Annotated in this window: 106 protein-coding genes and 1 pseudogene (1 of these 107 running past the window's edge); 38 read left to right on the top strand and 69 right to left on the bottom strand. The window is 62.5% G+C overall.

All coding sequences use genetic code 11. The features are described from left to right. Positions 1-60: 60 nt before the first annotated feature. The 4 genes from AC3WJP_RS02270 to AC3WJP_RS02285 all read right to left on the bottom strand — a co-directional run bounded on the left by AC3WJP_RS02270 (position 61) and on the right by AC3WJP_RS02285 (position 2844). Positions 61-243, bottom strand: a complete 183-nt coding sequence (locus AC3WJP_RS02270) for a hypothetical protein (protein WP_493719610.1) — start codon at positions 241-243, stop codon at positions 61-63. A gap of 644 nt (positions 244-887) precedes the next feature. Further along, a complete protein-coding gene (locus AC3WJP_RS02275; protein WP_493719991.1) occupies positions 888-1334 on the bottom strand; it encodes an alpha/beta hydrolase fold domain-containing protein in 447 nt (148 codons plus the stop codon). 27 nt (positions 1335-1361) lie between these two features. Continuing rightward, positions 1362-1778, bottom strand: coding sequence for a nuclear transport factor 2 family protein (locus AC3WJP_RS02280; RefSeq protein ID WP_493719611.1), 417 nt, complete (start codon positions 1776-1778; stop codon positions 1362-1364). Between the two features lie 148 nt (positions 1779-1926). Further along, positions 1927-2844 carry a LysR family transcriptional regulator gene (locus AC3WJP_RS02285; RefSeq protein WP_493719612.1) on the bottom strand — a complete coding sequence of 306 codons (918 nt, stop codon included), beginning with the start codon at positions 2842-2844 and terminating at the stop codon, positions 1927-1929. A 108-nt stretch (positions 2845-2952) separates the two neighbouring features. Between AC3WJP_RS02285 and AC3WJP_RS02290 the strand changes: the two genes are divergently transcribed. Then, positions 2953-3705: an SDR family NAD(P)-dependent oxidoreductase gene (locus AC3WJP_RS02290; protein ID WP_493719613.1), complete on the top strand. Its 753-nt coding sequence runs from the start codon at positions 2953-2955 to the stop codon at positions 3703-3705. 56 nt (positions 3706-3761) lie between these two features. Beyond that, positions 3762-4322 carry a VOC family protein gene (locus tag AC3WJP_RS02295; protein WP_493719614.1) on the top strand — a complete coding sequence of 187 codons (561 nt, stop codon included), beginning with the start codon at positions 3762-3764 and terminating at the stop codon, positions 4320-4322. 455 nt (positions 4323-4777) lie between these two features. Here AC3WJP_RS02295 and AC3WJP_RS02300 read toward each other — a convergent pair whose 3' ends face one another. Genes AC3WJP_RS02300 through AC3WJP_RS02325 form a run of 6 tightly spaced genes read right to left on the bottom strand, consistent with a single transcriptional unit; the run spans position 4778 to position 11911 of the window. Continuing rightward, a complete protein-coding gene (locus AC3WJP_RS02300; protein WP_493719615.1) occupies positions 4778-5650 on the bottom strand; it encodes an alpha/beta fold hydrolase in 873 nt (290 codons plus the stop codon). Next, entirely contained in the window at positions 5643-6863 is a 1221-nt protein-coding gene (locus AC3WJP_RS02305; protein ID WP_493719616.1) for an LLM class flavin-dependent oxidoreductase, read from the bottom strand. The genes AC3WJP_RS02300 and AC3WJP_RS02305 overlap by 8 nt, the downstream gene beginning before the upstream one ends. After that, entirely contained in the window at positions 6860-8494 is a 1635-nt protein-coding gene (locus tag AC3WJP_RS02310) for a dipeptide ABC transporter ATP-binding protein (protein WP_493719617.1), read from the bottom strand. Before AC3WJP_RS02310 ends, AC3WJP_RS02305 begins: the two co-directional genes overlap by 4 nt. Continuing rightward, positions 8491-9333, bottom strand: coding sequence for an ABC transporter permease (locus AC3WJP_RS02315; RefSeq protein ID WP_493719618.1), 843 nt, complete (start codon positions 9331-9333; stop codon positions 8491-8493). The genes AC3WJP_RS02310 and AC3WJP_RS02315 overlap by 4 nt, the downstream gene beginning before the upstream one ends. Beyond that, positions 9333-10322, bottom strand: coding sequence for an ABC transporter permease (locus tag AC3WJP_RS02320; protein WP_493719619.1), 990 nt, complete (start codon positions 10320-10322; stop codon positions 9333-9335). The genes AC3WJP_RS02315 and AC3WJP_RS02320 overlap by 1 nt, the downstream gene beginning before the upstream one ends. Continuing rightward, on the bottom strand, positions 10319-11911 hold the full coding sequence (locus AC3WJP_RS02325; protein WP_493719620.1) for an ABC transporter substrate-binding protein: 1593 nt from the start codon (positions 11909-11911) through the stop codon (positions 10319-10321). The genes AC3WJP_RS02320 and AC3WJP_RS02325 overlap by 4 nt, the downstream gene beginning before the upstream one ends. Before the next feature lie 223 nt (positions 11912-12134). On the opposite strand from AC3WJP_RS02325, the gene AC3WJP_RS02330 reads away from it, so the two are divergent. The 8 genes from AC3WJP_RS02330 (at position 12135) to AC3WJP_RS02365 (ending at position 22777) form a co-directional block, all read left to right on the top strand. Beyond that, the gene (locus AC3WJP_RS02330; protein WP_493719621.1) at positions 12135-13532 is read left to right on the top strand and encodes a tetratricopeptide repeat protein; all 1398 of its coding nucleotides are present in this window, start codon (positions 12135-12137) and stop codon (positions 13530-13532) included. Positions 13533-13861: 329 nt separating this feature from the next. Continuing rightward, positions 13862-16294 carry a TonB-dependent receptor plug domain-containing protein gene (locus tag AC3WJP_RS02335; RefSeq protein ID WP_493719622.1) on the top strand — a complete coding sequence of 811 codons (2433 nt, stop codon included), beginning with the start codon at positions 13862-13864 and terminating at the stop codon, positions 16292-16294. Between the two features lie 49 nt (positions 16295-16343). Continuing rightward, entirely contained in the window at positions 16344-17681 is a 1338-nt protein-coding gene (locus tag AC3WJP_RS02340) for an LLM class flavin-dependent oxidoreductase (protein WP_493719623.1), read from the top strand. Continuing rightward, the gene (locus tag AC3WJP_RS02345; RefSeq protein WP_493719624.1) at positions 17678-18622 is read left to right on the top strand and encodes a 5'/3'-nucleotidase SurE; all 945 of its coding nucleotides are present in this window, start codon (positions 17678-17680) and stop codon (positions 18620-18622) included. The genes AC3WJP_RS02340 and AC3WJP_RS02345 overlap by 4 nt, the downstream gene beginning before the upstream one ends. Continuing rightward, positions 18619-19587 carry an LLM class flavin-dependent oxidoreductase gene (locus tag AC3WJP_RS02350; RefSeq protein WP_493719625.1) on the top strand — a complete coding sequence of 323 codons (969 nt, stop codon included), beginning with the start codon at positions 18619-18621 and terminating at the stop codon, positions 19585-19587. The genes AC3WJP_RS02345 and AC3WJP_RS02350 overlap by 4 nt, the downstream gene beginning before the upstream one ends. A 5-nt stretch (positions 19588-19592) precedes the next feature. Beyond that, positions 19593-20621 carry an LLM class flavin-dependent oxidoreductase gene (locus tag AC3WJP_RS02355; RefSeq protein WP_493719626.1) on the top strand — a complete coding sequence of 343 codons (1029 nt, stop codon included), beginning with the start codon at positions 19593-19595 and terminating at the stop codon, positions 20619-20621. A gap of 51 nt (positions 20622-20672) precedes the next feature. After that, on the top strand, positions 20673-21671 hold the full coding sequence (locus AC3WJP_RS02360; protein WP_493719627.1) for an LLM class flavin-dependent oxidoreductase: 999 nt from the start codon (positions 20673-20675) through the stop codon (positions 21669-21671). Next, the gene (locus AC3WJP_RS02365; RefSeq protein WP_493719628.1) at positions 21668-22777 is read left to right on the top strand and encodes an LLM class flavin-dependent oxidoreductase; all 1110 of its coding nucleotides are present in this window, start codon (positions 21668-21670) and stop codon (positions 22775-22777) included. Before AC3WJP_RS02360 ends, AC3WJP_RS02365 begins: the two co-directional genes overlap by 4 nt. Here the strand turns inward: AC3WJP_RS02365 and AC3WJP_RS02370 are convergent. Further along, positions 22774-23844 carry a sigma-54 interaction domain-containing protein gene (locus AC3WJP_RS02370; protein WP_493719629.1) on the bottom strand — a complete coding sequence of 357 codons (1071 nt, stop codon included), beginning with the start codon at positions 23842-23844 and terminating at the stop codon, positions 22774-22776. The genes AC3WJP_RS02365 and AC3WJP_RS02370 overlap by 4 nt on opposite strands. A gap of 308 nt (positions 23845-24152) precedes the next feature. Between AC3WJP_RS02370 and AC3WJP_RS02375 the strand changes: the two genes are divergently transcribed. The 3 genes from AC3WJP_RS02375 to AC3WJP_RS02385 are packed head-to-tail and all read left to right on the top strand — an operon-like array spanning position 24153 to position 26702. Continuing rightward, positions 24153-25154, top strand: coding sequence for an aliphatic sulfonate ABC transporter substrate-binding protein (locus AC3WJP_RS02375; protein WP_493719630.1), 1002 nt, complete (start codon positions 24153-24155; stop codon positions 25152-25154). Between the two features lie 4 nt (positions 25155-25158). Next, positions 25159-25992 carry an ABC transporter permease gene (locus AC3WJP_RS02380; RefSeq protein ID WP_493719631.1) on the top strand — a complete coding sequence of 278 codons (834 nt, stop codon included), beginning with the start codon at positions 25159-25161 and terminating at the stop codon, positions 25990-25992. Next, positions 25989-26702 carry an ABC transporter ATP-binding protein gene (locus AC3WJP_RS02385; RefSeq protein WP_493719632.1) on the top strand — a complete coding sequence of 238 codons (714 nt, stop codon included), beginning with the start codon at positions 25989-25991 and terminating at the stop codon, positions 26700-26702. Before AC3WJP_RS02380 ends, AC3WJP_RS02385 begins: the two co-directional genes overlap by 4 nt. Positions 26703-26867: 165 nt before the next feature. Here the strand turns inward: AC3WJP_RS02385 and AC3WJP_RS02390 are convergent, their stop codons facing one another. The 5 genes and pseudogenes from AC3WJP_RS02390 to AC3WJP_RS02410 all read right to left on the bottom strand — a co-directional run. Further along, positions 26868-27269, bottom strand: a complete 402-nt coding sequence (locus AC3WJP_RS02390; protein WP_493719633.1) for an ExbD/TolR family protein — start codon at positions 27267-27269, stop codon at positions 26868-26870. 1 nt (position 27270) lies between these two features. Then, a complete protein-coding gene (locus AC3WJP_RS02395) occupies positions 27271-27987 on the bottom strand; it encodes a MotA/TolQ/ExbB proton channel family protein (protein ID WP_493719634.1) in 717 nt (238 codons plus the stop codon). 80 nt (positions 27988-28067) lie between these two features. After that, positions 28068-28892, bottom strand: coding sequence for an energy transducer TonB (locus AC3WJP_RS02400; protein WP_493719635.1), 825 nt, complete (start codon positions 28890-28892; stop codon positions 28068-28070). 260 nt (positions 28893-29152) lie between these two features. Beyond that, a complete protein-coding gene (locus AC3WJP_RS02405; protein WP_493719992.1) occupies positions 29153-29866 on the bottom strand; it encodes a transporter substrate-binding domain-containing protein in 714 nt (237 codons plus the stop codon). A gap of 15 nt (positions 29867-29881) precedes the next feature. Continuing rightward, positions 29882-30211: pseudogene (locus AC3WJP_RS02410) on the bottom strand (ABC transporter permease subunit); the annotation flags it as partial. Positions 30212-30456: 245 nt separating this feature from the next. Between AC3WJP_RS02410 and AC3WJP_RS02415 the strand changes: the two are divergent. The 6 genes from AC3WJP_RS02415 to AC3WJP_RS02440 are packed head-to-tail and all read left to right on the top strand — an operon-like array spanning position 30457 to position 36320. Continuing rightward, entirely contained in the window at positions 30457-31680 is a 1224-nt protein-coding gene (locus AC3WJP_RS02415) for an ABC transporter substrate-binding protein (protein ID WP_493719636.1), read from the top strand. Then, complete coding sequence (locus AC3WJP_RS02420) at positions 31677-32459, top strand: ABC transporter ATP-binding protein (RefSeq protein ID WP_493719637.1); 783 nt, start codon at positions 31677-31679, stop codon at positions 32457-32459. Before AC3WJP_RS02415 ends, AC3WJP_RS02420 begins: the two co-directional genes overlap by 4 nt. Further along, positions 32456-33181 carry an ABC transporter ATP-binding protein gene (locus AC3WJP_RS02425; RefSeq protein WP_493719638.1) on the top strand — a complete coding sequence of 242 codons (726 nt, stop codon included), beginning with the start codon at positions 32456-32458 and terminating at the stop codon, positions 33179-33181. The genes AC3WJP_RS02420 and AC3WJP_RS02425 overlap by 4 nt, the downstream gene beginning before the upstream one ends. Continuing rightward, positions 33181-34041 (top strand): branched-chain amino acid ABC transporter permease, encoded by an 861-nt coding sequence (locus AC3WJP_RS02430; protein ID WP_493719639.1) that lies wholly within the window; start codon positions 33181-33183, stop codon positions 34039-34041. The genes AC3WJP_RS02425 and AC3WJP_RS02430 overlap by 1 nt, the downstream gene beginning before the upstream one ends. Then, complete coding sequence (locus AC3WJP_RS02435) at positions 34038-34916, top strand: branched-chain amino acid ABC transporter permease (protein WP_493719640.1); 879 nt, start codon at positions 34038-34040, stop codon at positions 34914-34916. Before AC3WJP_RS02430 ends, AC3WJP_RS02435 begins: the two co-directional genes overlap by 4 nt. Before the next feature lie 21 nt (positions 34917-34937). Next, the gene (locus AC3WJP_RS02440) at positions 34938-36320 is read left to right on the top strand and encodes an LLM class flavin-dependent oxidoreductase (protein WP_493719641.1); all 1383 of its coding nucleotides are present in this window, start codon (positions 34938-34940) and stop codon (positions 36318-36320) included. Here the strand turns inward: AC3WJP_RS02440 and AC3WJP_RS02445 are convergent. The 7 genes from AC3WJP_RS02445 to AC3WJP_RS02475 all read right to left on the bottom strand — a co-directional run bounded on the left by AC3WJP_RS02445 (position 36314) and on the right by AC3WJP_RS02475 (position 42495). Continuing rightward, positions 36314-37282 (bottom strand): ABC transporter substrate-binding protein, encoded by a 969-nt coding sequence (locus tag AC3WJP_RS02445; RefSeq protein WP_493719642.1) that lies wholly within the window; start codon positions 37280-37282, stop codon positions 36314-36316. The genes AC3WJP_RS02440 and AC3WJP_RS02445 overlap by 7 nt on opposite strands. An 8-nt stretch (positions 37283-37290) precedes the next feature. Next, positions 37291-38127 carry an ABC transporter permease gene (locus AC3WJP_RS02450; RefSeq protein WP_493719643.1) on the bottom strand — a complete coding sequence of 279 codons (837 nt, stop codon included), beginning with the start codon at positions 38125-38127 and terminating at the stop codon, positions 37291-37293. A 2-nt stretch (positions 38128-38129) separates the two neighbouring features. Continuing rightward, positions 38130-38906: an ABC transporter ATP-binding protein gene (locus AC3WJP_RS02455; protein WP_493719644.1), complete on the bottom strand. Its 777-nt coding sequence runs from the start codon at positions 38904-38906 to the stop codon at positions 38130-38132. Beyond that, the gene (locus tag AC3WJP_RS02460) at positions 38903-39454 is read right to left on the bottom strand and encodes a carboxymuconolactone decarboxylase family protein (RefSeq protein WP_493719645.1); all 552 of its coding nucleotides are present in this window, start codon (positions 39452-39454) and stop codon (positions 38903-38905) included. Before AC3WJP_RS02460 ends, AC3WJP_RS02455 begins: the two co-directional genes overlap by 4 nt. 136 nt (positions 39455-39590) lie before the next feature. Next, the gene (locus AC3WJP_RS02465) at positions 39591-40550 is read right to left on the bottom strand and encodes an ABC transporter substrate-binding protein (protein ID WP_493719646.1); all 960 of its coding nucleotides are present in this window, start codon (positions 40548-40550) and stop codon (positions 39591-39593) included. After that, entirely contained in the window at positions 40547-40879 is a 333-nt protein-coding gene (locus AC3WJP_RS02470) for a 4Fe-4S binding protein (RefSeq protein ID WP_493719647.1), read from the bottom strand. The genes AC3WJP_RS02465 and AC3WJP_RS02470 overlap by 4 nt, the downstream gene beginning before the upstream one ends. Continuing rightward, entirely contained in the window at positions 40876-42495 is a 1620-nt protein-coding gene (locus tag AC3WJP_RS02475) for an FAD-dependent oxidoreductase (protein WP_493719648.1), read from the bottom strand. Before AC3WJP_RS02475 ends, AC3WJP_RS02470 begins: the two co-directional genes overlap by 4 nt. Before the next feature lie 304 nt (positions 42496-42799). Between AC3WJP_RS02475 and AC3WJP_RS02480 the strand changes: the two genes are divergently transcribed. The 6 genes from AC3WJP_RS02480 to AC3WJP_RS02505 all read left to right on the top strand — a co-directional run bounded on the left by AC3WJP_RS02480 (position 42800) and on the right by AC3WJP_RS02505 (position 50792). Beyond that, positions 42800-43720 (top strand): ABC transporter substrate-binding protein, encoded by a 921-nt coding sequence (locus AC3WJP_RS02480; RefSeq protein WP_493719649.1) that lies wholly within the window; start codon positions 42800-42802, stop codon positions 43718-43720. After that, positions 43717-45828 carry a phosphotransferase gene (locus tag AC3WJP_RS02485; RefSeq protein WP_493719650.1) on the top strand — a complete coding sequence of 704 codons (2112 nt, stop codon included), beginning with the start codon at positions 43717-43719 and terminating at the stop codon, positions 45826-45828. The genes AC3WJP_RS02480 and AC3WJP_RS02485 overlap by 4 nt, the downstream gene beginning before the upstream one ends. Before the next feature lie 144 nt (positions 45829-45972). Continuing rightward, the gene (locus tag AC3WJP_RS02490) at positions 45973-48084 is read left to right on the top strand and encodes a TonB-dependent siderophore receptor (protein ID WP_493719993.1); all 2112 of its coding nucleotides are present in this window, start codon (positions 45973-45975) and stop codon (positions 48082-48084) included. Positions 48085-48097: 13 nt separating this feature from the next. Continuing rightward, positions 48098-48682, top strand: coding sequence for a nicotinamide riboside transporter PnuC (gene pnuC, locus AC3WJP_RS02495; protein WP_493719651.1), 585 nt, complete (start codon positions 48098-48100; stop codon positions 48680-48682). Further along, positions 48679-50076: an LLM class flavin-dependent oxidoreductase gene (locus AC3WJP_RS02500; RefSeq protein WP_493719652.1), complete on the top strand. Its 1398-nt coding sequence runs from the start codon at positions 48679-48681 to the stop codon at positions 50074-50076. The genes pnuC and AC3WJP_RS02500 overlap by 4 nt, the downstream gene beginning before the upstream one ends. Next, positions 50073-50792 (top strand): GntR family transcriptional regulator, encoded by a 720-nt coding sequence (locus AC3WJP_RS02505; RefSeq protein WP_493719653.1) that lies wholly within the window; start codon positions 50073-50075, stop codon positions 50790-50792. Before AC3WJP_RS02500 ends, AC3WJP_RS02505 begins: the two co-directional genes overlap by 4 nt. Before the next feature lie 165 nt (positions 50793-50957). On the opposite strand, the gene AC3WJP_RS02510 is transcribed toward AC3WJP_RS02505, so the two are convergent. From AC3WJP_RS02510 to AC3WJP_RS02535, 6 genes are read right to left on the bottom strand one after another with little or no spacing between them, the layout of a single operon-like run. Beyond that, positions 50958-51632 carry an RraA family protein gene (locus tag AC3WJP_RS02510; RefSeq protein WP_493719654.1) on the bottom strand — a complete coding sequence of 225 codons (675 nt, stop codon included), beginning with the start codon at positions 51630-51632 and terminating at the stop codon, positions 50958-50960. Between the two features lie 11 nt (positions 51633-51643). Further along, on the bottom strand, positions 51644-52291 hold the full coding sequence (locus AC3WJP_RS02515; RefSeq protein WP_493719994.1) for a methionine ABC transporter permease: 648 nt from the start codon (positions 52289-52291) through the stop codon (positions 51644-51646). Beyond that, a complete protein-coding gene (locus AC3WJP_RS02520; RefSeq protein WP_493719655.1) occupies positions 52281-53405 on the bottom strand; it encodes a methionine ABC transporter ATP-binding protein in 1125 nt (374 codons plus the stop codon). Before AC3WJP_RS02520 ends, AC3WJP_RS02515 begins: the two co-directional genes overlap by 11 nt. Positions 53406-53413: 8 nt before the next feature. Further along, positions 53414-54235, bottom strand: a complete 822-nt coding sequence (locus AC3WJP_RS02525) for a MetQ/NlpA family ABC transporter substrate-binding protein (protein ID WP_493719656.1) — start codon at positions 54233-54235, stop codon at positions 53414-53416. A gap of 20 nt (positions 54236-54255) precedes the next feature. Beyond that, positions 54256-55434, bottom strand: a complete 1179-nt coding sequence (locus tag AC3WJP_RS02530; RefSeq protein WP_493719657.1) for an acyl-CoA dehydrogenase family protein — start codon at positions 55432-55434, stop codon at positions 54256-54258. Next, entirely contained in the window at positions 55431-56867 is a 1437-nt protein-coding gene (locus AC3WJP_RS02535) for an FAD/NAD(P)-binding protein (protein WP_493719658.1), read from the bottom strand. The genes AC3WJP_RS02530 and AC3WJP_RS02535 overlap by 4 nt, the downstream gene beginning before the upstream one ends. A 183-nt stretch (positions 56868-57050) precedes the next feature. On the opposite strand from AC3WJP_RS02535, the gene AC3WJP_RS02540 reads away from it, so the two are divergent. After that, positions 57051-57659, top strand: coding sequence for a TetR/AcrR family transcriptional regulator (locus AC3WJP_RS02540; protein ID WP_493719659.1), 609 nt, complete (start codon positions 57051-57053; stop codon positions 57657-57659). A gap of 43 nt (positions 57660-57702) precedes the next feature. On the opposite strand, the gene AC3WJP_RS02545 is transcribed toward AC3WJP_RS02540, so the two are convergent. The 10 genes from AC3WJP_RS02545 to AC3WJP_RS02590 form a co-directional block, all read right to left on the bottom strand. Next, on the bottom strand, positions 57703-58482 hold the full coding sequence (locus AC3WJP_RS02545) for an amino acid ABC transporter ATP-binding protein (protein WP_493719660.1): 780 nt from the start codon (positions 58480-58482) through the stop codon (positions 57703-57705). Next, positions 58479-59468: an amino acid ABC transporter permease gene (locus tag AC3WJP_RS02550; protein WP_493719661.1), complete on the bottom strand. Its 990-nt coding sequence runs from the start codon at positions 59466-59468 to the stop codon at positions 58479-58481. Before AC3WJP_RS02550 ends, AC3WJP_RS02545 begins: the two co-directional genes overlap by 4 nt. A 2-nt stretch (positions 59469-59470) precedes the next feature. Beyond that, on the bottom strand, positions 59471-60466 hold the full coding sequence (locus AC3WJP_RS02555; protein WP_493719662.1) for an ABC transporter substrate-binding protein: 996 nt from the start codon (positions 60464-60466) through the stop codon (positions 59471-59473). Beyond that, a complete protein-coding gene (locus AC3WJP_RS02560) occupies positions 60459-61832 on the bottom strand; it encodes an LLM class flavin-dependent oxidoreductase (RefSeq protein ID WP_493719663.1) in 1374 nt (457 codons plus the stop codon). Before AC3WJP_RS02560 ends, AC3WJP_RS02555 begins: the two co-directional genes overlap by 8 nt. Positions 61833-61892: 60 nt before the next feature. Continuing rightward, on the bottom strand, positions 61893-63179 hold the full coding sequence (locus AC3WJP_RS02565) for an MmgE/PrpD family protein (protein WP_493719664.1): 1287 nt from the start codon (positions 63177-63179) through the stop codon (positions 61893-61895). A gap of 314 nt (positions 63180-63493) precedes the next feature. After that, on the bottom strand, positions 63494-64243 hold the full coding sequence (locus AC3WJP_RS02570) for an ABC transporter permease (RefSeq protein WP_493719665.1): 750 nt from the start codon (positions 64241-64243) through the stop codon (positions 63494-63496). Continuing rightward, a complete protein-coding gene (locus AC3WJP_RS02575) occupies positions 64240-65439 on the bottom strand; it encodes an ABC transporter substrate-binding protein (protein ID WP_493719666.1) in 1200 nt (399 codons plus the stop codon). The genes AC3WJP_RS02570 and AC3WJP_RS02575 overlap by 4 nt, the downstream gene beginning before the upstream one ends. Then, positions 65426-66235 (bottom strand): ABC transporter ATP-binding protein, encoded by an 810-nt coding sequence (locus AC3WJP_RS02580; RefSeq protein ID WP_493719667.1) that lies wholly within the window; start codon positions 66233-66235, stop codon positions 65426-65428. The genes AC3WJP_RS02575 and AC3WJP_RS02580 overlap by 14 nt, the downstream gene beginning before the upstream one ends. Then, positions 66232-67275, bottom strand: a complete 1044-nt coding sequence (locus tag AC3WJP_RS02585; protein WP_493719995.1) for an acyl-CoA dehydrogenase family protein — start codon at positions 67273-67275, stop codon at positions 66232-66234. The genes AC3WJP_RS02580 and AC3WJP_RS02585 overlap by 4 nt, the downstream gene beginning before the upstream one ends. 29 nt (positions 67276-67304) lie before the next feature. After that, positions 67305-67865, bottom strand: a complete 561-nt coding sequence (locus AC3WJP_RS02590) for a carboxymuconolactone decarboxylase family protein (protein WP_493719668.1) — start codon at positions 67863-67865, stop codon at positions 67305-67307. 102 nt (positions 67866-67967) lie between these two features. On the opposite strand from AC3WJP_RS02590, the gene AC3WJP_RS02595 reads away from it, so the two are divergent. Next, complete coding sequence (locus AC3WJP_RS02595) at positions 67968-68888, top strand: cupin domain-containing protein (protein WP_493719669.1); 921 nt, start codon at positions 67968-67970, stop codon at positions 68886-68888. On the opposite strand, the gene AC3WJP_RS02600 is transcribed toward AC3WJP_RS02595, so the two are convergent. The 7 genes from AC3WJP_RS02600 to AC3WJP_RS02630 form a co-directional block, all read right to left on the bottom strand. Further along, on the bottom strand, positions 68880-70118 hold the full coding sequence (locus AC3WJP_RS02600; protein WP_493719670.1) for a Zn-dependent hydrolase: 1239 nt from the start codon (positions 70116-70118) through the stop codon (positions 68880-68882). The two genes, AC3WJP_RS02595 and AC3WJP_RS02600, sit on opposite strands and share 9 nt — an antisense overlap. Beyond that, positions 70115-70606 carry an L-2-amino-thiazoline-4-carboxylic acid hydrolase gene (locus AC3WJP_RS02605; RefSeq protein WP_493719671.1) on the bottom strand — a complete coding sequence of 164 codons (492 nt, stop codon included), beginning with the start codon at positions 70604-70606 and terminating at the stop codon, positions 70115-70117. The genes AC3WJP_RS02600 and AC3WJP_RS02605 overlap by 4 nt, the downstream gene beginning before the upstream one ends. A 48-nt stretch (positions 70607-70654) precedes the next feature. Continuing rightward, positions 70655-71809 carry a branched-chain amino acid ABC transporter substrate-binding protein gene (locus tag AC3WJP_RS02610; RefSeq protein WP_493719672.1) on the bottom strand — a complete coding sequence of 385 codons (1155 nt, stop codon included), beginning with the start codon at positions 71807-71809 and terminating at the stop codon, positions 70655-70657. A gap of 97 nt (positions 71810-71906) precedes the next feature. Continuing rightward, positions 71907-72623, bottom strand: coding sequence for an ABC transporter ATP-binding protein (locus tag AC3WJP_RS02615; RefSeq protein ID WP_493719673.1), 717 nt, complete (start codon positions 72621-72623; stop codon positions 71907-71909). Beyond that, a complete protein-coding gene (locus AC3WJP_RS02620) occupies positions 72616-73389 on the bottom strand; it encodes an ABC transporter ATP-binding protein (RefSeq protein WP_493719674.1) in 774 nt (257 codons plus the stop codon). The genes AC3WJP_RS02615 and AC3WJP_RS02620 overlap by 8 nt, the downstream gene beginning before the upstream one ends. After that, complete coding sequence (locus AC3WJP_RS02625; protein WP_493719675.1) at positions 73386-74477, bottom strand: ABC transporter permease subunit; 1092 nt, start codon at positions 74475-74477, stop codon at positions 73386-73388. The genes AC3WJP_RS02620 and AC3WJP_RS02625 overlap by 4 nt, the downstream gene beginning before the upstream one ends. Continuing rightward, positions 74474-75415, bottom strand: coding sequence for a branched-chain amino acid ABC transporter permease (locus AC3WJP_RS02630; RefSeq protein ID WP_493719676.1), 942 nt, complete (start codon positions 75413-75415; stop codon positions 74474-74476). Before AC3WJP_RS02630 ends, AC3WJP_RS02625 begins: the two co-directional genes overlap by 4 nt. A gap of 173 nt (positions 75416-75588) precedes the next feature. Here AC3WJP_RS02630 and AC3WJP_RS02635 point away from each other — a divergent pair, with 173 nt between their 5' ends. Next, a complete protein-coding gene (locus AC3WJP_RS02635; protein WP_493719677.1) occupies positions 75589-76491 on the top strand; it encodes a LysR substrate-binding domain-containing protein in 903 nt (300 codons plus the stop codon). Between the two features lie 122 nt (positions 76492-76613). On the opposite strand, the gene AC3WJP_RS02640 is transcribed toward AC3WJP_RS02635, so the two are convergent. Both AC3WJP_RS02640 and AC3WJP_RS02645 read right to left on the bottom strand, forming a co-directional pair. Then, positions 76614-77462, bottom strand: coding sequence for a CmcJ/NvfI family oxidoreductase (locus AC3WJP_RS02640; protein ID WP_493719678.1), 849 nt, complete (start codon positions 77460-77462; stop codon positions 76614-76616). A 1112-nt stretch (positions 77463-78574) separates the two neighbouring features. After that, complete coding sequence (locus AC3WJP_RS02645) at positions 78575-79189, bottom strand: CGNR zinc finger domain-containing protein (protein WP_493719679.1); 615 nt, start codon at positions 79187-79189, stop codon at positions 78575-78577. Between the two features lie 433 nt (positions 79190-79622). Between AC3WJP_RS02645 and AC3WJP_RS02650 the strand changes: the two genes are divergently transcribed. The 9 genes from AC3WJP_RS02650 (at position 79623) to AC3WJP_RS02690 (ending at position 90822) form a co-directional block, all read left to right on the top strand. After that, on the top strand, positions 79623-80264 hold the full coding sequence (locus tag AC3WJP_RS02650; RefSeq protein ID WP_493719680.1) for a biotin transporter BioY: 642 nt from the start codon (positions 79623-79625) through the stop codon (positions 80262-80264). A 16-nt stretch (positions 80265-80280) separates the two neighbouring features. Then, positions 80281-81000 carry an energy-coupling factor ABC transporter ATP-binding protein gene (locus AC3WJP_RS02655; RefSeq protein WP_493719681.1) on the top strand — a complete coding sequence of 240 codons (720 nt, stop codon included), beginning with the start codon at positions 80281-80283 and terminating at the stop codon, positions 80998-81000. Continuing rightward, a complete protein-coding gene (locus tag AC3WJP_RS02660; protein WP_493719682.1) occupies positions 80997-81662 on the top strand; it encodes an energy-coupling factor transporter transmembrane component T family protein in 666 nt (221 codons plus the stop codon). The genes AC3WJP_RS02655 and AC3WJP_RS02660 overlap by 4 nt, the downstream gene beginning before the upstream one ends. After that, a complete protein-coding gene (locus AC3WJP_RS02665) occupies positions 81659-82873 on the top strand; it encodes an acyl-CoA dehydrogenase family protein (protein ID WP_493719683.1) in 1215 nt (404 codons plus the stop codon). The genes AC3WJP_RS02660 and AC3WJP_RS02665 overlap by 4 nt, the downstream gene beginning before the upstream one ends. Positions 82874-82926: 53 nt before the next feature. Further along, positions 82927-83769 (top strand): SDR family NAD(P)-dependent oxidoreductase, encoded by an 843-nt coding sequence (locus AC3WJP_RS02670; protein ID WP_493719684.1) that lies wholly within the window; start codon positions 82927-82929, stop codon positions 83767-83769. Then, complete coding sequence (locus tag AC3WJP_RS02675) at positions 83769-85118, top strand: NtaA/DmoA family FMN-dependent monooxygenase (RefSeq protein WP_493719685.1); 1350 nt, start codon at positions 83769-83771, stop codon at positions 85116-85118. Before AC3WJP_RS02670 ends, AC3WJP_RS02675 begins: the two co-directional genes overlap by 1 nt. After that, entirely contained in the window at positions 85115-86491 is a 1377-nt protein-coding gene (locus AC3WJP_RS02680; RefSeq protein WP_493719686.1) for an LLM class flavin-dependent oxidoreductase, read from the top strand. The genes AC3WJP_RS02675 and AC3WJP_RS02680 overlap by 4 nt, the downstream gene beginning before the upstream one ends. A gap of 78 nt (positions 86492-86569) precedes the next feature. Continuing rightward, complete coding sequence (locus AC3WJP_RS02685) at positions 86570-88753, top strand: TonB-dependent receptor family protein (RefSeq protein ID WP_493719687.1); 2184 nt, start codon at positions 86570-86572, stop codon at positions 88751-88753. Between the two features lie 125 nt (positions 88754-88878). Continuing rightward, complete coding sequence (locus tag AC3WJP_RS02690) at positions 88879-90822, top strand: S9 family peptidase (RefSeq protein ID WP_493719688.1); 1944 nt, start codon at positions 88879-88881, stop codon at positions 90820-90822. Between the two features lie 728 nt (positions 90823-91550). On the opposite strand, the gene AC3WJP_RS02695 is transcribed toward AC3WJP_RS02690, so the two are convergent. From AC3WJP_RS02695 to AC3WJP_RS02730, 8 genes are all read right to left on the bottom strand, one after another. Beyond that, positions 91551-92312: a 1,6-dihydroxycyclohexa-2,4-diene-1-carboxylate dehydrogenase gene (locus AC3WJP_RS02695; RefSeq protein WP_493719689.1), complete on the bottom strand. Its 762-nt coding sequence runs from the start codon at positions 92310-92312 to the stop codon at positions 91551-91553. 10 nt (positions 92313-92322) lie between these two features. Beyond that, positions 92323-93345, bottom strand: a complete 1023-nt coding sequence (gene benC / locus AC3WJP_RS02700) for a benzoate 1,2-dioxygenase electron transfer component BenC (RefSeq protein ID WP_493719690.1) — start codon at positions 93343-93345, stop codon at positions 92323-92325. Between the two features lie 10 nt (positions 93346-93355). Continuing rightward, on the bottom strand, positions 93356-93844 hold the full coding sequence (gene benB / locus AC3WJP_RS02705; protein WP_493719691.1) for a benzoate 1,2-dioxygenase small subunit: 489 nt from the start codon (positions 93842-93844) through the stop codon (positions 93356-93358). Continuing rightward, complete coding sequence (locus AC3WJP_RS02710) at positions 93841-95217, bottom strand: Rieske 2Fe-2S domain-containing protein (protein ID WP_493719692.1); 1377 nt, start codon at positions 95215-95217, stop codon at positions 93841-93843. The genes benB and AC3WJP_RS02710 overlap by 4 nt, the downstream gene beginning before the upstream one ends. Positions 95218-95302: 85 nt before the next feature. Beyond that, positions 95303-96271 (bottom strand): AraC family transcriptional regulator, encoded by a 969-nt coding sequence (locus AC3WJP_RS02715; protein WP_493719693.1) that lies wholly within the window; start codon positions 96269-96271, stop codon positions 95303-95305. Positions 96272-96367: 96 nt separating this feature from the next. Further along, positions 96368-97276: a catechol 1,2-dioxygenase gene (gene catA, locus AC3WJP_RS02720; protein WP_493719694.1), complete on the bottom strand. Its 909-nt coding sequence runs from the start codon at positions 97274-97276 to the stop codon at positions 96368-96370. Between the two features lie 44 nt (positions 97277-97320). Further along, the gene (gene catC / locus AC3WJP_RS02725; protein ID WP_493719695.1) at positions 97321-97611 is read right to left on the bottom strand and encodes a muconolactone Delta-isomerase; all 291 of its coding nucleotides are present in this window, start codon (positions 97609-97611) and stop codon (positions 97321-97323) included. 34 nt (positions 97612-97645) lie between these two features. Continuing rightward, on the bottom strand, positions 97646-98764 hold the full coding sequence (locus tag AC3WJP_RS02730) for a muconate cycloisomerase family protein (protein ID WP_493719696.1): 1119 nt from the start codon (positions 98762-98764) through the stop codon (positions 97646-97648). A gap of 100 nt (positions 98765-98864) precedes the next feature. Here AC3WJP_RS02730 and AC3WJP_RS02735 point away from each other — a divergent pair, with 100 nt between their 5' ends. Then, positions 98865-99734 carry a LysR family transcriptional regulator gene (locus AC3WJP_RS02735; RefSeq protein WP_493719697.1) on the top strand — a complete coding sequence of 290 codons (870 nt, stop codon included), beginning with the start codon at positions 98865-98867 and terminating at the stop codon, positions 99732-99734. A 160-nt stretch (positions 99735-99894) separates the two neighbouring features. On the opposite strand, the gene AC3WJP_RS02740 is transcribed toward AC3WJP_RS02735, so the two are convergent. From AC3WJP_RS02740 to AC3WJP_RS02800, 13 genes are all read right to left on the bottom strand, one after another. Continuing rightward, positions 99895-100878, bottom strand: coding sequence for a GlxA family transcriptional regulator (locus tag AC3WJP_RS02740; RefSeq protein ID WP_493719996.1), 984 nt, complete (start codon positions 100876-100878; stop codon positions 99895-99897). A gap of 44 nt (positions 100879-100922) precedes the next feature. Beyond that, a complete protein-coding gene (locus AC3WJP_RS02745; RefSeq protein ID WP_493719698.1) occupies positions 100923-101921 on the bottom strand; it encodes a 4-hydroxyproline epimerase in 999 nt (332 codons plus the stop codon). Between the two features lie 13 nt (positions 101922-101934). Beyond that, positions 101935-102771: an ABC transporter permease gene (locus AC3WJP_RS02750; protein ID WP_493719699.1), complete on the bottom strand. Its 837-nt coding sequence runs from the start codon at positions 102769-102771 to the stop codon at positions 101935-101937. Next, positions 102768-103616, bottom strand: coding sequence for an ABC transporter permease (locus tag AC3WJP_RS02755; protein ID WP_493719700.1), 849 nt, complete (start codon positions 103614-103616; stop codon positions 102768-102770). The genes AC3WJP_RS02750 and AC3WJP_RS02755 overlap by 4 nt, the downstream gene beginning before the upstream one ends. After that, the gene (locus AC3WJP_RS02760) at positions 103613-104728 is read right to left on the bottom strand and encodes a quaternary amine ABC transporter ATP-binding protein (protein ID WP_493719701.1); all 1116 of its coding nucleotides are present in this window, start codon (positions 104726-104728) and stop codon (positions 103613-103615) included. The genes AC3WJP_RS02755 and AC3WJP_RS02760 overlap by 4 nt, the downstream gene beginning before the upstream one ends. A gap of 74 nt (positions 104729-104802) precedes the next feature. After that, positions 104803-105651, bottom strand: a complete 849-nt coding sequence (locus tag AC3WJP_RS02765; protein WP_493719702.1) for a glycine betaine ABC transporter substrate-binding protein — start codon at positions 105649-105651, stop codon at positions 104803-104805. A gap of 70 nt (positions 105652-105721) precedes the next feature. After that, entirely contained in the window at positions 105722-107068 is a 1347-nt protein-coding gene (locus AC3WJP_RS02770) for an NAD(P)/FAD-dependent oxidoreductase (protein WP_493719703.1), read from the bottom strand. Continuing rightward, entirely contained in the window at positions 107065-108582 is a 1518-nt protein-coding gene (locus AC3WJP_RS02775) for an aldehyde dehydrogenase (RefSeq protein ID WP_493719704.1), read from the bottom strand. Before AC3WJP_RS02775 ends, AC3WJP_RS02770 begins: the two co-directional genes overlap by 4 nt. Continuing rightward, positions 108575-109486 (bottom strand): dihydrodipicolinate synthase family protein, encoded by a 912-nt coding sequence (locus tag AC3WJP_RS02780; protein ID WP_493719705.1) that lies wholly within the window; start codon positions 109484-109486, stop codon positions 108575-108577. The genes AC3WJP_RS02775 and AC3WJP_RS02780 overlap by 8 nt, the downstream gene beginning before the upstream one ends. Next, complete coding sequence (locus AC3WJP_RS02785; RefSeq protein ID WP_493719706.1) at positions 109483-110196, bottom strand: GntR family transcriptional regulator; 714 nt, start codon at positions 110194-110196, stop codon at positions 109483-109485. The genes AC3WJP_RS02780 and AC3WJP_RS02785 overlap by 4 nt, the downstream gene beginning before the upstream one ends. Before the next feature lie 498 nt (positions 110197-110694). Next, positions 110695-111702 (bottom strand): cytochrome d ubiquinol oxidase subunit II, encoded by a 1008-nt coding sequence (gene cydB, locus AC3WJP_RS02790; protein WP_493719707.1) that lies wholly within the window; start codon positions 111700-111702, stop codon positions 110695-110697. Continuing rightward, positions 111702-113105, bottom strand: coding sequence for a cytochrome ubiquinol oxidase subunit I (locus tag AC3WJP_RS02795; protein ID WP_493719708.1), 1404 nt, complete (start codon positions 113103-113105; stop codon positions 111702-111704). Before AC3WJP_RS02795 ends, cydB begins: the two co-directional genes overlap by 1 nt. Positions 113106-113132: 27 nt before the next feature. Further along, positions 113133-113222 carry the 3' end of a DUF934 domain-containing protein gene (locus AC3WJP_RS02800; protein ID WP_493719709.1) on the bottom strand. It continues 408 nt past the right edge of the window, so 90 of the gene's 498 nt are visible here — the last part of the coding sequence; its start codon lies off the right edge, out of view; it ends in the stop codon at positions 113133-113135.

Genomic DNA, 113222 nt, shown 5'->3' on the forward strand with positions numbered 1-113222 from the left:
AATTCAACGAAGGGCTACCGCCTGCGGTCGCAGAGGAAAAACTCAATTCAGTGTCCGGGATCAGTTGACCACTACAGGTGGCGGTGCGAAGCCGCTGACAGCGACATGGGTCGCATGATGCTCTATCGAAGCAGCCCAGGCTTTTGCCTCAACCTTTGTTGAGAAGGTCGCCCCTTTATAGATCCCCGCCCTGCGTACCTGAACACGCCATTTTCCGCTCGGTAGCTTGCTGAACGTCGCCATTACAAATCCTTATCGGTTAAGCGCACGGTGCGCGAGCAGGGATTTTGCGGTTGGGGATAGAGCCAGTGCAGAGGGGAAATGTAGAAATAAGCTCAATAACCCCCCCCACAATGCCTAGATTCTGAGCTAGCGCCCCTGGTTGATCGGTGAAATGCACACTCGGTGTGCTGAGCGGAGCACCTGTATAATACCCGTCTAATGCCCCTCGTGTGCACCTCGTGTGCACTTGATGGCTGCACACGCGAAATTACTGGGTACACGAAATTGCAGAAAAACGATATAAATCAACAGCATGTGATGAGACGATTTAGTGTCGCGCCGATGATGGATGGGACCACCTTTTCCATAACTATTTGATTGAATTCTAGAAATCCAAATACCGAGCTTGCCTCTTACCAAATTTGTACCACTTTCATCCCCATATGCCCCTATGCGGCCTCACCTGTATCAACAGTCATCCCTGCCGTCCTTGAAGATACACGAGCCCCTTCGGCTATTGCTTTGCTGAGCAGTGAAAAGCTGAGTACGGCTCGGATACCGCGGAGTCTTGGCTATCCTGATCCGATGTATACGAAAGGGCCTATGGGCCCTTTTTGATTTCTGATGGTCACCAAGCCACTGCCAGCCAGGCGCAACCCGGCTGATTAGTTTAAATGTGCCTTCAGTTCACCTGCTGCCTGTCGCATTGCCGCCTTCACCTCAGGGATGGAGCTCAATGGATTGAGCAGGCCATAGTCATGAACCATGCCGTTGTACCGCCCTGAGGTGACGTCCACACCAGCGGCGTCCAACTTACGGGCGTAGGCCTCACCTTCGTCGCGAAGGACGTCTAGGCCTGCAGTCTGTATCAGCGCTGGCGGCGGTCCCTTCAACTGATCAGTAGTGGCACGTAATGGCGAGGCGTGAATTTCAGCTCGTTGGGCGGCATCAGTGGTGTAGTTGTTCCAGAACCACTTCATCATGTTCCTGGTCAGGAAATGTCCTTCGGCATATTGCTGGTATGAGCCCGTGTCGAAGCTCACATCAGTGACGGGCCACAACAGCAGTTGAAAGCGCAGCTTCGGAGTGCCTTTTCGGCTCACTGAATAAATGGTCGCTGAATGGAATGAGAGATGTGCTTATTGCCCGGTCGAAGTAGGGTCGGCAGGGGCAAACGCTTTGGCAGCGGCGATGGTGTCCATGGACTCACGAAGGAGTTGGATCTCGCCGTTCTGAGCTACAAGGCGACCGGCATACATCTGGCGATAGATTCGCCCAGTGGCCGGCACCAGGGCCTCAACGCTGTATTCCGCAAACGCTTGGTCTGGGGTATCGATCAGGAAGCGCACATTGCGAAACTTGAAATCCGGCACTTTGTTCAACAGTGAGCCAATGAAGGATTCGATGGCTTCCTTACCTTGGACGCGGCTAGTGATGCCCAGCGATTCGAGGTAAGGAAGCTCCAACACGCCGTCGTCTGCAAAGAGCGAGGCGGCGTTGGCAGGAGACTGGATGGATTCCAGGTACAACTGGAGAAGCTCGACGGCGTTTTTCATGACTGGTTGCTCCCGAAGCGGATGTTTGAGTGGGCACATTGCGCTGTGCCTGCCAAACAAAATTACGGGATCCGCCCGCCATCGAAAATAGCAATTATTGCTATCTATCGTTTCATTTTTGTAATAATCGTAAGCCTGATCGGGCCGGTTAACGAGACCACCGCCATGAGGGCTCCGATAAATGCTTGAAGAAAAAATCGGAAAGCGCCTTGATCTTTACCGGACGGGTACGCGCCGACGGCGTCACGAAATAAAGTCCCCCGCGCATCATGCTCCACTCTGGCAACAATACGATGAGTCGCCCATCAGCCAGATACTCACTCGCAATGAATTCGGGCAACTCGGCAATGGCCAGCCCCTCCAGCAAAGCTGGCAACAACGCGTCTGAGTTTGTCACTCGCAATTGACCGTTGGGCACAACATCCTCTTCGGTACCATCCGCATGAGTAAATCGCCAGACCTGACTGCGGGCGCGATACGCATAGCTCAAACACGGTCGTGCGGCCAATTCACGTGGATGGCTCGGATATCCGTGCGCTTCTAGATAAGCCGGCGAAGCCACGAGGTATTGGGTGACTGCACAGAGTCGGCGGGCTACCAGCGAAGAATCGGGCAGTACGGCTATGCGCAATGCCGCATCAAAGCCTTCGGCGATCAAGTCGACAGATGCATCGGAGAGATGCAGGTCTATCGACAGCTCCGGGTACTGGCGCATCAGTTGCGGCATCAATGGCGCAACCCAGCGCAAACCGAACGACATAGGTACGGCGAGCCTCACCTGGCCACGAGGCTGCACCGACAACTCCTGGGCTTCGCTCTCGACTTCTTCAGCCTGGCGGTAAATGTCGCCAGCCTTGGCGGCCATGCTCGCACCAAACTCTGTGAGCGCCAGTTGCCTGGATGTGCGGTTGAACAGGCGCCCACCTAGACGCTCCTCAAGCCGCGCGACGGCGCGAGACACTGTGGGGACAGAAACCCCCATTACTCGCGATGCTGCAGCGAACGAACCTTCTTCAGCCACTTTGGCAAACATGGCCAAGCCTTCGAAATCCGGAAGTTTGCTCATTTCATTTCTGCAATGATGGGTTTCAGGCAATTCTATTTTGTAAAACCGCCGCCGTCGATATGCTTCTCCCACACCACAGCAACTTACCCACGTAACAGGAGAAACATCATGGCTCGCAAACTTGAAGGCAAAATCGCACTGGTCACCGGCGGCACTACTGGCATCGGCCTGGCCACTGCCAAACGCTTCGCTGAAGAAGGCGCTCACGTCTACATCACTGGTCGCCGCCAAGCCGAACTGGACGCAGCAGTAGCCGCCGTTGGCAACGCCACCGGCGTACAGGTCGACTCGACCAAGTTGGATCAACTAGACGTGCTGTACAGCCAGATCGGCGCTGCCCATGGCCGCATCGATGTGCTCTTCGCCAACGCCGGCGGTGGTTCGATGCTGCCCCTGGGCGAGATCACCGAACAGCACTTCGATGACACTTTCGACCGCAACGTCAAAGGCGTGCTCTTCACCGTTCAGAAAGCGCTGCCGCTACTGGCCAAGAAAGCTTCGGTGATCCTGACCGGCTCCACTGCTGGCAGCTCGGGCACTGCTACGTTCAGCGTCTATGCCGCTTCGAAAGCCGCTGTACGCTCCTTCGCTCGCAACTGGATTCTGGACTTGAAAGACCGCCAGGTTCGAGTCAACACCATCAGCCCGGGCGCGACTCGCACCCCAGGCCTGGTCGACCTCGCTGGCCCAGATGCGGCCCAGCAACAAGGTCTGCTCGACTATCTGGCTTCGCTCATTCCAATGGGCCGTGTCGGGGAAGCGGAAGAAATCGCCAGCGCAGCGCTGTTCCTGGCATCGGATGACGCCAGCTTCGTCAACGGTATCGAACTGTTCGTCGACGGCGGCCAAGCCCAGATTTGATGGCTAAAGCGGGCGGCAGTGTGAGCCGTCCGCATACCCACTGAGGAGTACATCCAATGCATATCTTCAAACTGACGCTGCTGGCATTTTCGGTAGCTTTCGGCATCACCGCGCAGGCCGCGACCACGTCTGCCAAGAGCGAGTCCACCATGAGCATGAATTCTGCAGTCCTTCAGGTCTCTGCCATCGATCACGTGGGCATGAATGTGCCGGATATTGATGCCGCCACCAGATTCTTCTCCGAGCTGGTGGGCGCACAAGTGATATCGGACATCAGCCCAGGCAACATTCCGGATCAGTGGAAGACGCAATTTCGCTGGCACAGCTCCAGCAACCTTCAACGCTTTGTGATGCTGCAACTTAACGGCGGCGCCAAGCTTGAGCTTTTCCAGTACCGAGGCGCAGAAATCAATCATGCCCAGCCGCATGGCGACGACGCCGGCGCGAGCCATATTGCGCTGAGGACAGATGACATTGATCACAGTCTGGCCCTGCTCAAAGGCAAGAATGTGATGATTCTCAACGATCCTATTACCAACCCGGACGGGGTTCGCTGGTTTTACTTCCAAGCCCCTTGGGGTTCGCAGATCGAACTCGTCTCACTGCCATCTCGCTAGCAAACAGCTAATCCTGGACAAAGACCATGGTTGGACGGCGGTGGGAGAGGAAGAGAAAACGCGTCAGGCTGCACCTATTGCCCACCGATCTGACTCATGATGAAAACGATATAACCGAGGTGATGGGAATGCATCATGAGGCGCCTGCTTCAATTCAATGACCGTGTTGCACTCGGTTTGTGCAACCGCCATTTTTGTCTGCACACAGTAGAGGGCTGAAACCCGTGCCAAGCAACGCTGCCCGTGCATCCGCGCACCAATCCCAAGCACTGCGAGGCGCCCGCAGTGTCGGCAGAGAATTATGCTTTTTCAGTATTTCTGGTTCTAAGCGAAGCGCTTTATAACGAACGCCTTTGCCAGCTAGCGTCGACGGCGGTGCTGTATGCGGGGTTCATTGGGCTGGCGGTGTTTGGGTTGTGCGCCTGGCAGCGGTAACTGCAAGGCCGTGTGCAGCCTCACCCATGGGCAACGCTTGAGGTACCTGCTTGCAGCAATGCCAGTAGCCGCTCATTGACCTGCGCTGGCTTCTCCAGCATCAGCTGGTGCCCGCAAGCCAGCACCTCGAAGCGCGAGCCGGGTAGCTGGCGATGCAGCGCACGGCCAGCTTCGACGGGCGTCAGGCCGTCGGTCTCGCCGGCAAGAATTTCTATTGGCAGGCGCAGGCTTTCCAAGTCCTCCCGCGTAGGCCAGCGCGCGCCCCCCACCAGTGCCTTGAACACGTCGAGGCGGTTATGCCGCGTCAACGCCTCTTCATAGGCCACCAGGCGCGGATCGGTGTCGGCGTGCCAGGCGCGTTCGCGAAATCCCCTGGCCAAGCGCGGGCGCAGCAGCTCCAGGACCCATACCGGCAGTTTGAGTAGACCGCTCTTGCCGAGTGGGCGCTGCAGTTGCGTGCCGAGCAGCAGCAGGCCCTGCAGCGGCCGAGTGGGGGCCTGGGTTTGCCAGCGGGCAGCGGCGCTAAGGGTCAGCCCGCTGCCAAAGGAATGCCCGACCAACAGGTTGCGGGCGCTGGCATAGCGCTCAAGAATATCCAGGTAATCGCGCACCAACGCTTCCCACGCGTAGGCATGGGCAGTGCCGGGCTTGTCGCTCAGCCCGTGGCCCAGCAGGTCCCAGGCCACTAGGCTGTAGCCCTGCGCCTGCAAGGCGCGCCATTGCAGGCGCCACTGGTCCTGATTGCCGCCACCGCCATGGCAGAAGAACACCACGGTGGCGGCATTGGCGCCGCTGCCAGGCAGATGGTTGATGTTCAGCCAGCGGCCGCTGGAGATTTCCACTTGCCGCCCGTGCAGGCGCGGCAAGCCGTCCAAAGAGAGTGCTTCAGCCATGCGGCGTTGCCTTGTATGAGGGAGTGGAAACGACGGGCAAACCCAGATGCTCGCGCAAGGTGCCGCCCTGGTAATGCATGCGAAGCAAGCCGCGCGCCTGCAGAAGGGGTACTACCTGCTCGACGAAGTCATCCAGCCCGCCGGGCAAGGTGGCCGGCATGAGGTTGAAGCCGTCGGCAGCGCCGTGGCTGAACCAATGCTGCAACTGGTCGGCGACCTGCACCGCGTCGCCCACCACCACCCAGTGGCCGCGCGCCGCCGCCATGCGCAAGTACAGCTGGCGAATGCTCAAGCCTTGCTCACGCGCCACCTTGATCAGCAGCTCACGGCGGCTGACACCGGATTCGGTGGCGGGCAGCTCGGGCAGCGGACCGTCGATATCGAACGCCGAAAGGTCGGTACCACCGGCGATATCGGCCAGCAGCGACAGGCCGACCTCGGGCAGTACCAAATCCTGCAGCGCGTCGAATTTTGCCCAGGCCTGGGCCTCGGTCGCGGCAACAATGGGCATCACGCCCGGCAGCACTTTTACCTGTCGTGGATCGCGACCGGCGGCGGCCACCCGTGCCTTGAGGTCGGCGTAGAACGCCTGGGCGCCAGCCAATTCCGGCTGCGCGGTGAAGACCACATCGGCCCGGGCGGCGGCAAAGGCACAGCCAGCCGCCGAGGCACCGGCCAGCACCTGTACCGGGGCTACGCCTTGCAATGCCCAACGCTGACGCACGTCTGCGAGGAAAGCTTCAGCGCGCTGATAGCGGTCGGCATGCTCGTAATGGCTTTCGCGGCCGAAATTGGGCGCCTCTTGGGCGTTGCTCGAGGTCACCAGGTTCCACCCCGCGCGGCCATGGCTGAGGCGTTCCAACGAAGCGAAGGCCTCGGCCACGGTGTGCCGGCTGTTGTAGGAGGTGGTCATGGTAGCGATCAGGCCGATGTGCCGGGTGACGGCCGCCAGACCAGCGAGCAGGGTCAGCGGCTCGAAATGCTCGGTGCGTGCCATGTGGCTCAGCGCGCCCAGCTCGCCGGGCAGCATTGCCAGGGTGTCCGAGAGGAACAGTGCATCCAGACAGCCGCGCTCGGCGGTCTGTGCCAACTGGCGGTAGTGGTCAAAATTCAAGCCGCCGTCCGCCTGGCTGGCCGGCGAGCGCCAGGCCGCGATGTGGTGCCCGGTGGCCATGACGAAGGCATTGAGGCACATATGGGGAGAGCGGCTCATCGGGCCTCCTGGCGTTTGATGGGTGCGGCCGCCGGCGCGAGTAGCGCAGGCCCAGGCAGCGACGCCAGCAGCGTTCGCGTGTAGGCGTGACGTGGGGCCTGCAATACCTGCGCGGTGGTGCCCTGCTCCACGACCTGGCCGTGCTGCATCACCAGCAGGTGGTCGCACATCCGTGCCGCCGCGCGCAGGTCGTGGGTGATGAACACGATGCTCAGGCCCAGACGCCGTTGCAATCCCTCCAGCAGGTCGAGAATTTGCACCTGAATCAGCGCATCAAGCGCGCAAACGCATTCATCGGCGATCAGCACTTGCGGTTGCAGGGCCAATGCCCGGGCAATCCCGATGCGCTGCCGCTGTCCACCGGAAAAGGCTTGGGGGTAGCGTTCCAGGGCCTCTATCGGCAAACCCACCCACTCCAGCACTTGCTCGGCTCGGGCCCGGGCCTGCGCGAGGCTGGTGCCGTGCGCCAAAGGGCCGGCCATGAGAATTTCGGCGACCGTGTGGCGCGGATTGAGCGAGGCCACCGGGTCTTGAAAAATCATCTGCACCCGTTTGCGCAGCGGTCGCAAATGCCGCTGCGCTAGCCCTGCCACCTCTTCGGCATGCCACTGCAATTGGCCGCTGTCGGGGCGTAACAACCGCACCAGGGCGCGCCCGAGGGTCGTCTTGCCGGAACCTGACTCACCCACCACCCCCAGGCTCTGCCCGCGTGCCAATGCCAGGCTGACATCCGACAATGCTGCGGTGTGCAGCAGGCGCCAACCATGGCGTTGGCTGAAGGTCTTGTGCAGGTGCTGCGCGGCAAGCACCACGGGCGCATCCTCGGCCAGCGGCCGCGGCGTCGCGGTACCCTGCGCGGCCGCCAACAGTGCCCGGGTATAGGCTTGGGCAGGTGCACGCAACACACGGCTGGCCTGGCCCTGCTCGACGACCTGGCCTTTTTCGAGGACGAGCACGCGGTCGGCGATTTCCTGCACCAGACCCAGGTCGTGGGTGATGAACACCACGGCCATGCCTTGTTCGCAGCGAATGCGTTGCAACAGCTCGAGAATCTGCGCCTGGGTGGTCACGTCCAGCGCCGAGGTCGGCTCGTCGGCGATCAGCAACTTGGGCGAAAACGCCAGGGCCATGGCGATCGCCACCCGCTGACGCTGGCCTCCGGACAGTTGAAAAGGGAAACGCCGGTACAAGCGTTGCGGAGTCGGCAGGCCGACGTGGCCAAGCAGCTCGAGCACCCGCTGACGGCGTAGCGCCGCGCTGCGTACCCCGTGGGCGCGCAAGGTCTCGTCGATCTGCACGCCGATGCGCAGCAGCGGGTTCAGGGCGCTCATGGGCTCCTGGAACACCATGCTGATATCGACGCCGCGCAAGTCACGCATGGCCTTGGCATCCAAGGTGGCCAAATCGATACCCGCGAAGCGTATCGCACCACGCTCCAACGCCAGGCCCGGTGGCAACATCCGCATCAAGGCACTGGCCAGCATCGACTTGCCCGAGCCTGATTCGCCGACGACGCAGAGCATCTCCCCCGCCTCCACGCTCAAAGACAGATCGTACAGCGCATGGCTGCGGTCGCTGCCCACCGGCAACCGGATACGCAGGCCATCCACCTGCAACAAGGGCGTCGTCATGCTGCCACCTGCACGCGCCCGGGAATCTGCAGTGCCACCCGCAGGCCTTCGCCGACGCGATTGATCGCCAGCACCAGCAACAGAATCGCCACGCCAGGGAACAGGCTCATCCACCAGGCCTCGTGCAGCAGGTTGCGCGAGGCATTGATCATATAGCCCCAACTCATGGCTTCAGGGTCGCCCAAGCCGAGAAACGCCAGCGCCGCCTCGGTCAGGATGGCGCTGGCCAGCACGAAGGTCAGGCTCACCAGCAGCGGCGCCATGGCATTGGGCAGAATCTCGCGGGTAATGATCGCCCACGGGCTCAGGCCCAGCACCTGGGCTGCCTGCACGAATTCACGTTGGCGCAGGCTGAGGAACTCGCTGCGCACCAGGCGCGCAATACCGGGCCAGGCTACCACCGCGATGGCAATGATCACCGAGGTGGTCGAGGGCGCCAGCACGGCAACCAGCAAAACGGCCAGCACCAGTGCCGGCATGATCTGGAAGAACTCCGACACGCGCATCAGCAGCGCGTCCACCCAACCGCCGAAATAGCCGGCCACGGCGCCTACCAACAGGCCTAGGGCGAGGGTCGCCAGGCTGGCAGCGAGGCCGACGCCCAGTGACACCCGCGCGCCGTACAGCAGCTCGCGGGCCAGGTCACGGCCGAGCATGTCACTGCCCAGCCAATGCCCGAGGTCACTGAACGGCAACAGCAGCGGCCGTGCGTTCATTTCCCATGGCGAGTCGCTCAGCCAGGGCGCCAACAGCGCCAATGCGCCCAGGGCCACCACAAATAGAGCGCCGGCGAGTGCTGCCCGCTGCCGGCAGAATCGCTTGAACACGCTGGATGCCATTAGTGCAATCCTCCTGGTTGAATACGTGGATCGAGCACCCGCGACAGCAGGTCCACCAGTACATTCATCACCACCACTACGCTGGCGATCACCAGAAACACCCCCAACAGCAGCGCGTAATCACGCTGCGACAGGGCGTCGTAGAGCAAGCGACCGATGCCTGGCCAGGCATACACCACCTCGATCAACAGGGTGCTGCTGGCCAGCTGGCCGAACTGCAGCCCGACCATGGTCACCACCGGCAACATGGCATTGCGCAGCTGGTGGGCAAGGAGAATGCGCCAATAGCGCAGGCCCTTGGCCTCGGCAGTGCGCACGTGGTCCTGGGCCATGACTTCGAGCATCGCGGCGCGGGTCAGGTGCACGTAGATCGCCAGGTACACAAAGCTCAGCGACAGGCACGGCAGCGTCAGGTGCGCCAGGGTGTCGCGCCAGAGCGCCCAGCCGTGCAGGTCGGCGCCCACGTTCTGCATGCCATAGGCGGGCAGCCAGTCGAGCTGCACCGAAAACACCAGTACCAGCACCATGGCCAACCAGAAGGACGGTGCCGCATACAGCAGCAACGCTGTTTGCGCGATGAGGTTGTCCAGCCAGCGCTGGCGCTGCCGGCTGCGGGCGGCAACCACACCGAGGATCACGCCCAGCGCAGTCGAGACGACCACTGCCGAGCCCATCAGCAACACCGTCGCCAGCAGCCGGTCGCGGATCAGTGACCACACGCTCACATGGTTCTGATACGAGTACCCCAAATCCAGGTGCAGGATGCCGTTGACGTAGGTCAGCAATTGCGCGGCCAGCGGCCGGTCCAGGCCCATGCTCTGGCGCAGCGTGGCGATGTAGGCCGGGTCATCGATGCCGGCGTCACCCGCCAGCAACTGGGCGGGGTCGCCCGGCGCCAGGCGTACCAGCAGGAAGCACAACACCACAACGCCTAGCACCATCGCCAACGCGCGCAGCAAGCGCGACAGCACGTACAGCAGCGTGGTCATGGCTGCGGACCGTCGAGGTACACGCTTTCATAGTCTTCGTTGAGGCTGGTGCCCGTGCGCAGCAGGTTCCTGACCTGATCACGATACAGGGTGGTGTAGCTCATCTCGAAAATCGGCGCGATCGGAAGGTCGTCGTTCAGGCGTTTTTCCAGACGGTGGTAAAGCTCCAGGCGCCCCGGGCCTTGCGGAGTATTGGCGACCTGTTGCCACAAGGCGTCGGCCTCGGGGCTGTTGTAGCCGCCGACGTTGACGAACGGCGTGGACTTGAGGATGTAATCGGAACGGTACAGGTAGGCGTTGTTGAGGTAGGGGTCGCCAACCTGGAAGATGAAATTGTAGGTGAGGTCGAAATCCCAATCGCTGACCTTCTGGTACCAGGTGGCGGCGTCTGAGGTCTGCACCTGCACCTTGATGCCCAACGGCAGCAGCGCCTGTTTGGTGTACTCGGCCAGGCGCTCCCAGGCGCCGCCCTTCTCGCCGTTGAGCAGGCGCAGGCGGATCTTGCTGACATCCACGCCGGATTCGGCGATCAGCGCCTTGGCCTTGGCCGGGTCATAGGGATACTGGGGCAATTGCGGGTCATGGTAGGCGCCCAGGAACGGGCCGCTGGCGGGCTTGCCGGCGCCGAAGAAAATGTTGTCGACGATGAACTGGCGGTTCAGTGCGTAGAGGATCGCCTGGCGCACCTTGGGGTTATCCAGCGGTGGCTTGCGAGTGTTGATCTGCAGCAGCGCCAGGCCCGAATACAGCTCGTAACCTTTCTGCGTGCTCTGCACCCCCGGCAAGGCGCCCAGACGCTTGATATCGGCGTAGTCGGCGTCACCGGCACGCAGCACCTGCACATCGTTGCGCTCGAAGGCCGCCGCGCGGGAGCTGGCGTCGGGAATCACATGGAACACCACGGCGTCGAGGTAAGGCAGACCGGGCTTCCAGTAGTGCGGGTTCTTGCCGAGCTTGATATAGCTGCCACGCTTCCATTCCTCAAACACGAACGGGCCCGTGCCGACCGGCTTCAGGTTGTAGGGGTTGTTCCTGAAATCGGTGCCTTCATAGAGATGCTTGGACACGACCGGGCGCAGGCCGCTGCCCAGCAGCGAGAGCAAGGGCGCGAAGGGTTTCTTCAGATGGAACACCACGGTATCGGCGCTCGGCGCATCGATACTGGCCACGTATTGGTCGAAGATGTCGGCTATACGCTTGTCCAGCTGCGGGTAGAACGTGTTGTAGGTGAATAGCACATCGTCGGCGCCGAACGCATGGCCGTCGTGCCAGGTGACACCGGGCTGCAGGGTGAAGCGGTAGGTCAGGCCGTCGGGGCTGATGTCCCATTGCTTGGCCAGGACGGGAATAGGCTTGAGGTCGGTGCCGAAGGTCAGCAGGCCCTGGAGGATCTTGCCGCTGACGTATTGGGTGGCGACATGGCTGACCACTGCGTGCGAGAGCGACGGCGGCTCGGGCTGCGCCACCAGGTTGAGGGTGCCGCCGGCGTGTGGGTCGGCCTGTACGCCGCCACTCAGGAGCACGGCAGCAGCCCCCACTAGGGCGAGACGCTTGAAGCGGTATAGCAATGAACGCACGGGATTGGGCATGCACCCTCCTGAAAGGCAAATGGCCTGATGCAGGCCATTTTGCAAGCCCTGTGCCACGCGTCACCGCCCCGGCTTTGCAGGGTATCCCCCGCCGCGACTGATGGAATTCACACAGCGCGCCGGCGCAATTGTGGAAAAAGCAGCAGTGCCCGATGGCGCAGAGCGCAGCTTGGCCGGGCTGCAGCGGCTGGCACGCCACTTGCGTTGGCCCTTGGCAATTACCTTGAAGAGACTGATCGCCATGCCCGTGGACTTTCTCGGCAGCCCGCTCGACACCGAGCAGCCCGACAGCATCGCCGCCATCAACGATTTTTTCGGCGGCATGCTCGCCTACCAGCCCCGCGCCGGGAACATTCTGGCGGCCGCCGAACGCGGCACTGATTCGGCCTTGCTATACGCCCTCGCCGGCCTGCTGATGATGTTCGACGAGTCCCCCCGGGCGGCTTCGCTCGCCCTCCCTTACCTGGCCAAAGCGCGGTCCGCGGGCGCTGCGCAACTGCGGGCCGAACTTTACACGCAGGTGCTGCAGGCCTGGATCGCCGACGACCTGGAGAGCGTGCTGGCGCTCACCGAGCAATTGCTGCACCAGTACCCCCACGACCTGTTCGCCGCCAAGCTCAACCAGTACATCCAGTTCAACCGCGGCGACTGGCCGGCGCTGCTGCGCATTGGCCTCAAGGCCCGCGAACACAACCCTCACAATGCCCATGCCCTGGCGATGCTGGCGTTCGCTTTCGAGCAGTGCCACCTGCTGTCCGAGGCCGAGACCACCGCGCGCGAAGCCCTGAGCCTGCAGGCCGACGAGCCTTGGGCCCAGCACGCTCTGGCCCATGTGCTGCTGACCGAGGGCCGGATCGCCGAGGGCACCGACTTTCTCGAGCGCTGCAAGGAGGGCTGGGATGGCCTGAACTCCTTCATGTACACCCACAATTGGTGGCATCTGGCGCTGTTTCACCTGGCGCGCGGGCGGCAGGCACGGGTACTGGAAATCTACGACCGGCACCTATGGGGCATCGCTCCCGAATATTCCCAGGACCAGATTGGCGCGGTGTCGATGCTGGCCCGCCTGGAACTGGCCGGCATCGACGTCGGTGACCGCTGGCAGGCCTTGGCGCCCTACCTCAAGGTCCGCGCCGCCGACACCGTGCAGCCCTTTCTCAGCGTGCAGTACCTTTACGGACTGGCCCGCGCCGGCGCCCCCGAAGCCGACCAGCTGTTGCAGGCGCTTCAGGAGCGAGCCGACTCAACAGTGGCGTTTGTGCGCCAGACCTGGCAGCAGATCACCCTGCCCTTGGCTCGGGGCTTACTGGCCCATGCGCGCGGCCACTTTCAGCACAGCCGCGAGCAACTCGCGCTGGCCATGCCCCGGCTCAACGCCATTGGTGGCAGCCACGCGCAGCGCGATCTGTTCGCGTTGATCGAGCAGGATGCCAGCCTGCATGCCGGCGATTGGCTCGACAGCCAGCAGGGCCTTGAACTGCGCCGCCGCTACGATCCCTGGGACGTTCCCAGTAACCGCCAACTGGTGCGTGTGTACGCAGCCCTCGGACTACCCCTGCAAGCGGAAGAGGCGCAATCGCGCATCACCCTGATCGTCGGTCGCGAGGCCAGCCAGGCCTAGCCAGGCCCCCGTGACCTGCACGGCACTGTTGCCAGAACCACAGTGCCCACCCCTTATCCCCAGGCGCGCAATGCCCCTGTGGAAAAAACAGCAGCCTGACGCCGTGCTGTTAAAAAAACACCAACATTTTCCCGATAAACAACCCAACCAATTGATTACAAACGATTTTAAAGACTGGCACAGCCCTTGCTCCTGTCCCTGTACCAGAGCTTGAAGCCAACAAGCCGCTTGATCACACAAAGGCACTGTTCACCTACGAACAGGCCCTAACGCCCCGCGCCATGACCGCCAGAGGAATGGCCTGCGGACCCCAAAGGAGCCTTGTACCCATGAATGCGATTTCCCGCGCCCTGCCCCGGCGCCCCACCAAGACCTTCACCCACTCACTCCTGTTCATCGCCATCTGCGAGGCGCTGACCTACAGCAGCCTGACCCTCGCCGCCGACGCCAGCAGCGACAACCCACTGGATACCGTGGTGGTGGTGGGCAACCGTGGCCAAGCGCGCACCCTGGCCGAAAGCCCGTCGCCGGTGGATGTGATTTCCGCCAAGCAGTTGCAAGCCACAGGACAGTCGAACCTCACCGCCGCCCTGGCCCGCTCGCTGCCGTCGCTCAACCAGCCCGCGTCTTCGGGGTTCGGCTCGACCTCGATCGTGCGCCCGATCAACCTGCGCGGGCTCAACGGCGATCAGGTGCTGGTTCTGGTCAATGGCAAGCGTCGACATAACAGCGCGTTGCTCAACAACGGCACCGCGCTGAACTCCGGCTCGCAACCGGTGGACCTGGACATGATCCCCACCGCGCTGGTGGACCATATCGAGATCCTGCGCGACGGTGCCTCGGCGCAATACGGTTCGGATGCCATCGGCGGCGTGATCAACATCGTCCTCAAACAGAATGATCACGGGGGCAGCGTCTCCACCAGCTATGGCCAGAACTACGAAAACGGCGACGGCGAAACGTCGCGTCAGAGCGCCAACCTCGGCTTCGCCCTGCCAAACGATGGTTTTTTCAGCCTAGGGCTGGACGTCAAGCGACAAGAAATCAGCGACCGCTCCGACAACGCCGTCTACACCGATGCCGGCGGCAATTCGAGCCTGGAGCACACCTACTACGGCACCGGCCTGCCAGAGGCGCGTAACTTCAGCTTCGGCTACAACGCCGAGCTGCCGGTCAACGACGCGTTAAGCCTGTATTCATTCTCTACCTATACTCGGCGCAACTCGGAAAAGCCCCTGGCGTTCCACCAACCCGGCACCTTCGACGGCATCGCCACGCCCTACCCTGCGGGCATCGAAGACAACCTGCGCTTTATCGAAAACGACTTCCAGGTGGCCTTCGGCGGCAAAGGCGAACTGGCGGGTTGGGACTATGACCTGTCCTCCACCTACGGCCAGGATCACGCCGAAGCCACCCTGCGCAAGACCTACAACCTGAGCTACGGGCCAGACTCGCCGACCTCGGTGGACACCGGGGTGAAAACCTTCAGCCAATGGACTAACAACCTTGACCTGACCCGCGCTTTCGACCTCGGCCTGGCCAAGCCCACGCAAGTGTCCTGGGGCCTGGAACAACGCTACGAGAACTACAAGATCGGCAAGGGCGACTACGAGTCCTACGCCCTGGGCCCTTACGATACCGGCGCCAGTGGCAACCCGATCGCGCCGGGGACCATCTCCGGGGCCGGCACCACACCGGCCGACGCCGCCGAAAAAGGCCGCACCAGCCTGGGGGGCTATGGCGAAATCGGCCAGGACCTCACCGATAAATGGCACGTCGACCTGGCCGGGCGTTACGAGCACTACAACGACGGTTCGGGCAGCACCAAAAACGGCAAGATTTCCACCCGCTACCAGCTCACGCCGATTCTGGCCGTGCGCGGCACCTACAGCAGTGGCTTCCGCGCGCCATCACTGGCGCAGCAAATCTATAGCTCGACCTCGCAAAGCAGCATCAACGGCAACCTGATCGACTACCGTAACGTCGCGGTGGACTCTGACGTCGCCAAAGCTTTGGGCGCCACCACGTTGAAGCCGGAGCGCTCGCATAACGTCAGCGTTGGCTTGACCTTGACCCCGAACGACGCCACCAGCATCACCCTTGACGCCTACCAGATCAAAATCAAGGACCGCATCGCCCAGACCGGCTACCTCGGCGGCGCGGCACTGGCGCCGATACTCGCCAGCGCCGGCCTGGCCACCAACCAGTACGTCACCTACTTCACTAACGCCCTCGACACCACCACCCGCGGCGTCGACCTGGTGGGTGATTATCGCCAGAGCCTGGGCGCCTACGGCAACCTGCGCTACACGCTGGGCTTCAACTGGAATACTACCGAGATCGACAAGATCCACGCCTCTGATGCCGCCATCGCCGCGCTTGGCCCCACCGGCGGCTACGACCGTGCCCGCCAGGGCAACCTCAAACACGGCCTGCCGGAATCCAAGCTGCTGCTGGGCACCACCTGGAGCATCGCCCAGTTCGACATCGGCCTGAACCTCACCCGCTACGGCGAATACACCCAATATGGCACCACCGAGGCACTGGACCGCACCTTTGGCGCTGCGTGGATCACCGACCTCAACATTGACTACCACGTGACCAAGAGCCTGACCCTCAACGCCGGCGCCAACAACCTGTTCAACAAGTACCCGGAGCGTACCGGCATCGCCAGCAGCTCGGGAGCTTTCCCGTACGGCACTTTCTCGCCCTACGGCACTACAGGCGGCTACTGGTACACCGGCCTGACCTACAACTTCTGACCTGAACGGCGAAGTGGCCGCGCCAGCGGCCCTTCCACGGAGACTGCCCATGACCCGCCGCACCGACCAACTCAAGCTGGGGGCCTTCCTGGCCAACAGCGGCCATCACGTCGCCGCCTGGCGCCACCCACTGGCCCAGGCTGACGCCAGTCACGACTTCGAGCATTTCAAGCGCATCGCCCAGATCGCCGAGCGCGGCAAATTCGACGCGCTGTTCATCGCCGATGTGGTCGGCCTGTGGGGGCACCACTACGATGCGCTGAGCCTGACCGCCCGCGCCGAGCACTTCGAACCTCTGACCCTGCTCTCGGCCCTGGCGGCGGTGACTCAGCACATCGGCCTCATCGCCACCGCCACGACTACTTACAACGAGCCGTACCACATAGCCCGCAAGTTCGCCTCCCTGGACCACCTCTCCAAAGGCCGCGCCGCGTGGAACGTAGTGACCTCGGTGGTCAGCGACGAAGCCTGGAATTTCGGCCGTGAACACCACGTCGACCACGGGGACCGCTATCAACGTGCCGAAGAGTTCGTGCAGGTGGTCAGGGGCCTGTGGGACAGCTGGGACGACGATGCTTTCCTGCGCGACAAGCGCAGCGGCCAGTATTTCGACCCGACCAAGCTGCACACCCTCAACCACCAAGGCGAGCACTTTTCGGTGCGCGGCCCGCTCAACGTCGCCCGCGCGCCCCAGGGCCATCCGGTGTTGGTGCAGGCCGGGGCGTCCGATGCCGGTCGCGCACTGGCCGCCCGTATCGCCGAACTGATCTTCGCCAGCAGCAGCGAGATACCTGCCGCACAGGCCTTCTACCAGGACATCAAAGGCCGCGCCGAAGCCTTCGGCCGTGATCCTGATTCGGTCAAGATCCTGCCGGGCATCACCCCCTTCATCGCGGATACCCGCGAGCAGGCCCAGGCCCTGTTCGAGGAATTCCAGGCGTTGATCGATCCGGTGCTGGGCCTGCGTCTGCTAGCCGACACCTTGGGTGACGATATCGATCTGAGCGGCCACGATCTGGACGGGCCACTACCGCCCACTGAACCGGGCCAACGGGGTAGCCGCCGCGACAAGGTGCTGGAACTGGCCCGCCGCGAGAACCTCAGCATTCGCCAGCTGTACCTGCGCCTGGCTGGCGGCAACCCGGTCATCGGCACCGCCGAGGATGTTGCCGACACCTTCGAGACCTGGTTCCAGGCCCGTGCCTGCGATGGCTTCAACGTGTTCTTCCCGTACTTTCCGGGGGCCATAGAATTGTTCGTCGAGCGGGTCATTCCGTTGCTGCAGGCCCGCGGGCTATTCCGCCATGATTACGAAGGTACCACCCTGCGCGAGAACCTGGGCTTGGAGCGCCCTGCCAACGTCTTCACTCGACACACCGGCTCATGAAGCGTCTGGCCTGGGGCGTATTGCTCGGGGGCCTGCTGCTCAGCGGCCAGGCTTGCGCGCTCGATATTCTTCTGAGCAACGACGACGGCTACACCCACCCCAACATCCGCGCCTTATACAGCGCTCTCAAAGCCGCCGGGCACAGGGTCAAGATCGCCGCGCCCGAAGCCGACCAGAGCGCCCGCGGCGGGGCCTTCTACTTCGGCCGGGAGGTCAGCGTTGGCCACGATGCGGACCCGGCCTACCCTGACAGCTACTACGTCAGTACCCAGGAGGAGGGCCAGTGCGCCAGCCCGGAATGCGCGGGCAAATTGGTAACGATCGCCATCAGCGGCACGCCGGTGATGGCCGTGCTCATGGGCTTGAAAAAAGTCATGCCCAAGCCCGACCTGATCATCGTCGGCCCCAATCCTGGTAATAACCTGGGTGCGCTCAACACCGCCTCCGGCACCTTCAACGCCGCCGGCGTCGGCGTGCTCGCCGGTATCCCTACCCTTGCCGTCAGCACCGATCTCAAGGAAAAGGACGTCACAGGCGTCGCCCGCGTGGTCACCCGCCTGGTCGATGCTCTGGACCACCATCGCCAGCACGACGGCGCCCTGCTGCCACCGGGGCTCGGCCTGAACATCAACCTGCCGGCGCTGGACAAGATCAAGGGCATTAAGCAAACCCAGGTCGGCCGTTATGTGGGTTTCGAAGCCGTGTGGACCGACGACCTCGCCAAGCTTTTTCCCCAGCAGGCCGGCAAGGCGGGCATCAGCTTCCAATACAGCGCGCCGGCTACTGCGGCGGAGCAGGATAACGAAGCGGTCTGGGTTGCCAAGGGCTACGTCACGATCAGCCCCTTCGATCCAACGCCCGGACGGGTTGATACAGGCCCCGCGCTGCAGCCCCTGATCGATGCCGAGCAGGACAACCTCGCACGTGGCGCGCGACCATGAGCCGATCCTTCTCCCTCGGATTTCTCACCCGGGTCTACAGCCCGACTTTTAGCCCTCAGGCGTATACCGACACCGTAGCACTGTTCGCCGCTGCTGAACGCCTGGGTCTGGACAGTGGCTGGGTAGCTCAGCACCACTTCGCCAACGAAGAGGGGCGCTTGCCCTCACCGCTACTGCTGCTGGCTGCGGTCAGTGCCCGCACCCAGCGCATCCAGCTGGGGACCGGGGTCATCGTGCTATCGCAGGAACCTGCGCTGCGCCTGGCCGAAGACGCCGCGGTGCTAGAGATCCTCAGTGGCCAGCGCCTTCAGTTGGGCTTGGGCGCGGGCTTTGATATCGCATCGTTTCTGGGTTTCGACCAGGACACGGCACAGCGCCATGAGGATTACGAGCGCCACCTTCATCACCTCACTCAGTACCTGCGCAGCGACGACTCTCCCCTGCGGCCGAGGCCCGCGCCCCTTTCCCGCAAACTCTGGGAGGCCACCTCGCGCATCGAGCAGGCAGCGGGCCGCGGCAACGGCTTGATCATGGCCGCCGACCCTCGCCAAGGCGCGAGCTGGAAGCAGCGCGTCGACGCCTACCGCCAACATTTCGTGTCGAACCGAGGCAGCGTGCCGCGCATCGCTCGGGTGCAGGCGGTGTTCCCCGGGCAGGATCTGCTTGACCCTGCCTCGCCCACCCGCCAGGACATTCTCCAGTACGTGGCCCGCCAGCAGGCGAGCGGCGTGCAACCAGCGCACGAGGGCGACGCGGCGGCCCTGTTCGAACGCCTAGGCGTGCTCCATGGTCCCGTCGACGGAATTATCAAGCAGCTGCACGCACAACCTGCACCTGGCCCTGACGACCAGTTGATCTTCCAGGTACAGACCCTCTCGACCCCTCTCGACCAAGCTGTCGAGGCACTGCAGATCGTTGCGCGGCGGATTGCCCCGGCGCTCGGCTGGCATACTCAGGAGCCTTAATCATCATGACCGCCAAGACTTTCAAGCTGGGATTTCTCAGCCACGTGTTTGGTACCGATCCGGCCCAGGCCTATCGCGACCTCATCGAGCAGTTCGAGGTGGCCCAGACACTGGGCTTCGACGGCGGCTGGATCGCGCAACACCACTTGAACAAGGGCTTCGGACAACTGCCATCGCCCCTGGTGCTATTGGCGGCAGTAGCCGAGCGCACCGAGCACATCGAGCTAGGCACGGCGGTCATCGTCGCGCCGTTGGAACACCCCCTGCGCCTGGCCGAGGACGCGGCCGTGCTCGACGCCATGAGCGGCGGGCGGGTGCAACTGGGTTTGGGCAGCGGCGGCGCGAATCTGGAAAACTTCGCAGCCTTCGAGAGCGTTGCTGAGGATCGCCAGGCGTTGTTCAAGGACGCTCAGCAGCGATTACAGCACTACATCGCCGGCCGGCCGCTCAATGAGCACACCGCTCTAACCCTGCAGCCGCCCGCTCCCAGGCTGGGGGAGCGAATCTGGCATTCCCATGGCAGCACATACGGCGCCGAATACGCTGCGCAGCAAGGCAACGGACTGCTGCTGGGCACCGCGACCCATGATCCGCTGACCGTGCAAAAACCCCTCGCCGATGCCTACCTCAAGGCCTGGAACCATCCGCAGCGAGCACCGCGCATTGGCGTAGTACGGGCGATCTTTCCCGCGCCAGACAAGGCTGTGGCCGCCGCAGAACTTGCACCTGACATCGAACGGCACATCCCGCGGCTGCAGCGCGAAGGGCTGATAGACGAGGCCGTGGACCTAAAGCGCCATTTGCAACTGCTAAACGTGCACTATGGCAGCCCCGAGGACATCGTCGCCGGCTTGCAGGCCGATCCAGCCGCCCTGCCGTACGCCGACTATCTGATCGCAGTGGTGCAATCCGAGAGCTCGACCCAAGTGCAGGTGCTCGAACGTTTACGCCTGCTGGCCACTGAGATCGCTCCTGCCCTTGGCTGGCGCCCTATTCAGAGGTCCCCCCGTTCTGCGTTGCGCCCCAACCAGTGATACCCTCGGATGACCAGGATGTCCGGTTGAAATAATCGTGTGGAACCGCCCATGGCCGTTGAATTTGAGTGGCGCGTCGCGCTGGAACAGTTGGGCGAGCAGGGCCAGTGGATCCAGCTGGCGTTGGCCGCCGAATACGTCGGCCTTGACGGTTTATGGCTGGCGGCCAGCGCCGGGGCAGTCGACAGCCTGGGCGTCGCCGGTGCGCTGTGTGCCCATACCCGCAGGCTTGGGCTGAGCGTGAGCGTGGCACCGGAAGTGATGCTGCCAGCGGCGCTGGCCAATACCTTGACCAGCCTGCAGTCGATCAGTGGCGAGCGGATCACGCTATACCTGCCCCATCCTCGCGAGGGTCAGCTGGGCCGAGCCTTCGGCGAGCAGCTCAATCTGGACCAGCATCACCAGCGCACTACAGAGTACCTGGAGATCCTCGCCAACCTGTTCGCCCCGCAGGGCCGACCCTTCGATTTCCATGGCAACTATTTTCAGCTGGAGAACGCCGGGCATACACGGCGCCTGGCGCGCCCACGGATCATTCTCGACCAGCACCAAGCCCTGCCATTGCTGGCCGCCCATGCCGATCTGTGCCTGTTGCAGTGCGCCGCGCCCCCACAACTCGAACAGCAGATCCAGCGTCTGCGCCTGGCTGCCGCACCACGGGTGCCGGGCTTTGCCCTGCACGTGGGCATCATCGTGCGCGAGACCGCCGAGCAGGCCTGGGACGCAGCCTTGCACAGTTGGCGGCGCAGCGGCATCGATATCGACCCTGCCGCGCCGTCACCCGGTGTCGCGCTGCACGCTCGCAGCCATCAACCGCTGCGGGCGCTGGAGGTCTATCCGCAGCTGTACGCACCCGATGCCCGGCGCCCGCTGCAACTGGTGGGCAGTGTGGCCCAGATCGTCGCCCGTCTCGAAGAGCTCCACGCCATGGGTGTCACCCGTATCATCATCGACAGCGAACCGGCAGTGGCCGAGGTGCTGCGCATCGGCGAGCTGCTGCTGCCCGCCCTCGACCATTTGCGCCCTCGGCGCCAGGAGTTGACGTCATGAGCACGGCCTCCCGACCACCACTGGAGCTGGACTGGTTTCTGCCTACCAATGGCGACGGCCGCCACCTGACCAGCAGCGGCCTGCCCAAGACCCGCTACCTGCAACAAGGGGAACGGGCGCCGACCTTGGACTACCTGCGTCAGATCGTGCGCGCTGCTGAACTGGGCGGGTTCGACGCAATCATGGTGCCTACCGCCAGCGGCTTCGAAGACCCTTGGCTGATCACCTCGGTGCTGGCCCAGGAAGTACGTCGGCTGAAATTTTTGCTGACCCTGCGCCCGGGGCTGGAGCTGCCGGCCTTCACCGCGCAGCGCGCGGCCACCCTGCAGCAGTTGAGCGACAACCGCCTGCAGTTGCACGTGGTCAGTGGATCGAGCCGTTTCGAGCAGCGCTCGCTGGGGGACTTCCTCGAGCACGACCAGCGCTACGAGCGTACCGCGGAGTTTCTTCAGCTGTTCCAGGCCGTGTGGGCCGGACGCGGGAGTCAGCATTACGGACAGTACTATCGGGGCGTCGAACTCGCGCCCTTCTCGCCCAGGCTGCAGGCGCCGCCGATCTACTTCGGGGGGGCCTCGGCCCCGGCGGAAACAGTCGCGGCGCGCCATGCCGAGACCTGCCTGATGTGGTGCGAACCGCCGCCGATGATCGCCGAGCGCGTCGAGCGCATGCGCGGGCTCGCCGCCGCCCAAGGGCGCAGCTTGCGCTTCGGCTTGCGGGTGCACGTGTTCGCGGCGGCCACCAGCGATGAGGCTTGGCAGCATGTGGAGCAGCTGCTGGACGAAATCCCATCAGGTGCCATCGAGCAAGCTCAACAACAGATGGCCGCCTACGATTCGGTAGGGCAAAGCCGACAGAACCGCCTGGTGCAAGGACGCGGGCGAGCTGCCCGGGAACTGGAAGTATCGGCCAACCTGTGGGCCGGTGTCGGGCTGGTACGTGGGGGGGCGGGAACGGCGCTGGTGGGAAGTTACGAGCAAGTGCTCGAACGCATCGAAGAGTATCGGGCGTTAGGGGTCGACACTTTTATCCTCTCCGGTTTTCCACACTTGGAGGAGGCCATTCACCTGGGCAGTGAGCTGCTGCCAAGGCTGCGCGCCCTGGCCTAGTTACGCCCTTTGAGCAGGCCGTGGTTAACCAGCAACGTGCGCATGGCGTTACGGGTGATGCCCAACAGCTCGGCGCTGCGGACCTGGTTGAAACTGCTGAAAGCGAAGGCCTCGCGAACGATGAGATCTTCAAGGTCGTGCAGCAGCGACTCGCCCGGCACCTCGAACAACCTGAGCAGTTGTTGGCGAATCGCCTGCTGGGGCGTGCTCGCCATGGGCGGACCGACCATCTGCTGGCTCAGCCCCGGGGAAAATTTCAGATGCTCCGGACGAATCGGCTTGTCACCCGCCACCAGCAAGGCCAGGTGCACGACGTTCTCCAGTTCACGAATATTGCCCGGCCAGGAATATTGCAAAAGTGCCTGGATTGCGGCCTCCGACAGCATCGGCTCGGCGATCTTCAAGCGCTGGCTGTAGTGCTTGCGGAAGTGCTCGACCAGCGGCAGGATGTCCAGCGGCCGCTCGCGCAGGGGCAGCACCTGTACTTGGGCAACGTTGATGCGATAGAACAGATCAAGCCGAAAGGTGCCCGCTTCCACCGCCTGTTCGAGGTCGACGTTAGTGGCGGTCACCAAGCGAAAATCCACCTTGATCGGCTTGCGCGAACCCACCCGCACGACTTCCTGTTCCTGCACGGCGCGCAGCAGCTTGACCTGTAACGGCGGCGGCAGGTCGCCGATTTCATCAAGGAACAAGGTGCCGCCGTCAGCCTCTTCGAACCAGCCGGCACGGCGTCCAACGGCACCGGAAAACGCCCCGGCCTCGTGGCCGAACAGCTCGCTTTCGGCGAGGTTTTCATTGATGGCGCCACAGTTGACCGCCACGAACGCGCCCTTGCGGCCACTGGCGGTGTGCAGGTAGCGCGCCACCAGTTCCTTGCCGGTGCCAGTTTCGCCATTGATCAGCACCGGAACATCCGCAGGCCCCAGGCGCTGCAAGTAGTCCAGCAATTCCCGCGAACGCGGGTCCGCGAACACCAGCGCCTTGGCGCGGATGGATAACGTGTGGTCCTTGCCACTCTGGGGCAAGGTCAATACCGGGCCGCTAGCGCCATAAACACTGTTCACCTGCGTCTCCTTTCTGCACGCCGGCTGCGGCGGCCGGCGTTGTCGCATCGGGTACCGGCGCTCGCCGCCGACTGCTCTGGGCCGGGATGATCCGGCCTTTTGGTTAGCGCCGAAAGGAATATTTAATTCTTTGCTTATTACCCGACCCCCACGCTCGAAACCGCGATCGGGTCCATGGGAACGTTCTAATGACAGACCTAAAAGTTATTTATTTTGCTGCTGTTACATCGCCTACTCTGCGCTAGCTGTCAATTAGCCATCCCCTGACCCTGACTTCGCTGCGTGCCCGGCCACCCAAGGAATTCACAATGATCCAACCCACGTTGCTTCATACACTGTACCGATGGACCCGCCCGCTACTTGCGGCTGCCGCGTTATCGGTAGGATGGACCGGCGCAGCGCAGGCATTGGACACTCCCCCTGCCGAAGTGCATCTGGACTATGCTTACTACTCGCCCACCAGCCTGGTACTCAAGCACTTCGGCTGGCTGGAGCAGGCGCTGCCGAACACTAAGGTCAGCTGGGTGCTGAGCCAAGGCAGCAACCGCTCGCTGGAGTACATCAACAGCGGCGCCATCGATTTTGCCTCTACAGCAGGCCTGGCAGCAGTGCTCAGCCGCGCCAATGGCAGCCCGCTGAAAACCGTTTATATCGCCAGCCGCCCGGAATGGACCGCGCTGGCGGTGCCCAAGGATTCGCCCATCAAGACAGTGGCTGATTTAAAGGGCAAGAAGATTGCTGCCACCAAAGGCACCGACCCTTACCTGTTTACCCTGCGCGCCCTGCAGCAGGCCGGTTTGAACAAGGACGACGTAGAACTGGTGCACCTGCAGCACCCCGACGGCCGTATCGCCTTGGAGAAAGGCGAAGTGGATGCCTGGGCCGGCCTTGATCCATTGCTGGCCGCCAGCCAGATTCAGGCGGGATCACGCTTGCTGTACCGCAACGTCAACTTCAATAGCTACGACGTGATCAGCGTCACCGAGAACTACGCCAAAACCCAGCCACAGACCATCGAACTAGTGCTGCACGCCTACGAAAAAGCCCGCGAATGGGCGCGCCAGCACCCTGACGAACTGGCCGCGCTGTTGGCCAAGGAATCCGGTTTGCCGCTGGAAGTCGCCAAGTTGCAGCTGTCGCGCACTGACTTCAGCACTGCCCAGCCGGGGCCCGAGCACATCGCAGCACTCAAGGCGGCGGCGCCGATCCTGGTGGCCGAGGGCCTGGTACGCAAAGGCACTGACGTAAACCAAGTGGTCGAGCAGCTGTTCGATCCGCAGTTCAGTGCTGCCGTGATCGGGAAAAACTAAGGCCATGGCGGTACCGAGCAAACGTGTGGCCAGCGCCGATGAAGCGCCCCGGCGTGAACGGCGCAAACCCTGGGTAACACCTTTGAAAGCCTGCGTGCTGCCTGTGGCAATCATAGTGGTACTCGAAGCGGTGGTCAGGCTGGGCTGGGTGCCGGCCTACCAGATGCCCGCACCCAGCGATATCGCTCTGACCTTGATCGATCTGGCGCACGGCGCGCTGGGCAAGCATATCGGTGCCAGCTTGTTACGCGTACTGGTCGGCTTCGTGATCGGCGCTGGGCTGGCGCTGATATTCGCGGCCTGGGTAGGCCTGAGCCGTGAAGCCGAGGCCTACCTGGAACCGACCTTCGCCGGCTTGCGAGCGATCCCGAGCCTGGCCTGGGTGCCGTTGCTGCTGCTCTGGCTGGGTATCGACGAAAGCTCCAAGATCGTGTTGATCGCCATTGGCGCCTTTTTTCCGGTGTACGTGAACGGCGTGGCCGCCATCCGCAATGTTGATCGGCGGCTGGTGGAAGTCGGCCAGATGTACGGCTTCAGCCGGCGTCGTTTGATCTGGCGAATTCTCTTGCCCGCGGCGATGCCGGGACTGTTCACCGGCCTGCGCAGCGGCCTGAGCATGGCCTGGATGTTCGTGGTCGCAGCCGAGTTGATCGCCGCCACCAAAGGCCTGGGCTACCTGCTCAGCGACGGCCGTGAAACTTCACGTCCAGACATCGTTCTGGCGGCGATCATCATCCTCGCGTTGCTGGGCAAAATCACCGATGGCCTGTTCGCCATCGTCGAACGCCGCTGGCTGCAATGGCGCGATACCTTCACTGGCCAGGGAGGCACGCCATGAGCGAGCCCTTGCTGAAAATACATGTACGGCACAAGAACTTCGGCCAGACCCTGGTGTTGCGTGACGCCCAGGTCGCTTTGCACCAGGGCGAAATAGTCAGTCTGCTGGGCCCAAGCGGCTGCGGCAAGAGCACTTTGCTGCGCATCATCGCCGGCCTGGAACAGGACTATGCCGGCGAGCTTGAGCAAACCACCGATCAGGTCGCCTTTGTATTTCAAGAGCCACGGCTGATGCCTTGGCTTACCGTTGAACGCAACATCGGTTTCCACGATGACCAGCACTATGACCAGGCGTGGGTCCGACAATTGCTCGTCGAGGTCGGCCTGAGTGGTTTTGGCGAGGCCCTGCCCAAGGCCCTTTCCGGGGGCATGGCGCAACGCGTGGCGATCGCCCGCGGGCTCTATTCGCGCCCCAACGTGCTGTTGCTCGACGAGCCCTTCAGTGCCGTCGATGCATTCACCCGAATGAAGCTGCAAGAGCTGCTGCTACAACTCGCCCGCCGCCATGACATTGCCTTGCTGATGGTCACCCACGACATCGACGAAGCGTTGTACCTGAGTGACCGCGTCCTGCTGATGGGTAACCGCCCCAGCAACGTACGCGAAGCCCTGACGGTCGACCTGCCTCACCCGCGCGACCGCAGCGACCCGCTGCTGAGCGCGCTCAAGGCGCAGTCGCTGCGCCAGTTGCAGTTGGCCCATGTGATCTGATCGCGCGCCAGTCGCGATCAGGTTCGGGCTCGGGGCAATAGCCGGGATCTGGGCTTGTCTCATCCAATGACCGCCATCCACGTTAAACGTCGGCGCCACCACGTAAGCGCTAAGCCGCGCGAGGCCTTATTGACCGGCGCGGTGCACGCACGCTCCCAGGCATGGCTACTTCGCGGTAATCACCGCCAACTTGGTGATCCCCGCCTTTTCGATCGACGCCATGGCCTTCGCCACCTGCCCATAGTTCACGCCATCGTCGGCTTGCAGCTGTACCCGCACTTCCGGGTCCTTGGCCTTGGCGCCCTGCAGGCGGAAGCCGAGTTGGTCGAGATCGATGGGATCCTTGTCGAAGAACACCTGGCCCTTGCCATCGATGCTCACCACCACGGGGTCCTTTTGCTCCACAGGCGCTACGGCGTCGGTCTTGGGCAGGTTGATGGGGATGGCGTTGGTCAACAAGGGCGCGGTGACGATGAAGACCACCAGCAGTACCAGCATCACGTCCACCAGCGGCGTAACGTTGATTTCGCTCAGCACTTCATCGCTGTCCTGGGTGGAAAAGGCCATTTCAAGAAGCCTCCTTCACGGGACGGCTGGCGCCGGCTTTGTGGGCGGCGACGGGATGGCTGATCACGCGGAAATGGCTCTTCTGCGCCAGGCTGTAGAAGTCGTGGGCGAAGTCGTCGAGGTCGGCCACGGTGAGCTTCAGGCGGCGCAGGAAGTAGTTGTAGACCAGCACCGCCGGCACGGCGACGGCGATGCCCACACCGGTGGCGACCAAAGCGGCGCCGATCGGGCCGGCGACGGTTTCAAGGCTCGCCGAGCCGGCCGCGCTGATGCCCTTGAGCGCCGACATGATGCCCCACACGGTGCCGAACAGGCCGATGAAGGGTGAGGTGCTGCCGATACTGGCGAGGATCGCCAGGCCGCTTTCCAGCGAGCGGCGCTCACGCACGATCTGCTGGCGCAGGGCGCGTTCGAGGCGGTCCTGGTGGTTGATGGCGTGGGCCAGGTCGGTGGCAGGAGCCTCGGCGACCTGGATGGCGGTGTACCCGGCCAGCGCGACGCGGGCGGCGGCGCCGGGTTCCTGCTGGGCCAGGGTCGCGGCCGAATCCAGGCTGGAAGCGGCCCAGAATTGCTTGTGGAACTTGCGGTCCTGGGACTTGAGACGGGTGAACTGCGAGCCCTTGAACAGGAACAGGCCCCAGGTAGCGACGGAGAACAGGATCAGCAGCCAGATGACGGCGGATTCGATCGAAGCGAAAGGCGAAGCGATAAGGTTCATGAGGGTATCTCTTGGTTCGGATTCGTTGGGTTGGCGGCGCTCCTTTGGTGGTGGTGGCCCGCGGGTGGTGCTGAACGGCGTTATCTGAGCTTGAAGTCGATCGGCACGCTCACCCAGCCGGCCTGCGGTACGTCACCCTGCTTGGCGGGCACGAAGCTCCAGCGCTTGACGGCAGCGAGTGCGGCGTCGTCAAGCTGGGTGCGACCACTGCTCTTCTGGATCTGGATCTCGCCCGGCTGGCCGCTCGGCAGGACCTGTACGCGCAGCAACACGGTGCCTTCCCAGCCGCGGCGCATGGCCAGGTCGGGGTATTGCGGCGCCGGATTCTTCAGGTAGCCGGCACTGGCCGAAGGTGGCGTGACCGGGGCCGGCGCGGGTGGCGCTGGCGGGGTCGGCGCAGCCACGGGGGCAGGCGCGGGTGCCAGGGTCGGCTCCGGCTTGGGCAGCGGTTTTTCCACCGGCTCGGCCACAGGTTTGGGCACGGGCTTGTTGACGGGTTTCGGCTTAGGCTTAGGCTTGGGCTTGGGGGCCATCTCATCGACCACGGGCGGTGGCGGCTCGGCGACTGGAGGCGCCGGTGCTGGCGGTGGCGGTTCGACCACAGGCGGCGCGGGCGGCGCCGGCTGGGAAAACTCGATGGTCATGGGTGGCACTTGCGGGGGTACCACCGGCAGCTGCGGGGTCGGCGTGTTGTTGAGCCAGTTGATCACCGCACCATGCAGCACCAGCGCGAACACGCCGAGCAGGATGCCCTCGCGTTTGCTGAGAATCGGCCCGGGGGTACGTTGCAATTGCGACGCCCACAAAGGCGCACGTGCCAGCGGGTTCAATGCCAACAGGTCGGCATTGGAGGGCTCGCGCCATAGCGTGCGGGACGCGCTGGCAGCGCTCTGGACATTGCCCATCATTCAGCTCCTGGTCACACGAATCAAAAGGAGCGGTGCCGCTGCTCGCCGCCTCTCGGCAACCGCTCAAGGCCGCGATGATCAGGGGTTTTGATTATCTCCGGAAGGAATATTTAATTCTTTGCTTATGCTCTTGTCATGTACGGCGAAATATTAAAAAGCGGACACTTAAACAATAAAAAAAGGAAATGCATTAGGCGCAAATTGTATTTGCGCCTAATGCATGGCGAAGCTTCCTGAAACCTTGGAAACCCCTCAGATCAAGGCTTCCATTGCCCACCCTCGACAATCACCGAACTTGGATCGGTGCCGTCGGCCAAGTCCTTGCGCACATACTGGTCATACAGTTTGAGCAAGTACTTTTCTTCGCCCAGTCTGGCGAGTTCGCCATTCACCCAATCGCGCAGTTCGATATTGCCCTTCTTCACAGCCGGGGCGATCGGCGCTTCGTCACCCAACTTCTGCGGCAACACGCGGTAGCCAGGGTTTTTCTTGGCCCAGTTGAACAGCACCAGGTTGTCCTGGGCATAGGCATCGCCACGGCCGTTGGCCAACGCCTGGAGCGATTCGGAGTTCTTCTCGAACTTCAGCACCTTCCAGTCTGGGTGGTTCTTGGTCAGCCACAGGTCGGCGGTGGTACCGGTGGTGACGATGGTGGTCTTGGCCGCCAGGTCATCGACGGCTTTCACCGCACTGGCTTGCGGCACCAATGCCTGTACCGCGACGCGCAGGTTGGGATTGGTGAAGTCCACGGCTTCGCGGCGCTCTGGGGTGACGGTCATGTTGGCGAGGATCAGGTCGACCTTGTCGCTCTGCAGGAACGGAATGCGGCTGGCCGGCTGGACGCTGACGAACTCGATGCGTTTTTCATCGCCCAGCAGATCCTTGGCGAAGCGCTTGGCGAGGTCGGTGTCGAAGCCCACGTATTCGCCCTTGTCGTCGACGAAACCGAACGGCGGCTTGTCGCTGAACACGCCGACGATCAGCTTGCCGCGGGCTTTGATGGTCTCCAGGTAGCTGGCGGCGGGTTTCGGCATGGCGGCGGCCACTTTGCTGAAGCCCGACAACCGCAGGCCGATGGTCGGCAGCGCGAAGTAGATGAAGAACAGCTGGATCAACAGCGGTGTGTTGCGGGCCAGTTCCACATACACCGGCACCAGCCGCCACAGCACCGGCACGCGAAAGGTGACCAGGCAGGCGTTGACGATGGCCACCAACAAGGAGGTGGCAATAGCGATACAGCCCAATTGCAGGGTAACGCCGACGGCCTTGAGAAAAGCAGGCAGCGTGGACAGCGCGAAGGAGTAATCGAAGGTCATGGCAGGCGGAGCGAAGGGAGGAAGTCAGGGTGACTGATCGCGTTGTTTTTATAGCTTATATTCCGCAGCCATCCACCTGAAAATAACCATTGGTTCTATCGATAAGCGTGCAGCACAACGCTTAAGCAAATAACCATCAGTTATTTATTGTCCTTTTCCATTTCCTCTAATCTCCCTCCCGTTTATGTCGTTGCGTCTCGGCGCACGGCGAACTCCTTGGGTTACTCCTGCACTGAAGGCCCCACATGCCTGTCTATCTTGATCGTCGCGAATTCATTACTGCCTTGCTCGCCGGCACCGCCGCACTGGGCTTGACCGGCGTCGCCAGAGCAGCGGCCGAGCCGTTGCGAATCGGCATGCTCGCCCCTCTTACCGGCGGTGGCGGGCCTTATGGCCAGAGCATGGTCAATGCTGCTCTGAAGGCTGCCGAGTACATCAATCAAGCCGGCGGTGTGCTGGGTGGCCGACAGCTGGAGATCGTTGTCGCCGATGACGAAAGCAACCCGACCGCAGGTGTCGCGGCAGCGCGCAAGCTGCTCGATGTCTCCAAGGTGGTTGCACTGATCGGCCTCTGGAGCAGCGCCGTGGCGATGGCCATCAAACCCTTGGCGATCGAGCGCAGCGTGCCGATGCTCGTGGGCGGTTCGGCTGATGAAGTCACCCAAGGCGACAACCATGGTCTGGTCTGGCGCTTCCAATCCAACGGTCGCGATTGGGGCGCCGCGTTCGGCAAGGCCGCGCTGCAGGATGGCAACAAGACCGCCTCGGTGCTGGCCTTGCAGACCCCGTTCACCCTGAGCCTGGTCGAACCTTTCATCAAGACTTTCAAGGCCGGCGGCGGGCAGATTCTAGACGTGGTTTATTACAGCCCCGGCCAGGCCTCCTACCGCGCTGAAGTCGAGAAGGTCTTTTCGGCCACGCCGGATGCAGTGTTCATCCCCAGTTACCTGCCGGACCTCTCGGCCGTAGCGCGGGAGATTTACCGCAGCGGCTACACCTCAAGGATCTACGCCAACTCCTCGGCCGCCGATGCCGAAGGCGCATTCATCAACAACGTCGGCCCGCAAGTCGCAGAAGGCATCCATCATCTGCAGTCGATTCCGCCACTGGACTCCACTGCCTATAAGACCTTCGCACGGGTGACCGGCGCGCCGGCAGACGGCATCGCCATCTTTCCGTCCAACGTTTGGGATGAGGTGGCGGTCCTGGCACTGGCGATCGAACGCGCTGCCAGCCCCGATCCGAAACTGTTCGCTGCATCCATTCCAGTGGTGGTCAACGGGCCCGGCGAACGTGTGGAGGATCCCCTCGCCGGCTTGCAGGCGCTGCGCGCCAAGCATCCGGTGGCCTACAGCGGGGCCGGATCCAACTTCACCTTTGCCCCAGATGGCGAACAGATCAACCGCATCTACGGGCACTTCGTGATCAAGGATGGCAAGAACCAACTGCTCGAAGTCATCGACAAGTGAGCGGGCCGACCCTGACCAGTTTGGCACTGCGGGCCGAGCACCTGGGCTTGGCATTCGGTGGCGTACAGGCGCTGCGCGATGCGTCATTGACCATCATCCCCGGGCAGATCACCGGTATCGTCGGGCCCAATGGCGCGGGCAAGTCGACGCTGCTCAACATTCTCGGCGGTGCCGCGCGGCCCTCGGCGGGAACAGTGCGCCTGGGCGAGCGCGACATCACCCGCCTGGCGACCCATCGACGCGCCCGCCACGGCATCGTCCGCACCTTTCAACTGGCACGCGAACTCGACAGCCTGACGGTGCTGGAAAACCTCCTGCTCGCCCACCCGAACCACCCCGGCGAAAACCTCTGGCGGGCCTTCATCGGCCGCGCTGCGGTGCGGCGTGCCGAAGACCAGGCGCTGGCGCGGGCCCATGAACTGCTGGCGCGGGTACGTATGGGCAAACTCTCCAACCAACCGGCGGGTGCGTTGTCGGGCGGACAGAAAAAACTGCTGGAGCTTGCTCGCGCACTGATGCTCTCGCCACAGATCCTGCTCCTCGACGAGCCGGCAGCCGGAGTCAGTCCGGCGCTGATCGAGGAGCTCTGCACCTTTATCCTCGGCCTCAAGGCCCAAGGCATGACGTTCGCCATCGTCGAGCACAACATGGCTGTCATCAGCTCGCTCTGCGATTCGCTGTACGTGCTGGCCGAAGGCAGCGTCCTTACCCATGGCAACGTCGCTGCCGTGACCCGCGATCCTCGGGTAGTGCAAGCCTATCTAGGGAGTCGGGCATGACCAGCCGCCTGACGCTACAGGGTGTTCACGCGGGTTACGGGCGCACGGCCATCCTTCACGGCGTCGACCTGCTGGTCCCGGCGGGCGGCGCGCTGACGATCATCGGCCCGAACGGCTCAGGCAAGTCGACCCTGCTCAAGACTATCGCCGGGTTGGTCGCCCCCAGCGCCGGGCGCGTCCTGTTTGGCGATGATGACGTGACCCGGCGCAACGCTCCCGCACGGGCGCGCGCTGGCATGGGTTACGTGCCTCAGGAGGCGAATGTGTTTCGCAATCTCTCGGTAGCCGAAAACCTGCGCCTGGGTTGGGAGTTCCTGCAGCCGCGCGGCAGTGGCTTGGCGTTCAGCAAGCGGCGGGAGGAAATCCTTGCACTGTTCCCCGAATTGCAGCCTTTTCTGCAAAGCTACGCCGGGCTGCTCAGCGGCGGACAACGGCAAATGGTGGCGATGGCTAGCGCCATGATGCCGCGGCCCAAGCTGCTGGTACTGGATGAACCCTCGGCCGGGCTGTCGCCGAAAAACGCCCAGGCTTTGTACGACATTGTGGCGCGTATCCGCAGTACCGGCATCACCTTGCTGTTGATCGAACAGAATATCGCCCTTGGCCTGGCCGCAGCACAGACCGGCCTGCTGCTGGTCGCCGGGCAGGTGCGCCTGCAGGCTCCGGCGGTCGAGCTGCTGGCCCACGACGATTTGCCCCGCCTTTACCTGGGAACTGCCTGATGCTTCAGCTTTTGTTCAACGGCCTGGTCACCGGGTTTCTGGTGGCGCTGCCCGCTGTGGCGTTGTCGCTGACGTTCAGTGTGCTGCGCTTCGCCAACTTCGCCATCGGCGCGATGCTCACTACAGGTGCCTATCTGATCTATGCCTGCAACCAGCTGTTGGGCCTTGGCCTGGTGTGGGCCGCACTGCTGGGGGCACTGGCTGCCGGGCTACTGGCAGTAGCCTTCGACGCGCTGGTGTTCCGACCCTTGCGTGGACGTTCGCCGGTGACCTTGCTGGTGGCGTCGATGGGCGGTTCACTGATTCTTGAAAACGCGGTGCGCCTGCTCGCCGGCAGTGCACCCTTGAGCTACGCAGTGGCGACGGCGCGGCCGATGCGGGTGCTGGGTCTGCGCTTCAACCATGAGCAACTGCTGGGCATCGGCGTCAGTCTCGCGGTACTGCTGGCCCTGGGCTGGTTGCTGCGCAGTACCCGCCAGGGCCGAGCCATGCGCGCGGTCGCCGACAACGCGGCATTGGCGGCAGTGCGCGGGATAAACTCGGAGCGCGTCATCACTCTGACCTGGGCCATGGCTGGTGCGCTGGCAGCAGCGGCCGGGATGCTGATCGGCCTGGACACGACCCTCGAACCAAGCATGGGCTGGAACTACATACTGCCGGTGTTCGCTGCCGCCATCCTGGGTGGTCTCGGCAACCCGCTCGGTGCAGTCGCCGGCGCCTTGTGCATGGGGGTAATCGGCGAATTGTCGACATTGTTCATGGCGCCACACTACCGCAGTGTTGCAGCGTTCATCGTGCTCGCCGGCCTTTTGCTGGTGCGTCCGAGCGGGCTGTTTGGCACGCAATGGGTGAGCAAATGATCACTTATCTGCTGTCGATCGTGGTACTGGTGTCCATCGCCGCCATCGTTGCCCTGGCCCTTAACCTGCAATGGGGGCTGGGCGGCCTGGTCAACTTCGGCCTGTTCGGCTTTTACATGCTGGGCGCCTATCTCTGCGCCGTACTTACCCAGCTCGGCTATTCCCCGTGGCTGGGTGCGCTAGCGGCGGTACTGGGGTGCGCGCTGGCCAGCGCCGTGGTCAGTCTGATTTCCACCCGGCTGGCAGATGATTATCTGGCAATCGTGACTCTGGGCTTCGCCGAATGCCTGCGCCTGGTGATTACCCATGAAGAATGGGCGACCCGCGGCAGCCTGGGGATTGCCAATATTCCCCGCCCGGTGACGGGCGATCTGCCTTTTGTGCTGTTGACCCTGGGGGCGCTGGCACTGGTCTACTGGGTCATGCAGCGCGTTGCGCGCTCGCCACTCGGACGCGTCGCCCGGGCCTTGCGCGACGATCCGCTGGTGGCGGCGACCCTGGGTAAACCGGTGCTCAGCCTACGGGTACGCTTGTTCGCCCTGGGCGGTGTCGCGCTGGGAATCGCCGGCGCCCTGCATGCGTTCTATTACCAGTACATCGACCCGACCCAGTTTGGCCCGATCATCACCGCCTACGCTTTTATGGCGGTGATCATTGGCGGCCGAGGCAGCAACCCTGGGGTGCTGATCAGCTCGTTCAGCGTGGTCTTGCTGCTGGAAAGCTCGCGCTTTCTCAATGATTACATCGGTTGGCTGAGCGCCGCCGAGCTGGCCTCGATCCGCTTGATGCTGGTAGGCGTCGCCCTGATTCTGATGTTGATTTTCCGTCCGCAGGGCCTGGTGCGCGAGTACCGCCTGCAACACCCTGTGCCTTAGGCGCAGTGACCCGGAGGCTGCATGAGCAAAGAAATCCGCTTCAACGCATTCATGATGAATTGCATCGGCCACTTGGCGCCCGGCCAGTGGACGGCTGCCGATGACCAATCGGTACGCTACGTAGACCCCGAATACTGGATCGACCTGGCGAAACTGCTCGAGCGCGGATTGTTCGACAGTCTGTTTCTGGGCGACGTATTGGGCATCTACGACGTCGACTCGCAGAGTGCCGAGCCGGCATTGCGTAGCGCCGCGCAGTTGCCCATGAACGACCCGTTTCCGTTGATCCCGCTGATGTCCCAGGCCACCACCCACCTTGGTTTCGGCATAACCGCATCGGCCACTTACGAGCCGCCTTACCTGCTGGCCCGGCGTTTCACCACGCTGGACCACCTCACTCGCGGCCGCGTGGCATGGAACATCGTCACGTCGTATCTGGACAGCGGCGCCCGGAGCCTGGGCCTGGAAGGTCAGGTCGGCCACGATGATCGCTATGATCGCGCCGATGATTACCTGACGCTCTGCTACAAGCTCTGGGAAGGTAGTTGGGAGGACGAAGCCGTCATCAGTGACCGTGCGAACGATATGTACGCCGACCCCGCCAAGGTCCATGTGGTCGAGCACGATGGGCCGTTCTATCGCAGCCACGGCGTCTATCAGTGCGAACCGTCACCACAGCGCACCCCGCTGCTGTTTCAGGCAGGAGGCTCGCCGCGCGGCCAGCGTTTTGCGGCGCAGCATGCCGAGTGCATCTTTGTCGGCGCACCGACGCGCAACGGCCTCAAGCGCAGCCTCGAAGGGCTGCGCGCGGCGGTTCAGGCAGCGGGCCGCCCGGCTGACAGTGTCCGGGTATTTGCCATGTTGACGGTGATCGTCGAGGCCACCGCCGCGCTGGCCGAGGCCAAGCTGCAAGCGCTCACGAATCGCGCCAGTTATGAGGGAGCGCGGACGCTATTGTCGGGCTGGACCGGGATCGACCTGTCGCGCTATCAACCAGAGGACAGCCTCGAATACGCCGACACCGATGCCGGTCAATCAGCGCTGGCGGCGTTCAGCAAACTGGATCCGGAAAAGATCTGGACCGTTCGCGATGCGGTCGAGTTCGTCGCCATCGGCGGCCGCGGTCCGGTGATCGCCGGGGACCCGCAGCAAGTTGCCGATGCGCTGCAAGGCTGGGTCGAAGACACCGGCATCGATGGCTTCAACCTGGCCTACGCCGAATCGCCGCGCACGTTCGTCAATATCGTTGAGCTGTTGATCCCCGAATTGCAGCGCCGGGGTGCCTACAAGACTGCGTACCGCCCTGGCACCCTGCGCGAAAAATTCCTCGAGCAGGGTGCCGGGCTGGCGCCGGGCCACGCTGGCCATGGCCAGCGCGCGACCGACGCCGATACCGATCAGTAACGCTTGGCCGCTTGCTCATCTGCCCCATGCAGATCCAGCCAGCGCTGATCCTGCGGCGCCTCCTTGAGATTGCCGAGATCGACTTGGGTCTGCAGGGCGTTGTGCAGGGCTTCAGGGGCGATGGCCACTGACTGGGCGAACACGCCATCATTGATCAGCCGCAGTACCGAGGCGCGCACCACTGCCGGGTCGAGGTTGGGAAACAGCTTCACGCCGCTGGCGACAGCAGCTTCAGGGTCACTGTGCATGGTTTTAAGCGCCCGATCGATACCAGCGACAAATTTGTGCGAGATTGCCGGATCGATGTCCTGGCGCGTAGAGATCGCCGAGAAGGTGTAAGGGCCCATCTGCTTGGAAAACGCTGCCACCACCTTGTAGCCCTGCGCTTCAGCCTGGGAGGCACCCGGTTCGTATAGCACCGCGCAATCGGCCTGCCTGGCGGCCAGCGGCCCGATCTCGTTACCCAGTGGAACTTCGAGAATGTTGATGTCGTTCTTCTCGTCGAGCCCGGCCTGGTGCACCAGGCGCAGGAACGCCGAAGTACTCGTGGTCGGCATGGTCCCCGACGCGATGGTCTTGCCCTTGAGGCTGGCGAAGCCGTTGAACGGCAGATCGGCTCGGCAGGTCAGCCACACACCGAGTTTGTCGAGTGTGCCGCCGACTACCTTGACCGGCGCGCCGCGTGCAAAGGAAATCGCCGTCCACTCCGGACCGTGCAGCGAGAAGTCCGCGCTTTTCGAGATCACTGCGGCCAAGGCGTTGGTCGACGAAGAGGCGACGTCGATGCGTACATCCAGGTCTTGATCCTTGAAGTAGCCGTGCTCTTGAGCGAAGTATACCGGCAAGTAGAACACCGACTTGAACGCCGCCGAAACCACGGCTTGATCCTGGGCCAGCGCCGTGAAAGAAAGCGCGGAAGCCATGGCCACCCCAGTCAATTGCGCCAGCAGAGAGAGTTTCATGACAGTCCTTAGAGTTTGAAGTGAGTGGCGTAGCTTTGGTCTTTCCAGCGCAGCAGCTTGCGTTCAGCCAGGTCGACCCCCGCGTACAGCACAAAGCCCAGCCCCATCAGCGTGAAAATCCCGACCCAGACGGTGTTCAGGTCATACAGCGAGGAAGCAACGAAAATCACATGGCCGATGCCGTACTTCGACGAAATGAACTCGCCGACCACTGTGCCCACTAGCGCAAAGCCGATGTTGATGCGGAAGGTACTGATCACGTAGGGCAGCGCCGAAGGCACCACTGCCTTGGAAAAGATCTGCCACTTGCCAGCGCCCAGGGAAATGAGCATTTTCTGCAGATCGGCGTCGGTGTCCTTGGCGGCCTGGAACGCGGCAAGCAGGGCGACGATGGAGGTCAACGAAATCGACAGGGCCACCTTCGATACCAGGCCGGTGCCGAACCAGAGGATCACCAACGGCGCGAAAGCAATCTTCGGCACGCTGTTGATCGCCACCAGAAAAGGTTCGATGACTCGCGCCACGTAAGGCGAATACCACAGCATCAAGCCCGGTACGGTACCCAGCACAGTGCCGACCACAAAGCCGATGATCGAGGCCCAGAGGGTATAGCCAGCATGCTCCCACAGCTCGCCGGATTGCATCTGCCCCCAGGCTGAATGGACGATGCCGCTGGGTGAGCCAAACAGAAAAGCGGAAATGGCGCCGGCGCGCACGCCGTACTCCCAGCCACCAATGATCACCAGCAGGATCAGTAACTGCACCACCAGCACCGGCAGACGGCGGCGCTTTTTGGCCACAATACGGACCGGCAACATCTCGGTTGATCGAGTCGAGTCGAGCATGTTCAAGCTTCCTGGGGGGCGGTCTGGATGTCCAGTTCACGACACAACGCATCGAAGTAACCGGCGAAGCGGCTGTCGTGGCGCGCCTCCAACGGCGAGCGGGTATCGAGCTCGATGCGCTGCTCGGATTTGACTCGGCCTGGGCGCGCGCTGAGCACATAGATGCGCTGCGACAGGGCAATGGCTTCATCGATGTCGTGGGTGACCAGGATGACTGTCTTGCCCTGACGGCTGGCCGCTTCGACCAGCATACCTTCGAGGTAAAGGCGGGTCTGGTAGTCGAGGGCCGAGAACGGTTCATCCAGTAGCAGGATGTCCGGATCGGGTAGCAGCGTGCGGGCCAACGCCACACGCTGACGCATGCCCCCGGACAACTCCTTGGGATAGCGATCCTGGAACTCCAGCAAGCCGAACCGTGCCAGGTACTCACGAGCACCTTCCACCGCGCGCGCCCGCGACCAGCCCTGTACCTCGACACCGACCACAACGTTGTCGAGGACGGTGCGCCAAGGCATCAGCAGGTCACGCTGCAGCATGTAGCCAACGCGCCCGCGCAAATGCTCGACCTCGCGACCATCGAGTGCAATGCGCCCCCGGTCGTGTTCGAGCAGGCCGGCCAGTATGTTGAACAAAGTCGACTTGCCGCAGCCGGAAGGCCCGATGATGCTGACGAATTCACCCGGCTGAACGTGCAGGTTGATGTTCTCGAGCACCGGTATCGCCTGCCCCTCACGGTCGAACGTCTTGTATAGACCATTGATGTGCAACTTCGCGGTCATGCCGCCGATACCGATACCGGTGCGACGACGTCTTCGGCGACTTCAAGCGCCTCGTTGAAGCGCTTGAAGAAGCTGCACAGGGCGATGCGGATGGTCAGTTCGACGATTTGTTCCTGGCTGAAATGCGCCCGCAAGCGTGCGTGAAACCCATCGCTGATGCGTTCAGGCGTCAAGGTCACAAGCCGCGCATAGTCACGCACCAGCAGATCGAGCTCATCAAAGCCCGGGACCTGGTCTTCAAGCAACTGCTCCACCGCCGCCTCAGGCAGCCCTTGGGCTACCAGCTTGGGGGCGTGCAGGACGATGCAATAATGGCAGGCGTGGGCCTTGGAAGCCGTGAGCAAGGCAATTTCAAGATGCCGCGCAGAAATCAGCGCCTCCTTTTTCGAGGCCACCAGGTAGCCGAACAGATGCTCGAGCGCGGGAGGCCGATTAGCGAAAGCACCGAGCAGATTGGTATAGGGACCGTAGCTGTCGAGCAACAGGTCGTAAGTGGCGCGGGTGTCGGGGGACAGCGATTGCGGATCAAGGGAAGTAAGACGTGGCATGGGCTTATCCAGAATAAAACTAGCCCATTCTAGGCAGCCCTGCGTAGATCACTAAATACCGTGTTGGAATGACCTTAGATTAAGGAACATCCGCGTTTTCAAGCACCGGGATCACGGTGCACGGATGTGCCGCCACTCAGATCGTCCACTGCTTAATGTCGAAGTCACGCCGGATCAAGCGTTGCTCGAGCAGAAATTCCTTGGTGCCCTGCAACAACTGCAACCCCGACGCCGGAAACGCCTCGGGCTGAAATTGCTGGGCGGTATACGACGCCTCGATCGACGCCTGCGGGAAACCCGAGACCTGCGCATGAAAGCGATAGTAGGCCGGCCAGTCCGCGCTGATCTGCGCCACTGCCGCTTGGCGCGCGGCGTTCCAGGCAGCGGGCAGTTGCGGCGCGCGTTGCAGCAATGGTTCGCTGGCGACGGTCACAGAGCAACCGCGCAACGCCGGGTGATCGGCCGCCTGGTCGATCACCGGGTAGCCCTTGCCGACCAGGGTCGGGCCGAGCTCGGTCTGTGCGGCGAACGCAGCAATGTCGCCCCTGGCCAGTGCCGGCTCGGCGTCGCGGCCGAGCATGTAGACGATCCGCGTGTCGTTGAGAATGCCCGCAGCCTGCAAGGCGCCAATCAGATAGCGGTGCATGTACGAGCCCAGCGCGGTAGCGACCACCTTGCCCTTGAGGTCGGCGATCGAGCGCACGCCATTTTTCGGCGTCACCAGCCAGACGTTGGTGCCGACCACGTCGAGACTGATCAGCCGGCTGGCATGGCCGCTGGCATAACCCACCAATGCCGGGGTATCACCATAGGTGCCGATATCCAGCGCGCCGGCCAGCAGCGCCTCGTTGAGGTCCGGGCCGTTGGGAAAAGCATGGGTACTGAAATCATCGAATCCCAGCGGGGCCAGGTGTCGTTGCAGCAGGCCGCTGTGCAAGGCCCAACCGGAGGGTGCAGTTGGCACCTTGCTGGCGCCGATGAAACCCAGACGCAAGGTGCGCTGCGGCTCGGCGGCTTGAATGCGGCCGCCAAGCCCTAGCCAGGCGGCACCGAGCGCGCCGGCAGCCAATACCCGGCGGCGACTGAATTCACTCATGGGCGCATTTTTCCGATCAGATCGAAACTCTGGTCGGCACTGGCCGTAGATTGCCGGCCCTTGCCCCAGCCAATCGCCGCTCGGTAGCTGCCGAGCCAGCGTCCGGCTTGTTCGGCGGTCTCCTCGGCAGTGGCCGCACGGTCCGCGTAGGGGGCAACGAACATGGCGTCTTCGGGGCAGTAGACCTCGCACATGAAGCAGGTCTGGCAATCGCTCTGCCGGCCGATCAACGGCGCCGCTCCGGGCACCGGTTCAAATACGTTGGTCGGACAGGCCAGCACGCAAATATTGCAGCCGGTGCAGCGCTGCGTATCGATAAGTTCGATCATGCCGCTTGCCCCGCCTGCGCCCGCTCATCCACGGGCTCCAGGGCCTGGTAGCCGATCCAGACTTCGTCCAGGCCGCCGCTGATGACTCGATGGCGCTGGGCCGGATCGAGGCTCGAAAATTCGGTACGCCGATGCATGCCCCGGGTTTCAGTACGGGCCAGGGCGCTGCGGTACATCCAGCGCGACACCGCGAGCATCGCGCTGGCTTCACGCAAGCGCAGGGTCTCCTCGCTGCCGCTGGCGGGCGCGGCACGGCGCACTTGTTGCCAGAGGCTGTCGAGGCGGCCCAAGGAGGCGTGCAAATCGTCACCGTGGCGGAACCAGTTGCGCTCGTACGGGAAGACTTCGTCCTGCACAGCCTTGATCAAGGCAGCCGGATCGAGACGCTGGCCGTGTGCGTCGACCAGCCCGGCGCCCTGCGGGGCAAGGCTAAAGACGCTGTCGCTAAGGCGATTACCCTGGGCAAAACCCGCCGCCCCGGCACCGGCCCAGAAGCCCGAGGACAACGCCCAGGCGGCGTTATGGCTGCCGCCGCCAGTAAAGCCGCCACAGATCAATTCACGGGTGGCCGCATCGCCTGCTGCGAACAATCCGGGCACGCTGGTGGCGCAGTCTTCAGCGACGATGCGCAGCCCCCCGGTGCCACGCACCGTGCCCTCCAGGCGCAGGGTCACGGGGAACGATTGCGTGAAGGGGTCGATGCCGAGGCGGTCGAATGGCAGGAAGAAATTCGGCTGTGCCAGGCGCATCTGCGCTTTGGCATGGGCGTCGGCCTTGTCGAGCCGCGCGTACACCGCCTCGCTCTGCAGGGTCTTGGCGATGATACTGCGCCCTTGCGCCGAGCCCGCGCCTTCCAGCACTCGGCCGTCGGCGTGATAGAAAGTCGCCCACATGTAGAACGCCGACTTGGTCACCGAAGCGAACGCCGGGCACAGGCCATAAGCGTTGGAGAACTCCATCCCGGAAAACTGCGCCCCCGTCTCGGCGGCCATCAGGTGACCATCGCCGGTCAGCACATTGCAACCCAACGCGCGGCTGAGAAAGGCACAGCCGCCCGTGGCGATCACCACGGCGCCGGCTTCAACGCGCCAGTCCTGCTGTTTTTGCCGGGAGAGGCCCGAAGCGCCACAGACCCGACCTTCGTGGTCGGTGAGCAGCCGCAACGCCGGGCTGTGATCGAGAATGCGCACCCCGGCCTGCTTCACCCTCTTGCGCATCAAGCGCATGTATTCGGGGCCTTGCACCGAGGTGCGACGCTGCTGGCCTTCGCTGTCCAGCGGGAAGGGATAGCCCCACTCGGCAAGCGTCTGCATGTTGGCATACGTCTGCGCCAAGACGCGGTCCATCCACGCCGTTTCGGCCAGATGACCGCCCTTGGCGTAACGGCTGGCCTTGGCTTCTTCACGCTTGTTACCGTCGGGCTCGACATACCAGACTCCAGTCCCCGAGGGTGCGGTGGCGCCCGATGCGCCGCAATAGCCCTTGTCGGCCAGCACCACGCGGGCTCCGCGCGCTGCCGCGCTGATGGCTGCCCAAGTGCCCGCCGGGCCGCCGCCGATTACTAACACATCGGCGCGCCAGACGCGGCCGCTGACGCTTTCTTCAATACCCGACATGTCGGTTCCCTCAATGAATGACGTGCAAATCTTTCAAGGCGAGCCCGACGGCAGTCAGGTAGTTGATGGTGCGGCGCCGCTATTAATACAACAGCCCGCACGGCGTTTCACCGGCGAAAGTGCTATGACCTTATACCGAAACGGCTTGCACTCGCCTTACAGGCCAGCTTGACGAATCGCTGTGCTGGCGGGCGTAAAGCCGAGGCAAAACATATCTAAGCATAGTCCTATCCCGTATTTGGTATAGACCAAATACCTCGTTTATAAAGAGCGACCTTATTTATCCGTGCAGGCGGTCTGATTCATGGTGTCGCTCAAAATCATGCTGGAATACTTCCATCCCTGGCCCAATTCCGCTGGCTTCTATCTGGCCCGCGAGCGTGGCTGGTATGGCGAACTGGGCCTGGACGTGGAATTGCGAGTCGCCGATCCGGAGCGCGGCGACAGCCTGCAGCATCTGTTCGATCAGCAAGTGGAACTGGCGGTATGCCCGAGCAATCGGCTGCTGGTACGACGTGATCAGGGCCAGTCGCTAACGGGCGTCGCCGCCATCAACCATGCCGGCCTGGAAGCGTTTCAAACCCTGACGGAATTCGCCATCGAACGGCCCCGCGATCTGATGGGCAAGCGCCTGGCCCTGAACCCTACGCCCCGCGGCCTGGCCATGGTTCGTGATCTGGTGCGCCGCGATGGCGGCGACCCCGACGCACTGATCATCGTCGACAGCGGCTCCCGTGAGCTGCGCCCGGAAGAACTCGCCGCCGGGGTCGCGGACGTCAGCTTTGGCGGCTACTGGGCCTGGGAGGCGCTGATGGAGAGCGCCGTCCCAGCCGAACGTCGGGTGGTGCACCGGGTCAGTGACTGGGGCGCGCCGGCCTACCACAGCTACCTGCTGGCGGCAGGCGATGTCTGGCTGGCGGCCAACGAGACGATCCTGCGGGCGTTTTTGCAGGCCAGTCGGCGCGGCTTCGAGGCGGTGGCCGCGGACCCGAGCCTGGCATTTGCGGCCTATGAGCGAGTCATTCCGTATTTCCCGACCAGGCTGATCGAACGTTCGCTGCAGCTCATCGCCCCGACCTGGCTGCATCAAGGGCAGTGGGGTCTGCAACGCCAGGCGCTGGTCGAACCTTATGCTCACTGGCTGCACGAACAGGGTATCGTTGCCAACCCGCTCGCCTGGCGCCAGGCTATCAGCAACGACTACCTGACGGAGCTCACGGCATGAGCCAAACTCTACAGACCCATGGCCTGGCCGGCGAACCAGTAGCTGCCGACTGGCCTGTGCTGACCTACGATGACGTCAACGGCCTGCTGGTTTTTTTCTCGCAGTTGGGGAAGTTGCAGCACATCGACTGGCATAGCCCTCGGCCCTTCTCCTCGGCGGCGTTGATCAGTACCGATCGCGGCGAATGGTTCGTCAAGCGTCACCACCGCGAAGTGCGCGTACCGGCGTGGCTGGAAGAGGAGCATGCCTTCATCGCGCACCTGCGCCAGGCCGGGCTTGGTGTCCCCGAGGTACAGACCAGTGACGATGGGCGGACGGCGTTGGCTTTAGGCGACTGGACCTACGAGATTCATGCCCGGGCACCCGGCCAGGACCTGTACCGCGACGCCCAATCCTGGTCGCCGTTCCAGTCTCGGGCCCACGCTCATGCGGCCGGTCGCAGCCTGGCGCACCTGCACGACGCCGCCGAAGGCTTCCAGGCGCCGCTGCGCCAGGCGCGGACACTGACCAGCCGTTGGCAACTGTTCGCCAGCGGAGATCCTGTCGAGGCCTTAAAGCGCTACCTGCACGAGCATCCGGCCGTCGCCGCCTACCTCGGCGAACGCGACTGGCAGGCCGAACTGCAGCGGCACTTGTTGCCCGCAGTGGATGCGTTGCGCCCCATGCTGGCCAGCCAGATGCCGCTGTGGACGCACAACGACTGGCACGCCTCCAACCTGCTATGGGACGCCAATGGCGAAGTCGAAAGCGTGCTGGATTTCGGCCTTTGCGACCGTACATTCGCGCTCTACGACCTTGCCACTGCGCTGGAACGCAATGCTGTTCCCTGGTTGCAACTAGAAAGCGACGGCCACGCCCGAGCCGATCTTGATATCGTCGATGTGCTGCTGGAGGGTTACCACCAGGTGCGGCCGCTGTCAGCGCAAGCGATCCGCGCGTTGACGGCATGGCTACCCGTGGTACACGCCGAGTTCGCGCTATCGGAAATGGCCTATTTCGCGCAGGTGCTGGGCAATCGGGAGAGCACCGATATCGCCTGGCAGCGCTATTTGCTCGGGCACGCGCAGTGGTTCGCCGGGGCCGAAGGCAAACGGCTGCTGGCGCATATTCACCAGTATGGATCGACTTCGCAGCCAGAGCCCGCCCCCACCCCTTCAGAACGCCCCCAACCTGTAGGAGTCGGGCTTGCCCGCGAAGGCGTCGGTTCAGCCACGACAAAATCCACGACCGCAATCGATCTGCTGGTCTCAACGAACTGGCTCGCCAAGCATTTGCATGACCGCAACCTCGTGATTCTCGACGCCACGGTGCTGCTGCCCTCCCCGCGTTTCGATGGCGACTATCGCGCCGAAAGCGGCTACCCAGGCTGGCTCGACGAGCACATACCGGGCTCCCGACATGCCGACTTGACCCACGATCTGCACGACGCCAATGCCACCTACAGTTTCGCCATGCCAGCGCTCGAGCCGTTCGCCGCGCAGCTGCAATGCCTGGGCATCGACGACCACAGCCGCATCGTCATCCACGACCGCAACGACGGTTTCTGGGCCGCGCGCCTGTGGTGGATGCTGCGCAGCGTCGGCCTTGCCGCCAGCATCCTTGACGGCGGCCTGAATGCCTGGCGCGCTGCCGGCCAGCCGATCCACAGTGGCCCAGGCCCTGAGCCGCAGCCCAGCCTGTCCAAGCCAACCCTGCAGCATCAACCGGGCCACTGGGTCGATCAGCACCAGGTGCTGGCGGCCAGCCAGGGGCAGGCCGCCGGCCAACTGGTGTGCGCCTTGGGGCAAGGGGTGTTCGACGGCAGCGCCGCCACCCGCTATCACCGCCGCGGGCATATCCCGCGCAGCCTCAACCGCCCTGCCCGGCAATTGTTCGATGAACAGGGCCGCTATCTGCCCGCCGCGCAGCTGCAGCAGGCGCTGGGCGCGGCACTCCTGGAAGAGCATCAACCGCTGCTGCTGTATTGCGGCGGTGGTATCAGCGCGGCCGCCACCGCTTTCGCCCTGACCCTGCTGGGCCGTGCCAACGTGATGATCTACGACGGCTCGTTGCAGCAGTGGAGCGCCAACCCTGCCTTGCCAATGACCACCGGACCAACGCCGGCCTGATTTGCCGATTCAACCCTTACGCCTCATCCTGCGCCCCGGTCGAACCGTGCGCAGCGGATGAGTGCGCCCGGCCATCCCTTTGTCATGCAAGGAGCTGTAATGATTCATCGTCTTCCCTTTCCGATCCAGGCACTGGTCGCAAGCATGAGCCTGCTCTCGCCCTGGGCCTTCGCTGACGACACCACCACCCTCAGCGCCATCACAGTGACCGGCGAGCCTGCGGACAGTTACCACGCTACCCAGGCTGCCGTCGGTGGCGGCAAGCCAACGGCACTGATCGATACCCCGGCGGCGATCTCGGTGTTCAACAGCCAGCTGTTACAGGATCAACAGGCCCGTCTGCTGAGCGAGGTGCTGCGCAACGACGCCTCGGTCGGTGACAGCTACGCACCGGTGGGCTACTACGAGAACTTCATTATCCGCGGCTTTTCGCTCAACGCGGCGACCAGCTACAAGATCAACGGCCGTACCGTTACCGGTGAGCAGAACATCGCCCTCGAAAACAAGGAACAGGTCGAAGTGCTCAAGGGCCTGGCCGGCCTGCAAAGCGGCGTCAGCGAACCCGGTGGCGTGGTCAACTACGTGACCAAGCGGCCCAAGGAGGTGCGCTCGGTCACGGCCGGCACCGACGAGCAAGGCGGCCGCTACCTGGCCACCGACCTGGGCACCTGGTTCGGCAGCGAGCAGCAGTTCGGCGTGCGCGCCAACTTCGCCCACGAAGACCTACGCTCCTATGTCGACCACGCCGACGGCAAACGCGACTTTGCCTCGCTGGCAGTGGACTGGAACATCGATCCACGCTCTACCCTGCAGCTGGACATCGAGTACCAGAGCCGCGAACAGCGCTCGGTGCCCGGCTATCAATTGCTCGGTGGCACCTCACTGCCCCACCACGCCAACCCCCACGACCTGCTGGGCTACCAGAGCTGGTCGAACCCGGTGGGAATCGATTCGCTGAACATGAGCGGTCGCTATGAGTACCTCCTCACCGACGACTGGAGCGCACGCCTGAGCCTGTCCCGCAGCCGCGTGGTGATAGATGACTACAGCGCCTTCCCCTGGGCCTGCTACGGCGCCGCCAGCTGCGCCAGTTCGGCCGTGCCCAACTACTTCAGTGGCGAGGGCGACTACGACATCTACGATTTTCGCAGCCCTGACGACACGCGCCGTACCGACGAAGCCGAAGCGGCGGTGTCCGGTGAGTTTTTCACCGGCGGCCTGCGCCACGAGCTCGACCTGGGCGTGAGCGCGTTCCGCCGCATCGTCGACAAACGCGAAGCCATCAACGAATACGTCGGCGAAGGCAATATCGACGCTACCCCGGACACCTTCGCCCCCTATGACGGCACGCTCAACCACACCTACCGTAACCTCGACAGCCGCCAGTACGGGCTGTTCATCAACGACCGCGTGCACCTGAACGAGCAGTGGCAATTGCTGCTGGGCGGGCGCGAAGTGCGCCTGGACGAGAAGTCCTATGGCACCGATGGCGATATCGCCCGCCATACCCAATTGTGGGAATTCCTGCCCAACCTGGCGGTGCTCTACAAGCCGCGCGAAGACCTGTCGCTGTACGCTCGCTACAGCAAGGGTCTGTCCCTGGGCAGCGCCGCGGCCTGGTATACCACCAACGCCGACCAGACCCTGCCGCCGACTGTTTCCCGGCAGGTGGAAGTCGGCATCAAGCAAGACTGGCAGCGCCTGAGCCTGGGCGCCGCATTGTTCAAGATTACCCAGGGCTACCAGTATTCGCGGCCCAACGACGACGGCAGCAGCACCTTCGTGCAACAGGGCAAGCAGAACAACATCGGCCTGGAACTGACCGCCAACGGCCGCGCCAGCGAGCGGCTGCAGTTGTCTGCCAGCGTCGCCGCCATTCGCGCGCGGGTCACCGGCAGCGGCACCGAATCCTATGAGGGCCACCAATCGATCAACGTACCCAAGCTGCGCGCCAGCCTCTCGGCCGATTACAGCGTGCCTGGCATCGACGGCCTGTCACTGCTGGGCGGCATGCAGTACAGCGGCGCCAAATATGCCGACCGTACCGGCAGCGTGAAGGTCGGCGACTATGCGGTATTCAACAGTGGTGCGCGCTATACCACGCGCATCGATGGCTACGACACGGTGTTCCGCCTGACGGTCGACAACCTGTTCGACAAGCGCTACTGGCGCGACGTTGGCGAGTTCGTCGGCGATGGTTACCTTTTCCTCGGCGCCCCGCGTACCGCGCGGCTGTCGGCCACAGTCAATTTCTGAAGGAGTTCGCCCGATGTCCCCTCTTGAAATCATCGCCGTGCTGGTCAACGTCCTGGGTGTGTGGCTGACCGCGCGGCGCACGCCGTGGTGCTGGCCGGTCAGCGTAGTGGCGGTGCTGCTGTACGTGTGGATCTTCTATGACGTGAAGCTGTATTCCGACATGCTCCTGCAGGTGGTCTTCGCGTTCCTGCAGGGCTACGGCTGGTGGCGCTGGCAGACCGGGCGCATGGACCACGGCAAGGTCTGCATTGAACGCCTGTCGCCTCGCCTGGCGCTGGTCAGCCTGACGTGGGGCGCGCTGATATCGGTGCTGCTGGGCGCCGCCATGGCGCATTTCACCGACGCCTCGCTGCCCTGGCTGGACGCCAGCCTGACCGGCTTCAGCCTGGTGGCCAGCTACTGGGCGGCACGCAAGTTCATCGCCAGCTGGTGGCTGTGGATAGTCCTCGATGCCGTCTATAGCGGACTGTACTACTACAAGGCGCTACCGCTGACTGCGGTGCTCTACGCCGGGTTCATCCTCCTCGCCGCCTATGGCTTGCGCGCCTGGCAGCGGGACCTTCAGGGTGACGACCGCGCCACAGCGGTGGCGTCATGAGCGAGCTGCGGCGCATGCGCCTCAATGGCCTGCGGCAAAATACCGTGGGCCATACCGCCATGGGCCTGTGGCGCCACCCACTGAGCCAGGCCCACCTCTATCGCACCTTGCAGCACTGGACCGACACCGCGCGCACCCTGGAGCGCGGCTGCTTCGATGCACTGTTCATCGCCGATGCGCTGGGTCCGCTGGACGTCTACCAGGGCAGCGTCGATGCGGCGCTGCGCGACGGTATCCAGAGCCCATGCGCCGATCCTTTGCTGCTGGTCAGCGCCATGGCAGCGGCCACCCGGCACCTGGGCTTCGCCATCACGGTATCGACCACCTACGAGCAGCCCTATGCCCTGGCACGCAAGTTCAGCACCCTGGACCATTTGAGCGAGGGGCGCGTGGGCTGGAACATCGTCACCTCGGCATTGGATAGCGCGGCGCGCAACCTCGGGCTGGACGAACAGCTGTCCCATGACCAGCGCTATGAACGTGCCGAAGAATTCATGCAGGTGGTCTACGGGCTCTGGGAAGGCAGCTGGGAGGACGACGCAGTGGTGATGGACCGCGCCAACGGAGTGTTCGTCGACCCCACCCGAGTGCACCCCGTGGCGCACTGCGGGCACTACTTCCAGGTCGAGGACATCGCCTTGTGCGAGCCCTCACCGCAGCGCACGCCGGTGTTGTTCCAGGCCGGCAGCTCGGGCGCCGGGCGCGCGTTCGCCGCGCGCCATGCCGAAGGCGTTTTCCTCTCCACCTATGACCCGCTCATCACCCGGGGCCTGGTGGACGACCTGCGCGCCCAGGCGCAAGCGAGCGGGCGCCCAGGCGACGCCCTGAAAATCTTCAATATCGTCACGGTGATCTGTGCGGCCACCGATGCCGAGGCTCAAGCTCGCCACAGCGATCTGCTGAGCTATGCCAGCACCGAAGGCAGCCTGGCCCGCTACAGCGCGCTCTTGGGCATCGATTTTGCCGCACTCGACCTCGACCAGCCCTTGGCGTACGCCGAAACCCCAGGCATTCGCGGACTCCTCGAAGTGTTCACGCGTCTTGATCCGACACGCACCTGGACCCCTCGAACGATTGCCGAATTCGTCGCCATCGGTGGCGGCGGCCCGGTGATCGTCGGTTCACCGACCACCGTAGCTGATGAACTGGAACGCTGGATGAGCGTTGGCGACCTGGACGGTTTCAACATCGCCGACCCATTGCCGGGGGTGACACTGGTGGACTTCGTCGCGCACGTCGTACCCGAATTGCAGCGGCGCGGCCGGGTATGGCGCGCCTACGAGGGCACGACACTGCGCGAGTATTTCGCCGGCCCAGGCAACGCGCGGGTTGCACAAACCCATCCAGGCGCCGATCATCGACGCCGTTTGCACGCACACACAGGCCGAGAATGACCAGCAAAGCGCCGCTGCCCCACTACCTGCGCATCAGTGAGCAACTGCGCGCCGACCTCGACGAAGGCCGCCTGCAACGCGGCGAGCGGCTCGCCCCGGAACGCGAGATGGCCGAGCACTTCGGTTGCACCCGCGTGACCCTGCGCCAGGCCCTGCAGCGGCTCGAAGCCCAGGGCAGCCTGTATCGAGGGCCGCGCCGCGGCTGGTTCGTATCGCCGCTAGCCGTGCATTACGATCCCACCCGCACCACCAGTTTCATGGATTACGTCACTGCCCAGGGCCGCGTGCCGCGCACTGAATGCATGTTCGCTGAATACCGCGCGGCCGGGCCGTGGTTCGCCGCGAAGATGCAACTGGCTGCGGATGAACCGGTGTATTGGCTGCAACGCCGGCGCTGGGTGGATGGGGTGCCCGTGCTGTTGGAAACCAACGTGCTGCGCGCCAGCGGCTGCCCCGGTCTGCTCGACCAGGCCCTCGATGGTTCGCTGACCACCCTGCTGCGTGAGCACTACGAGCGCCGCCTGACGCGCAGCGAAATCAGCCTCAAGCCCCTGCTGCTGGACGCGCAGCAGAGCGAATGGCTGGACATCGCCGAAGGCTCCAACGGCCTCTACCTGCAACGGCTCTGCTTCGACCAGCGTGGCGTGGCGGTCGAGTACGATCAAGAGCACTGGCGCGCGGACGCGGTGGAAGTGGTGATGGCGATCAGTGGCTGATGGGCGAGACGGACTTGCCTGAGAACGGGCGGCGGCAAGTGCGGTGCACAACCTTGGTGTAGTAAAACGCATTGCTGTAACCGATAAGCCGAACACGTGATGCACGCCAGGTTGCCGCCCAGTAGCACAAGGGTGAGAAGCAGCGCATGCCTTCAGGAACCATGGCTACCCTAGATCGCACCCCTTCCCGCGCAACGTATCGATGACCCATTGCCGGCTGTTGGCACCCCTGAGGATATCCTCCAACTGCCGGGCTTCGGCGGCCTGTTTGGCCGCAGCCTTGGCGTGCACCTCATCGACCTGAGCGAAGGGCACGGCAATCAGCCCATCGTCATCACCGACGATCAAGTCGCCGGGCTCTATCACCATGCCGCCCAGGGCAATGGGCACGTTGATCTCGCCCGGCCCGTCCTTGTATGGCCCCCGATGGGTAACGCCCAGGGCAAATATCGGAAAACTGCCCCGTCGAATGCTCGCGCTGTCGCGAATGGCAGCGTTGATCACCATACCGCCCAGCTCGCGGCGACTCGCATAGGCGACCATCATTTCGCCGATCAAGGCGTTGGTCAGGTCACCACCGGCATCGACCACGATCACATCCCCAGGCGCGGCAATGTCCAGCGCATAGTGCAGCATCAGGTTGTCGCCAGGCCGGCACTTGACCGTCAGCGCCGGCCCCGCCATGCCGCTGCCGTCGTGCATGGGGCGCAAGGCCGCGCCGGCGGCGAACATCCGATTGAGCGAGTCGCTGATGTTGGCCACCGGAATCTGCCGAAACGCCCTGACCTGCTCGACGCTGACCGCACGGGCGCGCTGTACTACCTTGAAACCGATCGACATGGAATGTTCCTTCAGCGGTTGCGACGCATATGACGAACCAGGCGGTCACCGCCCCTTTGAATGGTGATGACCAACACGAACAGCAGCACCACGACATAGGCCATCAGTGCCAGGTCGTAGCGCTGGTAGCCGTACCGAATCGCCAGATCACCCAGGCCGCCAGCCCCCAGTGCCCCGGCCATCGCCGAGGTATTGAACAAGGCGATGATGACGATGATCATCCCCGAGACGATACCCGGCGCGGCTTCACTGAGCAGCACGTGGCGGATGATGTGGCGGCGGGTAAAGCCCATGGCCTGGGCCGCTTCGATCAAACCCTGATCGACCCCGCGCAGGCTGATCTCGGTGATCCGCGCAAAATATGGCGTGATGCCCAGGGTCAAGGGCACGATCGCCGCCTGAATCCCGATCGCGGACCCCAGCACCAGGCGCGTGACGGGAATCAACAGCACCAGCAGGATGATGAAGGGCGTCGAACGCACGCCATCGATCATCAACGCTGTGAACCCGTACAGGCGCGGCTTGGGGCTGATGCCGTTGGGCGCAGTGACCACCATCAGCACGGCCAGCGGCAGGCCGAGGCTGAAGGCGATGATGGCCGAGACGCTGACCATGGCCATAGTCTGCAAGAACGCCTCGAGAAACTTTTCAAACATCAGTGCGGACATAGCCAAGCACCTGCGCAAATGGGCTGATCTGCCGTAGCCGCTGCAACATCGCCGCGGGCTCCGGGCCAGACTGGACACTGATCAGCAGCGTGCCGATCGAACGTCCCTGGATATCCTGCACACCGCCCTGTACCAGTTGTGCGTCAGGGGCAATGGCCAGCAAAGCAGCAAGATCGACACCAGACCATTGCTGGCCATCGAAATGCACCGACAGCAACAGCCGATGCGGCCCCGCCGGCTTGAGCGCACCGAACCGCTGCTGCAGCGCCGGTGGCAGCAACGCAGACCCACTGTCGCCGACCGTCGAACGGGGTCGACCGAGGATTTCCCAGGTGTCGCCCAGGCCGGTCAAGCGTCCGTGCTCCATGACTGCCACGCGATCACAGATGGCCTGCACCACTTCCAGCTGGTGAGTGATCAGCACGATGGTCAAACCCAGTTGCTCGCGGATCCGCCGCAACAAGGCCAGGATCGCCGCGGTGGATTCGCCATCGAGCGCCGAGGTCGCTTCATCGCACAACAGCAGATCCGGGTTGTGCACCAGCGCCCGGGCGATGCCCACACGCTGCTTCTGGCCGCCGGACAGTTGTGACGGATAAGCGCCCTCCTTGCCCTGCAGGCCTACCAGTTGCAGCAGCTCCTGGGCTCTGGCGCGGGCCTGGAGTTTGGTCACACCTGCCACCTGCAACGGCAAGGCGACGTTTTCCAGCGCGGTTTTTGCCGCCAGCAGATTGAAGTGCTGGAAGATCATCCCGGTACGCCGACGCAAGTTGAGCAATTGGCCATCGTCCAGCGCCGCAACCTCCTGGCCGCCCACCCGGACCTGACCGCTGGTGGGTTTCTCCAGGCCGTTGATCAGGCGTAACAGGGTCGATTTGCCGGCGCCGCTACGGCCGATCACGCCGAGTATTTCGCCGCGGCGCACGGTCAGGCTGACGTCGCTCAAGGCGTCGTGGGTACGGCCATCGACTTCGAAGCGTTTGCCGATGCCGCAGAACTCGATGGCCACGGCAAGCACCGGCAACGGCGCCTGGGGCTGGGGCTGGGGCTGGGGCTGGGCATCAGGCGTCGCAGCAACGCGCGAAGCAATCAGAGGATTGGACATGGCTCCCCCTAGAACGCCGGCTGCATGACATCTTTGAACTTGGTCTCGATCACCGCGCGCACTTCTGCCGAGTGATAGGAAGCGATCAGCGGCTGCACCCAAGGTTTATCCTGATCCGCGGCGCGGATCACCAGGATCTGCGTGTAGCGCTTGGTACGTTCGGGGTTCTCGACGCCCAGTGCCTGGGTCAGGCGCAGATGCGCGAGGCTGAAGGCGAAGTTGGCGTTGACCGCTCCGGCGTCCACATCCGGCAAGGAGTTGGCGAGAATCGGCGTGGAGATTTCTACCAGCTTGAGGTGCCTGGGGTTTTGCGCAACGTCGAGCACCGTGGCGTTTTCGGTCTCGGGGTTGAAGTCGGCACGCAGCTTGATCAAGCCGTTGTCCTGCATGGCCAGCAACGCGCGACTCTGATTGGTCTCGTCGTTGGGCACGGCGAAGCTGCCGCCATCGGGAATCTCGGCCAGGGTCTTGTGCTTGCTCGAGAAGATCGCCAAGGGCACGGTGTAGATATCGGCGAGCTTGATCAGCGGGTAACCGCGCTTCTTGATTTCGGTGTTGAGGTACACCACATGCTGCGAGGCGGTGCCGTCGAGGTCGCCACCGGTGACCAGTTCGTTGGCGCTGACGATGCCGTCGAGCACCACCGGCTCGATGACGATGCCGTTATGCCTGGCGGCTTGCGCGGCGGCATCGGTGATGTCTTCGTAGGGGCCGCCGTGGGTACCGATCTTCAGCGTGGTTTCGGCATCGGCGGTCGGCATGAACGTCGCGCTCATGGCCGCGAACAGGGCCAGGCGCGGCAGCCAGGCAAGGGTGTGCAGAGGTTGCATGTGAATTCCTTGGGGAAGTGTCAGCGCAAGGCATCCAGCGCCTGGGCGCCAGCGGTCTCGAGGATGAGGTCGTTCTGCGGGTGATGAACCCGCGCGCACAGCACGTCACGCAGATAGCGCTGCAGCGGATTGGCCCGTGCCAGTGCAGGGTTGGCGCCAAGTTCGACTGCCCGGGACACCACTGCAATGGCGTTCTGGGTCACGGTGTATTTCACCAATGGCGCCTGCAGGGCAACGGCTGCAGACGCTACGGTGTTATCGCGGCTGAACTGAGCTGCCGCCAGATGCAGCAACGCCGCGTTGGCCTGCAATTGCCCGCTGATTTCACCCACGGCACTGCGCAGGCGCGGCACGCTGGAGAGCGGCGTACCGAGGTTGCTCGGCTGCCGGTTGTTGAGCCAGTGGCCCAGCCAGTTGAACGCCGCCTGTGCGACGCCGTCGTACAGCGCCGCCAGCAACAGCGGCAGCCAGGCATTGAGGGTGCCGGTGCGGCGGATCGCCCAATCCTCGGGCTGGCGCAGGTCGACGGCGTAATGGTCAGGCAGCCACACGTTGTCGAAGGTCACGTCGTTGCTCTCGCTGCCACGCAGGCCCAGGTGATCCCAGGTAGGGTGGACTTGCACGCCGGGGGCATCGAGGGGCACCAGGAATTCGCCCAGCCGGCCATCGTGCTCGTCGGTGGTGGCCCAGACGATGCCCCAGCTCAACTCGGTGCTGCCGGTGGAGTACAACTTGCGGCCGCTCAGGCGCCAGCCGCCCGCTTCCTTGATGGCCAGGGTCTGCGGACGGCCACCACGCACCGGGCTGCCTTGTTCGGGCTCGACCCGCAGGGCATTGATCAAGGCGCCGCGGCTGGCGGCGCTGGCGATCACGTCCTGACGTGCCTGTTTGGGCCAGGTGGTCGACTGGCGCACCGCCTCGAGGTGAAACAGGTGCATGGTCAGTATCAACGCCGTGGCCGGGTCCGCCTGGCCGAGCCGCCCGATGACCTCGAGCAGTTGCGGCAGATCAAAGCCCTGCCCGCCTTCGTCGATGGCCAGGTTCAGCGCTGGCAAGCCCAGCTCGCGCGCCTCTTGAAGGTTGGCGGGATCCAGACGCCCCTCGCGGTCCTGTTGCTCGGCGCGCTCGGCAACGCGCTGAGCGAAGGCTTCGAAACCCGCCCCGAGGTCAGGGGTATTTACCTTGAGTGGCTGGTTCATAGCGCGGGCTCCAGTGCCGGGGTCGATTGCAGGTGCAGGTGCTTGATCAGGGTTTTCGTCGCGGCCACGGCCTGGATCACCTGCTCACCGATGGAGTTGGACTCCCAACTGGCACCGCGCAACGGGTGGCCGACTGCGACCAGGCCCGGCACGGACTGGCCGTCGACCTGCACTTGAGCGGTCAGACCGTCGGCCTCGATGCCGAAACCGGTGATGTGGCGGCGCACCAGCCCGTTGGCAAGCAGGTCACGCACCAATGGATCAGCGCTACGCTGCCAGTCGAATTCATAACCGTGAGCATCGACCACGCGGTCGACCACGAACGTCTGCTGCTCACTGATGCCGCGGGGGCGCCAGGTCACCTCGACCTGCCCTGATGGCTGCAGCGTCAGCTTGACCAACTGACCGACCTTGCGCTGCAGGCGACCGGCAGCGATCACCGCGTCCAGGCGCTTGCCTGATTCAGGCGCGGCGCGGTGCAGGATGTTTTCCCAGTAAGGGCGCAGGTAGCGGATGAAGCGCAGTTGGTCCTGGACCGATGCGCGCTGCCACATCGCCGGCACATGCGGACGGATCGCCATGGTGATCTGCTGGCGATGTCCGCCGTCCGCACGAATCTGCCGACGGGCCTTTTGCGCGCGATTGATCAGGGTCGCCAGGCGCGTCGGTAATGCCGCAGGGTCGAGCACATCGGTCAGCGGCGGTACTTCGGCGCGGGTCTGCACCAGCACGCCACGGCGCGACAACACGTGATATTCACCGGTAAAGCCGGCATCGTCGGCACTGATGACGCTATCCAGCGCGGTCAGGCTGCTGCCCAGTATCAACAGGCGTTGGTCCTTGGCCACCGGGGCCCACGCCTGTTGATCCCAGAGCTGGCTGATGACCTTGTCGGCAGCTACTGCGCCAGGCCCCTCGACGTGCAGGCCCTCGCGACTTTGCAGGCCGGTGGCGAGTACCACGGCATCGGCTTCGAGATGGCCGTTATCGGTGGTTACCTGATAACGACCGCCCTTGCGGTTGAGGCCGATGGCGCGAGCCTGTACATGCTCGAACGCCACCCGCGAACGGTGTTCGGCCAGCGCTTGCTCGAGGGTCGCCTGCACATAGTCGCCATAGACCCAACGCGGCGGGCAGGCATCATCGAAGGCCACACCTTCAGGCAATTGCCAGCCGTGGGCAGCGGCATGGTCGCGCAGCCAATCGACCAGGTGCAGCGGCTCTTCGGGGATGATCCCGAAAGTCTTGGCCAGGCCGTTCACCAGATGATTGCGATTGGTGGTGCCATAGGCGATGCCACGACCCAGTTCGGCCTCGTCGCCGATGATCACCAGGTGCACAGGCACCGTCGTGGTGCGGATCAGACGGATTGCCGTGACCACTGCGGCGAAGCCGCCGCCGATGATCGCAATGGTAGGTGTCGCGCTGGTCATGATGCCCCCGATAGACATGAATGGTATGGGGCCGCATCATAGAGACAGACCTGTCTGTTGTGTTAGTTTAGTTTGTTCTATATATATGTGCGTCCGGCCAGACACCACCGCTTGTGAACTCTGGCTGCAGGGCCCTTGAACCGGGCCTGTCCTGCTGCGTTGATCCTGTTTCTGGAGACTGAAATGACTCACCCCACCGACATGCGCGAGCATATTCTGGAGGTCGCCAACCGGCTGTTTTACCAGCACGGACTGCGAGCGGTAGGCGTAGACCGGGTCATTGCCGAATCCGGCATCGCCAAAGCGACACTGTATCGGCACTTCCCGACCAAAGAGCTGCTGATGGCGACCTACCTCAAGCGCCGCAGCGAGGCCGCATTGCGGGCCATTCGTAGCGAGCTTGGCACCTTGGCGCCGAATCCGACGGTGCAGATCGGCGCGCTGTTCGAGCGGCTGGCGCGGGTGCTGGAAAACGGTTTTCGCGGCTGTGCGTTCATTCGGGCGCTGAGCGAGCATCTGGAATCCGAGACCATTCGCAGTGAAGTGAAAGCCCACAAGGACGCCACCAAGGCACTCATCGGCGAGCTGCTGGCGCCTTTGCCCATCGGCGCAGCGCAGCAGCTCGAACTGCGAGACACCCTGAGCCTGCTGTACGAGGGCGCCCTCTCCAGCGGCCTGGTCTATCAGGACATCCGCAACGTGCTGACCGCCAAGCGGGCGGCCCTGGCGTTGCTGGCGTTGGCTGACCCGCCGGCCCGATCCGAGCGACCAAGCCGAGCGACCAAGCCGTGACAACAACCGGTACCCATCGCGGGCGAGGCCTGGCTGGCAGTAATCAGCCGGCCCGCTCGTAGTGCAGAACGCTGGACAGGAATGCCCGGGTTCGCTCGTGCTGCGGATTGTCCAATACCTGCGCAGCCGAGCCCTGCTCCACTATCATGCCCTCGACCATGAACACCACCTGGTCGGCGACCTCGCGGGCAAAGCCGATCTCGTGGGTCACCACCAACATGGTGATACCCGAGCTGGCTAGCGCTCGGATGGCCTCCAGCACTTCACCGACCCGCTCGGGGTCGAGTGCTGAAGTCGGCTCGTCGAACATGATCACATGCGGACGCATGGCCATGGCCCGGGCAATCGCCACCCGTTGCTGCTGCCCGCCGGACAGCCGATCAGGCCAGTCATGGGCCTTGTCCGCCAGGCCTACCTGTTCGAGTAGTTGCAAACCAAGGACAGTGGCTTCAGCGCGGCTTTGCTTGTTGACGCGCATGGGCGCCTCGATGATGTTCTCGATCACCCGCAAGTGCGGGAACAGATTGAACTGCTGAAAGACCATGCCTATCTTGCTGCGCTGGCGAGCCGCCTCGCGCTCGCTGAGCGCCTGCAAGCGGTCGTACTTGCGACGATAACCGATCAGCTGCGAACCAATCTCCACCGTACCGCCATCGACGCTCTCCAGATGATTGATACAGCGCAGCAAGGTGGACTTGCCACAGCCCGACGGGCCGATGATCACGGTCACTGTCCCGGGCTCGGCAGTGAGGTCGACATGATCCAGTACCTGGGCAGGCCCGAACCACTTGGACAGGTTTTTCACTTGAACCCGTGCGCTCATTGCTGCTCCTCGGCGCGACGCGCCTTGCTGAACACCAGCAGACTCGCCAGGCGCAGACGAACACTGCCCGCCTCCCGACGACCGCGCCCGTAGTAACGCTCGATGTAATGCTGCAGCACCGTCAACACCGATGTCATGACGATGTACCAGAGGGTAGCGACCAGCAGCAGTGGGATGACCTCATAGGTGCGCTGATAGATGATCTGCGCTGAGTACAGCAGGTCCTGCAGCGCAATCACCGAGACCACCGACGTGGTCTTCAACTGGCCGATGACCAGGTTGCCGGCCGGTGGCAGGATGGTCCGCATGGCCTGAGGCAGGATGATCCGCCGCAGGATGGTAAAGCGCCCCATGCCCAGGGCTCTGGCAGCCTCGGCTTGCCCGCGGTTGACGCCGATGATGCCGGAACGAATGACTTCCGACGCATAGGCGCCTTCGTGCAGGACAAGCGCAAGCAAAGCGGCGGTAAAGGGGCTGATCAGGGTGTTGGTCGGCGCCGAAAACACTTCGCCCAGCCAGGGTAACGCGATCGAGACATGCGGATAGATCGCCGCGATGTTGTACCAAATGAACAACTGGACCAAAGTCGGGACGGCGCGGAACAACCAAGTATAGGTCCAACTGAGCGCCACGAATACCGGGTTGGATGACAGGCGCATCAATGCCGCGACGCCGCCCACCATAAAGCCCAGGATGATCGATAGCGCCGTGAGCTTGAGCGTCATCAATACCCCGGCGAGCACCGAGGGGCTGGTGAAATACGTACCGACCACCGACCATTGCAAACGAGGGTTGAACGCCAGCGACTGGATCAACAGCGCCACCAGCGATAGCCCTATCGCGCCCGCCACCCAGCGCCCCAGACGCCGTGCCGGGACGATGGGCAACTCATGGCCAGGCACGCCACTCGCAGGTGTCGGCCGCGTATTGGCACTACGCCCCTGTGCCGTGGTGAACATTGCACCGGCTCCGGTCTTGTCGGTCATCGTCATTCCTCGCGAGGGATTTCGGCGTTGGCCAGGGATTCAGGGATGGCCCCATAAGCCAACCCCCACTTGTCGAGTATCTTCTGGTAGGTGCCATCCTGAATGAGCGAATTCACTGCCGCCTTGACCGGCTGAGTCAGGGCCGAGTCCTTCTGCAAGGCGATGCTGATCTGGTGTGTCGATGAAGTGAAAACACCTGCGAGTCGCAAGGTGTCTTTCGACGCCGTGACCGTGTAGGTGATGCCTTCATACGGGCCGAGGAAACTTGGCGTACGGCCACTGGCAACTGACTGCACACCGGCAGGCCTGCTGGGAAATACCGGAATTTCGATACCAGCCTTGCCCTGCGCCGTGCACTTGCCGCTTTGCGCCTGCAGCGTGGTCAGGTTACCAGTGCCGGAACCCGCGCCGATGGTCTGCCCGCACAACTGGTCGAGATCCGACAGCGGCGCGGGGGCCTGCTCGCCTGGCACGTTCCTGGCGATCAGACCGTAGCGGTTGCTGTTGAAGTAGGAGACGAAATCGACGTGCTTGTTACGCTCGGCGTTGCCGTTGATATTGGCCAGCGCGGCCTGATAACGGCCGCTCGACAAGCCCGGAATGATGTTGTCGAAGCCGCCCACGTTACGCCAGCGCGGCGTCAACCCCAGGCGCTGGGCGACGGCCGACATGATATCGATCTCGCGTCCCTCCAGCGTGCGGTTGTCGTCGGCCAGATAGGTAGTAGGCGGAGTGTTGGGGTTGGTGCCGATGATGATATAGCCGGCCTTGCGCACCTCAGGGGGCAGGGTTTGCGCCAGGCTGGGCGAGACCTTGACATCGAAGGTGGTGTGAAACGGCAAGTCGGCATCCGAGCCGGGCTCGTTGGCGGCCTGGGCGGACAGCGAAACACTGAGTGCGGCACTGGCCAGCGCATGCATTACCGTGGCCTTGACGCTTGCAGGGAAGTTCGAGCGGGTACGCTGGCCTGGGTTGATACCCGGGTTCATATCAGTCATGGAGATCGCCGTTGTGCTTATCGAAAGAAGAGAGGATCGCGCGAGGTGCCGGCAGCCCGAGATTTTCACGCAAGGTCTCGAACGCATAGCGCTCCCGGAACAGGCCGCGTTTGCGCAGCTCCGGAATCACCCGTTCGACGAACAGGTCGAGCTGGCTGGGCATGATCGCCGGCATGATGTTGAAGCCATCCGCGGCGCCCTGTTCGAACCACTGTTGCAGGTCATCGGCAATCGTCTGGGCAGTGCCGACGATCACCCGATGGCCGCGCGAACCTGCGGCAATGGCTGCCAGTTGGCGCAAGGTCAGGTGCTCACGCTCGCTCTGGTCGAGCAGCAGCTTGACCCGACTCTGGCCGCCCTCGACATGCCCGGGCCGGGGCACCGGGCCGTCGAGCGGATAGACGCTCAGGTCCATGCCGAAACGCGCCGACAACTGCTTGATGCCGTTGTCGATGTCCACCCATTCGTTGAGTTGCTCCCAGGTGGCCTGGGCCTCTTCCAGGGTGCGGCCGATGATCGGCATGACGCCAGGCAGAATCAACAGGTGCTCGGCCTCACGCCCCGACTCGACGGCCAGGCGCTTCTGCCCGGCGTAAAAAGCCTGGCCCTCCTCCAGCGTCGCCGATGCGGTAAACACCACCTCGGCGTATTGCGCCGCCAGCTGTTGACCGTCTGCGGACGATCCCGCCTGGATGATCACCGGATGACCCTGCGGCGAGCGCTCGATGTTCAGTGGCCCTTCGACCGAGAAATACTTGCCCCGGTGACCGGCGGCCTGGATCAGATCGTCATCCAGATAGCGGCCGCTGGCCTTGTCTTTGACTACTGCGCCAGCCTGCCAGCCGTTCCACAATTTATGGGTAACGGCCAGGAACTCGCGGGCGATCTCGTATCGTTCGGTGTGGCTGGGTAAATCCTCGCGACTGAAGTTACGCGCCGCACCAGCGGAGAACGACGTCACTACGTTCCAGGCGGCGCGGCCATGACTGATGTGGTCCACTGAACTCAGGGCACGGGCCAGATGAAAGGGCTGTTCGAAGGTGGTCGAAGCTGTCGCGGCCAGGCCCAGGTATCGGGTCTTGCCGGCGAGGGCCGCGAGCAAGGTCAACGGTTCAAGGCGCGAGACAGTGGAAGGCAGGCGGTGCTGGCTCGCCGCCAGAGAGTCGCCGACGAACAGCATGTCGAAACAGCCCTCTTCGGCCTTTTGCGCGATGCGCGTCAGCCACTCGATAGAGGTTGGCGAGCCTTCGGCTTCGGGGTGGCGCCAGCCGCCGATGTGCTGCCCCAATGGGTGCAGGAACAGCCCCAGGCGCAGTTGGCGGGGAGTTCGTGCAACGTCGCTGGCACAAGTAGCCTGAGTGGACATCGTCGATTTATTTCCGTAACGGTAGTGTGGGTTTCAGCTGAGCCGCCAACCGTGCGCCGATCAGAGCACGGTGCGCACTGGCGAAGGGTTTTGAGTCGATGGCGTGGGCTCACGTAAGGCGTCGAGCAACTGATCGACATCGGCAATAGTTTCCAAGCCAGCATGTTTCAGCACGTACTCGACGTGCGCCTCGCTCGCCGGACTCAGCGACCCGCGCAACTTGCTTTGCAGATCGATGGGAATCGCGAGCACCTCATCGCGGGTGATGCGTTTTTGCACAGTCCTGCCGTCGGCCAGCAGCAACCTGACGTCGTGGAAACGACCATTTGGATTGAGGCTGTCGTGGGGCGCACTGGTGTCCTCGCGACGGGTCACTCGCCCGGCCAATGCTGCGATCGCCGAAGCCACCGGGCCTTCGGCAAACAATTCCAAGGGCAATCGCCCGTAGATCAATGCTGCCGCGATCACGTACTCGAGGGAAAAACGCGCCTCGATGCCATTACGCGGGATGCGAATGAAGGGCGCGATGTCGGCACCCGGTGGGAAGCTGACTTCAATGTGCGTAATGGCAGATGCAATCTCGTGCTCATCGATGCCGAACGGGCCGATCAATCGGCCACGCAGCGCCAAGGCAGCATCAGCGGCACCATGAGTACCGCCACAGGTCGGATAGCGCTTGAAGCTCAAGCCCGGCGTCACTACCCCCCAACTGGCACCCCAGCTTTGAGCCAAGCGTTGCGGCTGGGCGGCGCCGCCCCCCATGGTCACGACAAAAGCGTCGAGCACTCCTGCTGCGCCCTGAAAACCGGCGCGCGCCAGCAGTGCAGACTCCACGCCTGTACGCGCCGCCATCGCAGCATGCAACGGCTTGGCGAGAGAACCAAACTGCGCCCGCAGTCCAGCGGCACGCGTTGCCGATAAGCCGAGAGCGTTATCGATTGCAGCAACCTCCAGCTTCAGAAGCCGGGCCGCAGCACCCGCTGCGGCGATACAACCGATGGTAGCTGTAGAGTGAAAACCGTTAGGGTAATGGCGCTCGCCGGTGGCGGCAGCGATTCTTGCGCACAATTCGACACCGACGACGTAAGCTTCCAGGAATTCGTCCACGCATACCGGCCGGTCCCGATACTTGACCAACGCCAGCAGCGCCGGTAGCACTACAGCGGAGGGGTGACCGCGCATACCGGGGTAGATGTCATCGAAGTCCAGGGCATGAGCCTGGTAGGCCAGTCTCAGGGCGGTACTGGCAGCATCGTCGGCACCGAAGAGCGCGATGATCGCGTCCAGGCCCGAATCATCCACCAAACGCCAGGTAACAGGTAACGTTACCGCCAGAAAATCCAGCACACCCTGCTTTGCTGCGGCGCGAGCGAGCGGACAGGGCCGCGCGTGATAGATATGGGCCGCTATGACGCTGCAGCCGTGATCGATTTCGCGACGCTGAGGACCTAGCTGATGGCTGGGCGAAACAGTGGAATGAGACATGAATAGCCTGCTCCGAAGAAAACATGGACGCTAGTCGAGCTACCCGGCCTCGGATCTACCGCCCGGCGCGTTGCGTGCCGGGCAGATACTAAAATAAAGACAGACCTGTCTGTTAGATTTCTAATCCCTATGCTTATGCTTTTCCAGACCTCAAGTGCCTGACCCTCTGACACATTTCATGAGTGACTCCATCGCCGCGAGGCCCAGCGCGCCGCCGCATCCAGCCCATAGCCCAATACACCGATCAGTACCACCATCGCCATCAGCTCCGAGTACGCAAGGCGATCACGGGTGTCCAGAATGTAGTAGCCTAGGCCTGCGCTGACCCCGAGCATCTCGCACGGCACCAGCACCACCCAGAGGATCCCGATCGCCAGGCGCACCCCGGTCAGGATATGCCCGGCGATGCCCGGCAGCACGATGCGCGTGAGCATCTCCCAGCGTGTTGCGCTGAGGCTGCGCCCCAGTTGCAGCCAGCGCGGATCCAGCTGCTTCACCCCCGCAGCGGTGTTGAGCATGATCGGCCACACGGCCGCGAACGCCAGCAAAAAATAGATCGGTTGATCGCCCACGCCCATCAACATGACCGCGATGGGCATCCATGAAAGCGGCGAGATCATGCGCAGCAACTGGAAGGCTGGCGTGGTGGCCTGTTCGACTCGGCGCCAGCTGCCCACCAGCAACCCCAGGGGCACGCCGATCAATAACGCCAGCGTCAGCCCCACCAGAATACGCCGCAGGCTGACCAGCACATTCTGGTAAAGCTCGGCACGCCCCAGCAGCTCCGCCAGACTCACCAACGCGGCCTGCGGCGCAAAACGGCTAGCCAACGAACCGGGCGCAGCGCTGAAGTGAATCGCGGCCCACCACAGCACCAACAACAGCACCAGGCCGCCAACGCCCAACAGGCTTTGCTGTGCCCTCAAACCGCGAACTCCTCTTGACGCTGGAAGCTGTCCGCCAGGGCGAATGTCTGCATACCGCCCACCTGGGCAATGGCCTTGCGCACAAAGCGGTCATCCACCAAATCAGTGGCGACCTGACGCGGGTCGAGGTCGGCGAGGAAGCGTTTGTCGCCTTCGATAGCTGTATCTTTCAGGCGCCGGACCAGTTCCTCGGTGTAGCTGGGGAACGGATAAGGCTGAAAATCAATGCGATGCTCGTCCCAGTGGCTGTGCTGGATCGCCCCCGAAGCCAGGTAACCGGCGCGTTCGCTGGCGACCGGCGCGAGTACCCGTGACAACACCTGCGCCGAGTGCGGGGTGTAGCGGTTGGTACCGTCCTTGGACAGCAACTGCGCGGCCTCCTGGCGGTGATCGCGGGTCCAGACCTGCGCCTTGACGATGGCATTGACGACCTTTTGCGACCACTCGGGGCGGTTGTTCAGATCATGTTCGTGCATGAACACCACACAGCACGCATGGTTGCGCCAGATATCACCGGTAAAACGCTGCACCCGCCCGACCTTGAGATCTTCGGCCAGCGCATTGAACGGTTCGGCAACGATATACCCGGCTATTCGCTGGCTGGCCAACGCTGGAGGCATGTCTGCCGGCGCCATGACCAGCAGATTGACCTCGTTGGCAGCGATGGTGCTTGATGCCGGACGAGTGACCGGGTTCAGGCCGTTGTCGCGCAACAACTGCTGCACCACCACGTTATGGATCGAGTACCAGAACGGCACCGCGATGGATTTGCCGCCTAGCGCTTTCACATCGGTGATGTCCGGCGCCACTGTCAGTCCCGAGCCACCGACATGGTTCCAGGCCACGACTTTGGCGGGCACCTGGCTGCCATATCGCGCCCATACGGTCATGGGCGACAGGAGGTGGATGACGTTGACCTGCCCCGAAAGGAACGCCTCGATCACCTGCGCCCAGCTACGCAATAATACCGGCCGTTCGGATTGGATACCCTCGGCCTCGAACAGCCCGTTGTTGTGGGCAACCAGCAAGGGTGTAGCGTCGGTGATGGGCAGGTAGCCGATGCGCACGGGCGCGTCCGGTTCGCTGGCCGCGCGGGCCTTCAGGCTGGTCAGCAACGGCATCGCCCCGGCGGCAGTCAACAGCGCGGTGAGTCTCAGAAAATCGCGGCGCGAGTGGGTAAAGTCATCCAGGCACATGTTCAGCTTCCGGCAAAGAGGTTGAGTGAGGGCGGCTCGCCTGCCGTAGGGTTTTGAGGATATCAATGCGCAGTGCGCCCAAGGCCTCGATCTGGTCACTGCGCGGCGCCGGCAGCTCGATGCGCCATTGCCCCAGGGTGCGCGCTGGGTGGTCGCCCAGTAGCAGAATACGGTCGGAGAGCAGCAACGCTTCGTCGATGTCATGGGTGATCAGCACCGCAGCAGCGCCCTGCTGGGCGATCACTTCGCGCAGCAGCGCCTGCATATCGGCGCGGGTCACTTCATCCAGGGCGCCGAACGGCTCATCGAGCAGCAGCACTTGCGGCTGGCGTGCCAGGCAGCGCGCCAACGCCACGCGCTGGGCCATACCTCCGGACAGTTGCGCCGGGTATTGATCCCGCGCATGGGCAAGGCCCACGGCGGCGATCGCCTGATCGACACGGATCTTGAGTGCAGCGGCTTCAAGAAGCGGCTGATGGCGAAAATCGAGGCCGAAGGCGACGTTGCGGGCCAGGTTCAACCATGGCAGCAGGCTGGGGTCTTGAAAGGCCACGGCGACCCGCGGGTGCGCGCCCCGCAACGGCGAACCCAGCAGACTGACGGTGCCTGCCTGGGGCGCCTGCAAGCCGGCCAGCACCCGCAACAGGCTGGATTTGCCAACGCCACTGGGGCCCAGAATGGTCACCACTTCACCAGCCGCCAAAACCAGGTCGAAGCCGTCAAGCACGGTCCGCCAGCCCTGCGGACCGGCATAGCCCAAGCGGATGCCTGAAGCATGCAATACCGACGTTGTCATTGCTGGCGCGCCAGTTCGGCACGCAACTGCACCAGGCTTGGCGTCACGATCGGGATAAACGCCGACTCGCGCCAGCGCCGCGCGAACGCCTGGCCGTGGGCGCTCAAGTAGGCCTTGCCACCGCCAGCCTGCAGCTCAAGCTGCACGGCTGCCGCCACGGCTTCGGCCAGAGCAATACGCAGACGAAACAACTCGGCAGGCTGCTTCACGAATTGCCCGGCCAACAGCCCGGCCTTGAGCCGCCGTACCAACTCGTCGAGCAGCCCGATCTGCTCCAGGCGCAGCGCTTCGAGGGTCGAATGGGGGCCGGGCAGATGCTGGCCAGCCTCGGTCAGTGCGCGACGTGCCAGGCCGATCGACATGCCACATTGCAGTCCCAGAAATGCCGGGCGCACGGCCGGCAAGAATACCCGCGCATCATCGTGCAGCAACCAGTCGCGGCCCAGTTGCACAGCTGTCATCTGAATCGCGGCGGTGTTGCTCGATTGCAAACCCATCAACTGCAAATCATCAGAACGTTGCAGGCCAGCCAGATCGCCGGGCAACGCCGCCACGAACGGCGCGCCACCCGCCGCACTGTCGATGGCCGCGGCCACCACGTAACCGCTTTTGCGAAGATTGGTCACCCAGTGCATGCAGCCGTCGAGGTGCCAGCCGTGAACGGTCTCGCGGGCCTGGATCTGCAGCGGCTCAATGCCGGACAGAAACTTCATCGCATTGGACAACCCGGTCGCGCCCGCCAGCTTGCCGCTCAGCAGGTGTTCCAGCAGCCGTTCACGCAACGCCACATTCGGGCTCTGCAGCAGGTATTCGATAAAGGCGCGCTGGCCCCAGAACACGAACGCTACCGCCAGTGAGTACTCGGCAACGCTGGCGATGGCTTCGACCGCATCGGTGATATCTCCGTGGTCAAGCCCGGTGCCCGCGCGCAACAGACTTGCCTTGGCCAAGTGGCGAACCACCGACTCCGGGTCGCACGTACCTTCATCCAGCCCCTGTGCCTGGCTGTCGAGCCAAGCCTGGAAGGCCGGGTCCAGCATGCCCAGTCCTTTGTGCAAGTGCGCCATATTCATTGCTCCGCGTGCCCCCAACGGTATTTGGTCAATTCTGGATTGAGCGGCGTGCGGGCAAACACATTGGTGAAGTTGCACAGGGTTGCCAGGCTTATCCCCAGAATGACTTCCAACGCCTGCTGCTGCCCATATCCCGCCGCTTCAAAGGCGCCCAGCTGTTGATCGCTGACATTGCCACGGGTCGCGATCACCGCCTTGGCAAAGGCTGCCAGCGCCTGAAGTTTTTGTTCGGGCAAGGTACTGCGCTCACGCAACGCACTGACCGTGTCAGCCGACAGCTTGGCCTTGTTCAAGGCCACGGCGGTGTGCCCGGCCACGCAGAAATCGCAGCCATGCTCGGTGGCTGCCACCAACTGCACCACCTCGCGCTCGGCCAGGGAGAGCGACGTCTTGGCATTCAGGCCCGATACGGTCACATAGGTTTCCAATGCTGCGGGTGCTTGAGCCAGGACCGCGAGCAGATTAGGGATGAACCCGGAATTGTTCAGTGCGGTTTGCAGGAACGGTCGGGCCGCTTCCGGCGCGGTGCTGAGGGTATGCAACTCGACGCGAGACATGGGGTAAGCTCCTGTGATCAATAAAGCCACAGTCTGTTAGTTATAAGAATTTCAATCCATATACTAGAGTCGCTTCCACTTGTTCCAGAGTCTTTTACTTAGATGAATTCCTCACTGCCGCTGATCGAATGGTTATTAGAGCGTCTGACGTTCGACGCCAGCTTGTTCCATGTCGGCCGTTATTGCGGCGGCTGGCATGCGACCACCCAAGGCCTGGCCCGCGCCAGCTTTCACCTGGTCATGCACGGCGGTTGCTGGCTGCACATAGAAGGCGAAGCCGAGCCAGCGCGTCTCGAGCGCGGCGATGCCGCGTTCATCCTGCGCGACCTCGACTATCGGCTGTCCAGCGCCGCCACCGCAGAGCAGGCACGAGCCCTGCCCCGGCAAGTCATGCAGCCCATGAACGAGCAGGCAGTAGAGGACACAGGCCTGGTCTGTGGCTTCTTCCATTTTCACTCCGGGCTTTCGGGGCTGATCGTCGAAGCGCTACCGCGCTGGATCATTCTGCGCGCGGGCGACCCGGCGTCCACGGCGGCGCATCGCTTGTTCGAGCTGATCCTGGAAGAGTGCAAGCGTGCACCTGAGCCTTCGGCGGCGCTGCTCGAACGCCTGAGCCACTTGCTGTTCATCTACGTACTGCGCCAGCAGGTCAGCGACAACGGTGATCTGGGTGGCCTGATCAACCTGACGCGCCAGCCGGCGTTTGCCAACCTGCTCGAAAAACTTATCGCCCGTCCGCAAGAGGCATGGTCGCTGGAAGAAATGGCCGCTCGAGTCGGGCTATCACGTTCAGCGTTTTTCAAGCGTTTCAACGAACTGGCCGGGCAATCCCCTGGCCAAGTGCTGCTGGCCCTGCGCATGCACCAGGCCTGCGCCTTGCTCAAAAGTGGCCAGACCGTCGAGCAAAGCGCCAGTGCGGTGGGTTACCAATCCGTCGCTGCCTTCACCCGCAGTTTCGCCAAGACCACCGGAGTGCAGCCGGGGGCCTATCGCAAGCTGCACGAGGTCCGGGCCTCAAGCTGACAGCGCCTTCGACACAATTGCCTGCAACAGCACATTGGCGCCGGCCTCAGCCCAGTGAGGGTGAATGTGCTCGGCTTCGTTGTGGCTCAGGCCGTCGACACAGGGCACGAAGATCATCGCCGTCGGTACCACGCGGTTGAGATAGCAGGCGTCGTGCCCGGCACCGGAGATGATCGGACGATAGCTGTAACCCAGGCGTTCAGACGCGTCGCGCACCGTGGCGACGCAATCGGCGTCGAATTCAATAGGCGCGTACTGGAAGATCTGCTGCACCTGCCACTGCAGCCCGATGCTTTGAGCGATGGCGGCAACGGCATCTCGTAGCTGCTGATCGAGCACGGTGAGCACGGCTTCGTCGGGGTGTCGAAACTCGACGCTGAAATGCACGCGCCCTGGCACCACATTGCGTGAGTTGGGATGAATCTGCGCCATCCCCACCGTGGCACGCCCTTCGGCGCCTTGGGCGAGCCCCAGACCATTAACGGCCTCAACCACACGAGCAAAGCCCAGCAATGCATCCAGGCGATGGTCCATGGGCGTGGTCCCGGCGTGGGCGCTGCGCCCGGTCAGATCCACCTCGTACCAGCGCTGGCCCTGGGCGCCGGTGACCACGCCGATGGTGATGCCCTGAGCTTCGAGAATCGGCCCCTGCTCGATGTGCAGCTCAAAGGCGGCATACACAGGGCCGACCTGGCAAGGAGACTCGCCCGCATAGCCGATCTGTTCCAGCGCCTGGCCGAGCGTGACGCCTTTGGCATCGGTACGGGACAAGCCATAGGCCAGATCGAAGACCCCGGCATACACGCCCGAGGCGATCATCGCCGGCGCAAAACGCGAGCCCTCTTCGTTGGTCCAGTTGACCACCTCAATGGCACGCTCGGTCACGATCTGCAAATCGTTGAGAGTACGCAGCACTTCAAGGCCCGCCAGCACGCCGTAGATACCGTCAAACTTGCCGCCGGCCGGCTGCGAATCACCGTGAGAGCCAGTGAGCACCGGTGCCAGATCAGGATCGCGGCCCTCGCGACGAGCGAAGATATTGCCCATGGTGTCGACGCGAATGCTACACCCGGCTGCAGTCGCCCAGCGCACGAACAGGTCGCGGCCCAGGCGATCTTCCTCGCTGAGCGCCAGGCGCGACACGCCACCGTTGGCCGTCGCACCGTATTCGGCCATGGTCATCAGCGATGCCCACAGGCGCTGGCCGTCGATGCGTGCGTCAAGACTCACTTGGACGCCTCCTGCGGCTTGGCGCGATAGCGGAAGTCGCAGTGCGAGGCGCCGCCCATGATGGTCTGCGTGCGGGTCAGCTCGATGTCCGGGTTGTAGCCGACGATGAACAGCTCATCGCGGTTGCACGACAGCAAGTGGCCGATCTCGCCCAGGCCCATGTCGTGATACATCTCGGCGTAGCGGCAGCGCTTGACGTCGTAGTCATAGTGCTGGCGGTCACTGGCGATCACCTCGACCTTGAGCGCGTCATCCTTCTCCCATAACACCTGCAAGGCCACGAAGCTCTCCAGGTCGGCGTCATTGGTTTCCCGCGCGGCGAATTGCCGCCCGGCCTCGATGGCGGCATTGCCGACCGCTTCGCCGATCACTGCGGCCGCGTGCGCCTGACCGTGCTCGCGGACGAGAATCTGGTAGATCGGCTTGATGATTTCGGCTTCGATGCGCCGCCGGGCGAGGATGCCCAGTTCACCGTCATGACTGCTCATGCTGTGTCTCCTGCAAAGGCGCGGGCCGGGTTGCCGGCGCCGTCCTGGTTACTGTTGTCCGCCGTGCGCGACGCTGACCGGCTGCCACTGATTGGCCTTGACCTGATACACGGTGAACGAGGGGTTCTTGAGGTTGCCCTGGGCGTCGAAGGCAATGGTGCCGGTCACGCCCGAATAGCTGCTGGCACGCAGTACCGGGAGGTACTTTTGCGGATCCACGGAGTCGGCCTTTTCGATGGCCGCGATCAACACGCCGACACCGTCATAGGCAAAGGGCGCGTGCAATTCGATCGGTGCCTTGAAGCGCTCGCGGTAAGCCTGTTCGAAGGCCTTGCCGCCGGGCATCTGGGCGATGGCCAGGCCCGGCTCCAGGGCCGTGACCCCTTCGCCATCGTTTTGCGCCAATTGCAGGAACGTTTGACTGACAAAGCCGCCCGCCCCCATCAGCGTCGCTTTGATGCCCAGCTGCTTGATGCGCCGGGCCAGCGGTGCCGCCTGGGAGTCGACGCCGCCGAAGAAGATCAGGTCCGGGTTCTGCGCGCGGATATTGGTCAGCACGGCGCTGAAATCGACCGTCTTGTCGTCGACGTATTCACGGGCGACGATCTTGCCGCCCTGCCCTTCGATGGACTTGACGAATTGATCGGCCAGGCCCTGACCGAACGCGGTGCGGTCGTCGATCACGGCAATCCGCTGCGCCTTCAGATCTTGAAGCGCATATCTGCCGGCGACCTGACCGCCATCATCGTCATGGCCCATGATCCGGAAGCTGGTGTCGAACCCTTGCTGCGTATAGGCGTGCCCGGTGGCCACTGGTGCGACCTGGGCGATACCGGCGTCATGGTAAACGCGCGCCGCCGGGATGCTGGTGCCGGTGTTCCAATGGCCGACCACGCCGACCACACCGGCATCGACCAGCCGCTGAGCGACAGTCACCGCGGTGCGTGGGTCGGATTGATCGTCCTCGCTCACCAACTTGAACGTTACTGGCTTGCCGCCAATGGTCGGGTGTTTGGCGTTGGCAGCGCTGATCGCCAGTTGCGCGCCGTTTTCCAGATCCTTGCCGATCCGCGCCGAAGGCCCGGTCAGGGGGCCCGCCAGACCGATCAGCACTGGCTGGTCGGCCTGGGCGATGGCGCAGGCCAGGCCGCTGAGTGCCAGGCCGAGCATGGCGGCGCGTTTGAAGAAGGTAGTGCTGCTCATAACGTTTTCCTTGGGGGTATCAGGGCTGTCGCCAGCCACGTCGCTTGTCGGAACACGCCGGCGGTCCGGTGGCGTCGGGAGTAATGGTTGATTCGGTTCATTCGCCCAGGTAGGCCGCACGAATCTGCGGTTCGTCCAGCAAGGCCGCCGAGGGGCCGCTCAAGGTGATGCGGCCGCTGTCCATGACGTAGGCGCGATCGGTGACCTGCAGCGCCAGGCGCGCGTTCTGTTCGACCAGCAACAAGGTCATCCCGGCCTGGCAGACGTCATCGATCACCTCGAAAATCTTCTCGACCATGATCGGCGCCAGGCCCATGGACGGTTCGTCAAGAATCAGCAACCGGGGGCGTGACAGCAGCGCGCGGGCCAGGGCGAGCATCTGCTGCTCGCCACCGGACAGCAGGCCGGCCGATTGCCCCAATCGGTCGCGCAGCCGTGGAAAGTGCACGAACAACCCCTGCATCTCCTCGGCTACCTGTTGTTGATCGGCTCGCAAATAGGCGCCAGCCTGGAGATTCTCGAGCACGCTCATGCGCGCAAAAATTCCCCGTCCCTCCGGCACCAACGCCATCCCCTGGCCTGGCAGCAAGTGCGCGGCCTGGCCGGTGATCGGCCGCCCGGCAAAGTGGATCTGCCCCGCCGCAGTCGGCAGCAGCCCGGCCAGGGCCTTGAGCGTGGAGGTCTTGCCCGCGCCATTGGCGCCGATCAAGGTCACGCGCTCGCCGGCGTGTACCTGCAGGTCGATCCCCTTGACGGCTTCGATCGCGCCGTAGCGCACCTGCAGGCCTTGGATATCCAGCAACGGTTCAGACATGGGCACCTCCACCCAGATAGGCCCGGATGACCGCCGGATGGCGGCGAACCTCTTCAGGCAGGCCTTCGGCGATCACGCTGCCGTAGTCCAGCACGCTGATGCGGTCGCATATGCCCATCACCAGCTTGACGTCATGCTCGATCAGCAACACGGTGTGGCCGTCGTCGCGGATCTTTTCCAGCAAGCCGCGCAGCTGCAGTTTTTCCGTGGCATTCATACCAGCCGCCGGCTCGTCCAGCGCCAGCAGCTTCGGCTCGGTGGCCAGTGCCCGGGCGATTTCCAGACGGCGCTGATGACCGTACGACAATGCGTCGGCGCGGCTGTCCGCCCATTGGCCAATGCCCACGTAATCGAGCAGGTGCCGCGCCCTGGCTTCGGTTTCACGTTCTTCGGCACGCGCACGACGATGGCGTACCAACGCAGCCCAAAGGCCGTTGCGGGTGCGCACATGGCGCCCGACCATGACGTTTTCCAGCACCGTCATGGCGTTGAACAGGCGGATGTTCTGAAACGTGCGGGCAATCCCGGCCTCAGCGACCTTGTGGACTGCCGTGGGCTGGTAGCGCTGCCCATCAAGCAGAAAACGCCCGCCATCGGCGCGGTACAGTCCGGTCATCACGTTGAAGAAGGTAGTCTTGCCAGCACCGTTGGGGCCGATCAACCCATGGACATGACCAGGGGCGATGCTCAGGCTGACATCGTTGAGCGCCAGCACGCCACCGAAGTGCTTGCGCACCTGTTCGATCTGTAACAAGGGCGAGTTCATTGTCCACCTCGCGACACCGGCCACAGTCCCGCCGGGCGATAGAGCATCGCCAGAATCAGCGCCAGGCCATAAATCAGCTGCCGGATGATTTCCGGATCGATCAGCACCTGACCGAACAACGCCTGCTGCACCGGCCCCAGGCTGGCGCGCAACAGCTCCGGCAGCGCCGCCAGCAGCAGGCAGCCGAGGATCACCCCAGGGATGTGCCCCATGCCGCCGAGCACCACCATGGCCAATACCACGATCGACTCGTTGAGGCTGAAGGACTCGGGCGAGACGAAGCCCTGGAACGAGGCGAACATCGCCCCGCTCACGCCACCAAAGGCGGCGCCCATGGCAAAGGCCAGCAATTTGAGGCGCAAGGTATTGATACCCATGGCCTTGGCGGCGTCTTCGTCCTCGCGGATGGCCACCCAGGCGCGGCCGATTCGCGAATCCTCGAGGCGTACACACACGAACACAATCGCCAGCGCCAATGCCGCGAACAAGTAGTAATAAAGGTACACCGAGGGTATGCGCAGGCCGAACAGTGCCTGGGTGCGCGCCAGGTTGATGCCGAACAGGCTGACCGGGTCCACCGATGAGATGCCCTTGGGGCCGTTGGTGATGTTCAACGGGCGGTCAAGGTTACGCATGAGGATGCGGATGATTTCGCCGAAACCCAGGGTCACGATCGCCAGATAGTCACCGCGCAGCCGCAGCGTCGGCGCCCCGAGCAACACGCCAACCCCAGCGGCCAATAGCGCCGCCAGAGGCACCACGAGCCACACGCTCACATGCAGCCCCTGGGGAAACCAGGCGGCCAGCAGCGCGAACTGACTGGTCAGATGGGGCGACGCCAACAGGGCCATCAAATAGGCACCGACCGCATAGAAAGCGATAAAGCCCATATCGAGCAAACCGGCATAGCCGACGACGATGTTCAGCCCAAGCGCCAACATCAGATACAACAAAGCGAAATCCAGGGTTCGCACCCAGGCATTGCCGCCAGCCTGGCCCAGCACCCAGGGGGCGAGCACGATGGCCAGCGTCAGCAAGAGCAACCCGGTGCGCGCCTTGGCATGATTAGCGAGTACGAAAATATTCATGCGCGACTCGCCAGACGTTCACCCAGAATCCCGGAAGGCCGCAGCACCAACACGCCGATCAGCACCACGAAGGCGAACACGTCTTGATAGTTGCTGCCCAACACGCCCCCTGTGGCTTGCCCCAGGTAACCGGTGCCCAGCGCTTCGATCAGGCCCAGCAGGATGCCGCCGAGCATCGCGCCCTTGAGGTTGCCAATGCCGCCCAGCACGGCGGCAGTAAAGGCCTTGATGCCGGGCAAGAAGCCCATGTAGAAATTGGCGCTGCCATAGTTGCTGGCCATCATGATCCCTGCCAGTGCCGCCAGCGCCCCACCAAGGGCGAAGGTGAGGACGATGATGCGGTCAGGGTTGATGCCCATCAGGCTGGCCACCTGTGGATTCTCCGCCACCGCGCGCATGGCTCGGCCCAGGCGGGTACGCTCGACCAACAGCCACAGCCCGGCCATCACCCCTAGCGCAACGCCGATGGTCACCAGCGCCGTCACGTTGGTGATCGCACCGGTCGGGCCAGGCGTCACCTGGATCGGATCCATCGGCAACAGTTGCGGGAACATCAGCGGATTGCGCGACCACACCAGCATCGCCAGGGTTTGCAGCAACAACGACACGCCGATGCCGCTGATCAGTGGCGCCAGGCGCGGCGCATTGCGCAAACGGCGATAGGCCACGCGTTCGATAAGAGTGGCCAGCAAGGCACACACGAGCATGGCAACCAGCGCGGCCAGCAACAGCACGCACACCCCTGGCAGATGCGGGAACGCCGCCTGCAGACCACGAATCGCCGACAGACCCACCAGCGCACCGACCATCAGGACGTCGCCATGGGCAAAGTTGATGATGCGCAGGATGCCGTAGACCATGGTGTAGCCCAGAGCAATCAGGGCATACAGACTGCCGCTCAGCAGGCCGTTGAGCACCTGCTGGATAAAAGTATCCATAGCGATTGAATATTCCAGAGATCACGAGGGCGGCACAGTAATAATCTATTCTGTTTTTATCAACTATTAGAATCTACTATGCTTATTCCAAGTTAAAAACCTGATCAGCTGCTTCATCACATGAATAAAAACAGGGGTTTCCGCCGATTTGAAAGGCATGCTAAATTCAATACATGAATATTTTAGAACAGTTGCCCAATGATCCTCCCTTACGTGCCGTGCGCACCTTCGAAGCCTTCGCACGTCACGGCGGCGTCAATGCCGCTGCCCGCGAGCTGGACATCTCGCCCTCGGCGGTCAGCCATCAACTGCGCCTGCTCGAGACCTTCCTCAAACAGCCTCTGACCCTGCGTCAGGGCCGTAACCTGGCGCTCACCGAAGAAGGTCGCGAGTATTACCGCGCCATCCGCTCAGCCTTTGCCGTGCTGCGCAGCGCCACGGAACACGTTCGGGAAAAATCCATCCTGCGGCAGATCACCATCAGCCTGATCCCGATGGTCGGCTTCAATCTGTTCATCCCCAAGCTACCCGCGTTTCTGCAGCAACATCCCGGCCTGGACATCAACGTCATCTATGCCAACCACCGCAGCTACCCCAGCGATGCCGCTGATCTCTCGATTCGTTTCGGTACCGGGCACTGGCCGGGCTATCACAGCGAATTGCTGCTCAGCGGAGCGGTGAGCCCTTATTGCAGTCGCGCGTTTCTGGCTGCGCGCGGGCCGTTCGACGAGCCCGAAGCACTGACGGATATTGCGCTGCTGCACGACGAAGAGCGCGGTACCTGGGCGCAATGGTTCACCGCAGCGGGCGCGAGGCATCCGGCGGCCTTGAACGGCATGCTCTTCGAAGACGGGCAACTGGCGCTGACCGCCGCGCTCACGGGACTGGGCTGCGCGCTGCTGCGACCGCCACTAGTGACACTGCTGGAAGACAGCGGCGAACTGGTGCGGTTGTCAGCGCTGGCCATCGACGATGGCCGCGCTTATTACCTGTGCCGGCGTGCAGGCGGCGAGTTGTCGCCCGAGGGGATGAAGCTTTATGAGTGGATCAAAGGCAATCTGGGAGACGGCCAGTGAAAATGTTGTGCGAATGATGGGCTACTAAAACCGAAGGTACTGCGGGCGGCGCCCCGAATCAGCCCCTTGATCGCCGAACTGCAGCGCCGGGGTACCTACAGGGCCGCTCACGCATTACCCCCCTAGTCAGCGAAAAACACCAAGGCCCGCAACTCGATGCTGCGCCTTGGCGGCGCATCCGCTGGCGTGGTCGGGTCATCGAAGGCGGTATGCGCGCCAGCTCTGGAGACGTCAGTGCGCGAATCGTAGATCTTCAACAACAAGGCCTCTTCAGGGCGTAGTTGCGGGTAGTAATACCAGCGGTGCTGCGGGTTGGCGCGCACCGAAAAGGTTTCGCCGATCTTGTCCCGGTACACCAGATCGCTGGGCAGAAAGTCCGCTGCTTCGATGCTGCGGGCATCACACAGCGCCAAAGGCGTGGTCCATACCGGCCCACCGATCGGCCGCCAGACATTGATGATCGCAAAACGCTTGAGCAAACGCTGCTCGGCCTCCTGCGCCGGCAAGTGATCGCGCACACGGCGGATCGCCGAACCCTCGGTCTGGTCGTTGTGCACGTAGCGCACCGGCTCGCGCAGGCCATTGGCTTCGCGGCCGGGTTCGTCGATGCGAATGGTGTGATCGAAGATCACCGTCTTCACTGCGCCTGTGTGCAAGCGCAGCAGCGCATCGACCTCTGCGTAATAGAGCCCGCGCACCTGTTGTTCATCTTCAAGATTGGTCACTGCACTGGCCTGCTCGACCTTGGCGAAGCCTTGCACATCGAGGCTGGCGCTCGGATGCAGGCGCCTGGCATCGCTGATCTGCACTTGGGTCGGCTGCAGCACCCCGGTGCGCTGTGGCTTGCCCTGCGGCTGTGCGTACGCGTAGTTGACGGGGCGCACGCCGTCGTCCAGCACATAGTTGAGCTCGCCTATCACCGATGTGTCGGCGCGCGATGCGTCGGTCAGCGTGTGCTGATGAGTACCCATGGGTAAACCTCCCGTCGTTGGTATCAGTCGCGAAGCCACGGCGGCGCCTGCAAGGGCACCAAGTCTGCTCACTACTGTAGCGAACTGTCGGCGGTAGCCTTAGTCTTTGCGGCGCTATGGTTAGAGCCGCAATTGCGTTGTACGGTGTGGCACCGCTCGGATCGTCCACTGCAATGGCTGGGCGGTGTGAGGCGCCCCGGCCGAACTCTGCCCCACACTGACCACCGTTATAACCATGGATCAAAGGCTTATTAGAATCCGCCACCCGGCGCCTATTACTATCCCCCCCGCGCGGAATGCCTCCCCCAGAACAAGGAACGCTATTCATGTCTGCTGCCAATCCCTGCCGCAATCCCTGGCTCGCGCTCATCGGCGTGGCCATCGCCAGTTTCCTCGGCTGTATCGATTTCACTTGCTGAAACAGCTCGGCGAAACCAATCTGCAGGCGACCAGCGCCTCCAGCGGCTTCGAGAGGAGCATCCATCAGTTTGATGACTTCGCGCTCCTGTCCGCTCACCAACCGCCGAGTGGTGGCATTGGTGCACCGATAGCGTGATTCCCGGAGGTACCTGCCGAGACGTGACCGCAGCCCGCAATGGGGAGGACCGCCAGCAGGTGCGGGGGATAGCCGCGCTGCACTAACGCACAATTGTCACTGTACAGTACAGGCTATTGCCGTTGGCTCTCGAGCCTGTTCGCCACCAGTTGCGCTCGCAGCTCATCACGATCCATCGAACTGAAGGGTAATCGTCCATCCTCCAACGGGCATCGCCGGCGCATCATTCATGAGATTCCCTTCCATTTTTCCGTATCACCGATGGCGACTTAGCCGAGCAGATCACCCTGCAGTGTCGCACGCCAAGCCGCCCGAACCGCGCCCTGCAGGGAAAGGCATGTCAAGGGGCGTGACAGTGGCGTGCGCCAACGCTGGCGTCAGCTTTTAACCAAGGGAAATAGCGGACAGGCGCGTTGTCGCCCGAGGGGATGAATCTCCATGAGTGGATCAAAGGCAATCTGGGAGACGGCCAGTGAAAAAGTCCTGCTGAAGATGGGCCATGAAACCCGAGGGTGCTGAGCCCGGGCGGCGTCCTGGTTCAGCCTTGTATTGCTGCTCAACCGCCACCCTCGCTGTCGGCTGCGTGCTCCTCGCTCAAGCGCTGTCGATAACGCTCCGTCGCATGCCGCGCGCCGCAGTTGGTAGAGCACCAGTGGCGGTCGCCGCGCCGCGAGCGATCGACGAAGATCACCGGGCAGATGTGGCTTTCACACTCTCTGATCCGCTCGGCATAGGGCCCGCTGAACAGCTCGACAGCATCGCGGGCCAAGAGTGCCAGCACTTCATCCTGGGTGACCCCCACGGGCTGCTGCCTGGCTTTGCCATCGAGTTGCAATTGCACGGCGGGCACCGGGTGGGCTGCATACTGGTTGATCGCCCGCACGTCGGTCGACAACGCTGGCAGGCCCTTTACCCTTGCCTGAGCAACACCATAGATCGCCCTGCGCAAATCGCGCATGCGCTCCAGATCCTGAGGGCCCACCACCCCCACTGGCGGCAAGCCTATTAGCGCCAGCCAGCCATTCCAGACACCGCCATCCTGAATCCGGTCGTAGCGCCGGCGAGTCCACTCGCCGAAGGTTTCCACCAAAAACAACGCCGGCGTACCGCTGCGGAAATTGAACTTGAGATCGCGCTCGCTCAACGTGTCGTGGTTATCGATATTGGCCAAATCCTTCTCCTTTACAGCCAGCTTGGTGTCATGGGCAGCGCCAGGCGCGAAGACCTGGCGTTGCGATCTGCGGCACCCACAGAGCGCATGTTTCGCAAAAATGTTAGTAGTTTAACCAATAACTAATACCGATAAAAAAACCTGACACGTTATGCATTTATCCCATCACACCACGAGATCTGCATCTTTTCTAAAATAGCCCAGCTCAGCTGGTACGTGCCATCAAGAGAAACGAAAATACTCCAAACGCCCTTGAAAAACATAGGATTATCTCATCTTTATAATCGCCTCAAGCTTTTCCCGGCATAACTTCATCGGTGGCAAGATCGACATATACATAGATCAATTTATTACTTCACAGCGAATTGCTATTACGTAAGATTATTTAGGTTAGAGGATTAACCAATAACCTAATTTTGCAAAGGATATCCCCATGAGCGAATCAGCCTTGCCCAGCGGTGACACCTCTACCGGCCGACGTCGCCCACTCCTGCCGCGCGACCTGGCGCTGATCGCGTTGTTCGCAGCGCTGATCGCCGTACTGGGCCTGTTCGGTACGCTGCCCTTGGGCCCAGTGGCAATCACCGCGCAGACGCTTGGCGTGATGATCGCCGGCACGCTGCTGGGCCCGCGCCGCGCGGTGCTGGCGATCCTGGCGTTTCTGGTGCTGACTCTCGCCGGGCTGCCGCTGCTGGCCGGCGGACGTGGCGGCTTGGCACCCTTGTTCGGGCCCAGCGCTGGCTACCTGGTGGGCTGGCTGCCAGGGGTCGCTGTGATCGCCTGGCTGGCACCGCGGACGGGGCGCAACTACTCCTTCCTCCATGCCCTGCTGGCCAATATCGCCGGCGGCATTGTGGTGATCTACGCGCTCGGCCTGCCGCTGGCGGCCTGGCGCCTGGGCAATGGGCTCAGCGCGGTCATCCTGGCAGCCGTGCAGTTCTTGCCTGGCGACTTGATCAAGGCGGTGATCGCGGCCCTGATCGGACGCTCTATCTTCCGGGCGTTTCCCATTCCGCCTGCGGGAATGCGCCGTGGCGAGTCGCTTGCGAACATCGGCCCGCGGCCCCATCACTGACACCGAGGTCATACCGTTGATTTCTATCCGCAATCTCAACCACAGCTTTGGCGACTGGCCGGTGCTGCACGACATCAATCTGCAGCTCGGCGAGCAACGCATCGCGCTGATCGGCACCAACGGCAGCGGCAAATCCACCCTTGCCCGTACCCTCAACGGCCTGCTGATTCCTATTCAAGGCGAGGTGCTGGTCGACGGCGTGGATGTTCGCCGCCACCCGGTCGAAGCGCGGCGGCGCGTGGGCTTCATGTTCTCTGACGCCGACAGTCAGATCATCATGCCGACGGTGGCCGAGGACGTCGGGCTAGGGCTGCGGCGCTTCAAGCACGACCCGCAGCGCCAGCACCGGGAAATCAGTCGGGTGCTGCAACGATATGGCCTGGAGCGCCATGCCGAGCATTCCGCGCACCTGCTGTCCGGTGGACAGAAGCAGATGCTGGCGCTGGCTTCGGTGTTGGTGACAGAGCCGAAAATACTGATCTGTGACGAACCCACCACCCTGCTCGACTTGTACAACGTCGAGCTGTTCGTGGAGACCCTTCGCGACCTTGAGCAGCAAGTCATTCTGCTTACCCACCAGTTGGAGATCATCGAGGACTTCGACCGCGCCATCGTCATCGATCAAGGCCGAGTATGGTTCGACGGGAAGCCGCAAGAGGCTGTCGCGCGCTACAAGCAGCTGATTCGCGAGCGCCGCCTCAAGACAGGTTCGACACAGCCAGAGGTGGCGCTGTGATCGGCCTGTACGAGGCTGGCAACTCCTGGCTGCACCGCCTGAGCGCCGGCTGGAAATTTCTTGCCCTGATGCTGATCACCAGCGCACTGTCTTTGACGCATTCGCTCTACGGGCAGGCGGGCTGGATGCTATTCGCCTTGGTGCTCTATCCCTTGGCAGGACTGAGCCTCAAACATGCCTGGCGCGCCTGGCTGAGCCTGCTGCCCTTCTTCGTGGTCATCATTGCGGTGCAGTGGGCCACCTCCTCATGGCAGGCCGGGCTGTGGATCGCCAGTCTGATGTACAGCGCGGTGCTGCTCGCCGGCCTGCTAACGTTCACTACCCAGGTTTCGGCCATGCTGGCGCTCTTCGAGCGCCTACTGCTGCCGCTGGATCGGCTGGGCGTGAACCCTTGGAAGGTCAGCCTGGTGCTGGCCTTGACCATCCGCTGCATCCCGAGCGTGTCCCGCGCCGTGAATATTTCCCGCGACGCCTGGAAAGCCCGTGGGCTTGGCAAGCCGAGCTTTCGCATCATCACCCCGGTGCTGGTGCGTTTGATCCGCGACAGCGAAGCGATCGGCGACGCCATCGCCGCACGCGGCCTGGAAAGCGATCCTTCGCGAGATTCTTCACCCGACCAGCCGCGCGACAAGCCGGTGCACAGCCAGGAACAATCGGCATGAGCCACGTCCATATCATCCACGACGAAGCAGAGGTAACTGGGATCCTTGACCGCCTGGTACCGCTGATCGACGCACAGGCCCAGGCCCGCGATGCCTCGGGTGAGCTGCCCGCTGCAGCACTCGCCGAGATCGCTGCCAGTGGCCTGCTGGCACTCAATGTGCCGCGCCGCCACGGCGGCATCCAGGCCTCGGCACTGGTCATCGCTCAGGTCTATCGACGCATCGCCGAAGCCGACCCGAGTGTGGCGCAAATTTTTCAGCCGCACTTTGCTGCCCTCGATGCGCTCGACCGAGTGGGCAGCGAGCAGCAGCAAGACTTCTTCTTCGGCCAGGTGCTCGAAGGTGCCTGGATCGGCAATGCCAGCACCGAAACCGGCGGCAAACGCGGTCATGAACACATGGTCACGCGCCTCACCCAGGATGGCCCGGACTACCGCCTCGACGGGCGCAAGTACTACAGCACTGGCGCTACCCATGCACGCTGGATCGCCGTCATGGCCAAGGATCCCGAAGACCGCATCGGCGTTGCCTATATCGAACGCAACGCGCCCGGCCTGAGCGTCGAGCAGGACTGGAACAGCTTCGGCCAGCGCGGCACCAGCAGCGGCACCTGCGTATTCGACAACGTGTGGGTTCCGCGCTGGCGCTTTGTCGAACGCTGGCGGCTGTTCCAACGCCCCCAGAGCCACGGCGCGTTTGGCCAGTTGCACCATATCGGCCTGGACCTCGGCGTGCTCGATGCAGCACTGAAGGACGCCGTGCGTTTCGTCAACGAGCGCTCTCGGCCCTCCAGCGATTCGCCTTATGCGCGCAACGCGGAGGATCCGGTGGTGATCCATGCGTTTGGCCGTTTCGCCATCCAGCAACGCGCCGCAGCGGCGCTGCTGGACCACGCCGCCCGTACCTATGATCGACTCGATCCGCTGGTGCGCGACCCGCAGACCGCAGCCGAAGTAGCTGGCGAAGCCGCCGCCGAGATTTCGATGGCAGTGGCCGCCGCCAAAGCCTTTACCGCTGAGCAATCGGTGAAATTGACCAGCGACATCTTCGAGTTCCTCGGCGCCAGCGGCACTGCCCGCCACCTGGGCCTGGACCGGCACTGGCGCAACACCCGCACCCATTCGCTGCACGACCCGGCGCGCTGGAAGATTCATCACCTGGGCAATCACTTGCTCAACGGCATCGCCCCGCCGAACACCGGCATCCTTTAACGCAACCACTACCGATCGATAACGCCTCTTCAATGGGGTTGGGGGATTTACGTATGGCAGTTTGGCTTATCACCGGCGCAAGCCGGGGTCTGGGCAAGCACCTGGTACTTGAAGCATTGGCCAAAGGCGATCAGGTGGTGGCAGTTTCACGCCAAGGCCTGAGCGACATTGGCGAGCACCCGGACCTGCTCGACCTCAAGGTCGACCTGGCTCAGGTCGATGCGGCGAAGGCCGCTATCGGTACCGCTTTGCAGCGTTTCGGCCGCCTCGACACGGTCATCAACAATGCCGGCCGCGGCTTGCTCGGCGCCATCGAGGAGGCCAGTGATGCCGAAGTCAAGGCGGTATTCGACCTCAACTTCAACGCCGTACTCAATGTACTGCGCGCTACCTTGCCCGTGTTGCGTGCCCAGCGGGCCGGGAACGTAGTCAACATCAGCTCGCTGGCTGGCATCAGCGGTGCGGCGTCCTGGGGAATCTACTCGGCCAGCAAGTTTGCGGTCGAGGGGCTGAGTGAAGCCTTGGCCAAGGAGACTGCGGCGCTGGGCATCAAAGTGCTGATTGTCGAGCCGGGAATCCTGCGTACCGATTTCCTCGAGGATCAATCGTTGTTGGTCAGTGATGTGCAGATCCATGACTACGACGCATCATCCGGTGCCGCTCGCCGAAGCGTCAACGATAACCGTGGTCAACAGCCCGGTGATCCGCAGCGGGCGGCTCAGCGGATCATCGATCTGGTCACGACCGGCCTGCCCGACGACGGCCTGGCGTCACGCTTGATCCTGGGCTCGGACGCCGGCCGGGTGATCGGTGCCAAGCTGGCCCTGCTCAACCGTCAGATCGAGGCAACTACGCCCCAGGCGGGCAGCATCGATATAGCCGTAGCGAGCGCCTGATGAGCGAGCAGCGCTACATGCACATGGCCTTGGTAGTCGGTGATGCCGGCTTCCACCAGGCGGCTTGGCGCCAGGCCGACAGCGCCGTAGAGCAACTGACGTCGCTCAAGCTGTTCCAAAGCATCGCTCAGCGCGCCGAACGGGCAGTGGTCGATAGCCTGTTCGTTGCCGACGTCGCCGGTTTCGATCCGCAATCGATCAGTGCCTGGCCGAGCAATCAGCTGGAGCCCCTGACCCTGCTGGCAGCACTGGCTGGGGTGACCGAGCGGATCGGCCTGATCGGCACGTTATCGACGACCTACAACGCACCCTACACCTTGGCGCGGCAAGTGCTGTCGCTGGATCACTTGAGCGGCGGCCGTGCCGGCTGGAACGTTGTGGTGTCCCGTGGCGGTCAGCAGCATTACGGCATGGCTGATTTGCCGAGCCACCGCAGCCGTTACGAGCGCGCTGCTGAAACCTTGCAGGCAGCCCGTTCGCTATGGGATGGCTGGGCACCGGATGCTGTGGTCGCCGATCGACACAGCGGCGTTTACGGCCGCCCCGAAAGAATTCACGCCAGCGCATTCGTCGGGGCGCACGTCAACGTCGCCGGAGCCCTTCCAAGCCCGCGTTCGCCACAAGGGCGGCCACTGATCGTGCAAGCCGGAGCCTCCGAGGAGGGTCGAGAACTTGCCGCGCGCTATGCCGATATCGTCTTCACCATGCAGGCCGATGCCGAAGATGCTGCAGCGTTCTACCGCGACCTCAAAGCGCGCGCGGTCCGCCACGGCCGCCGTGCCGAGGACTTGCGAGTGCTGCAGGGAGTCACTCCCTTCTGCGCTCCGGACCTAACGGCCGCGCGTGAACTGCAGCGCTCATTGGCTGGCTTGACCGACCAGAGTGTCGGCCTGAAGCGGTTGGGCGCGTTGCTCAACGGTATTGACTGCACCGCCCTGCCCCTCGACCAGCCGCTGCCCGAATCGCTCCACGAGCAGGCACGCCACAGCGCGCCCAGCACCGCCGCGACCCAGTTGCTGCACATGATCGAGCAGCAAATGCCATTGGGCGATGTGCTGCAGCGTTTGCTCAGCTCCCGTGGTCACTGGACCCCGGTGGGCAGTTTCGAAGATATCGCCACGCAACTGCAGGCGCGTTTCGACGCCCGTCAGACCGACGGTTATGTGGTGCTGCCCGCCGAACTGGGCGCCAGTCTGGATGGCCTGTTCGATCAGGTCATCCCCCGTCTGCAAGCTCGCGGGGTGCTGCGTCGCAGCTATCGCGGCGCCACCCTGCGTGAACATCTCGACCTGCCGCTGCCGCAGTGGCAGCCCCCCGTTCAAGGCACTGCCAAAGGAATTATTCAATGACTCACTCAGCTACCGGCCGCAGTACCAACGAACTGCTATTCAACGCATTCGAGCAGAACTGCGTGTCCCTGGCCTATCACGGGGTGTGGGCGCACCCGGACTCACAACGCTTCGATTACACCCGGCCGAGGTTCTGGACCGACTTGGCCAAGACCTTGGAGCGCGGTGGTTTCGACGCGATCTTTCTGGCCGATGTGGTCGGTGTGCACGACCTTTACAAAGGCGGGTATCAGACCTCAATCGCACAGGCCATGCAGACCCCAGGCGGCGACCCCAGCGTACTGATCCCATTGATGAGCGCGGTCACCGAGCACCTGGGGTTCGTCTTCACCCAGTCGATCCTGCAGGAACCCCCCTTCAACTTTGCGCGCAGGGTCTCGACCCTCGACCACATCACCGAGGGCCGGGTGGGCTGGAACATCGTCACCTCGCATCTGGCCAGTGCTGCGCGCAACCTCGGCTGGCCCGACCTGCCCGAGCACGACACACGGTATGCGATGGCCGCCGAGTACCTGGAGGTCTGCGGGGCGTTGTGGCAGCACAGCTGGGAAGAAGGTGCGGTGTTGCGCGACAAGGCTCTGCGCCGTTATGCCGACCCCAGCAAAGTGCATCGCATCGACTACCACGGCGAGTATTACCAGGTCCCAGGCCCGCACCTGTCCGAACCGTCGCCGCAGCGTACCCCGGTGTTGTTTCAGGCTGGGTCTTCGCAGGCCGGACGCGCCTTTGCCGCACGCAATGCAGAGGCGATCTTCCTGGATTCGACGACGCCCCTGGGGGCACAGCAGATCATCGCCGATATACGCCGCCGGGCCTTGGCGGCGGGGCGAGACCCTTCCAGCATTCTGTTCTTCCAGGGCCTGACCTTCGTAGTCGGCGGCAGTGACGAAGAGGCCAGGGCCAAGGACGCCAGTTACCGCGAGTACCTGCACGAAGAAGCCTTCGCCGCACAACTGAGCAGCGCCGCCGGTCAGGATATTTCGGTCGTCGACCTCAACACCCCATTGGCAGACATCCGCACGAACACCCAGCAGGGCTGGCTCAATAGCCTGCGCCAATCCGCACCGGACCAGACCTGGACTTTGGGCGAAGTCCTGCTGTGGCGGCGCAATCGGCAGATAGTCGGCTGCCCGGAACGCTTGGCCGACGAGTTGCAAAAGTGGAAAGACGCCGGTGTCGATGGCATCAACGTCACCTATGTAATTTCCCCAAGCAGCTTCGAAGACTTCAGTGACGGCCTGGCACCCGAGCTGCGCAAACGCGGGTTGCTCAAGCAACACTACCGCCCGGGCACCCTGCGCCAGAAAATGTTCGGCCACGGCGATCGTCTTGCCAATGATCATCCTGTCGCTCGCGGTATCCGCAGGGGCTGAGCCGCGACGAAACTACCGGTTGCCGTGACCCGGTGACCATTCACCCATCCATAAGATCCATCCGAAGGAACATCCAGCATGCTGTCCAAACAACCTCCTTTTGCCCTCCGTGCATTGCCCTGGCTGAGCTGTGGTGCAGCGCTGGCGCTCAGTTCTTCGGTGCTTGCGGCCGACGACATCCAAGCGGTGCAATTGGGCCGCGTCGAAGTCGTCGGAGAAGCCCTCAACCCAGCCCAAACCGACGCTGAAGCCGCCAAGGAAAAACTCAAGAACACCCCGGGTGGCACCAATTATGTCGACCTGACCAAGGTCGAACAGGGCCGCGCCAGCAACAACGAAGATGTGTTTCGCTTACAGCCTGGTGTATACGCCAGGTCGACTAACAACGAAGGGGTCAAGCTGTCGATCCGCGGGTCCGGCGTCAATCGCGGCCCCAGCGCTCACGCCTCCGGCCTGTTCGAGACCATCGACGGCCTGCCGCTGACCGGCCCTGGGGGCACTCCGTATGAACTGAAGGAACCCCTGTGGATGAGCCGAGTTGAAGTACTTCGCGGTGCTAACGGCTTTGATCGTGGCGCACTGGCCCTGGGTGGCTCGGTGAACTACATCAGCCGCACCGGCTACGACGCCCCTAAGCTCGGCATCCATTACGAGCTCGGCAGCAACGGCTACGCCAAGCGCGAAATCAGCTCCGGACAGGTGCTAGGCAACGCCGACTACTACATCAGCCTCACTGATTCGCAAAGCGATGGCTACCGCGACCACGCCGGTGGCAGCGGCAAAGGGGTGGCTGCCAATTTCGGCTATCGCTTCAGCCCGCAGCTGGAAACACGCTTCTACTTTCGCTACCGGGAAACCGACAACGACATGCCGGGCAACCAGACCCGCTATCAGATCAGCCACGATTCGCGCGGTGCCAACAGCCGCTATCTGGCTCGCGACGCCAAGCGCATCGAGCCCGGCACTACCTGGCTGGGCAACACCACCACTTACCATATCGACGACAACTCACAGATCGAAGCAGGCTTCGTTTACCACGATTACCCCATGGACTTGCGCGAAGGCACCAACCGCATCAAGGTCGCCTACACCGACGTCAGCGGCGTGCTCAACTATTTGCGTGAAGACGAGTTGTCAGGGCATGTCAGCAAGACCACCATCGGCCTGCGCAGCACCCGTGCACTACCCAACAATGGCGCCTCGGAGTACGTACGCACGCCAGCTGGGAACACTGCGGGCTACGCCCCAGGGACCAAGACCCGCGACTACAGTTACTTGGGTTCGGACAGCGTGCTGCATGTCGGCAATGACCTGGAGCTAGTCCCCAATCTGTGGCTGACCACCGGTATCGCGGCTATCTACACCTCACGCCGCACCGACGTCGACTATCCCGCCAGCGGTGGCAACGACAGCCAGGAAAGCTGGGACTATGCGCCACGAGCCGGGCTGCGCTATGACTTCAGCCCGACCCTGCAGGTGTACGGCAACCTCAGCCGCTCGGTCGAGCCACCCCATGCCTGGTCGCTGATCTGGGGCTCGAACAAGTATTTCCCGGCGGGCAGCGGTGCCGCCACCGGTTTGCAGCGCGACGGCATCCACCTCAAGAATCAGACCGCCACCACCCTTGAAATCGGTGGCCGCGGCGATGCCTGGGTAGGCCAGTGGAATGTCGGCCAGTGGGATCTGGCGGTATACCGCTCCGAAGTACGCCACGAACTGCTGTCGGTGGAAACCCAGGCGGCCACCGCCACCACCTCTCAGATCATTGCCGAGTCCAACGCCAGCCCTACCGTGCATCAAGGTGTCGAGCTGGGCGTGGTCACGCCGGTGTGGAACGGCGGCGCTCAGGGCAAGGTCGACTTGACCCAGGCCTACACCTACAGCGACTTTCACTACAAGGACGACGACCGCTTCGGCAATAACCAACTGGCGGGTATTCCCAAGCACTACTATCAGGCCGAACTGCGCTACAGCTTGCCCAACGGCCTGTACACGGCGTTCAACACCGAGCACGCATCGCGCATCGCCGTGGATTACGCCAACTCATACTATGCCGCGCCTTACACCTTGTTCGGCGCCCGCTTTGGCTACGCCGCACCCAAGCATGACTGGGACGGCTGGCTCGACCTGCGCAACCTGACCAACAAGCACTATGCGTCGACTGTCACTCCCGGCTACGACGACAAAGGCCAGGACGCCGCGCGCTCATTCGCCGGCGACGGCTTCGGCGTGTATGTGGGGGTCTCCTGGACCATTCTTTAAGCCACGCTGCAAACGCCCGTCGAAGGCGACGGGCACCTTCCCTTTCTGTTCGCAAGGTCAGGTCTTCAATGAACATAGGTTCGCTGCGGCGTGCGTGCTCGCTCGCCCTTATCGTTGGTACGCTCATGACTATTCCAGCCCTTCACGCCGAAGCAGCACAGCCTGCTCGACTGGCGGACTTGACGCAACTTCAGGACGTCAGCGATCCCCAGATCTCCCCGGACGGCCAGCGAGTGCTGTACACCGTCGCCAGCGCAGACACCCAACATGACCGTCTACATCGCCAGCTCTGGCTTGCCGGCGTAAACAGCGGAGCACCGCGGTTGATCCTCGATGATACGCAGTCGTTCAGCCAGCCCCAGTGGTTGCCCGACGGCAGCGGCATCAGCTTTCTAGCTGCCGATCAGGGCCGACTACAGCTTTGGAAGGTTGACTTGCAAGGCGGCCAGGCGACACTGCTGACAGCAGTGACCGGAGTAATCAGCGACTATCAGTGGCGGCCCGACGGGCAACAACTGGCGCTGATCTACAGCCCGGTCGCGCCACCCAGACCCGACGAGCCGCAGGTCATCGACCGCTATGAATTCAAGCGCGACGGCGTTGGTTATCTGCCAGGCAACGATATCGCGCAGATCTACCTGCTGCGCCTGAATGACCCTGCGCCGCAACGCCTGACCGCAGCGAGTGCGTTTGCCCAGACCACCCCGCGCTGGTCACCGGATGGTCGCTCCATCGCCTTTATCGCCAGCACCGATCAGACCCGCCACGAGACCCTGTTCGTCATTTCGGCCACGCCCGGCAGTACCGCCAAGCCGCTCGCTGCCGCACGCTCGGGCTATGGCAATGAGCCGGCCTGGTCACCTGACGGCAAGCGCCTGGTGTACTTGAGCAGCGACGATCCCCAAGAGGATTTTCGCCGTCATCAATACCTGAGCGCAGTGCGGCTCGACGACGGCAACACCGAGCGGTTGAGCGCGGCACTCGATCTGGACGTCAGTGCCGCACGGTTCAGCACCGACGGAACGCGCCTGCGGTTTATCGTCACCGGAGATCGCCGGCGGGGTGTTTTCGAAATGTCCTTGGCCGATCACGCCATACGGCCATTGATCGATGGGCCACTGACTGTCAGCGCGTTCGCCACAGGGGGCGAGGGCCTGGCGTATATCGCCTCAGCGGACACCCGACCCGGCGAACTGTTCCGCCTGGTTCAGAACGAAGTGACAGCCTTACCCGCCGAGAGTCTCAGCCACCTGCACGATCAACTCAATCAACGAGTAGCTTGGCTGCCTGCCGAAGACATCGCCTTCCCCTCCGCCGACGGTACCTCGATCCATGGCCTGCTGACCTATCCGCCGGGCTCGCAGCGCCAGCACCTGCCCACCCTGCTGCAGATCCATGGCGGCCCCAACGCTCAGGACAGCCACGCGTTTTCCTTCGAACGGCAATACCTGGCAGCGCAAGGCTACGCTGTACTGCACGTCAATTATCGCGGCAGTGCCGGTCGCGGCAGCGCTTTCAGCCACGCGATATTCGCCGATTGGAGCACGCTGCCCGTGCAGGATCTGCTGGCAGGCGTGACCTACCTCACCCAGCGGCAAATTGCCGACCCCGCGCGGTTAGGCATCGGCGGCTGGAGCTTCGGTGCGCTCCTCACCAACTACGTGATCGCCAGCGACAAGCGCTTCAAGGCTGCCATCAGCGGCGCCGGCAGCGGGAACCGCCTGGCCATGTACGGCCATGATCAGTGGATCACTCTGTGGCGGGCTGAATTCCCCGCGCCGTGGCAGAACCCGGAGCTGTGGATCCGGAACTCCTACCCGTTCTTCCACGCCGACCGCATCGACACACCCACCTTGTTCCTCGGTGGCGACAAGGACGCGAGCGTGCCGATCCTGGGTGGCGAACAGATGTTTCAGGCCCTCAAGGTCAATGGCGTACCAACGCAGTTGATCGTTTATCCCGGCGAGGGACATCGGCTGCTCCGGCCGTCATTCGTGCGTGATCGGCTGGAGCGCTATGGCCAGTGGTATCGGCAATGGCTAACGTCGACAGAATCATTGGGCAAATAGCGAGCCCAGCGATGCCGTGGGACCTGCTGCAGAGAGGCACCGCAGCAGGCTGCGAGGCCCCGCGCAGCGTAGCCGCCGCGGCGGCTGTTACATCAGCCACGTAGCCCTGCTCCGGGTCATCCGACAGTCGCCAGATGAACTGCCCCGAGCACGGTACGCCAGGGCTTGTTCCTGGATACGCCCGCAAGCGCGCGTGAAACCCATTGCTGATGCGTTCAGGCGTCAGGGTCACCAGTCGCGCATATTCACGTATTAGCAGATCAAGTTCATCAGATTGGCGAAAGCGCCGAGCAGATCGCGAAAAGGGGCCGTAGCTGTCGAGCGACTGGAAGAAAGTGGCGCGGGTATCGAGGGCCAGCGATCGCTGGTTCAAGTGGAGAAAGACGTGGCATGGGATTACCCAGAATAAAGCAGTCCGTTCTAGACAGCCCCGCGTAGATCACTAACCACCGTGCTGGAATGTCCTTAGCCACAGAACTCCACCCTTTGAAGCGACGACTACGAAACCCTCAACGAACCGCTCACGCATTGCACCGCGCTAATGCGTGAAAAACACAAACGCCCTCAACTCGGTACTGTCCTTGGGGCGGCAATAAAGCGGCCGCCATATTTTCAGTGTCCAGCCAGACGTTCGTGCCGACCTCGGCGAGGATGACAACCGTCTGGAAGTTTGCAGTAGGCGCCTTATTGGCGCCGAGGAGATCAGCGGCTTGAATGCGGCCGCCGGATCAGCCCAAATCTCCACCCCCTACAGGCAGCGTGACGCCGGTAATGTAGGAAGCCTCATCGCTAGCCAGAAACAGAATGGCGCTCGCTTGTTCGTTGATTGTGCCGTAGCGCTTCATCAAGCTGCTGTCGACGGTCTGGTCGACAATCTGCTGGTACCACCGTTGTTCGTCGGCGCTGGGCGCTTGGGTGTTGCGGGGGATGCGTCGTGGTGGCGCCTCGGTGCCGCCCGGCGCCGTGGCATTGACACGGATGCCTCGTTCGGCAGTCTCGAACGCCAGGCAGGCCGTCAGGGCGTTCACCCCACCCTTGGCAGCGCCGTAAGGCACTCGGTTCACCCCGCGAGTCGCGACTGAAGAAACGTTGACGATCGCTCCGCTACCCTGCTCGATCATGTAGGGCAGTACGGCGTGGCAACACCACAATGTCGGGAACAATGACCGACGCACCTCAGCTTCGATTTCTTCGCTGCGGTAGTACTCGAAAGGCTTGGCCCAGATGGTGCCTCCAACATTGTTGACCAGAACATCGATACGCCCGAATCGACCATGGGCAGCGCCCATGACCTCGCCGCATTCGGTGCTCTGCTCGAGGTCGGCGGTGAGCGTCAACACTCGCTCGCTGCTGAGCTCGTGCACCAGCTCGGAGCGGTCCACTGCGACCACCCAGGCGCCCTCCTCCAGCAGGCGCTCGACCACGCAAAGACCTATGCCCTGGGCTGCACCGGTGACCACGGCGACTTTGTCAACGAAACGCAGGCTCATATCGACCTCCTCAGGCAGCATCGCCAGTGACCACGGCGTTGGGGGTGAATTTTTCGTAGTGAAAACTGGCGGGGGTCACACCCTGCTCGGTGAAATACTTGCGCACCGCGTCCACCATGGGAGGCGGACCGCACAGGTAGACATCCACATCGCCTGCATTCAGTGCACCTGCTGCCATGTGCTGGGTAACATAGCCTTGGCGTGGGTGCACCGTGGCAGGGTCGGCAACGCACGTCACGAAACTGAAATTGGGCAAGCGGTCCGAGAAGCCCTGCAAGGCATCGACCATCACCAGATCCTGATCGCGGGTGACGCCGTAGATCAGACAGATCTGCTGGGTCTCGCCTTTTTCAGCGAGCACTTCGAGCATGGCCAGAAAAGGCGCCAGACCAGTGCCGCCCGCCAGGAACAGCAGAGGCCGAGTAACCGCGCGCAGGTAAAAACTGCCCAGCGGGCCGGTCATGCTGACCTGCGCGCCGACGCTGGCACCGGCCAGCCAGCTGCTCATGAGGCCCCCGGGCACCTGTTTGATCAGGAAGCTGGCCTGGGTGTGACCGGGGCGGCTGCTGAACGAATACGAGCGTGTCTGCTGGCCCCCAGGCACGGCAATATTGACGTACTGGCCCGGCAGGAAAACGGGCGCCTGGTCGAGGGTGAAACTGACCTCCACGGCGGCGTCGGCATAGGTTACGATGCTCGACACCGTCGCGCCGAAATGCTTGGTCCCCGTCTTGCAGGCACTGGAAGGTACCGGCACGCTGAGCACGCAATCGGACTGCACCACCATCTGGCAAGTGAGGACCTGACGCTGCTCGGCTTCATCCTCGGCCAGGGCATCTTCGATGTAGTCGTCACCCAGGTCGTATTCGCCCGTCTCGCAGTGGCACTTGCAGGTGCCGCATACGCCATCGGAGCAGTCCATGGGCAGATTGATACGCTGGCGATAGGCGGCATCCAGCACCTTTTCGCCCGGCTTGCAGTCGATGAATCGGGTGACCCCATCCTCGAAGTTCAAGGCAATCGAATACGTCATGGCTTTGCCCTCAGATGTGGTAAATGTCGATGACTTGATGGATGTAGTCGTTCTTGAGCACGATCTTCTTGCGCGCGATCAGCGGGTGTTCGCCGCTGACGTCCAGGCGATAAAACGAGGTGCCGAAATACGAATCCGTGGTCTTGTAGCGATGGCTGAGGGTGTGCCAATTGAAGCGCAGCTCGACGGTGGCGCCGTCGTCGCTCAGCACTTCCAGGTTGGCGATCAAGTGTGCAGTGCGTGGCTCTGGCGTACTGGCACTGGAGCGCTCTGTCTTGATGCGGAATATCCGGTCTTCCAGGCCATCGCGGTTGGGGTAGTAGATCAGCGAGATTTCCCGATGCGGGTCTTCGGTGAGGCTGTCCTGGTCGTCCCAGGCCGGCATCCAGAACTCCACGTCCGGGGAATAGCATTGCAGCCACTCATCCCACTGGCGGTCGTCCAGCAACCGCGCCTCGCGGTAGAGAAAATCCAGCAGCAGGTCACGGGAGGTACTCATGGCTGAGCCTCCTTGTCAGTGGCGATCAAGCGTTCGCGCTCGGACTCCAGCGCGTTGAGCAAGCGGGATGCCCAGAATGCGTGCTGGCGAACAAATAAGCCTTCATCCTCGGTCTTCACGCCGCTGAGCTGTGGGCGCATGCCCATGGCCTTGGCATTGTCATCCGGGCCTTCTACCCATTGCTTGGCGCCACGGCTCAGATCGTTCCACAACGGTGCCGCGCCCTGATAACCGGTCTGGCAGGCGCGGAACTCTTCCAGATCGTCCGGTGTACCCATGCCGCTGACGTTGAAGAAATCTTCGTACTGACGAATGCGGGTGGCGCGCTCCTTGTCGCTTTCGCCTTTTGGCGCCATGCAGTAGATAGTCACCTCGGTCTTGTCCACGGCAATCGGTCTTACCACGCGGATCTGCGTGGAAAACTGGTCCATGAGATAGACGTTGGGGTACAGGCACAGGTTGCGGGTCTGGTCGACGATGAAGTCCGCGCGCTCTTGCCCAAGGCGCTCGGCCAGGGCTTCACGGTGGGCATGCACGGGACGTACTTCGGGATTGAGCAAGCGGGTCCACAGCAGAATATGCCCGTGCTCGAAGGCATACACCCCGCCCAGGCTTTTCGACCAGCCATTGGCATCGACGGTACGGGTACCCTCGGCCTCGTAGTTACGTCGCCCCATGGTCGCTGAGTAGTTCCAGTGCACGGAACTGACGTGGTAGCCGTCGGCACCATTCTCGATCTGCAGCTTCCAGTTGCCGTCGTAGATATAAGCCGAACTGCCGCGCAACACTTCCAAGCCTTCGGGCGCTTGGTCGACCATCTGGTCGATGATCGTGCGGGTTTCACCCAGGTAGTCGCTCAGCTCGGGCACCGCCTCGCTCAGGCTGCCGAACAGAAACCCACGATAGTTTTCGAAGCGACCAAGCCGGCGCAGGTCATGGGAGCCGTCGCAGTCGAAGCTGTCAGGGTAGGCCCCGGTTTTGGCATCCTTGACCTTGAGTAGCTTGCCGGCATTGCTGAACGTCCAGCCATGGAACGGGCAGGTGAACGACCCCTTGTTGCCTTGCTTGCGTCGGCAAAGCATGGCACCGCGGTGGGCGCAGGCGTTGACCAGACCGTGCAGCTGGCCTTGCTTGTCCCGGGTCACCACCACCGGCTGACGGCCGATGTAGGTAGTGAAGTAGTCATTGATGTCTGGCACCTGGCTTTCGTGCGCCAGGTACACCCAGCCGCTTTCGAAGATGTGCTTCATCTCCAGGTCGAACAGTTGCTGATCGGTGAAGATGTCTCGGCGGCAGCGGAAAACGCCAGTGGCAGGATCTTCCTGGACAGATTCACGGATCTGTCGAGCAAGAGCATCGATATTCTGGTTCATGGGCTGGGCCCTCCGTTGTTCTTGTATCAGGCACTTTCACCTTAAATGCCTCGCCTTCCTGGCGATATCCAGCCACTGCACATCGCTATCCATTTACCGCAAGGCCCTCTTGGCAGCGACGTGTGGTCTGCGATGGCAGTTCACCGAAGCGCTTGCGATAGGCTTCGGAGAAACGCCCCAGGTGCAGGAAGCCATGATCCAGTGCGACCTCTGTGACGCTGCGGGCAGCAGGCGACTGCAGCAATTCATGGACACGCTCCAGTCTGCGCTGGCGCACGTAATCGCGCGGCGACACGCCCGCCTGCCTTTCGAACAGCAAGTACAGCGAGCGCTCGCTCACCCGTGCAACAGTCATCAGCTGTTCGATACTGATCTCCTTGCGCAAGTGTGCATCGATGAACTGCCTCACCGCCTCGAACCCCTGGCCTTGGGATTGCGCCGGCATTTGTAGGGCTACGTTACTGGCGAGCATCCCCAGCAGCTTGCTGGCCACAAGGCGTTCATAAAGCACCTGGACCTCAGGCGCTGCCGCGCTCTCTGCCTCCTGACAAATTAATCCCAGCAGTTGTACGAAACACTGAAGGGTACTGAGGTCATGACGCGAGGCGGCGAAGCGTATGCCGTTGCTGGGCAGGACCCATTTCTGCTCCACACAAGTACTCTCCAGAAGGCCAACGGGCACCTTGATGATGAATTTTTCGCAATCCGCCGAGTAGGTCAGGTCGACAGGGTCATCGGGATTGATCAGCAGGATCTCGCCGGGGGTGTAAATTTGTTCTCTATCGCGGGCAAATGAGCGACAGTGGCCGCGCAACAGGATTTGCAGGTGATAGATCGATCCCAGGGCCGGGGACAGCACCTGCACTCGCGCGCCGTAACTGATACGGCACAGGTCCAGGCTGGAAAAAGTCCGATGGCTGATGCTCGCCCGCGGTTGGCCTTTGGGAGGAATGCGAATCTCATGGCTGCCCACATGCTGATTCACGTATTCAGACACCGCGTAGGCATCCGCCTGGTTAAAGATGCAGCTGCGTTCACTCAACAGGGTGGTCATGGTGTGCGCCTCTCTTGTTTTTTTATAGGCAGGCTCGGGGTGACGACAAAAGCTCCCGCCGCATTGCGGTCGGGAGCTGAACACTTCAGCGTTTTGTCATAAGGCTTCCAGCGCCCTCACCCGCTCGCGCTTGTCCTGCTCCCTGGGCTCTTCGGTAGGCTGCAGCACGAAGTCGAATTCGATCTCGGCATACCGATCACCGCCGTCTTCCTTGAACACGATGTCGGCAATCAGCTCGTCACGTGTGGCATAGGCGAAATCGTCGTGCAGGTACTTGTCGCCCGCCAGGTTGATCTGGGTAGTCAGGTGGCGATAGCCGGGTCCGGAGATGAAAAAATGAATGTGCGCCGGGCGCTGCCCGTGGCGGCCGAGCTGATCCAGCAGTGCCTGGGTCGGGCCATCCGGAGCGCAGCCGTAACCGGAGGGCACGATGCTCTGAAACCGGTACTGCCCCTGGTTGTCGGTCTGAATGCGGCGACGCAGGTTGAACTCGGACTGCGAGGGGTCGAAGTAGGAATAGGTACCTGCCGTGTTGGCATGCCACACATCGACGATGGCATTGGCCACGGGCTCGCCCGCGACATTGCGCACCTGGCCTTTCATGTACAGCAATGTGCCCGGATCCTGGCCATCGTCGAGCCGCGCTTCGTATTGCGACAGCGGCGCGCCGGCCACATACAGCGGGCCCTCGATAGTGCGTGGAGTGCCGCCCACATGGCCGGCCTGCTCGTCTTCAGCATCCATCAGCAGGTCCAGGTAGTGCTCCAGGCCAAGGCCAGCCACCAGCAACCCGGCTTCCTGACGAACACCCAGCTCATTCAGGTAATTCACGGCCTTCCAGAACTCCTCGGGGGAGACTTGCAGGTCTTCGATGATCTTGATGCTGTCGGTCAGCACGCGATGGATCACGGTCTTCATGCGGTCACTGCCCGCGCTCTTGTCGAAGCCGGCGGCACCTTCGAAGAATTTCTGCACTTCAGCGGTATGGGAAATACGAACGGTCATGGCGGTGTTCCTCATCATTATTCTTGTGGATACAAACGTCAGGTTCAGCGGTCGTCGGCGTGGATCGACGAGGGGTGTCTGCACATGGCCATGACTTCGATGTCCATGTAGGGGTACAAAGGCAGCTGCATCAGCGTGTCGTGCAACGCCTGGTTATCGGCGACATCGAAGATGCTGACATTGGCATACAAGCCGGCGATGCGCCACAAATGGCGCCAAGTGCCTTCCTGTTGCAGGCGCTGGGCCAATTCCTTTTCGTCGGCCTTGAGCTTGGCGGCTTGCTCGGACGGCATGTCAGCGGGCAGTTTGACAGTCATGCGTACGTGAAAAAGCATGGCGGTAGTCCTTGGTTGAAGAGTTGAATGACGGCTATCGACGGGCGAACCGGGCCAGGCGATGTTCGTCCAGCTCCAGGCCCAGCCCCGGCAGGCGCGGGATCAGCAGTTGGAAGTCCCGGTACACGGGCGGCTCGACAAGGATGTCCTCGGTCAACAGCAGCGGCCCGAACAATTCGGTGTGCCACTCCAGCTTGTCCAAGGTGGCGAAGGCATGGGCTGCGGCCATTGTGCCAATGCTGCCTTCGAGCATGGTGCCGCCGTACAGACCGATGCCCGCCGCCTGGGCAATGGCGGCCGTGCGCAAGACCGCACGAGGGCCACCGGTCTTGGCGATTTTCAAGGCAAAGATGGGCGCTGCGCCCATCTGCGCCAGGGCGAAGCTGTCTTCGACAGATTCGATGGCCTCGTCAGCCATCAGCGGTATTGGGCTGTGGGCGCTCAAACGGGCCATGCCGGCGCGGTCGTAGCGCGACAGGGGCTGTTCGATCAACTCGACCCCGGCATCGGCAAGCCGACGGCAGGCATTGATCGCCACCGCTTCGCTCCACGCCTGGTTGATGTCGACCCGGACGCTGGCGCGGTCTCCCAAGGCGCGCTTGATGGCCGCGACATGAGCGATGTCACGAGCCGGCTCGCCGGCCCCGATCTTGAGCTTGAAGTGGCGGTGGCGGCGCAGGTCGAGCATGCGCTCGGCTTCCTCGATGTCCTTGGACGTGTCACCGCTGGCCAGGGTCCAGGCGACTTCCACACCGTCACGTACACGCCCGCCAAGTACCTCGGCCACAGGCAAGCCAAGTCGCTTGCCCAAGGCATCGAGCAATGCGGTTTCGACAGCGCTGCGGGCGAATGTGTTGCCACGGATGGCACGGTCAACGCGCTGCATGGCAGCGTTCAGGTTGCTGGCATCCTGGCCGATGAGCAAGGGTGCAAACCAGGTATGGAGGTTGGTCTTGATGCTTTCCGGGCTTTCCCCGGCATAGGCCAGGCCGCCGATAGTAGTGGCTTCGCCGATGCCCACGATGCCGTCGCTGCAGCGAATGCGCAGAATCACCAGCGTCTGCCCGTGCATGGTATGCATGGCCAGCTTGTGCGGGCGAATGGTGGGCAGATCGACGATCTGGATATCGAAATGTTCGATATTGGCGGTCATGATATCCGTCCTGTTTATGTTTGTTCTTGCCCCTAGATTGACGCGGGACGACCCGCCGGTCCAATATTGAATAGGTCTCATTGAATACCCAGGAGGTATTGTGGAGCTTCGCCATCTACGTTATTTCCGGGTTGTGGCGCGAACCCTCAACTTCACACGTGCGGCGCAACAGCTGAACATTGCTCAACCGCCCTTGAGTCGGCAGATCCAGCAACTGGAAGACGAGCTGGGCATCCACCTGCTGGAACGGTCGCGCCCGCTGCGGCTGACCGAAGCGGGTCGATACTTCCAGGAAAAAACCAGCTTGCTGCTCGATCAACTGGAGCGTGTCAGTATCGACACGCGCAGGATCGGGACGGGCCACAAGCGTTGGTTAGGTATCGGCTTCGCACCATCGACTCTTTACGGCGCTCTGCCTGACCTGATACGGGGACTGCGCAGTCACGGCGACATTGAACTGGGCTTGTCTGAGCTCACTACCTTGCAGCAATTAGAGGCATTGAAAAGCGGGCGTATCGATATCGGCTTCGGGCGTCTGCTGTTCGATGATCCGGCAATTACCCAGAGGATTCTTCGCGAAGACCCCTTGGTAGCTGCACTACCCGCAGGACACCCTTTGCTCAGTAAGCCGGTCTCCCTGCTACAGCTCAGTATCGAGCCGTTCATTTTATACCCAGGCAGCCCGCGCCCCAGCTATGCCGATCATGTCCTGGGCGTGTTCGCCCAACATGGCTTGAAGATCGATGTGGCACAGATGGCCAACGAATTACAAACAGCGATCGGCCTAGTCGCAGCTGGCGTGGGAATCACCCTGGTGCCTGCCTCCGTACAGCGGTTGCACCGTGATGACGTTGGCTATGTGGCACTAATTGATAACAGCGTCACTTCGCCGATCGTTGTCAGCCACCGCACCGGTGACGTTTCCGACACGCTCCGACAATGCATGAATACACTCACACATCCACGCTGACCGCGGCCAATGCGTCACCCAGCATATTACGGCTTGAGCTATTCGGTTCGGATGTCCACCTGGCACAGCCTTGGACAGGATTGCATGCAACAACACTCTGCGCCCACGTCGGCCCGGTGCGGGGGGGCGCGCCGTAATAGGATACTGCCAGGCGAGCCTGCTATTTGACCCGGCGCTTCTCCATGGATGGCCGGTGACCAAAATACGAGCTGTAGCACTTGCTGAAATGGCTCGGCGAAACGAATCCGCAGGCGACCAGCACTTCCAGCTGTGACAGCTCGGTGTGTTGCAACAGCCTGCGGGCTTCGGTAATGCGCAGTTCCAGGTAGTAGCGTTGTGGCGTGGTGCCCAACTGTTCCTTGAACAAACGCTCGAGTTGACGCCGCGAGCGCCCGGCATGCACTGCCAGTTCCTCCATCTCCAGCGGCTCTTCGAGATTGGTATCCATCAGCTTGATGACTTCACGCAGCGGTGCGCTCACCGACAGCCGAGTGGTGGCTTTGGTGCGCCGATAACGTGATTCCTCGAACGACAGGATATCCTCGATACCTTCAACGAGGGCCTTGTCGTGCCGGTCCTTGATCCAGTGCAGGGCCATCTGAAACGCCCCCGTCGGGCTGGAGGCCGTCAGCCGGTCGCGTTCCATTACAAAAGGTTCGCTGGTGACTGACGCACCCTTGGCAATCTCCGCAAGAGCCGGGCGATGCTCTGGGTGGATTGCGCAGCGGTAACCTTCCAGGAGGCCAGCCATGCCCAGGAACCACGCACCGTTCCATAGCCCCGCTAGGGTGACCCCGGCGGCGGCTGCGCTTTTGAGTAGTGCGACCAGATCATCGCTGGCGGTCAGTGCCGTGCGGTAGCCACCGCAGATCACCAACAGATCCAGGTCATGAATCGCCGCTTTTCCCAGGCGCACGTCCGGACGGATGACCAAGCCCAAGTCACTGATGATCTCGCCCTCCTCCAGCCCATAGGTGGTCGAGGTAAACAACCCCGGCCGTAATAGATTGGCGGTGACAATGGTGTCCAATGCCTGGGTGAACGCGGGTAACGAAAAGTGTTCGAGCAGCAAAAAACCCACCCGCGTCCTGCCCGCTGCCTTGCTATGCGCTTCGGGCAGGAAGCGCAGATTCTTGCCTTGCATATTGCCACTGAACTCGCGCCGAGCGATCACTGAGTCGACCCCTCTCAAGCCAGTTGAAAGCCGTAGGCCAGCGGGTCTTCATCGTCGACGAAGATGGTGTTGTGGCCGATGATTTCAGCCCACCCGGCGACGCTGGGCAAAATCCCGTCGAAATCGCCAACGTTGACAGCGGCCTCGACCTTGCCTTCGAACAGGGTGCCGATGAGGCTTTCGTTACGAAACACTTCACCGACGCCAAGCCGCCCCTTGCCGAACAACTGCGCCATTCTGGCCGACGTCCCAGTTCCGCCAGGAGAACGGTCAATACCTTTATCACCATAGAACACCGCCGAGCGGCCATGGGCAGTGGCATTTTTAGGCTGGTCACACCAGATGATGTGATGCACGCCACTGATGCGCTGGTTTTCGGGATGGACCGGGTTCGAGACTTCAGCCAGCGCCGTGCGCAGCTTTTGGCTCAGGCCAATGATGTCGGCGCTGGTCATGCCATCCAGGCCGGACCAGTTGGCTTGCGGCTCTACCACCGCGTAAAAGTTGCCGCCGTAGGAAACGTCTACAGTCAAGGTACCGACACCTGGCACCTCGACCGGGACGTCAGCGCTGTGGAGATAGCTAGGGACGTTGAACAAGCGTACCGATTCGACCGCTTCGCCGCGCAGGGTGTAGTCGACGACGACGCGGCCGGCGGGAGTATCGACCGCCAGCTTGCCAGGCACCTTGGGCGTGACGAGCCCCTCTTCTATGACCACGGTGCTGAACCCAAGCGTACCCGCACCGCACATCGGCAGGCAGCCGCTGACCTCGATGAACAAGGCGCCGACATCACAATCGTCGCGATATGGCGGGTACAGGATCACTCCTGACATGACGTCGTGGCCCCGTGGCTCGAACATCAGCGCGGTGCGAACCCAATCGTGCTCACGTACGAAAATTTCCCGACGATCCGACATCGATACGGCGGGTAGCAATGGCCCGCCACTGGCCACGACGCGCACCGGGTTGCCGCAGGCGTGGGAGTCGATACAGAAAAAACTACGTCTCATGGCAAAGCCCCTATCAGACCATTTTGCGGGGTGAATGGCGCTGCAGGGCGCCGCGCGACAGGCGGTCGAGCAGCAGCGCGACGGCAACGATCGCCAGCCCCGCCCGCAGCCCCAGGCCCATTTCCATACGTGTCAGGCCACGGGTGACTTCCGCACCCAGGCCACCTGCGCCCACCAGACCGGCGAGTACCACCATGGCCAGCGACAGCAGGATGCACTGGTTCAGGCCCACCAACAGGGTCGGTGCCGCCGTGGGCAATTCGATCTTGAACAGGATCGCCCGTGGCGAAGCACCCGAGGCCTGGCCCAACTCGAGCAAATCCTTGGGCAACTGTTTGAACGCCAGGGTGGTCAGGCGCAGCATCGGCGGGACGCCATATACGATCGTGGCGATGATCGCCGGCACCCGCCCCAGGCTAAACAGCATCACCGCGGGGATCAGGTACACCCATGGCGGTACGGTCTGCATGATGTTGAGGATCGGCAGCAGCGCGGTGTCGACCCGCTTGAACCGCGCGGCCAGCACACCTAGCGGAAAAGCCACCGCTACGGATATCAGTACGGCCACCAGCACCAAGGCGATGGTTTGCATCGATGCGACCCACAACCCCGAGAACAGACAGAACGCCAGCATCAGGCCAGCGAACACCGCCACCCGCTTGGGCGCGAACACTAACGCCGCCGAAACCACGATCGCAATGAGCAGGTATGGGTGAGGGGCCAGCAAGGCACCCTCCACTGCGCCCAGCACCGCTTCGATGACCTTGCTGATCACTACGAACAGGCTGTGCAAGTTGGCATTCAGCCAATCGACTGCCGGCGCCAGAAACGCCCCCGGAGAAAAATTCATGTCGACTCCCCTTTGCTTGATTGCGCGGCGCTTTGCGCCAGTCGATCGAGGATCATGGTGAGAATGACGATGGCGATAGCTGCGTCGATGGACTTGGCGATATCCAGGGTACGTACCGCGCCGTAGATGGCTTCGCCCAGGCCGCCGGAGCCGACGATGCCGGCGATGACCACCATGCCGAAGGCCATCATCAAGCTTTGATTGACTCCTGCCATAATGCTCGGTAGCGCGAAGGGCAGGCGGATCTTGTAGAACATCTGCCAACCGGTCACACCGCTGGCTTCACCGAGTTCAATGAACTCCTTGGGCGTCATGCGAATACCCAACGAGGTCAAACGCAACGCCGGCGGCACAGCGACGATAAAGGTCGCCAGCAACGCCGTGGCGGGGCCATAGCCGAGCAAGGCGATCGCGGGCAACAAGTAAATGTAGGGTGGCATGGTCTGCACCAGATCCAGGGCTGGGTCGACCACGCGATCGATCGACGGTGCCAGGCCAGCCAGCACCCCTAAAGGGATGGCCACCAGCAACCCCAGGAACGTGGCGGTGAGCACCAAAGCCAGGGTGCTGGCCGTCTCGGTCCACAGCCCGATGAAGGCGCAGAACAGCAAGGCCAGACCGGAGAGAATGGCGAACCGCAGGCCAATAGCGCGCCAGCCAATCAGTGCAATCATCAAGGCGATTACATAGAACGGAGGTGCCGCGATGCACCAGAGCACCCCCTTGTAGACGCCAGCCAGGCCGGCGTTGATCGCGTCGAAAAACGCCTCGCCATGGTCCGCGAGCCAGCCCAAGGCATTGTCGATCGCGCCATCGAACTGCGCAGAAAAGTCCGGTGTGGTCATGACGTCACCTGCAACTCGGCGGCCTGGGCCGGCGCGAATTCGTTGGGGATGCCCTGCACGCCGCGCAGCAGGTCGCGGGCGGTAACGATGCCAACCACCGCGCCAGCGGCTTCGACTGCCAGGGCATCGCGCTCGGATTTCATCAGCAGCCCGATCAGCTCGTTGATATCGGCCTGCGGCGTGGTGCGGACCAGCCTCGCCGTATCGACACCAGGGTGGGATGCTCGGTAGGCGTCCACCGGCGTCATCACCGAGTGCGCCTTGACCAGGTGCAGCCGCGAGATGCCGGCGACGAACTCGGCGACGTAATCGTCCGCCGGATTGAGGACGATATCTTCGGCGGTACCGACCTGGATGATCACGCCGTCCTTCATGATCGCGATGCGGTCACCGATGCGGATGGCTTCGTCCAGGTCGTGGGTAATGAACACAGCTGACTTGCCCAGCTCTTTGGTCAGCTGTCGGAATTCGTCTTGCAGCTGGCGCCGGATCAAAGGGTCCAGCGCACTGAAAGGCTCGTCCATGAGGATGACTTCAGGGTCTGCCGTGATCGCTCTTGCTAGTCCGACGCGCTGCTGCATGCCGCCAGACAGCTCGCTGGGATAGCGCGAGGCCCATTCGGTCAGCCCGACTTTGGCCAAGGCTCGCTCGGCCACCTTGTAACGCTCCGCCTTGCCCACGCCTTGCACCTCTAGGCCGAAGGCGGTGTTTTCCAGCACGGTGCGGTTAGGCAGCAACGCAACGCTCTGGAACACCATGCCAATGTGCCGTGCCCGTACCTCACGCAACTGCGCGGGGCTGAGCGAAGCGAGGTCCTTGCCCTTGACCAGCACCTTGCCGGCGCTGGGGGTGATGAGCTTGTTGAGGAGCCTGATCAGCGTGGATTTGCCACTGCCGGACAACCCCATGATGCAGAAAATCTCGCCGCGACGGACCTGCAGGCTAACGTTGGACACGCCGACTACACAGCTGTAGTTCTGCAGGATCTGAGTCTTGCTCAACCCCTGCTTGACTACCGCGTCCATCGCCGCCGGAGCTCGGCTGCCGAAGATTTTCCAGACTGACTGGCAATCTACCAGTACTTCATTGGTGTCAATGTTGGCCGTTGTCATTTCGTACCCGTCGAACCAGTATTTGCTGGTTTCTTTAGTTGATCAGAGGGCGGCAGTGGCAAATAGGTTACCGGTCAGTTCTTGATATCAGCCCAGCGCTTGAGCAGCTCGGCATGGCTGTCGGTCCAGTTGCCGATCGCTTCATCCATGGTCTTGCCGTCCTTGACCTGGGTGTTGATGGCGGTGATATCCGCCAGGGGTACGTACACACTGGCCAGTACTTCACGGGCATGGGGGTAGCTTTCAGCGAAGCCTTTCTTGCCGATCCAGTAGTAGGCTTGCGGCGGCGGGAAGATGCCTTTTGGGTCCTTGAGAAACTTGAGGTCGTACTTCTGTACCATCCACGAAGGCTCCCAGACGGTCACGGCGACCCATTCCTTGCGGTCGATGGCAGATTTGAGGGCGGCGGTCATGGCTGCGGTACTGCCTTCGAGCAGCTTGAGTTTCAGGCCATAGCCGCTGACGGCGTTGGTAGCGTCGCTCATGAGGCCCGAACCGGGCTCGATTCCGATAATCTTGCCGCTGAATTTGTCGGCGTTGTCGTTGAGCTGATCGACCGAGTCGATATCAACGTACTTGGGTACAGCGATACCTTGATAAAGGCCGAACGAAACAGGCGAGAGTTTTTCCAGGCGGTTCTTGTTCTTGGTCCAGTAATCGTGCGCCGCATAATCGGTCTGCGAAGTGATGATCTGGATGTCACCCTTGGTCAGCGCCGCATAGGCAATGCCCCATTCGGAGAACGATACGACCTTGACGGTATAACCGGCGTTCTCCAGGACCTTCTTGGTAATGCCGGTAATGGGGGTCAAGTCTTCCCAAGACAATGTGCCCATGGTGATAGTTTTTTCTTCTGCATGAAGTGCGGTACTCATCATGCAAACCATTGCGATGGCACACAGTGCCTTCCACATCTTTTTCATGGCATTCCCCGACCTACGTTAGTGCATAGAGTGGTGGCTTCAGATGCAAAGCCGATGTGTTACAGGGCAGTCAACCTTCACGACCTGCTCTGAGGGCTTGCCAGCGAATGACCGAGCCGACCCCCAGGCTTGTTATTATTTTCGGCGGAAGCATGCTGGGTTGCGGACCACGGCTGAAGGTTTCGAGAAACCTGGAAGTCGTGCCGGTCGCCAGCTCAGCAGCCATAACCCCTGCCAACGTACTTTTCACGGTACCAAGACCGTTCTCGCAGCACGCTGAAAACAGGTTCTCTTCTACCTCTCCAAACGCCGGAGCACTGTTGCGGCTCAAGCACAAACGCCCGGCCCAGCTGAACTCCAGCGGCGTCGACTTCAGCTCGGGGAACCGAGCATCCAACGACGACCGTTGTTCCCTTGCCACCTGAGCAACGCGCTGCGGCGTGACCTGGATGCTCGGGTCGTAGGTGAACTTGGTGCGAATGACGATTCGCGACCGCCCATTCTCGGAAATCTTGCGTACCGTGGCCCCCATCGGGTCGGCTGGCAGCAACGCCCAGCGTGATTGCCCGGTAGCGGCGGTGCCTAGCTCGTCATGGCTGTAGGCCGCAGTCATCGATGCATAGGTGAACACATGCAGTAGCCGCCCGCGGAAATGGCCGAAGTCTTCGATATGGCCGTTTACCGCGAGAATGACTTTGGGCGCTGTCACCTGCCCTTGGTGGGAACGCGCGACCCAGTCGTTGCCCGCCCGCGCGAGTTCCACCACGGGAGTCTGTTCATACAGGCTGATCTTGTCGCCCAGTCCATCCGCCAGATCGCGTATGTACTGGGCCGGCTGGATCATCACCGCGCCTGGAGTGCGCAACCCGCCGCGGTAATAGCGTGAGCCGGTGATCTCGTGCATCTGGGTGGCATCGAGCAACTCGAATCGCTCGCCGATACCCTTGAGGGACGCGGCGTATTTGACGTTGAGCTTGAGCCCCCGCTCGGTAGCCGCAGCGTTGATCTTGCCGGACGGGTCGAACGTGGTGGGCGCCATGCCGTATTCGCTGGCTGCCTGAGCAGCGAAGTCAATCGCAAAACGATTCTGGCCGATCTCCAGTGCCGTGGCCGACTCCCCCGCCACCGAATATTCCCCGGACGACAGGCTGTGGGGCACATCGATCATGAATCCGGAGTTGCGCCCGGCCGGCCCCTTGGCGACCTCATGTGCGTCGACGACCACGATGCGGTCATCAGGGCGCAGCTGAGACAGCCTGCGTGCAGCCGACAACCCGGCGAAACCCGCGCCAATGATCAGCCAGTCCGCCGTCACGCTCCCATCAAGCCTGCGCACGGGAGTCGAACGCGTGGAGATCGCCTCCCACCCAGAAACGCCGGTGTCTACCGGCAGACGCTTGATGGAATGGCGGCTCATTTTACGCTCTCGTCCACAGCGCGATCGGACACATCGATCCAGATAGTCTTGATCTCGGTGTACTGATCGTGGGCGAAAACCGACTTGTCGCGCCCACCGAAACCGGACTCCTTGAAGCCCCCAAACGGGGTCGACGCGTCACCCTCGCCAAAGCAATTGACGGTCACGATACCGGCGCGAATTTCTCGCGCCAGCTTGATGGCGTTGCGCAGGTTGCTGGTGTAGACAGAGGCTGCCAGACCGTAGACGGTGTCATTGGCCAGAGCGATGGCTTCGGAAATCGAAGCGAAGGTGGTCACCGACAGGACCGGACCAAAGATCTCTTCCTGGAAAAGGCGGCTGTCACGGTCGACACCCACCACCACGGTTGGCTGTACGAACGCACCGTCTTGCGTATCGCCACCGTAGGCGACTTCGAGTTCTTCGCTGATCGCATACTCCAGGTAAGACTTCACCTTGGCGAAGTGTTCCGGGCTGATCAGCGAACCCACGCGGTTCTGCGGGTCCAACGGGTCACCCAGTTTCCACTCGCGGATGTAGGCGCCCATGCGCTTGAGCAGTTCGTCCTTGACCGATTCGTGAACCAGCAAGCGCGACGTCGCCGAGCAGTTTTCGCCCATGTTCCAGAATGCGCCGTTGACCACATGTTCGGCCACCAGGTCCAGATCTTCAGCGTCGCCCAGCACCACGGCGGGGTTCTTGCCGCCGCACTCCAGCACGATGCGCTTGAGGTTCGAATCGGCGGCATAGTGCAGGAAGCGCCGGCCAGTGGTAGTCGAGCCGGTGAAACTGACCATATCGACGTCTTCGTGCAGGCCGATCGGCTCGCCGACGTCCTTGCCGGTGCCGGTTACGATGTTCAACACACCTGCCGGTACACCCGCTTCGAAGGCCAGCTCGGCTACGCGCAGGGTGGTGAGGCTGGTCTGTTCGGCGGGCTTGACGATTACCGAACAACCGGCGGCCAGCGCCGGGCCGATCTTCCAGGCCAGCATCAACAGCGGGAAGTTCCAGGGCAGTACACAGCCGACCACACCAATGGGCTCGCGCACCACCAAGGTCAAGGCGTTGTGACCCACGGGCGCGGTGTTGTCGTAGATCTTGTCGATCAATTCGGCATGCCAGCGCAGTGTGTGAATCGTGTCGGGGATGTCCACCAACTGGCATTCGCGCACCGGCTTGCCACTGTCCAGGCTTTCGAGCACCGCGAGTTCATGGCTATTGCGCTCGAGCAGCAGGGCGAACTTGAGCAGCACCCTTTTGCGCTCGCCCGGTGACAGCAACCGCCAACGACCATCGTCGAAGGCCTCCCTGGCCTTGCTGACGGCATAGTCCACATCCGCCGCATCGCACGCGGCGATGTCGGCCAGAAACTCACCCGTGGCCGGGTTATGAGTGGCGAAGGTGTTGCCGGACAAGGCAGGCTTGAACGCACCGTTAATGAAGGCGTTGGCCGGGAAAGAAATCGACTGGGCGATGGCGGCATATTCGACCGCGGTCAGAAGGTTACTCATGGCTGGCTCCCGAAGTGATATGGGCAACGGTACGTTTCACGTTGGTGATAACGGTCTGCAGGCTGCGTTTGTCGTCTGCATTGAGCGGACGCAACGGTGCCCGGACGTCGCCGACCTTCAAGCCATTGAGCTCACAACCGAATTTGATGCACTGCACGAACTTGCCGCCGTCGAGGGCATTCATCAGCGGCATCATCGCCGACATGATTTGCCGGCCCTTATCGAAGTTCTTTTCCAGTACGCAGGCCTCATACAGGGCCACGTGCTCGCGGGGCAGGAAGTTCGACCCAGCGCAAACCCAGCTCTGCGCGCCCCAAGCGAAGAACTCCAGCGCCTGGTCATCCCAGCCGCAAGATAGTGCAATGTGCGGGAACTCGCGGGCCAGCAGATGCACGCGTCCCATATCGCCGGAGCTTTCCTTGATGGCCTTGACGTTTTTCGATTTGCCTACGCGTGCCAGATACTCCTCGTTCATCTGTACCGACATGCGACCGGGGTAGTTGTACAGCATGATCGGCAGATTGGCGGCGCGGTCGATGGTCAACGCATGGATGGCGTTTTCCTGATCGGTGGGCAGCGCGTACGGCGGCGTGGTGACCAGGATGGCGTCAGCCTTGATGGCCTTGGCATCCTGGGCATACTGCACGGCGTCTTCGGTACGGATAGCGCCGGTACCCACGATCAGTTGCACGCGACTACCGATGATGTCCTTCGCGTAGGCCACCAACTCGATGCGCTCCTCGGCAGTTTGGGCGTAATACTCGCCGGTCGAGCCGCCGATGATGATGCCGTGCACCTTGGACTCGATCAGGTATTCGAGCACTTCGCCGAACACCGCCCAATCGATCTCCCCGTCCGGCGTGTGCGGCGTTACCGCTGGGGTATAGATACCTTCGAATTTCAAGAGTCTTTCTCCGACAAGGATGGCGCAGGGGTATCGACGAACTGGTCTTGCTTGATGCCCTGCGGGGCGATGTAAATCTGCATGTTCTTGCGTGACGGCTCCCAGTGCTCGAACACCAGACCGACGAAAGCTTCCTCGTCGTGGCGCTCGAGCGCTTCGATGAACAGGTCGTGGTGATTGGCCGATAGTTGCAGGTCTGCTTCCATACCTTCGTCGCGAGGGCGGAAGAAGGTATGGCCGATACGCGCATGGTCGATCTGCAAGCGTTCGAGACTAGGTTGCAAATATTGATTGCCGGCCATTTCACCGACGATCGCATGGAAGCGGCTGTTCTCGACCACCATGGCAGTGGCGTCGCGGGACGCGATGGCCTGGCGATAGCGGTATTGGGTTTCCTTGAGCTCGTTCAGTTGCCGATGCTTGTAGTTGTGCACGGCCAGCCGGCCGATCGCGGCATACATCATCGGCGCGACCTGGAAGAAGTTGCGCAGGGTCGAGTGATTCATCGGGATGACCCGGGTTCCGCGGTTCTCGCGGATATCGACATAACCCTCACCTGCCAGGCGGCGGAAGACTTCGCGAACCGGAGTACGGGACAGCCCGTAGCGCTCACAGAGGTCCATCTCGTCCAACAGTTCGTCAGGGTCGAGTTCCATCGTCAGAATTTGACGTTTCAGGTCTTCGTACAGCGCGGTTTTGCCGTTTTTCACAAACGACCTCCAGAGGGCTTTCGCCTGGTTCGGCGGCGGGTCAATAGGGTCAGATTGGCACGCGTACACATAGTGGTCAACGCTGTGTATTCATCATAAATACATTGAAAAACGCCGCAAAAACACTTTTTTTCTAAATAAATTATTAGCTTTTCATATAGTTATGAAGATATAGAAGAAAACGACCTGTCGTTATTAGAAAAGCGACAGGTCGTTTTTAGAGATGCGGCTGCGGGGTAGCCGCTAAGCGGTAATTTTTGAAATGGTCATAAACGACGGCCGGTAGCGTGGCGGCGACATGACTTGGACGACCTTGAGGGTGCCTGTTCGACTTCCCCGCCTGGGTTTAAGCATTCCCAGGCGGGAGTAACTTCGGCTCCCATACCGATTCGACCGGTACCAAGGTGCCGGCAGTGCCGGAACCGTTCAGTTGGAAGCCGTTGTCATTATCCAGATCCGCCCCCCGGGGAAACTTCTACAATGGGGCGCCCGCCTCATCTAGTGGTAGCCATCCTCCGCACGCACCTTGCCGCGGAAAACGTAGTAGCTCCAAAACGTATACCCGAGGATGAATGGCAAAATGAACAAGCCCCCTACCAGCATGAAGCCTTGGCTCTGTGGCGGCGAGGCGGCATCGTAAATCGAGATACCCGGCGGAACGATGTTCGGCCATAGGCTGATCCCCAGCCCGCTATAGCCCAGGAATACCAGCGCCAGAGTCAGCAGGAACGGCGCGTAATGCGCTTTGCCAGCCACCGCCCGCAGCAGCAGGAATACTACCGCTGCGACCAGCAGGGGCACTGGCAGGAACCACAGCATGCCGGGCAAGCTGAACCAGCGCGCGGCGATATCGCCATGGGCCAAGGGCGTCCACACGCTGACGACCACTATCACCGCCAGCAGGGCCAGTACCAGTGGCTTGGCCAGGCGGTGCATCTGCGCTTGCAACGACCCTTCAGTCTTCATGATCAGCCATGTGCAACCGAGCAGCGCATAGGCTGCAACCAACCCAAGGCCACAGAACAGGCTGAACGGCGTCAGCCAATCCAGGGGACCGCCAGCGTAGGTACGATTAGCGACCGTAAAGCCATCGATGAACGCACCCAAGGCCACACCCTGAAAAAACGTGGCTACGACCGAGCCGCCGATAAAAGACTTGTCCCAGATATGCTGCTTCTCGGGGCTCGCCTTGAAGCGGAACTCGAAGGCCACGCCACGGAAGATCAAGCCCACCAGCATCAGCACGAGCGGCAAGTACAAGGCCGATAGCACCACTCCATAGGCCAGCGGAAACGCCCCGAACAACGCTGCGCCCCCGAGCACCAGCCAGGTCTCGTTGCCGTCCCACACGGGTGCCACGGTATTCATCATCACGTCCCGGTCTTTTTCGCCCGGCACCAGGGGAAAGAGAATCCCAATGCCCAGGTCGAAGCCGTCCATGATCACGTACATCATCACCCCGAAGATGATGATGATTGCCCAGATAAGCGGCAGATTGATTCCCATCAGATGTTCTCCTGATCTGCGGCGGAAAGTGGCCGTGCGGGCGTACGCGCCTGGCCTGGGCCACCATGCAAAGCATGCTCGACGTGGGGCTGTGGACCCTTGCGCACCATGCGCATCATGTAGCCGATGCCGGTACCGAACAGCGCGAAGTAAACCAGTACGAACATCACCAGCGTCAGAGACAGTTGCCCTACGCTATGGCTCGAAGCGGCATCGGCAGTACGCATCACCCCATAGACCACCCAGGGCTGGCGCCCGACCTCAGTGGTGATCCACCCGGCCAGCAAGGCGATCAATCCGGACGGCCCCATGAACAGCGCCAGATACAAGAATGGCCGGCACTGGAACAGCGTCCCGCGCTTGCGCAGCCACAGACTCCACAAGCCTACGAAAATCATCGCCATGCCTAGCCCGGCCATGACCCGGAACGACCAGAAGATGATGGTCGAATTGGGACGGTCTTCAGGATTGAATGACTTCAGCGCGGGGATCTGCTTGTCGAGGCTGTGGGTCAGAATCAGGCTGCCCAGATACGGAACTTCAACGGCAAAGCGCGTCTTTTCTGCTTGCATGTCCGGCAGGCCGAAGAGGATCAGCGGGGTCGGTTTGTCGTCGGTGTTTTCCCAGTGCCCTTCGATCGCGGCGATCTTCGCCGGTTGATGCTTGAGGGTATTGAGCCCGTGCATGTCACCGATGACGGCCTGGATCGGCGCAACGATCAGCGCCATCCACATGGCCATCGACAGCATGCGCCGTATGGCCGGGTTATCACGCCCCTTGAGCAGGTGCCAGGCTGCCGAAGCACCGACGAAGAATGCCGTGGCCACGAACGCCGCTGTGGCCATGTGCATCAGGCGATAAGGAAATGAAGGATTGAAGATCACTGCCAGCCAGTCGGTCGGAACCACCTGGCCGTTGACGATCTCGTAGCCCTGTGGCGTCTGCATCCAGCTGTTGGAGGCGAGAATCCAGAAAGTCGAAAAAATCGTGCCCAGGGCCACCATGCAGGAAGAGAAGAAATGCAGCCCCCGCCCGACCCGGTTCCAGCCGAACAACATGACGCCCAAAAAGCCTGCTTCCAGGAAGAACGCCGTGAGCACCTCATATGTCAGCAACGGCCCGGTGATCGAGCCCGCAAACTGCGAAAAGCCGCTCCAGTTGGTACCGAACTCATAAGCCATGACCAGGCCGGAGACCACCCCCATGCCGAAGTTCACGGCAAAGATCTTCGACCAGAAGTGGTAGAGATCGCGATAGGTGTCATCTTGCGTCTTTAGCCACAAGCCTTCGAGTACCGCCAGGAAACTCGCCAGGCCAATGGTGATCGCCGGAAAAATGATATGAAAGGACACAGTGAACGCAAATTGCATTCGGGCCAGCTCAAGTGCCGAAAAGCTCAGCATGGGCAATCCTCGATTAGTGAAAGGAATTCAACGACGGCGGAACAAAGGCCGAGGCTCGATAGCTGAGCGGCCATAAATTACGCTCATCCCGCTCAATCCCTTGAGCGCATCCGTCGC

It is taken from the genome of Pseudomonas sp. GW821-FHT01A09, from assembly GCF_058986725.1.

What these genes read in the sequence shown, in the direction of transcription:
- AC3WJP_RS02270 (WP_493719610.1), bottom strand. Translation starts at nt 243, where the DNA reads ATGGCGACGTTCAGCAAGCTACCGAGCGGAAAATGGCGTGTTCAGGTA.
- AC3WJP_RS02280 (WP_493719611.1), bottom strand. Translation starts at nt 1,778, where the DNA reads ATGAAAAACGCCGTCGAGCTTCTCCAGTTGTACCTGGAATCCATCCAG.
- AC3WJP_RS02285 (WP_493719612.1), bottom strand. Translation starts at nt 2,844, where the DNA reads ATGAGCAAACTTCCGGATTTCGAAGGCTTGGCCATGTTTGCCAAAGTG.
- AC3WJP_RS02290 (WP_493719613.1), top strand. Translation starts at nt 2,953, where the DNA reads ATGGCTCGCAAACTTGAAGGCAAAATCGCACTGGTCACCGGCGGCACT.
- AC3WJP_RS02295 (WP_493719614.1), top strand. Translation starts at nt 3,762, where the DNA reads ATGCATATCTTCAAACTGACGCTGCTGGCATTTTCGGTAGCTTTCGGC.
- AC3WJP_RS02300 (WP_493719615.1), bottom strand. Translation starts at nt 5,650, where the DNA reads ATGGCTGAAGCACTCTCTTTGGACGGCTTGCCGCGCCTGCACGGGCGG.
- AC3WJP_RS02305 (WP_493719616.1), bottom strand. Translation starts at nt 6,863, where the DNA reads ATGAGCCGCTCTCCCCATATGTGCCTCAATGCCTTCGTCATGGCCACC.
- AC3WJP_RS02310 (WP_493719617.1), bottom strand. Translation starts at nt 8,494, where the DNA reads ATGACGACGCCCTTGTTGCAGGTGGATGGCCTGCGTATCCGGTTGCCG.
- AC3WJP_RS02315 (WP_493719618.1), bottom strand. Translation starts at nt 9,333, where the DNA reads ATGGCATCCAGCGTGTTCAAGCGATTCTGCCGGCAGCGGGCAGCACTC.
- AC3WJP_RS02320 (WP_493719619.1), bottom strand. Translation starts at nt 10,322, where the DNA reads ATGACCACGCTGCTGTACGTGCTGTCGCGCTTGCTGCGCGCGTTGGCG.
- AC3WJP_RS02325 (WP_493719620.1), bottom strand. Translation starts at nt 11,911, where the DNA reads ATGCCCAATCCCGTGCGTTCATTGCTATACCGCTTCAAGCGTCTCGCC.
- AC3WJP_RS02335 (WP_493719622.1), top strand. Translation starts at nt 13,862, where the DNA reads ATGAATGCGATTTCCCGCGCCCTGCCCCGGCGCCCCACCAAGACCTTC.
- AC3WJP_RS02340 (WP_493719623.1), top strand. Translation starts at nt 16,344, where the DNA reads ATGACCCGCCGCACCGACCAACTCAAGCTGGGGGCCTTCCTGGCCAAC.
- AC3WJP_RS02345 (WP_493719624.1), top strand. Translation starts at nt 17,678, where the DNA reads ATGAAGCGTCTGGCCTGGGGCGTATTGCTCGGGGGCCTGCTGCTCAGC.
- AC3WJP_RS02350 (WP_493719625.1), top strand. Translation starts at nt 18,619, where the DNA reads ATGAGCCGATCCTTCTCCCTCGGATTTCTCACCCGGGTCTACAGCCCG.
- AC3WJP_RS02355 (WP_493719626.1), top strand. Translation starts at nt 19,593, where the DNA reads ATGACCGCCAAGACTTTCAAGCTGGGATTTCTCAGCCACGTGTTTGGT.
- AC3WJP_RS02360 (WP_493719627.1), top strand. Translation starts at nt 20,673, where the DNA reads ATGGCCGTTGAATTTGAGTGGCGCGTCGCGCTGGAACAGTTGGGCGAG.
- AC3WJP_RS02365 (WP_493719628.1), top strand. Translation starts at nt 21,668, where the DNA reads ATGAGCACGGCCTCCCGACCACCACTGGAGCTGGACTGGTTTCTGCCT.
- AC3WJP_RS02375 (WP_493719630.1), top strand. Translation starts at nt 24,153, where the DNA reads ATGATCCAACCCACGTTGCTTCATACACTGTACCGATGGACCCGCCCG.
- AC3WJP_RS02380 (WP_493719631.1), top strand. Translation starts at nt 25,159, where the DNA reads ATGGCGGTACCGAGCAAACGTGTGGCCAGCGCCGATGAAGCGCCCCGG.
- AC3WJP_RS02385 (WP_493719632.1), top strand. Translation starts at nt 25,989, where the DNA reads ATGAGCGAGCCCTTGCTGAAAATACATGTACGGCACAAGAACTTCGGC.
- AC3WJP_RS02390 (WP_493719633.1), bottom strand. Translation starts at nt 27,269, where the DNA reads ATGGCCTTTTCCACCCAGGACAGCGATGAAGTGCTGAGCGAAATCAAC.
- AC3WJP_RS02395 (WP_493719634.1), bottom strand. Translation starts at nt 27,987, where the DNA reads ATGAACCTTATCGCTTCGCCTTTCGCTTCGATCGAATCCGCCGTCATC.
- AC3WJP_RS02400 (WP_493719635.1), bottom strand. Translation starts at nt 28,892, where the DNA reads ATGGGCAATGTCCAGAGCGCTGCCAGCGCGTCCCGCACGCTATGGCGC.
- AC3WJP_RS02415 (WP_493719636.1), top strand. Translation starts at nt 30,457, where the DNA reads ATGCCTGTCTATCTTGATCGTCGCGAATTCATTACTGCCTTGCTCGCC.
- AC3WJP_RS02425 (WP_493719638.1), top strand. Translation starts at nt 32,456, where the DNA reads ATGACCAGCCGCCTGACGCTACAGGGTGTTCACGCGGGTTACGGGCGC.
- AC3WJP_RS02430 (WP_493719639.1), top strand. Translation starts at nt 33,181, where the DNA reads ATGCTTCAGCTTTTGTTCAACGGCCTGGTCACCGGGTTTCTGGTGGCG.
- AC3WJP_RS02435 (WP_493719640.1), top strand. Translation starts at nt 34,038, where the DNA reads ATGATCACTTATCTGCTGTCGATCGTGGTACTGGTGTCCATCGCCGCC.
- AC3WJP_RS02440 (WP_493719641.1), top strand. Translation starts at nt 34,938, where the DNA reads ATGAGCAAAGAAATCCGCTTCAACGCATTCATGATGAATTGCATCGGC.
- AC3WJP_RS02445 (WP_493719642.1), bottom strand. Translation starts at nt 37,282, where the DNA reads ATGAAACTCTCTCTGCTGGCGCAATTGACTGGGGTGGCCATGGCTTCC.
- AC3WJP_RS02450 (WP_493719643.1), bottom strand. Translation starts at nt 38,127, where the DNA reads ATGCTCGACTCGACTCGATCAACCGAGATGTTGCCGGTCCGTATTGTG.
- AC3WJP_RS02455 (WP_493719644.1), bottom strand. Translation starts at nt 38,906, where the DNA reads ATGACCGCGAAGTTGCACATCAATGGTCTATACAAGACGTTCGACCGT.
- AC3WJP_RS02460 (WP_493719645.1), bottom strand. Translation starts at nt 39,454, where the DNA reads ATGCCACGTCTTACTTCCCTTGATCCGCAATCGCTGTCCCCCGACACC.
- AC3WJP_RS02465 (WP_493719646.1), bottom strand. Translation starts at nt 40,550, where the DNA reads ATGAGTGAATTCAGTCGCCGCCGGGTATTGGCTGCCGGCGCGCTCGGT.
- AC3WJP_RS02470 (WP_493719647.1), bottom strand. Translation starts at nt 40,879, where the DNA reads ATGATCGAACTTATCGATACGCAGCGCTGCACCGGCTGCAATATTTGC.
- AC3WJP_RS02475 (WP_493719648.1), bottom strand. Translation starts at nt 42,495, where the DNA reads ATGTCGGGTATTGAAGAAAGCGTCAGCGGCCGCGTCTGGCGCGCCGAT.
- AC3WJP_RS02480 (WP_493719649.1), top strand. Translation starts at nt 42,800, where the DNA reads ATGGTGTCGCTCAAAATCATGCTGGAATACTTCCATCCCTGGCCCAAT.
- AC3WJP_RS02485 (WP_493719650.1), top strand. Translation starts at nt 43,717, where the DNA reads ATGAGCCAAACTCTACAGACCCATGGCCTGGCCGGCGAACCAGTAGCT.
- AC3WJP_RS02490 (WP_493719993.1), top strand. Translation starts at nt 45,973, where the DNA reads ATGAGCCTGCTCTCGCCCTGGGCCTTCGCTGACGACACCACCACCCTC.
- pnuC (WP_493719651.1), top strand. Translation starts at nt 48,098, where the DNA reads ATGTCCCCTCTTGAAATCATCGCCGTGCTGGTCAACGTCCTGGGTGTG.
- AC3WJP_RS02500 (WP_493719652.1), top strand. Translation starts at nt 48,679, where the DNA reads ATGAGCGAGCTGCGGCGCATGCGCCTCAATGGCCTGCGGCAAAATACC.
- AC3WJP_RS02505 (WP_493719653.1), top strand. Translation starts at nt 50,073, where the DNA reads ATGACCAGCAAAGCGCCGCTGCCCCACTACCTGCGCATCAGTGAGCAA.
- AC3WJP_RS02510 (WP_493719654.1), bottom strand. Translation starts at nt 51,632, where the DNA reads ATGTCGATCGGTTTCAAGGTAGTACAGCGCGCCCGTGCGGTCAGCGTC.
- AC3WJP_RS02520 (WP_493719655.1), bottom strand. Translation starts at nt 53,405, where the DNA reads ATGTCCAATCCTCTGATTGCTTCGCGCGTTGCTGCGACGCCTGATGCC.
- AC3WJP_RS02525 (WP_493719656.1), bottom strand. Translation starts at nt 54,235, where the DNA reads ATGCAACCTCTGCACACCCTTGCCTGGCTGCCGCGCCTGGCCCTGTTC.
- AC3WJP_RS02530 (WP_493719657.1), bottom strand. Translation starts at nt 55,434, where the DNA reads ATGAACCAGCCACTCAAGGTAAATACCCCTGACCTCGGGGCGGGTTTC.
- AC3WJP_RS02535 (WP_493719658.1), bottom strand. Translation starts at nt 56,867, where the DNA reads ATGACCAGCGCGACACCTACCATTGCGATCATCGGCGGCGGCTTCGCC.
- AC3WJP_RS02540 (WP_493719659.1), top strand. Translation starts at nt 57,051, where the DNA reads ATGACTCACCCCACCGACATGCGCGAGCATATTCTGGAGGTCGCCAAC.
- AC3WJP_RS02545 (WP_493719660.1), bottom strand. Translation starts at nt 58,482, where the DNA reads ATGAGCGCACGGGTTCAAGTGAAAAACCTGTCCAAGTGGTTCGGGCCT.
- AC3WJP_RS02550 (WP_493719661.1), bottom strand. Translation starts at nt 59,468, where the DNA reads ATGACCGACAAGACCGGAGCCGGTGCAATGTTCACCACGGCACAGGGG.
- AC3WJP_RS02555 (WP_493719662.1), bottom strand. Translation starts at nt 60,466, where the DNA reads ATGACTGATATGAACCCGGGTATCAACCCAGGCCAGCGTACCCGCTCG.
- AC3WJP_RS02560 (WP_493719663.1), bottom strand. Translation starts at nt 61,832, where the DNA reads ATGTCCACTCAGGCTACTTGTGCCAGCGACGTTGCACGAACTCCCCGC.
- AC3WJP_RS02575 (WP_493719666.1), bottom strand. Translation starts at nt 65,439, where the DNA reads ATGTGCCTGGATGACTTTACCCACTCGCGCCGCGATTTTCTGAGACTC.
- AC3WJP_RS02580 (WP_493719667.1), bottom strand. Translation starts at nt 66,235, where the DNA reads ATGACAACGTCGGTATTGCATGCTTCAGGCATCCGCTTGGGCTATGCC.
- AC3WJP_RS02585 (WP_493719995.1), bottom strand. Translation starts at nt 67,275, where the DNA reads ATGCTGGACCCGGCCTTCCAGGCTTGGCTCGACAGCCAGGCACAGGGG.
- AC3WJP_RS02590 (WP_493719668.1), bottom strand. Translation starts at nt 67,865, where the DNA reads ATGTCTCGCGTCGAGTTGCATACCCTCAGCACCGCGCCGGAAGCGGCC.
- AC3WJP_RS02595 (WP_493719669.1), top strand. Translation starts at nt 67,968, where the DNA reads ATGAATTCCTCACTGCCGCTGATCGAATGGTTATTAGAGCGTCTGACG.
- AC3WJP_RS02605 (WP_493719671.1), bottom strand. Translation starts at nt 70,606, where the DNA reads ATGAGCAGTCATGACGGTGAACTGGGCATCCTCGCCCGGCGGCGCATC.
- AC3WJP_RS02610 (WP_493719672.1), bottom strand. Translation starts at nt 71,809, where the DNA reads ATGAGCAGCACTACCTTCTTCAAACGCGCCGCCATGCTCGGCCTGGCA.
- AC3WJP_RS02615 (WP_493719673.1), bottom strand. Translation starts at nt 72,623, where the DNA reads ATGTCTGAACCGTTGCTGGATATCCAAGGCCTGCAGGTGCGCTACGGC.
- AC3WJP_RS02620 (WP_493719674.1), bottom strand. Translation starts at nt 73,389, where the DNA reads ATGAACTCGCCCTTGTTACAGATCGAACAGGTGCGCAAGCACTTCGGT.
- AC3WJP_RS02625 (WP_493719675.1), bottom strand. Translation starts at nt 74,477, where the DNA reads ATGAATATTTTCGTACTCGCTAATCATGCCAAGGCGCGCACCGGGTTG.
- AC3WJP_RS02630 (WP_493719676.1), bottom strand. Translation starts at nt 75,415, where the DNA reads ATGGATACTTTTATCCAGCAGGTGCTCAACGGCCTGCTGAGCGGCAGT.
- AC3WJP_RS02635 (WP_493719677.1), top strand. Translation starts at nt 75,589, where the DNA reads ATGAATATTTTAGAACAGTTGCCCAATGATCCTCCCTTACGTGCCGTG.
- AC3WJP_RS02640 (WP_493719678.1), bottom strand. Translation starts at nt 77,462, where the DNA reads ATGGGTACTCATCAGCACACGCTGACCGACGCATCGCGCGCCGACACA.
- AC3WJP_RS02650 (WP_493719680.1), top strand. Translation starts at nt 79,623, where the DNA reads ATGAGCGAATCAGCCTTGCCCAGCGGTGACACCTCTACCGGCCGACGT.
- AC3WJP_RS02665 (WP_493719683.1), top strand. Translation starts at nt 81,659, where the DNA reads ATGAGCCACGTCCATATCATCCACGACGAAGCAGAGGTAACTGGGATC.
- AC3WJP_RS02670 (WP_493719684.1), top strand. Translation starts at nt 82,927, where the DNA reads ATGGCAGTTTGGCTTATCACCGGCGCAAGCCGGGGTCTGGGCAAGCAC.
- AC3WJP_RS02675 (WP_493719685.1), top strand. Translation starts at nt 83,769, where the DNA reads ATGAGCGAGCAGCGCTACATGCACATGGCCTTGGTAGTCGGTGATGCC.
- AC3WJP_RS02680 (WP_493719686.1), top strand. Translation starts at nt 85,115, where the DNA reads ATGACTCACTCAGCTACCGGCCGCAGTACCAACGAACTGCTATTCAAC.
- AC3WJP_RS02685 (WP_493719687.1), top strand. Translation starts at nt 86,570, where the DNA reads ATGCTGTCCAAACAACCTCCTTTTGCCCTCCGTGCATTGCCCTGGCTG.
- AC3WJP_RS02690 (WP_493719688.1), top strand. Translation starts at nt 88,879, where the DNA reads ATGACTATTCCAGCCCTTCACGCCGAAGCAGCACAGCCTGCTCGACTG.
- AC3WJP_RS02695 (WP_493719689.1), bottom strand. Translation starts at nt 92,312, where the DNA reads ATGAGCCTGCGTTTCGTTGACAAAGTCGCCGTGGTCACCGGTGCAGCC.
- benC (WP_493719690.1), bottom strand. Translation starts at nt 93,345, where the DNA reads ATGACGTATTCGATTGCCTTGAACTTCGAGGATGGGGTCACCCGATTC.
- benB (WP_493719691.1), bottom strand. Translation starts at nt 93,844, where the DNA reads ATGAGTACCTCCCGTGACCTGCTGCTGGATTTTCTCTACCGCGAGGCG.
- AC3WJP_RS02710 (WP_493719692.1), bottom strand. Translation starts at nt 95,217, where the DNA reads ATGAACCAGAATATCGATGCTCTTGCTCGACAGATCCGTGAATCTGTC.
- AC3WJP_RS02715 (WP_493719693.1), bottom strand. Translation starts at nt 96,271, where the DNA reads ATGACCACCCTGTTGAGTGAACGCAGCTGCATCTTTAACCAGGCGGAT.
- catA (WP_493719694.1), bottom strand. Translation starts at nt 97,276, where the DNA reads ATGACCGTTCGTATTTCCCATACCGCTGAAGTGCAGAAATTCTTCGAA.
- catC (WP_493719695.1), bottom strand. Translation starts at nt 97,611, where the DNA reads ATGCTTTTTCACGTACGCATGACTGTCAAACTGCCCGCTGACATGCCG.
- AC3WJP_RS02730 (WP_493719696.1), bottom strand. Translation starts at nt 98,764, where the DNA reads ATGACCGCCAATATCGAACATTTCGATATCCAGATCGTCGATCTGCCC.
- AC3WJP_RS02740 (WP_493719996.1), bottom strand. Translation starts at nt 100,878, where the DNA reads ATGCAAGGCAAGAATCTGCGCTTCCTGCCCGAAGCGCATAGCAAGGCA.
- AC3WJP_RS02745 (WP_493719698.1), bottom strand. Translation starts at nt 101,921, where the DNA reads ATGAGACGTAGTTTTTTCTGTATCGACTCCCACGCCTGCGGCAACCCG.
- AC3WJP_RS02750 (WP_493719699.1), bottom strand. Translation starts at nt 102,771, where the DNA reads ATGAATTTTTCTCCGGGGGCGTTTCTGGCGCCGGCAGTCGATTGGCTG.
- AC3WJP_RS02755 (WP_493719700.1), bottom strand. Translation starts at nt 103,616, where the DNA reads ATGACCACACCGGACTTTTCTGCGCAGTTCGATGGCGCGATCGACAAT.
- AC3WJP_RS02760 (WP_493719701.1), bottom strand. Translation starts at nt 104,728, where the DNA reads ATGACAACGGCCAACATTGACACCAATGAAGTACTGGTAGATTGCCAG.
- AC3WJP_RS02765 (WP_493719702.1), bottom strand. Translation starts at nt 105,651, where the DNA reads ATGAAAAAGATGTGGAAGGCACTGTGTGCCATCGCAATGGTTTGCATG.
- AC3WJP_RS02770 (WP_493719703.1), bottom strand. Translation starts at nt 107,068, where the DNA reads ATGAGCCGCCATTCCATCAAGCGTCTGCCGGTAGACACCGGCGTTTCT.
- AC3WJP_RS02775 (WP_493719704.1), bottom strand. Translation starts at nt 108,582, where the DNA reads ATGAGTAACCTTCTGACCGCGGTCGAATATGCCGCCATCGCCCAGTCG.
- cydB (WP_493719707.1), bottom strand. Translation starts at nt 111,702, where the DNA reads ATGGGAATCAATCTGCCGCTTATCTGGGCAATCATCATCATCTTCGGG.
- AC3WJP_RS02795 (WP_493719708.1), bottom strand. Translation starts at nt 113,105, where the DNA reads ATGCTGAGCTTTTCGGCACTTGAGCTGGCCCGAATGCAATTTGCGTTC.